The sequence below is a fragment of the Clostridium tertium genome (assembly GCF_017873245.1).
GTDB lineage: Bacteria > Bacillota > Clostridia > Clostridiales > Clostridiaceae > Clostridium > Clostridium tertium.
In genome coordinates this window covers 57672-173014 of sequence record NZ_JAGGJY010000003.1, presented here as the reverse complement: position 1 = coordinate 173014, position 115343 = coordinate 57672, and the positions used below count along the sequence as shown (strand labels likewise).

The following is a 115343-nucleotide window of genomic DNA, read 5'->3' as shown; positions in this document are numbered from 1 at the left end:
TTTCTATTGTACTATATCTAAGAGTTGCTCCTTCTTTTACAAATAGTTCAACACATCCTGCATGAAGATTAGTCATGTTATATTTAGGCGCTGAACACCCTTCTATAAAGTGAAGTGTTGCTCCCTCTTCAACTATTATTAAAGTATGCTCAAATTGTCCTGCACCTGGAGAATTTAATCTAAAGTAAGATTGTAGTGGAATATCTACATTTACTCCTTTTGGTACATATACAAATGATCCACCTGACCATACTGCTCCATGAAGTGCAGCAAATTTATGATCACTTGGTGCAACACATTTCATAAAGTATTCTCTAACTATATCTTCGTATTCTTTAACTGCTGTTTCCATGTCTGTATATATTACGCCTTGCTTAACAAGATCTTCTCTTATACTATGATAAACAACTTCTGAATCGTATTGTGCTCCAACTCCAGCTAATGATTTCTTTTCTGCTTCTGGTATCCCTAAAAGATCAAATGTCTTTTTAATATCTTCTGGAACCTCTTCCCAGCTTTCATTAAGCTTTGACTTTGGTCTAACATAAGTAACTATATTATTCATGTCTAACTCATCTAATGATGGTCCCCATGTTGGAAGCTTAATCTTATTATATATATCAAGAGATTTTAATCTAAATTCTCTCATCCATTCTGGTTCATCTTTTTCGTTAGATATAGTTTCTACGATTTCTTTTGTTAATCCCTTATCGGCTTTGAAGTCAAATCTGTCTTCATTTTTAACATCGTAGACACCTCTATCCATATCATCTACATAGGTCTTCTTCTTAATTTCCAAAGTATTCACCTCCATATTACATTGCTGCTTCTGCTTTAAAAGATTCATATCCATTTTGTTCAATTTCTTTCGCTAATGTTGCATCTCCTGTTTTAACTATTTTTCCATTAACTAAAACATGAACGTAATCAGCTTTTAAGTTTTCAAGTATCCTTGTATTATGTGTTATTATTAAAACTCCATTTTCTTCATTTGCAAACATCTTTATACCTTGTGAAACTATTCTTATAGCATCTACATCTAGACCTGAGTCAGTTTCATCTAGTATTGCAAGCTTAGGACTTAGCATAAGCATTTGTAATATTTCATTCTTTTTCTTTTCTCCACCAGAAAAACCTACATTTAAATATCTCTTTGCATATTCATTATCCATTTTTAGTTCTTTCATATTATTCTTTAAATCTTTATCAAACTTTAAAAATTTAATTAATTGTCCATCCTTAGCTATTTTTGCACTTCTTATGAAATTTTCTACAGTTATACCCGGTACTTCTTCTGGATGTTGGAACGATAAGAATAAGCCTTTCCTTGCTCTTTCATCAGTTTTTAATTCTGTTATATCTTCACCTTCAAATGTAACTTCACCTTCAACTTGCTTGTATTTTGGATGAGCCATTAAAGTATTAGCTAATGTTGATTTCCCAGCACCATTTGGTCCCATTATAACGTGAATCTCACCTTTATTTATTTTTAAATCTAAGCCTTTAAGAATTTCTTTTCCTTCTACAGCCGTTTTTAACCCATTTATATTTAATAAAACATCACTCATATTTACATCTCCTTAATTATATTTGAATTTATTTTAAGTATATTTAAATTAATCCTTATTATTTCACTCTGAATTGATTATATCATACTAAATTACTCAGATTTAATCAACTGGTATTTTTTTAAATTTGAACTATATTGTCTAATTATTTACTAATAACTTATATTAGCTTTGTATTTCTAAATATTTTTTACTTTATATAAAAAAGAAGCTTATTCAAAGGAATAAGCTCCCACTTTTACATCATTCCAATTATCATACCAACTATATATGGTACTAACCATACTAACCATACAGCTATGCTAAACTTATGGAATGTAGCTTTTTTCTTTTCATCATTTTTATATAAAACCCAAGTTGCCCATAAAGCATGAAATAACATTAAAATAATAGCTAAAAGTCCAGTTACACCATGGATCATTTGAGAAACTTCTGAAATTTCTTTTATTCCTTCTTCTGCTATTTTACTCATTGTTAACGTTCCTGTAGTATCAAAAATTAAACCTAACCAAAATATAATTACATGTTTTTTGTTTAAGCTCTTAGCCTTTCTTTCTCCAAATACACCTATTGTGTAAAATACTAGTGCTAATGTTATAGTTACAATAGCTAAAATTAATTCTGAATTCATCTTTCATCCCTCCAAATAAGTTTGCATACAAACTATTTAGTTCGTATGCAAACTATTATACTTTTCAATATTTCTTATGTCAAGACTAAAAAGAGATTAAATTTAAAATCTCTAATTAATCTTTTTTATCTTATCTTTTATTCTTCTAAGCTCTTCTATTGCACGTTCCCCCTCTTCATTAGTAAACTTATCAAAAACTATATCAAAGCTATTATTTATTTTCATTCTGAATTCCTTTGAAAACTCTAATCCTTTATCAGAAAACCTAACATATGTATTACGTTTATCACTATCATATTTAATTTTTTCTAAATAGCCTATACTTTCTAACCTTTGTACAATCCCTGATACTGTTCCCTTTGCAAGGTGCATTTCTTCACAAAGCTTTGATATCGTTACCTCTTTATTGTGACCTATTATCTTTATAACCATTATTTGTTGATGAGTTAATCCACTTTCCTTCAAACTACTACTTAAAATATTCATAGTACTTGAATATATCTCTTTTATAAGCATCGCCATTTCAAATGAATCAAATTTATTTTTCATATTTTCTCCTTTAAATATATTTTTCTAATTAATATAGTTTAATAATATTATAACTTATATTTATATTACAATACATATAACTTAATGAATTTAAAATAGCTACTGCAAAACTCAGTAGCTACATTAATTTATAATTCTTTAGCTAATACATATCTTCTTAATCCTCCATACTTAATTTTATCTTTTTTAATTTTATATCCTAAGTTTTCAAATGTACTAACACTATACTTATTATATGGTGATGCTGTCGATGTTAATAATTTAACATTATCTTCTTTAGCTATATCTTCAATCTTTTCACAAAGTATTCTTTGAAGCCCATTTCCCCTATAATCACTTCTAACTACAGTTGATTCAACTTGACCAACTTTAAGTAGCTTTTCTCCTTCTAAATCTAGATCATAACCATAATTGCCTTTTTCATAACCTTTTTTTATATAAACAGCCATAGCAATTAGCTCTTCTTTTTCATTTAAATAACCTATTATTTTAGCACCCTTTTTGAAATACTCTATAAATTCATTTTTTTCTGTAGGAGCATATAATTGCTTATCTTCTAGTCCGTCCATTATTATATCTTGTAGACCCATTATTTGATCTATATAACTTAAATCTAATTCTCTATATTTAGCATCAACCAAATTTCCACTTTTATCTTTTAACCTTAGTATCTCCTGCATTTTAATATACCTCCTTATTTACTATATATGTTCCAATTAATAATCTATATAGTTAACACTAATTGTATATTAAAGAGTTACTATACCTATTTTAAGTAAGATAGAAAAATCGAAATCATATATATTATTTAAATTTTTATATAAGTTACTAAATTACTAACTTTATTTTTACACTATCAATTCCTTAGATATTTTATTTAAATGTTAAGATTTCTTGTAACTTATATAATATCATATTTTTATAATAATATTATTGTTAATACTAAAAGCAGGCATATATTTATATATCTCCTGCTTAATATTAGTAATTACATACTTTTCAATACTTATATTAATTAATTAAACAATATTTTTATTATTATTTCAACTTTCTAAAAAAATAAATATTTTTTCTAAATACGGTACTAATACATCATCATTTTCTAAATAAAGTTCATGTTTCGCATTTTCAAATCTAACTAATTCACATTTATCACATTTTTTTGAAAATCTTTTTTCTCCCTTTTCACCAACTAAAGCATCATTACCAGCTTGAAATATTAAAACTGGTATCTTTATCTTCTCTATATTTTTCTTCTTAAATATATACTTAATTGCTTTTAAAGATTCATATAGCCATCTAAAGGATCCCCCACCTCTTTGTATCTTTTCATTGCATACTATTTCTTTATAATAAGCTCTATATCTACTTTCATTTGATGTTGATGCTAACATAAAATCATATGTACTTTCATAAGGTATATTACCAAATATAAATTCATCACCTTTTCCAAATAATATACTTATTTTTGCTATACTTCTAGCAAGAAAACATGGAACTTTTCCTATTGCTATCTCTAGCATAGGACATGATAAAATAGCTTTATTAAAATAATCTGGATATTTTTCTATAAACATAGCACCTATTGCTCCACCCATAGAGTGAGAAAATAAATATAAACTTTTACTATTTTTAATTACTATTTTATCAATAAATTTTTTCAAATCTTCTATATAATAATTAAAATTTTCTACATTTACTTGTGTATTATCTTTCACTCCTAATTTCCCAGATCTCCCATGTCCTCTATGCTCCATTATATAAACAGAATATCCTTCTCTTGTGAAATAGTATATTATTTCTTTATATTTCTCTATACATTCTGTAAATCCGTGAGAAATAACTATTTTAGCTATTTCTTTTTTTACTTTATATTTTTCATAATATATTTTTATATTATTTTCTCCAGTAAAACATCCTGATTGTTTTATATATGAAAGCTCTTTTTTAACCTTTTCTACTATATCTTCATCCATCCCAAAATTATTAAAATATTCTCTTTTATTGCTTATAATTTCGTCTCTCATTTTAGCACTCCTATACACAATAGTCCTTAATATTTTATCTCATTTTGGAAAATTTATTAAAAAAGGTAGGGATATTCCCTACCTTTTTAGCTTAATATAAAGTTTTGCATTGCAAGCAGTGCTTTAACATCTATATTTTCATTAGAATCTATAAGTTGTCTAGCTTCTTCTTTTGAAACCATTATCACTTCTATATCTTCATCATCCTCTAAGTTATCTGATGATACATCCCCATCACATGTACATTGAACTAGAGCTACAGACTCATCAGTCATACCTACTGAAACATAAACTCTCTCTTTAGTATTTTTATAATCTATGCTAATAAGGTCTAAACCTGTTTCTTCTTTTAATTCTCTCTTCACTGCCTCTTCAAAACTTTCATTATTATCTATAAGTCCAGCTGGTAATTCAATCACATAGCCATTTATAGGAACTCTAAATTGTCTTATTACAACCAACTTATCTTCTGCTATATGCTTTGCAACTATTACAACTGCATCTATTTTATCTTCTTCTCCATGAAAAAATTTACTCTTTAGCGTTTCTAAATCCTTTCTTGATGCTATACTCCAATTTCTTAAATTACCCTTTTTATTTATGTAATCTGCATTATACAACTTTAAATATTTTGTATCTGCTAATGTTGTTATATTACTTATCCTTACCTTACTCATACCCTCAACTCCATTACTATTTTAATTTACAGTTATTATTATATATATTTCATATTTATTTTACAAATGATTTAACTTTTATTACTGGTATTAATTCACTTATTGATTTAAAATTATATTATATTTTCTATATAGTACTAAAAAATAATCTAACTTAAACTTGGTTCTAATTTTTTATTATATTTTAAGCAATTGGAGGATGTATAATTTGAAAGAAATAAACAACAAATTTAAGCAAAATATCTTACTTGGAACATATTTGATCGTTTTATATTTTGTACTTTTAAATATAAAATATGTAGTTGGTTCATTTGGAAATGTTATAGGAATTTTAAGTCCATTTATCATAGCCTTTGCAATGGCATTTGTATTGAATTTACCTATGAAATTCTTTGAAAAAAACGTATTTTATTTTTTAGATAAAGAAAAATCAAGTTTTGTAAGAGGCTTAAAGAGACCTTTATCTATTTTAACAACATTTATTACTGTTATTGGGCTTATAATAGCTTTAGCTTTATTTGTTATTCCACAATTAGTATCAAGTGTTTCAACACTGCTAGATACTGTTCCTGAATATATAAAATCTTTCGAAGCATTAATAAATGAATTTGTTTCATCAACTGAAATTTTACAAAATGTATATAATACTTTAATGAGCACATGGAAAGAATTACTTCAATTCTTTGGAGGATTATTAACTACTTCTCTCACTGGTATATTGAATACTACAATGAATATCACTAGTGGTGTTGTTAATTTTGTTCTTTCTATAGTATTAACAATTTATATGTTAGCTAGCAAGGAAACTCTAATATATCATTTTAAAAAGATATTATATGCTTTTTCAAAGAAATCTATAGCAGATAAAATAATAGAGATTGGTAGACTTGCTAATGTTACTTTTGCAAAATTTATAACAGGTCAGTGCATAGAAGCTGTTATATTAGGAGCCCTTTGCTTTGTAGGAATGAATATATTCTCAATGCCTTATTCATTACTTATTAGTGTTCTTATCGGAGTAACAGCATTAATTCCAGTATTCGGGGCATTTATTGGTACTATTCCAGCTGTATTCTTAATACTTATAATAAATCCTATACAAGCTTTATGGTTTATTGTATTTATTTTATGCTTACAACAATTTGAAGGTAATATCATTTATCCTAAAGTAGTTGGAAACTCCGTTGGACTATCTGCAATATGGGTTATGCTTGCCATGTTAGTTGGCGGTAGTACACTGGGATTAATAGGTATGTTAATTGGAATACCAACATTTAGCGTAGCTTATCAACTTATTAAAGAATATACTAATAAAAGATTAATTAATAAAAATATAAAAATTTAATAAGGAAGTGAGATTAATCTCACTTCCTTATTAAATTTCATTTATCTTCTTTAAAATTTCATCACATATTTTATGAGTCTTTAATGCATCTTCTATTGTTGGAATTGCCTGAACTCCTAACTTTACAGAATTAATAAACTCATTTATTATATTTTCAAATCCTCTTCTATATAAAATAGTATCCCAATCTTTAAAAGATTTATTTTCTTCTACATTATTTATTAGTACCTTTGAATCTATTAAATTTCTAACTATTACTTTTTTTCCTGATGATGTATATTCTAGCTCCTCTTCATTAGCTCCACTATCTCTATTCATCATTGCTATACACGTTGTATTTTTGCTTGTCATTGTAACAACAACATTATAAATTAACCCATCCCTCTTTAGCCCATTTACGTTTATACTTTCTATATCTTCATCCATTAAAAATCTTAATGTATCTACAACATGAATGAAATCATCTAAAACAAAAACTACTGGATCTTTTGGACTATTTACTCTATTTTTTTCTAGCTTTATAACAGAAGGTGTACCATAGTTTTTTAAGTTTGAATACATTGGTGCAAATCTTCTATTAAATCCCACCATTAATATTTTATTAACTTCCTTAGCTAAATTAGAAACTCTTATACTATCCTCATAACTATAACTTATAGGCTTATCTACATAAACATGAATATTATTATTTAAAAGCTTTTCTATTATTTCTATATGACTTTCGGTAGCTGTATGAACAAAGGCCGCATCGATATTCATATTAATTAACTCATCTACAGTAGATACTGCTTCATTTATCCTATATTTTTTTGATAAACTATTTAATCTTTTTTTATTACGAGTACAAAATACTATTTCTATTCCCTCTATAGCTGTAATAACAGGTAAATAAGCCTTTTCACATATATTTCCTAAACCAATTATTCCTATTCTCATTAAATTCACCTCTTTAAAATATATTTTGATTCCATTTTATCATAAAATAAAAGCGAGAAGATACCAATCCCCTCACTTAAATAAGATTATCTAACCTATCTTTATTTTCTTTTATTACTTCTATAAATTTATCTGCAATAACTGGATCAAATTGACTTCCACTAAATTTTCTTAGTTCTATTATAGCTTCATCATATGTTTTTCTTTGATTATAAGGTCTGTTTGAAGTCATTGCATCAAAACTATCCACAACAGTAAGAACTCTCGATAAGTAAGGAATTTCCTCGCCCTTCAATCCATCTGGATAACCAGTTCCATTATATTTTTCGTGATGATGCAATATAATTGGAACCATCTTTTCTAATGATTTTACAGGTTTTATTATTTCAGCTCCACTTTCTGGATGCTGCTTTAATAACTCCCATTCTTCTGTTGTTAATGGCATTTTCTTCATCAATACATCTTGAGCTATATTTATTTTTCCAATATCATGCATATAAGCTCCATATATCAAAGTATCTGTATCAACTTTATTTAGCTTTAGCTTTTCTGCTAACAATCTACTATATAAGACTACCCTCTCAGAGTGTCCATATGTATATCTATCCTTAGCATTAATTACACTTATTAAAGTTTTAATTGATGTAACTAATTCTATATCTTTTTCATCTATGTCATTCTTAAGCTCATCTAATATAGAAGTATATGTCTCAACTCTATTTTTATTAAAGAACTTTGCTCTATATAACGCATCATCTGCGCTCTTTATAAGTTCTACATCACTTTTAGCTTTGTCTGGATAAACAGAAACCCCCATAGAAGCTGTCAAAACTCCTCTTGGTTGATTTTCCTCTCCATAAAATTTAGTTTTCTCTATAGTGGACCTTAATTTGTCTGCTAGTGACAAAGCTTCTTCTTCTGTAGTATTTGGTAATATCACTGCAAATTCTTCTCCCCCGTATCTAGCTGCAATATCGCCTTCTCTTATATTATTTTTTAATATATCGCCTATAGATCTTAAGACTTCATCTCCCTTTTGATGTCCATATAGGTCGTTATAATGCTTAAAATAATCTATATCAACAAATATCATAGAAGTATGTTCTTTATCCTTCTCTGATAATATTATTTTCTCTTTCAATGCATCATGGAAATACCTATGATTATATACCCCTGTTAATCCGTCCTTATTTACTAATTCCTCCAACTTGTTAATATGCTCATCTTCAATTTTAACATAAAATCCCAAAGGCCAAGCTGTAAGAAGAAAAATACCTGATAGTATTAAATCATTTTGAAAATATTTATTAACTGCTCCTGCATTCGGAAAACAAAAAATATCCATTCCTAATATTAAAACGGAAGAAATAAAAGCAACTGTTATTCCATCCTTTAATCCCAACTGTATAGTTGAGCTAGTTATTATAAATAAAAATATATATTTATACTCACTTGCATAAGCCCCCGAAAGTGTTATTGCTAAAAAGAATATTGCAATAAAAAATAAGTTCTCAATAAATATAATCTTTCTATATTTACTTTTGTTTATTCTATCATTTAATGAAAATGACCATACAAGATATATTCCTAATAATAATAACATTACAATCCCTAATGCCATAAACATAATTTGTTGATATACTAAATTATTTAAAAATTCATTATCATTAAAAATATATTGAAAAAATATAATAGCTGTGAACATTAATGATGCTAATTTTACTATTGAAACCATATCATTTATTTGTTTTCTTTTATCTTTATTTATTTTGTTCAAATTGTCCACCTCTTAGTAACTTAAATAAAGATCGGATAAATCCGATCTTTATTTAATTATTCATCTCTTAAAGCCTTTGGCTCTTCTGGTTGATATACAGCCCAGAAACATGCTGAAGTAGCTACTACTGATGCAATTACTGTAGCGAAAGTTGCAACTGCCATTAAAATTTTATTGTTTAATCTTTTCATTTTTTTCAACTCCTATCATTTTCATAATTTTTATTAATAAAGAGTCTAATATACCTACTAAAATATGACCATATCTGGTTAAAGTAAATATCTGCCATAATATACCAGCATATATACAAACAGAGTAAATTAAAAAAATCTGACTATTGCTGATATAATACATTACTATATTATAACATACTATAATCATATAAATAGATAATACTATTAAAGAGCTCTTTTTTAACTTTTTTATTTTTTGTTCTTTTTTTATTGGTTTATTTGGACTATCTACAGGAGCTAACTTATAAATAATAATTAATGAAATTATATATATAATAGATCCAATAAAAACTATATAATTAATATTTAAATTAATACTTTTAATTAAATATCCTGGTAATACCGCTACTATTATACCTATTAATATACAGTTAAATGGCGTACTTGCATGAACTCCCCCAGAATATTTTCTTAATATAGCTTCAACGAATGATATAATTAAAGCTTCATACATTACTCCAAATATTTTTCCAAATATGGCTACTGTTAATATTGATATAGCCATATGTATAACAGCATATAAACCATATTCTATGATACTTCTTTTATCATCATCCAAATTTAATTCTTTTTTTAAATTATAAGATATATTTTTACATAATAGCTCTAAATTCATTTTTTAAGCTTCCCTCTTTTTTTATTTATTAAATAAAATATAATAATTATTATTAATGTAATTAATAATGATGGCAATCCTAAAATTGATTTCTTTATTGGATCTTTAAATAACTTATCCAAATCAAGATTCATTAAATTAAGTCCTAAAACATTAACTGCTTCTGATATTAGTTGAATTAAATATAAGATTATAATACTTTTTATTGCACGAATTACATCAATTTTGTTATATACTATAGATATAAACAATAAAAATAGTACTGATAAAGTCATATGTACCCCATAATTTATTGGAAGCAATCTTATTATATACACTGAGCTAGAAAATAATAAGCTAGATATTATATAATTTTTTCTAGTTATATTAATTTGTGAAAATACATAAATAGCAAATATAAAAAGAAATCCTTCTGGTATTACTCTTAAGAAAAATTCTATCGGTTGTAATTTTAACATGTCATATCTCCCTTTTTTATATGAATTAACTAATTCATCTTATCATTTGTTACATTCAAAGACTTTACTACATTATAAATTATAAGAAATGCATAAAATCTAATGAAAATATCGCCTATACTAAGTACACTAAATCCAATATCAAATATATCTGTTAAAATCTTTAATTTAGTCGCTTCGTCCCCCAATATATGTATATCGTTTACCTTACTAAAAGCATCTAATTTTGCATACCCAGTTAAATATGATAATGTTGGAAAAACAGGCATAAATCCATTATTAGCTACAATTGCTATATCATTTAATATTCCTCCAATTATAACAAAAATAGAACCAATAATAGCAACTATATACTGCCTAAAGATAAAAACTAATGGTAAATATGAACATAAATATATAGTTTTTAGTACACTTGCATACTTAATAACCCCATAATTTTCCATAAATATATTAGCTTGTACAATAAAATAAACTACCTCCATAAATAATACTGGATATATAGACCAACTTTTAAATAAAGGTTTTATTTTTAACTTCTTTATTTTACAAAATATTAGCGAAATTAATATAGTTTCAATCATATATTGTCCTTTCAATTATTATTCTTTCAATAATCTCTTTAATAAATCAATATACTCCAAAAAGATTTTATATTCTTGTTTACGTAGTAATTATACTATTATATGTTATTGTTTTCCATAGTTTTTTTTGAATTAAAACGTTTTATTTGATATTTTTCCCAATATTTTATTTTTTTTGATTAATTTTATTAGAATAAAAGGGAAACATCAAGTTTCCCTTTATATATAACTAAATTTTAATATATTTTTTATAATATAATTAATCTTATTATATATTATTTAGCTAGATCCTTTTATAATTAACGTGTAAAATATGGTGCGCAATATAGCTATTTGGCTTTTGTAAATAATATTTATACAGCTTCTGTATCATAGGATTTTCATGAGATTTTCTAATAACTTTATTTTTATCTTCATTATATATTGCATTCATTCTCTTTTTTAGCACATCTCTATTTGACTTTATAAAAGGCTGACCCCCTCCATCAATGCATCCTCCAGGGCAAGCCATTACCTCAATAAAGTGATATTTTGAATTTCCATATTTAATTTCATCCATTATTTTTTTTGCATTTCCTAATGAACTAACAACTGCTACATTAACTTCTTTTCCATTTAAATCCACTTTAGCTTCCTTAATGCCTTCTAGTCCTCTTACATTTTCAAAATCTATTTTCTCTAATTCTTTACCGGTTATCCATTCATAAGCAGTTCTAAGTGCTGCTTCCATTACCCCTCCACTAGTTCCAAAAATAGTACCTGCACCACTTGATATTCCTAAAGGATTATCAAATTCTGAATCATGTAAATTAACTATATCTATTCCAGCTTCTTTTATAATTTTAGCAAGCTCTCTTGTAGTTATAACTAAATCTACATCCTTTATACCATCAATATCTTGCATTTCCTTTCTATTTGCTTCATACTTTTTTGCTATACATGGCATAATAGATACTACCGCTAAATTTTCTCTTTTTATAGATAACTCCTGTGGAAGATAATTTTTGGCTATAGTTCCAAACATTTGTTGAGGTGATTTACAGCTAGATACTAAGTTTAAGTTATCATAATAATTAGATTCAGCATAACTTATCCAAGCTGGACAACAACTAGTTATAAGCGGCAAGTTCTCACCCAAAGTAAATCTCTCTATAAATTCATTTGCTTCTTCCATTATAGTTAAATCTGCTGCAAAATTAGTATCAAAAACAGAATCAAAAGATAGCAATTTTAGTGCAGTTACAATTTTTCCTGTTGATAATTCACCTGGTTCTAACCCAAATTCTTCAGCAAGTGCTGACCTAACAGCAGGTGCAATTTGAACTACAACATACTTATTATTATCATCTAAAATTTCCCATACTTTTTTATAATCGCTTTTTTCTCTTAAGGCACCTGTAGGACAGACAGCTACACATTGTCCACAATAAGTGCAGTTAGTCTCATTTATTGAGTCATTTGAAAATGTCGATATATTTGTCTCAAAACCTCTATTAGCTACTGTTATTGCATGAACTTTTTGAATATCATTACAAGCAGTTACGCATCTTCTACATAAAATACACTTTTCTCTATCCCTAACAAAACCATCTGAAACATCTAGATCGAATTTTACTTTTTCACCCTCATATTTATTCTCATCTACCCCTAAATCTGATGCTAATTTTTGCAACTCACAATTCATATTTTTATCACAATTTAAGCAATCTTTTGGATGATTTGATAATAATAGCTCAACTATAGTCCTTCTTGCTCTAATAGCTTTTAAAGAATTTGTTTTTATTGACATCCCTTCGCTTACTTCAGTTGCACATGATGGTACCAATCCATGCCAACCTTCTACTTCAACAACACATACCCTACAAGTTCCCTTGCAATTTCTTGTTTTTCCATCCACCATATACATATGACATAATGTAGGTAAATTTATATTAAGTTTTTTTGCAGCATCTAAAATACTAGTTCCTTTTTCTACCTCTACATTAACTCCATTTATCTTAACACTTATCATCTAAAATTCACCTCCTAAGCTAGTTTTTATAATAGCTTTAGTCGGACATGCTTCGTAGCATAAACCACATCTTATACACTTATCAATATTAATAATATGTTTTTCTCTAATTTTACCTTTAATAGCTAATACAGGACATGCCCTTAAACATTTAGTACATCCAATACAACTATCTGTAACCTCATATTTCACTAATCCTTTACATACTCCTGCAGTACATTTTTTATCTATTACATGCTCCTTATACTCATTGTTAAAAAACTTTAAAGTACTTAATACAGGATTGGGAGCTGCTTCTCCAAGTCCACAAAGAGATGAGTCTCTAACAACTTCACATAATTCATTAATTTTTTCTAAATCTTCTTCTACTGCCGTACCATCAGTAATTTTCTTTAATAACTCTAATATTCTTTTATTCCCTATCCTACAAGGAGTACATTTGCCACAAGATTCATCAACACTAAATTCTAAATAAAACTTGGCTATATCAACCATACAATTATCTTCATCCATTACTATCATCCCTCCAGAGCCCATCATTGATCCAATTGATGTTAAAGTATCATACTCTATAGGTAAATCTAGGTACTCTACTGGTATACAACCACCTGAAGGTCCTCCTGTTTGTATAGCTTTTAACGCTTTATTGTTAATAATTCCTCCGCCTATCTCATAAACTATATCTCTTAATGGCATTCCCATTGGGATTTCTACTAAACCTACATTATTAATGTTTCCTGCTAAAGCAAAAACCTTAGTTCCAGCAGATTTTTCTGCTCCTATTGAACTATACCATTTAGCACCATTGTTAATTATTTGACTAACATTTGCGAAAGTTTCCACATTATTAACACAAGTTGGTCTTTGCCATAATCCTTTTTCTGAAGTCCTTGGTGGCTTCATTGTTGGCTCTCCTCTTAGTCCTTCAATTGAATGAATTAGCGCTGTAGCTTCACCACAAACAAAAGCTCCTGCTCCATACTTTATTTCAATATCAAAATTGAATCCTGTATTTAATATATTACTTCCTAAAAGTCCTATATCTTTCGCCTGCTTTAATGCTACTTTTAATCTATGAACAGCTAATGGATATTCCGCTCTTATATAAATATATCCTTTACTAGCTCCAATTGCATAACCACAAATAGCCATTGCTTCTAATACTAAATTAGGGTCTCCCTCTAATATTGCTCTATCCATAAAAGCTCCTGGATCTCCTTCATCAGCATTACAAATTACATATTTTACATCTCCATTTGCTCTTCTAGCAGCTTCCCACTTTCTTCCCGTTGGAAAACCTCCACCGCCTCTTCCTCTAAGTCCAGATTCACTTACTTCTTTTATAACTTCTTCTTGAGTCATAGTTGTTAATACTTTGCCTAGCGCTGTGTAAGCTCCTACACCTAAAGCATCCTCCATATTTTCAGGATCTATCACTCCACAATTTTTTAATGCTATTTTCACTTGTTTTTTATAAAAAGGTATCTCTTCTTTTACTTTTATTTTTTCCTTAGTTTCTTCATTTTCATAAAGCAGCCTGTCTACAACTTTACCTTCAAGAACATGACTTTCTATTATCTCTTTGACATCTTCTTCTGTTACCTTTATATAAAATACTTTATCTGGCATAATTTCTATTACAGGGCCCTTTGCACAAAATCCAAAGCATCCTGTCATTATAACTTTTACATCTTCTTGCAAATTTAATCTTGTTATTTCTTCATTAAATGCCTTTAAGATATTGTCAGAATTTGATGCTTTGCATCCTGGTCCTCCACAAATTAATATATGCCTTTCTTTTATTTCATCATTATTAAATTTTTCTGGATTTTCTCTAACCTCTATTTTCTTTTTACATTCTTTATATTTTTTTAATAAATCATTATAAGTACTTATTTTCTCCATATTAACCTTGCTCCCTTAAATTATTTATTAATTCGTTTACTTGAGGCTTGGTAAAATATCCATAAACTTTATCGTTTACAAGTACAACGGGTGCTATAGCACATGATCCAACACATCTTAATGTATCTAAAGTGAATAATCCATCATTAGTTGTTTCCCCTTCTTTTATTCCAAGTATCTTTTTAAAATCCTCTAATATATCACATGCCCCTCTAACAAAACATGCTGTACCGGTACATATACTTATTACATACTTTCCTTTTGGTTCTGTAGAAAAATATGAATAAAAAGTTATTACCCCATATACCTTAGATACTGGTATATTTAATCTATAAGCTATATACTCCTGAACCTCTCTTCCTAAATACCCATATAATCCTTGGGCATGATGTAATACAGAAATTAATGAACTTTCATCATCATTCCCTTCTTGGATAAATAGTTCTAAATCTTTAAATTTACCACATTTCTCTCTCAAATTATCTCCCCCATATTTAACTGAATTTTTAAAATATTCTAACAATTAAATAGTATCATATTTCTATTTTTTTTAAAATATATAAAATACCTGCCACTATTGATTTATTTTACTGGCTATTAAATCTCATTTCATTTATACTTACATAGGAAATAAAAAAGTTGTATTCTAATCATTTCATATTAGAATACAACTCCTATATCTTATAGTATATTTTTATTCATTAATAAATTATTATATGTCTTATACTTAAAATCAACTTATAATTCTGCATAAAACACTTATTTTTCTCCATATATACTTAATGAAAAACCTTTTTCTAGAGCTTCCTTAGCATACTCTTTTGCTCCAAATAATGATAAGTCTCTGTAGTTTCCACACTGAATTTCATTAGCAGCAGGTATTTCTGTCGCCTTTAAAACTTCTCTTAAAGATAATTCTAATGCTTCTTTTATTTCATAAGCTTCTCTATCTCCCCATATACTTAAATAGAATCCAGTTCTACATCCCATTGGTGATAAATCTATTATTCCTTCTAATCTACTTCTTAATTCATGTGCCAAAAGATGCTCTAGTCCGTGCATCGCAGCTGTTCCAAAGGCTTCTTTATTTGGTTGTAAAAATCTAATATCAAACTTTGTTACATTATCTCCCTTTGTACCTGCTAGCAAACAACACTTTCTTATATATGGTGCCTTAACTATTCTATGATCTAATTCAAAACTTTCTACTTTTTCCATATTACATCCTCCACATAACTATCTTATTTATCTTTAAATATCTATCCTCATTAATATATTAACTAATTTATTAATCTTTCACAATTATTTATAGTATCTAATATAGAAAATATACTTGTGCTTATTCTTTTAGCAACATACGAATTATTCATAGTATATAAATGAATTCCATCTACTCCATTTGATATCAAATCTACTATCTGCTCTGTAGCATATGCAATTCCAGCATCTCTTAATGCCTCAGGATTAAATTCGTATTTATTCATTATCCTAATAAATTTCTTTGGTAGCTTAGCTCCACATAATGAAACAATTCTATTTATTTGTTTAGTATTTATAACTGGCATTATTCCTGCTTGTACTGGAATATCTATATTGTACTTTTCTTTTTCTTCTAAAAAACTATAAAAGTACTCATTATCAAAGAATAATTGTGAAATTAAGTGTGTAGCACCAGCTTCTTGTTTTTTCTTTAGATTAATTATATCTTCCTCTAAGTTTTTACTATCTAAATGTCCTTCAGGATAACATGCCCCAACTATATTAAAATCTCCCCTTTGCTTTATATGCTTTATAAGATCACTTGCATGATCAAATTCATTACTTCCCTTATAACCTAACGGAATATCACCTCTTAAAGCCAATATATTTTCTATCCCTGACTGCTTTAAGTTATCTAAAATGGAATTTACTTGGTTTTTATTTGAGTTTATACATGTTAAATGAGCTAATGGTTCTATTTTATATTTATTTTTTACTATTGATGAAATCTCACATGTCATGTTCTTAGATAAGCTTCCGCCTGCCCCGTATGTTACACTTATAAAATCTGGCTTTAAATCTTTTAATTCCTCTAAAGTATTGTAAATAGTATCAATTTTTGATTTTTGTTTTGGTGGAAATATCTCAAAAGAAAAAACCACCTCTTTTTTATCAAATAAATTATTTATATTCATGTTTTGCCCCCTTTTTTTAATGAATAATTGATAATATATATAGATAATTTACAATTTCTATTGATAGTTTATATTTAACAATGGATATTGATAGCTGAAAGTTATTCTTTATATATAAAAAAATACCTAAAGGATAACCTTTAGGTATTAATATACAGCCTATGAATTACCCTTATCTAACAGGAATTAGCACCACACAATGAGGTTATATAAATGAAAATCATTCATTATAATTAACCTACGTAGGTTGCTGGGTTTCTTAGGGCCAGTCCCTCCACCACTCTTGATAAGTTTTAAATCTTCTTTTTCTATATTATATTTTATTTACAAACATTTGTAAATATATTGAAATTATATATTTTAAATTAAAATTTATAAATACACTTCTTTAGCTACTAAATTATAGAAACAAATTCACAAAAGAATTATCTATAACTTTCATATTTGATGATTTTAACTATCAAAGTCATCTTTAAAAATTGCCATTGGTATTACATCGTAATATTTTCCACTTCTATATAACTCTTTTTTCAATATACCTTCTTCTTTAAAACCAACTTTCTTGTAGCATGCAATAGCTCTATTATTGAAAGAAAAAACTTTAAGCTTTATCTTATTCATATTTACTTCTTCAAATATAAACTTTATTAGCAATTTTAATGCATCGCTTCCATATCCCTTGCTCCAGTATTCTTTGTCCCCAATCATTATGCCTATTTCACAAGTTCTATTTTTCACATTACATTCATTAATGCTACATCCACCTATATATTTTCCAGTTTTTAAATCCTCAATTGCAAAATCATAAGTAAAATCGGAATTTGCTTTTCTACTTTTTACCCACTCTTCTTCTTGCCATTTAGTCATTGGAAATGGAATGTTAGAATCTAATAGTTTTTTCACTTCTTCATCATTTATAAACTCTACTGCTTTTTCTATATCCGCTTCCTTATACGCCCTTAATTTTACTAATTTACCACTATACATGATAATCCCCCCTTTTACAAATGATAATGGATAATTGACACTGGATAGTTGATTATTTTTTTGAATCTTCAAACTATTTTCTTTAAAAGAAATTCAGCCTTTTGGCTGAATTTTCTAATTAATTATTTTATTTCAATAATTATATACTTATTTTATATATAAATCAAATCCTTTTATTATTTTTATAATAAATATTTTATGCTAGTTTTTTATTAAAAGTAATATTATAGAAATTATACTAAAGGCTAAACTAACCATATTTATGTACGTTACAACTTGCTTTGGAGTAAATCCCTTAGCTTCCAATCTATAATGTATTTGACTTCTATCCGCTTGATATACTGGTTTTCCGTCCATAAATCTTTTTATTATAACAAACAAATTATCAAATATAGGAATTGCTAGAGCTAGTATTGGAATAAATAAGCTCATTAAAGTTGCTTGTTTAAAGGCACCATCTAAAGCTATTATACTCAATATAAACCCTAAAAAATTTGCTCCTGAATCTCCCATAAAAATCTTTGCTGGATATTTATTATACATTAAAAATCCTAAAGTTACTCCTGTTACTATTAGTGACATACTTATAGATTCACTTTGTCCTAGAATAATTGCAGCTGCTGCAAATGTTATTGATGAAATCAATGATAATCCACCGGCAAGTCCATCCATACCATCTGACCAATTTATAACCGTTGTTACTCCAAATATCCATGTAATTGTAAGTATAAATTGTATTATTCCTGATAACTGTATATAAACCCCTGTAAACGGATTTGTAAATCCTCTAAAAACTATTCCTGATTTAAATATAATAAATGCAGCCAATAATTGAATTATTAATCTTGGATATATAGGAAACTCCTTTCCTCTAGTTTTGAAACTATCATCTATTAATCCTATTAATAATATTAAAGCTGAGCCTAGTAATATCCATGATTTTTCTTTAATCGATGTATAATTGTTAACTGTAAAATATACTGTAAAAAATCCTATAAACATAGCTAATCCGCCACAAAGTGGAGTTTCACCTTTATGTTTTTTTCTTTTTGTAGGTTTGTCTGTAAAGCTATATTTAAAAGATAATTTAATCAAAATTGGTGTTATTAAATACACTATTAAAAATGCTAATATAAAAGATAATATATATCGCATAATTTCTCCTTAACCTCTTAACTGTAATATTATTCAAATTCATTATGTCTCTTAAATTCATTATCTTATTATACTATTTATAAATATTATTATCAATGACAAAACTATGACGATTTCTATCTCCTACTTTAAAATAAAAAATATAAAATACTTATTGTATAAATCTCATTTAAAGCCAACGTAACTATTTCTGCTTTAATATAAAAAAAGTCCCCAAAAGGGGACATTTTTTAATTTCTTGCTTGTATCATATCTTTAACTTTCATTAATCTAGTTAAAGCTCCTCTTTCATTTTCATCAAGTTTCATTCTTATATACTTGATAGTTTCTTGCAGAGAAGGAATTGTCATATATTCAAGAGCATTAACTCTTCTTCTAGTCTTCTCTATTTCATCTGCCATAAGTTGAGTTGACTTTTCAACTTCTGCAAGTTCCAATAACTTTGGTAAGATTCCATAAAGCTTAGCAATTGAATCATCTAATTCAGATGACGTACTTGCAAAACCATAAGGGAATATACTTCCTTCATCTCCTTCAAGCTGTCTATGGAAATTCATCTCCGGAACATTAACACTCATTATATTTTTAGTTCCTACTTCAACAGATATACTTTCTTTAGGATAAGCTACTGCTTCCTCTAGAAATTCTGAGCTCATAACAGCTCTAGCCATAACAAAGTCCTTAAGAGATCCTTGAAGCTCTGCTTCTACAGACTTCCTCAATTCATTATTATATTTGACAAGATTAACAAATTGTCTCATAAGCTCATCTTGCTTATCCTTTAAAAGTTTATGTCCTCTTGTAGCTGTTGCTAATCTCTTTTTTAGCTTAGACATCTCCATTCTAGTAGGATTGACATTTAATCTTGCCATGGCTATTCTTCATCTCCCTTTGGCATATACTTTTCAAGATACTCATCTCTTATTCTCTTAAGCTCGGTTCTTGGAAGTATCTTTAAAAGCTTCCATCCTAATTGTAATGTTTCTTCTATACTTCTGTTTGTTGTAAAACCTTGAGATACATATTGTTCTTCAAATGCTTCTGCAAACTTAGCATATTGCTTATCTATATCTGATAAAGCTGATTCCCCTAGGATTGCTGATAATTCTTTAGCTTGCTTACCTTGTGCATAAGCTGAGAATAATTGGTTCATTGTATCAGCATGATCTTCTCTAGTCTTATTTTTACCAATCCCTTTATCTTTAAGTCTTGAAAGTGATGGTAATACATCTATTGGAGGAATAATACCTTTCTTATATAGCTCTCTTGAAAGAATTATTTGTCCCTCTGTTATATATCCAGTTAAGTCTGGAATTGGATGTGTCTTATCCTCTTCTGGCATTGTTAAAATAGGAATTTGAGTTATAGACCCATCTCTTCCTCTAAGTCTACCTGCTCTTTCATATAAAGTTGAAAGGTCAGTATATAGATATCCTGGATATCCTCTTCTACCTGGAACTTCTTTTCTAGCAGCTGAAACTTCTCTTAATGCTTCTGCATAGTTTGTTATATCAGTCATTATAACAAGTACATGCATTCCTTTTTCATAAGCTAAGAATTCTGCTGTAGTAAGAGCCATTCTTGGAGTTGCTATTCTTTCGATAGCTGGATCAGATGCAAGGTTCATAAATAATACTGAATTATCTATAGCACCTGTTTTATTAAATTCATCAACGAAAAATTGTGATTCTTCGAATGTAATACCTATTGCAGCAAATACAACTGCAAAGTTAGCATCTGAATTTAAAACTCTCGCTTGTCTTGCTATTTGTGCAGCTAATTGTGCATGAGGAAGTCCTGATGCTGAGAAAACAGGTAACTTTTGTCCTCTTACTAATGTATTAAGTCCATCAATAGCTGAAATACCAGTTTGAATAAATTCTGATGGATAATCTCTTGATACTGGATTAATAGCTTCACCATTTATATCTAATCTTTTTTCTGGAATTATATTAGGCCCATTATCAATTGGGTGTCCCATACCATCGAATATTCTTCCTAGCATATCTTCAGAAACACCAAGTTCAAGTGGTCTTCCTAAGAATCTAGCTTTTGTTTCCTTTAAGTTTATTCCTGATGAACCTTCAAAAAGTTGAACCATAGCTCTTGTTCCATTTATTTCAAGAACTCTACCTCTTCTTTTTTCACCAGTTTGAAGCTCTACTTCAACTAGTTCATCATACTTAACGCCTTCAACACCTTCAACTACCATCAAAGGTCCTACAACTTCTGTAACTGTTTTATATTCCTTAAGCATTTAGAACCCCTCCCTTTTCGTTGATTAATGCATCTATAGCAGCTTTTAATTCTACTTCTATTTCATCTATCTTATTTATATTATCTTCATGAATATATTTACTTCTTGCAATTTTATCTCTAACTTCACTTAAGCCTAAAATCTCATTTAAGTAAATACCTGCTTTTAATGCTCTTTCTGCTTCTTTTCTAAATAGAAGAATTAACTTTAACATCTTATATTGCTTATCTAATGAAGCATATGTATCAACTTCATGGAATGCATTTTGTTGAAGGTAATCTTCTCTTATTGATTTTGAAACTTCAAGTTTTAATCTATCTACTTCTGATAAAGCATCTATACCAACAAGACTTACTATTTCTTGAAGTCCTGATTCCTCTTGAAGTAAAGTCATTGCTTCTTGTCTTAAAGTTGCCCAATCTGATGCAACTTCATTATTCATCCACTCATCTATAGTGTCTGCATATAATGAATATGAATTTAACCAGTTAATTGATGGGAAATGTCTCTTATATGCAAGTTGAGCATCTAGTCCCCAGAAAACTTTAACTATTCTTAATGTAGATTGTGTAACTGGCTCCGAAAGGTCTCCTCCTGGAGGTGAAACTGCTCCTATTGCTGTTACAGCTCCTTCTCTACCATCATTACCTAAACAAATAACCTTACCTGCTCTTTCATAATAATCTGCAAGTCTTGATCCAAGGTATGCTGGATAACCTTCATCACCTGGCATTTCTTCAAGTCTACCGGACATTTCTCTTAAAGCTTCTGCCCATCTTGAAGTTGAATCTGCCATTATTGAAACAGAATATCCCATATCTCTGAAATATTCTGCAATTGTTATTCCTGTATATATACAAGCTTCTCTAGCTGCAACTGGCATGTTTGATGTATTGGCTATAAGAACTGTTCTCTTCATTAAGCTTTCACCAGTCTTAGGATCTTTAAGTTCTGGGAATTCATTAAGAACATCTGTCATTTCGTTTCCACGTTCACCACAACCAACATATACAACTATTTCAGTATCTCCCCATTTAGCCACTTGGTGTTGAACAACTGTTTTACCTGCTCCAAACGGACCTGGAACTGCTGCTGCTCCACCCTTAGCAACTGGGAAGAATGTATCTATAACTCTTTGACCTGTAGTCATTGGGGCATCTGGTTTTAACTTTCTTGCATATGGTCTACCTTTTCTTGCTGGCCATTTTTGCATTAATGTTAATTCCTTATCACCTTTTTCAGTTTCTACTACACATACAGTATCAACTATTGTAAATTCTCCAGATTTAATTTCTTTTATTGTACCCTTTACCCCATAAGGAACCATTATCTTATGAAGTACTACTGTAGTTTCTTGAACTGTTCCTATTATATCTCCAGCTTCAACTACATCTCCTACCTTTGCTGTAGGTTCAAATTTCCAAAGTCTTTCTCTATTTAATGACTTAACTGCTACACCCTTTTTTAAAAATGGTGAATTTGCTGCTTTAGCAAATGCATCAAGTGGTCTTTGGATACCATCGAACATTGATTCTATAAGTCCTGGTCCTAATTCTATACTTAATGGCTCTCCAGTTGTAACAACTGGGTCCCCTGGTCCTATTCCTGTAGTTTCTTCGTAAACTTGGATAGATGCCTTATCATTTCTCATTTCTATGATTTCTCCGATAAGACCTTTTTCTCCAACCTTAACCATGTCGAATATATTTGCTTCTTCCATTCCTTCAGCAACAACTAAAGGACCTGCAACCTTAATTATCTTTCCGGTCTTCAAATCAATAACCTACCTTCCTATAAAATATTAACGCCAACAGCTTTTTCCACACTATCACTAATTCTCTTTAGTCCAATATTTAATGAACCTTGATTACTTGGAATTAATATTACAGCCGGAAGTACTTGTTCATTGTAACGTGCTATCGTTTCTTGAATATGTTGTGCTATTTGCTCTGTTACAAAAATTACTGCGTAGTCATTTCTTGCACAGCTATCAACTGCTTTTCTTGCTTCATCAGCTTCAACTACTGGGAATACATCTATTCCTAAAGCTTTGAAAGCTAAAACCGAATCCTTATCGCCAACAACACCTATTTTCTTATGCATATATATCACGCAACCTTTCTCTTATTACTTCCTCAGCAATATTATTAAGCTTGCCAACCATTATAATTCTTATTACTTTTATCTCTGTTTCTTTAGCATAAATATAAGATAGTATTTTTTCTGGTCCAAATGTAACTAACTTAGAATTTTTCATTAACTCCATGATATAATTATCACTTAACTTTTCTAAAAGACTTGCAGATTCTGTAGCGATATAACTCTCAAATCCTTCTTTTATTAAGTCAGAATAAATCGTACTTTGTAATTTAGCCATTATGTTTTCTGGGGATTCATTTAGTAAAGCTATAAGCTTGCTACTATCTATTTCTCCACCATTAACTATAACTTCCCCAGCGAAATCTCTTCCTTTATTTTGCTTCTTTATTCTAAGTAAAGTTCTTATGTTAGTAGAATCTATCATAGCTTTTACTAAATTATCTATGAATTTATAATTCAATGACTTCTTTATATCTACTAACTCTTTATACATATATTTATCTATTATTATATCTATCTTTTGAGGATCTTTAGTTTCCTCAAAAGATTTCATTGCTTCTTGAACTCCTTTTCCAAGGTTTCCGTTTAAGCTTTTAAAATTATCTCCATCTATCTTACGTTTAATTTCCTGTAAATCTAGACTACCTAATTGTATAAGCATTGAAGATAAATCCTTACCTAATACTTTTCCCTTTAGAAGTACCTTTATATTATGATAGTCATATTTTAAACTCATTAACTTCACAACATCTTTTACAGGGCTTATTTCGTAGACTAGTTCATATACCCTTTTTAATTCTGCTGTTAATATTTCTTCATAATCTTCTGGTCTCTTTACATTAGCTGAAACATTTGAATACTCTGTTTCATTTAATATTCTTAGTACTTCATTTGCTGATGGAGCTTCTATCATTCTATCAATTTTAGGCTTATCAAGAAGTCTAGTTTCTAAAACCCATATTCTTGATACAGCTTGGGTAAATTTCATTACATCCATCTCTTACCCTCCTTAATTAAACAACACTCTTGCTACTTCAAACTCCAATTCATCTTTTAATGAACTTACTAAAGCTTCATATGTGTTATTGATTTCTATACCATTACTTTCAAGAATAAATCCACCTTTAAAATTTCCAGTATTAGGACTTAACTTAATGTTTCCTTTATCTCCTAATGATTGATTTAAATCATAAATAAAAGTAAGATCTACTACTTCCATTCCTTCTTTATTTAAAATTAATGTTTGCTCTCCTATTTCACCTAGAGAAAGTATTGAATTTTTTATAAATCTTAAAAAATCATCTCCAGATATAGTTGCTAACATATCTATACTTTTTTCAAATACTTCTTTTATAACTTCTTGCTTTGCAGATAACTTATTGTTTCTAACCTTAAGCGAAGCAGAAGATAGAATTCTTTCTTTCTTAGTTTTAGCTTCAAGCTCAGCCTTTTGTATAATTTCCTTTTCAAGTTCTTTGGCTTTAGCTATTTTCTTTGAAAGAATATTATTTTTCTCTTCTTCAGCAGAAGCTAAAATACTTTCCTTTCTATCTTCAGCATCCCTAAGGATCTTAGAAGTCAGATTATTTACACTTGCCATAGCCTATTCTCTCCAATCCTAGAATCCTTTATTTACTAACATGAATGAAATAACGAATCCTAATAATGCGTATGTTTCAACCATCGCTGATAATATTATACCTTTTGTGTTATGTTCTGGGTTTTTAGCTAATATTTGAATACCAGCCGCTGCAACTTTACCTTGTGCTATTCCAGACCAAAGACCTGCAAATGCTATTGGTAAACAAGCACCTAATAAATATAAACCTTGATCTAATGGCATTCCTGAAGCCATTTTAGTAAATACTAAGAATCCTATAACGAAACCATATAAACCTTGTGTACCTGGTAATAATTGAAGAACTAATGCCTTACCAAACTTTTCTGGTTCTTCTGTAACTAATCCTGTTGCTGCTTCACCAACTATACCAACACCTTTAGCTGATCCTATACCAGATAAACCAACTGCTAAAGCTACTCCCATAGCTGCAAATATTAATCCACCATTATTTTCCATAAAAAATTGAATCCATGACATTTCCATTTTATAATTCCTCCTAATTTCTTTTGATCTTTATATACTTTTCTGAAACTTTAAATGCTTTAAAAGGTCTTCCGCCACCTTCATAGAACTTACCAAAATACTCAACATATTGAAGTCTTGCTGTGTGAACATAAGCTCCAAGTAATGATAAACCTAAGTTGAATATATGGAATAGAACAAATAATATAGGTCCTATTACTATTGCTGCTACACCTGGTAAAGTATGAATTAATAGGTTTAAAGCACCTGCAATTGAACCACCTGCTAATCCTAAAGCCATAAGTCTCGTATAAGAAACTAAATCTCCTACATATCCTGTTATGCCGTATAAGGAATATAACCCTTGACCTATCTTGGCTCCTGTAGATTTTTCTTCTCTTCCTCCACCTATAACTATTAATATAGCACCAATAATTGCTGTACCAATAAATATATTACCTAATATATTAGGTAATTTTAAAAATTTAACTGCTGCAATTCCACCTATGGATAATAATGTTATTATCCATGAACCTGGATCTAATAATGCATCTTTTACTTTTCCAATTCTAATTAAACTATAAACCTTTATAAATAGTCCAAAGAAGATTTGAATAACTCCTAATGCTAAAGATAAAATTACTATAGTCATAACATCTTTATTGGTATCTATTATTTGGGTTGGTAATGTTATAATATCTCCAAAAAATGATCCATAAATTGCTCCAAAAAATATTGTTGGAAAACTTAAGTATAAAAAGAATTTTGCAAAATCTTTTTTACCTTCATCTAGTTTTAAGAATTTAAGAGCTAATGCTGCTCCTATTAAAACTAATAGTCCATATCCTACATCTGCTACCATCATTCCAAAGAATATTAAATAGAATGGTGCAAGTAACGGTGTTGGATCTATTTGATTATATTTAGGATAACTATACATTCCAGTTACACTTTCAAAAGCCGAAACAAGTTCACCATTCTTAAGTTTAATTGGAACATCATCTATTTCATCTTCCTTAACATCTTCAAATTCTATATAGTAATCATTTTTAAGAGTATTACTACATATAGACTTTAATTCCTCATTATCTTCTTGTGCTATCCATCCTTGAATTGCACATATATTTTTTGTCTTTAAGAAATTCGTTGAAACTTTAACACGTTCAACTTTACTTACAAAATAATCATAAGCTAATTCTAACTTCTTTAAATCTTCTTCAAAGCTTGCAATTTCTTCTTCAATAAAGAATTTCTTTGATTGAAGTTCCTCTATCTGATGCTTAAATTCTAAAATAAGCTTCATAGGAACATCTTTATGTTCGGTTTTAAAGGCGCTAAATCCAACTCCCCTTAGAACTTCTGATACATTTTCACTATCTTCTTTATTAGATAAAATTAAAAGATTAATATCATTGCTACTTCTTGATATTATTTCAACATATGCATTTGATAACTCTTCTAATAAAGTATCTTCATAAGATTTTGCTATAGTTCCTAGGAAATATGATGTATTTTTCAAATCTTTTATTTCACTAAAAGCTACATCTAAATCCTGCCAAGGAATTAAAGTATCTATTTCAGCCTGTAACTTTGTTATATTTGAATCTAAATTAGCCAGCTCTGCCTCTTTTTCTTTTGCTTTATTATAGCTTTCTTCCCACTTAGAGGCTTTAACTTTTTCATCTAATTCATCTAAAGTTAATGTTAGCTTTTCTTCTTGTAATGACTTTAATCCTGATTTTTTAGGAACATATTTTTTAAGAAATTCTAGGGCAAATTTAGCTTTTGATAAATTTTCTTCATACTTTGAATACTCTAAATCTATATCGTCTTTAGCTAAGCTTTTTAATTCTTCATATTTTTCAAGGAACTCATCATCTTGTAAATTAATAAATTCTACATTAGATAGTCCTTGTATTTCCCTTAAAAGTTTTTGCTTTTTAGATTCAAAGGTAAGCAAAGTGAATTTGTTCATCTTAACTATTGCCATGAATCTTCACTATCCTCTCAACGATTAAATTAATAGCATTATTCTTTTTCTCTTCAGAAATATTTTTAATGCTTGCTACTTCTTTTTCACCTTTTTCTAATATAGGCTTTGCTTCTGAATTTCCTTCCTCTTCTGCTTTAGCTATAATTTGTGCTTTTTTTGAGTTTGCTTCACTTAGAGTTTTACTATACTCCTCTTCTGCTTGAATGCTTGCATTTTTTACTATTTCTTTTGAGTTATTCATAGCTTCTTGAATTAGCTCTTCAGCTTTCTCTTCAGCCTTTTTAATTTCATTTATTGCTTCTAATGCCAAAATCTCACCACCTTTATTATTGTAAATAATAATATAGAAATTAATACTTTATATAGTATTAATTACTCTTTCATATCTTCCATTATACACCGCTTGACGTTTTTTTCAATATCTTTAATCTTGATTTGGAGAAACAAACATAATTTTTCAACTATTGTAAATGTTTTCTTGCTTGTTTAATATAAATTTTATATTTTCTTAAATTTCTGTTTTTTATCTGTAATATGTACTATATCACCTCCATGACCAAATAAGTAATAATCCTTTTCTTTAACTACAGTAGAATTTTTTATAAATTTACTTATGTTTATATCAAATATTTCTAGATGATAATCTTTAAAAGAATATACACCTTTAAATTGATCTTTTATTTTTAGCTCCTCATCTTTATCTAAATTACTTTGTATAAACTCTGGCATTCCCCTTTTTTTATTAAATCTAAGATAATCAAATTTTAATATTTCTTTTAATATAGAGTTATCTCCTTTTAATATTTCCATATTAAAATCTAAAAATACTCTATAATACTCACTATTTCCTATGTTTCTATCAAAATATCCTTTAGAGTCAAAATATGTCCCTAAAGTATAGTAAAAATCAAAAGGTGTATCAAACTTGTTTACTAAATATTTTATTATGTTATCAAACTTTTGGGAGTTATAGTATTTATCGACCATTTCTTCCACTTTCTTAAGCTTTATTAATTCATCATAACTTATATCTTTAGTTTTCAGTATTTCATATGGCGGATATGGCGAGTATTTCATTTCATACTCTTCTGCTTCTTCCCTCATTGATGATCCTCTTAAAAGCTTTAAAAATCCTAATTGAATTTCTTCTGGGCTTATACTATAAACATCATTAAATGAGTTTTTGAATGAATTATAATCTTCTCCTGGAAGTCCTGCTATTAAATCAAGATGTTGTTTTATATTTCTAATTTGAATAAGTTCTTCTACTTTTTCTTTTATATCGCTAAAATTTACAAATCTATTTATTCTATTTAATACATCATCATTTGTAGTTTGTACTCCAACTTCAAATTGGAATCTATCCTTTGGTGCTTTTCTTAATAGTTCAAGTTCAGATTTTTTTAATATATCCGCTGATATCTCAAAATGAAATTGAGTTTTAGTATCTTGATTAATAAGAAACTCCCAAATAGCCATGGTAAATTTATGATTACAATTAAAAGTTCTGTCTACAAACTTTACAAGTCTAACTTCCTTATCTATAAAATATTTTAATTCTTGCTTTACTCTATCTATATCCAAGAATCTAACTCCATGAGTCGTTGATGATAAACAATATTTACAATTAAAAGGACACCCTCTTGAAGCCTCATAATATACTATCTTATTATCTAAATTTTCATCTTCTTCATAGGGAAATATTAATTCATTCATATTCATAAGAGGCCTTTTTCCATTTGATATTACTTCACCATCAGCTTTGTAATATAAACTTCTTATTGAGTTTATTTCTCTTTCTCCTAATTTATATTCCACAAACTCTCTATATGTTTTTTCTCCTTCTCCTTCAATGATATATTCTCCATTTAATTCTTTTAATATGTTTTTACTATCATAAGATACTTCTGGACCTCCATACAATATCTCTATGTCTTCATCTACTAGTTTTATAAGATTAGAAAGTCTTTTTATTATTTCTATATTCCAGATGTAAGTTGAAAAGGCCACTACATTCGGCCTTTCTTTTATTATTTCTTCTAATATTTTTTCATCTCTATCATTAATAGAAAACTCTCTAATCTTACAATCATAATTCATATCTTTAGTAAAGGCCCTTAAGTATCTAACAGCTAAATTACTGTGTACAAATTTAGAATTTATAGCTGTAAGCAAAATTTTCATACGTATCTTCTTCCTTTCAATATTAAAGTTTTATACCTTTTATAAAATGTATATCCTCCCATAATTTAGTTTCTTCTATTTTATAGTATTTTTCAAGTAATTTTTTATTATCCTCTATATTTGACTTTATTATTGGATTTAAATTTTTAAATTCAAATTCTCTTACTTTACCTGAAGGTAATACTGCCATTATTTTATTATTAATCATATCCTTCACTTCTTTATTTATGTCCCATATAAATATTTCTCCACCAACTTTAATGTACTTTGTCACCTCTTCAATCAGCTTTAATCTACTATAATTATTCCACATTTTACTTAGATGAAAAAACATTGTGCAAGTATCATATTCTTCTTCATTAAGAATAATACTTGAATTATCTACTCCCACATAATCCACTGAAATTTCATCCATTACATCTTTTGATATATTGTAAATAACACCAAAACTCTCCCCAACATCTAGTATATCTCCATTTAGCTTTACATCTGATAAATTAAGTACTATAGTTTTTCCCATCTCACCTTACCTCCTAATTACATAAGTTATATTATATTTATATTTATCACTTCCATAATTTATTAATAAATTTAATAAAAAAGAAGAGATTTCTTTAAAATATATAAATAGAGTATACCTATATATCTTTTAAGACTTTCTCTTCTTTACTTATAATTATTTACTATTAATTTTTACATTTTTACTTTTATTATTTATTAATACACATATAATTATCACTATAATAAATACTATAGAAAAAATCCAGAATATCTTCGGAAGCCTAAATAATTTTCCAGCCTTATTGTACTCAAGATTATATAAACATCCAAGTTTACTGTCTAAAATATAAAAACTATCTTTATAAAATAATATTTTCTCTATCTTACTCTTATCTCCTAAATCTACTAAATCTCTTGCTACTCCATCCTTGCTTAATGCATAAATAAATCCTTTTTTATTATTTCCAAAGACAATAGTATTCTTTTCAAAGCATATTCCATCCTTATCTATGGCTAATCCTTGTAATGATGAAACATCATTATCTTGATATATCGGAGCACTTGGATTTTTATCTGGATGATTCTTTATTAAAAATTCTTGTCTTACTGAATCTGTAAATCTTGGAGATGTTATAGGATCTCCACCACTATAATCAGGCCATCCATACCAATTTTCTTCTTGAAGATTATATATATAGTCCTTATCATCCTTTATATTTCTAGGAGGTAAATCTTCCATTCCTCCAACTATTGCCTTAATTTTCCCTTCATTATCTGTATCCCATCCATTTATATTTCTTATTCCATGAGCATATAATTTTACTTCTTCGGTTCTAATATCATAAGATAATATAGCGGCATTACCTATTTTTTGAGATTCTACCTTTTCCCCTAACTCATTACTTACTGAATAGGGAGAAAAAGCACCAGTTTTCCCATCTCCATAATTATTTCCTGTTAAAATCCATGGACTAGTTGCAATATCAAATGCTTCACCTTTTGAATTAACTACACCTGAGTTAGTATTACTTCCAACAGAAAAATATAATTTATCATTATTTAAAAGTAAATTCACTTTCTTGTTCATACCATTATTAGGTATATCAGTTATAAGCTCCTTATAAGATTTTGCATCTAAGTTGTATTCTAATATCCTATTATCTGTGGCTATGTATAACTTTTTATTATAATACAGTATATCTAAAATATTAAATTTACTTTCCCTTATTATAAGTTCATCATTTCCATCCTTATTAAGTACTCTAATTGTATCTTCAAATGCTAAATATAAATTACCTTCTTCATCAAAAGCAAAACTTTTAGCTCCTTCACACCCTTTAAGGCTTATTGACCAATCTATATTTTTATTTAAAATATCTAAATCATATTTATTTGTAACCTTAAAAATTCCAAAGGCGATAGTCACTACTATAATTGAAACAAGCAAAAATTTAATAAACCTCTTCATGCGCTCCCCCTTATTTTCTATTTATGTTTAATTTATATTTTGAAATACATAAATTATTACTTTTAAAATAATTTAATTTTTCCTTTAACTATTTATTTTCTTAATATTTAGCAGAGTCATATTTCCTTTTATTGAGGAATAGATATAAATGTACTGATTGGGGGTGATAAACTTTGAAAAAGGATAGCTTTGTAAGAAACTCATTTCTTCTTACAGCATCTAATATAACCACTGGGATTTTAGGATTTATTTTTTCAATTTACTTATCAAAACTTATAGGCCCTGTTGGGATAGGACTATATGGCTTAGTAATGCCTATATACAATCTTTTTATCTGCTTAATGACTGCTGGAATTATAGCAGCTATATCCCAAGTATCTGCAATATATAAATCTAAAGGCCAATATAATAACATAAGTAAAACTATACGAACAGTTGCAAGTTTTAATGTAATATGGGCAATTGCTATAGGAATTATGGTATTCTTTTTAGCTCCCTACATAAGTAAATACGGTATACATGATATGAGAACTGTTAATGCTATAAGAATAACCTGTCCAGCAATGGTATTCATAGCTTTATCTAATATATTAAAAGGTTACTTTTATGGAGTTTCTAAAATAGTAGTTCCTTCGTTTATTGACATTCTAGAAAAAGCTATGCGTATTATCACAATTGCTTTATTAATTTATATGTTTAAAGCCACAACAATTACATCTATGGTAACATTAGCTTATGTTTCTTTAGCAATTGGAGAGCTACAAAGTTTATTATTATTGTATGTGTATTATAAAAATATTTCTAAAAAAGCTCCTCCATCATTTGATAAACCAGAGAGAGCCTCACAATTATTATTTAATGTTTTTATAATCGCATTCCCATTATGTCTTAATGGGTTCCTTGGAAATCTATTTGGTACAGCATCTACCTTACTAGTTCCTAGAAGATTAGCTTCTGCTGGTTTTGATACTGTAACAGCATTAGGAATGATAGGAAAATTTACTGGAATGGCATTAACAATAGTCACATTTCCAATGATTGTTATTGGATCTATTAATTCTCTTATCGTTCCTGATTTATCAGAAACCTTAAGCAGGGGTGACTACTATAATGCTACTGTAAGAATAAAGAAAGTTATGAAACTAGCATTTTTACTTGGACTTGCTACAGCCATAATCTGTAATATAATTCCTGATTCATTAGGTCAAATGTTTTACAGTAGAGATGACTTAGGCGAGTATATAAAGATTGCATCATTAAGCGCTCCTATTTTCTTTACTGCCAATACTATGTTTGGAATACTAAATGGATTAAATAAACAAGGAGTGATACTTAAAAACTCACTAATCGTATCAATCTTAGAGCTTATTTGTCTATTTATATTTATTGGTCTTCCAGGTGTTAATATAATGGGGTATGGTATAACTATATTTATAACCTCTAGTGTAAGCTTATTTATAAATCTTAGAGAAGTTCAAAAACACATATATCTAGCCTTATCAAAAAGCAATATAAGTATATTTTTACTGTTATCAGTATTAATATTTATGATCCTTAAATTATTTACAGCTAAATTTTTAAATGATTTGTTTATAACTAAAAATCTAATAATTATTTCATTAACATTTATTATTTTTACTGTACTTAGCTTCTTTGGGATTGAAGATGAGTAATTATAAATTGTGGATATATAGGCAATACTAACTTATATTTCTAATTTATAATAGCAGTGAAAAGTGAAAGAATTATTGCATATAAAAATAAGGGATGTCGCGAAACGCGACTCCCTTATTTTATATTGTTAATTAATTTTAATTGAAAATTCTTCTCCTATTTTTACCAAATCATTATCATTTATTTGTCCTATAATATTATTACTTTTATTATTTTCTATAGGAAATTGTATTGCATAAGGTGCGAGAGTAATAGATGTAGCTGTTTCACTGATTTTATATTCTTTATTATCTAGTTTTAATACTCCCCAGTTGCTAGTGCCCTTACTAAGTGTAAAGGCTATTTTATTCCCCTCATTATCTTGGCCTTTTAATTTTAAATAATAGGGTGTTTCATCTTTCCCCTTACGATCTATGGAATAGTAAATCTTCTCGCTAATTACATTTGAAGTATATTTATTTAACTTTATCTCCTCACCACTTGCTAATGTGAAGGTGTTATTTAATTCTATTTTCTTAGTATTATTTGCTAGTTCTTCGCTACTTGTAGTAAACTCAAAAGTAATAGGCTCAGTACGTTTAAATTCTTGATTTATAAACATATCTCTATAAGTAATTTTTATATCTAAGTCCCCATTATACTCCTCTTCTTTAAAAGAACATTCCATTGCTGTGGAATAGCCAGAGTCATCTATTATTATTCCTCCTAATCCACCTGCCATAGTTACTCCCAAGGAACTCCCATTTACAAATACCTCTGGTATAAGAAAAATTGATTTTCCCTCTAAATTTTCATCTTTAGGTTTAAATGTAGAAGATATTATTAACTCATCATTATCTAAAATAATCTCATTTAATTTAATTTCCAATTCATAATTACTTAAAGTTTTATTTACAACTGTTTTGTAAGACGATAGATCTTTTTTTATTCCTAAAAATGTTGCTATTTCATAACTTGCCATCTTTATACCATAAACCACTGTAGCTCCAACATCAGTTCCTATAAATCCAATAAAAAGTGCTCCTATGAATGTTGCTGCTATGATAGTCTTTTTTCTCTTATTGCTTTTCTTATTTTCTTTATTAATGGATTTTTTTAAATTATATTTTATTTTCTTTTTCTCTATATCATTAAATCCTTCTTCTTTAAGTTCATCAAAATTAATATTATAATCGTTTAACATATCATAGATATTTTTACTCATAATTTACACCTACTTTCATTCAATCTAAATAAGCTTCTAATTTTATTCTTTCCTCTAGATATCCGATTATAAATTACTTCTCTTTTTAAGCCAGTCTCACTACTTATATCATCAATATTCTTTTCCTCAACATAAAGTTTCATAAATAAACTTTTGTCATCATCTTTAAGGTTATTTAGCAGATCTTCAACTTCATCATTCAACTCATTTTTCATTATCTCTTTATTAGCTGTATCTTCAACACTTATATTTAAATCATCAATATTCTCATATAACAATTCCTTCAAGTATTTTCTCTTATAATCTAGGCATTTAAACTTTGTTATACCAGCAAGCCAATTTTTAAATTTACCTCTATCCTCATCAAAACTTTCAATGTTATACCAAACAGCTAATAATACATCATTTATACATTCATCCTGAAAGTTTTCTAAATTATATAAATGTTTCTTTACAATAGCCTTAATTATCCATCCATAGTTATCCAAAACGTAATCTATAGATTTTTCATTTCTCCTTTTCATCTGAATAATGAAGTTCTCTTCTGTAATCCTCATTATTTACCCCTTCTTTCCATACAGGCCTGCCTTTTTAAATTTCTCTTACACTTAATATTTCGTAAATAAAACATGTATATCTATCAACAAATAAACTTTTCTCAAACTTTTTAAAAATCTTTATTAATAGAAACATTATTACTCCAAAATAAATTACTTTTTAATTTTCATGCAATTTTAAATTTCACTTCATTCTTTTAATTATTTAAATAAATTCCAGAAATTCAGATCTATCTGAATTTCAATCTAAATTATGCATTATCCATTACCAATTATCAATTAAAAAAAGCCCTCTGTAGTCTCCATAACTACAAAGGACTTTTCTTTTATCTACAACTAAATATAAATTATATTCTAGCACTTTAATTCTTGATTTAACTCTTAAAATAATACTTTCAAAAACCCATTCTTTTATCTAGCCTAATCAATTCAAGAAATTCAGCACCATCTGAATTTCAACCTCAATTATCCATTTTCAATTGTCCATTATAAATTCTTTATATAAGTTCTTTTCTAAGACTTCTAGGTAAGAATCTAAATACCTTTGGTGAAATTAAATCTAAATCCTTCTTTCTTATTCCTCCAAAGTAAACCATTGTATATAAATATACTACTCCACCTATACCTATTAAAACTAGTGTTGCTATAGCAATGATAACTCTTCCGCCTCCAAGCATATCTGCCACTTTAATAACCGGAAACTTTACTAAAAATATTACAATTGCCATTAACATGGAACAAATAGTCGGTACTATTGCTTGCCTTATTATAGGTATTCTAACTTTAAAAAATCTCTCTATTTTTCTATGATTTATTACTGCTGGAATAATAAATGATACAAAGGTTGCTACTACTGCTCCCATTATATTTATGCTTGGGATTGGGATTAATATTAGATTTATAACTATTTTTGCTATTAATCCTGCACTTGCAGACACTATTATTAAGTACAATTTATTAATTCCTTGAAGAATAACATTTTGTATAGTTGTTATTGACATAAATATAAGTAAAGCTGATCCATACATAAGTAAGGTATATCCTGTAGATGTGTTATTAAATAAGAATTTATATATCTCTTTACTTAATATAGCTAACCCAAATGTAGCTGGCATTATTATTATGTATGTTATTCTAAATGCATAGCTTGTTTGTTGCTTTAAATCTTTTTTATTCTTATGTACAAAAGCCTGTATTACCTTAGGAAATATTGAAGTTCCAAGCGCAGTTACTATAGCTAAAGGAACATAAACAAGAGTTTTATAATATGATAAGACAGCTCTTAAATCATTGACTTGTTCTTGATTAAATCCTGCCGAACTCAAGCCTCTTCCTAGAGTCATGGTATCTATAACACCCGCAAAATTTTGGACTCCTGCAACTAATGTTATAGGAAGGGCATACATAAATAACTTTTTAACTATTCTTTTATCTGATACTCTTCTTCTACTTGGATCATGATTTTTTTCAGCTTCTTCTTTATAATTTCTTTTTTCATATATATATATTATATATATTATTGCTATTATAGCACCTAAGGAAGTTCCAACAGTTCCCCCTGCACTTCCCCACTCATCACTACTTGTTACAGCAATTAATACAGCTGCAAAGACTAAACTAAGTATAACATTTACTAACTGCTCTATAATTTGAGATATAGCAAGCGCCTCCATCTCTTCAACTGCTTGCATATACCCTCTATATGCTGCTAATATAGCTGCAAAAATTATTGCAGGTGCCAAAAACACAAAAGTCCAGGCTGATTGCTCCGCACTAATTATTTTTGAAAGTGGAAATGCTAAAACCATAAAAATTCCAGCAATTGCTATACTTATCATAGCTAAATACCTTATAGATAGTTTCATAGCTCGCAGTGCATCTTTATGATTCCCTATTGCTCTAAGCTCTGTAACAACTTTTGTAACTGCAGGTTGTGCACCTAAGCTAGTTACTGCAATTAAAAAAACAAATATATCATATCCAGCAGTGTATATTCCATAACCTGTTTCACCTAAAACAGCTGTTAATAAAGGAACATATATTGCTGATAATAACTTACCAGCAATACCTGCAATTGATAATATTAAAAAGCCACGTCCGGCTGATTTTTGCTCCATACCCAATCACCTTTTATTTTATTGTGAATTTAAACACATCATTTTTAATCTTCTTAAATACTGGTGGTAAACTTTCTATTATAGTTTTATTGTTTAAATAGCTTAATTTATCTGGTGCATCTCTAAAAATTAATTTATATGCATATAAGAACTGGCAATCAAGTCCAAACTTATTTGCAAAAAATGAATTTAATTTTCTATCTCCGTATTTATTATCACCAATTATAGGAGTTCCTAAATGTGATAGGTGTGCTCTAATTTGATGACTTCTTCCTGTTATTAAATCTATTTCTAAAAATGAATATGCCCCATTTGTTTTTAAAGTTTTAACTTCCATTGCTATTTCTTTTGAATCAGTTATTTTTTCATCATATATTCTTGAAATATTAGCTTCCTCATTTTTATGAATATATCCCTTATATAATCCATCTTTAATCTTGCCTTTTACCAATGTATTATAATATTTTTCAACTTTACCTTCTCTAATCATTTCATTCATTGTTCTTAATGCTTCAAAGTTTTTACCGAATATAACTATTCCTGAAGTATTTCTATCTAATCTATTACATGGTGCAGGAGTAAATGTTAATTCATTTTCAGGTAAGTAATCACCTTTTTCGTTTAAATATGATAATACGTAATCAGTTAAACTTGCCTCTTTTCCCTTTTCATCAGGGTGCACTAAAATATTAGGCCATTTTTCAACTATTAGTATATTAGAATCTTCATAAGTAATCTTCATTCCTCTAGCATTAACTTTAATAAACTTTTCTTCTGGCTTTTCCTTATTACTTTGTATATATTTAATTTCTACTACATCATCTATTTGCAAAGAATAATTTTCTTTTTGTTTCTTTCCATTAACTTTTACATCGCCTTTTCTTAAAGCTTTAAATATTTTACTTAAAGGAACATCTTTTAATAATTTTCTTAAAAATTTGTCTAATCTTTGACCTGCTTCATTTGTGCCTATTTCTATTCTCAAACTAATCACTCCTAGTTTTTTTAGTATTCTAACTATATTTTCCCCATTTTTATAGATTAATATTAAATTAGCTTCTTGTCAAATACTCAAACACCATTTGACATTGCATTGCTACGCCTAATGGCAGGCAATCTTCATCTATGTCAAATAAGCTACTATGGGCAGGATAAATTATATTTTTACTTTTATTTCCTGATCCTAAAAAATAAAAAACTGCTGGTCTTTCATTTGCAAAATATGCAAAACTTTCAACACCCATTTTTGCATTTTTTTGAATTAGTATATTTTCTTTTCCTATAACTTTCTCAGCTCCTATCTTAAATAAATCAACCATAAAATCATCATTATATAAATTAGGATAAGATTCTTCTATCTCTATCTTTGCAGTTGCTCTTGAAGATTTGCATATTCCATCAACGATTTCAACTAATCTTTCTTTTGCAAATACTCTGTCTTCTTTACTCATAGTTCTTATAATACCACTTATTTCAACTTCTTCTGGTATTATATTTTGAGCCGTTCCACCATGAATACTTCCTACCGTTATAACTGCTGGGTTGGCTGTATTTATTTCTCTGCTTACTATAGTTTGTAATGCTAATACAATGTGGCTTGCTATAACAATTGGATCTACAGTTGTATGAGGATAGGCTCCATGACCACCAGCCCCTTTTATAGTAATAGTAAATGGATTAGATGCAGCATTTACTACGCCACCCTTTAACATTATAGTTCCACACTCCAGAGTTTCTTCAACATGAAGACCACATATGCAATCAACTCTTGGATTCTCAAGTACTCCCTCTTCTATCATGAACCTAGCTCCACCTATAGTTTCTTCCGCTGGCTCAAATAATAGTTTTATATTTCCACTAAATAAATGTTTATTTTCATTTAATATCTTAGCTGCTCCAAGTAATATAGTTGTATGTGCATCGTGCCCACATGCATGCATTTTTCCATTAACCTTTGATGAATAATCACATACTTTTTTATCTACAATTGGTAATCCATCTATATCTCCTCTTAAAGCTATAGTTTTTTCTTTACCTTCATCATTTTTCTTAGTTCCTCTTATTATTCCACATACACCTGTCTTAGAAACCTCTTCAAACTTTATTCCTTGATTTTTTAAAAAGTTTTTTATAAATCTCGAAGTTTGGTATTCTTCCATTCCTATTTCAGGATACTCATGTAAAGTTCTTCTTATATTTATCAACTCATTTTTTATGCTTATTGCCTCATTTTTAAAATTCATATTATTGCCCCCTATTTTCATGCAGAATTTAGCTTTATTAGCTCCAAAAAACTTGAATATTATCCCCATCTTTCAACTTTTCTGTATATCCCACTTTATTTCCGTTAAGTAACAAATTAATTATTCCCTTTGCTTCTTTTAAATCAAAGTCTATATAATTAAAGATATCAACAAAGATATAATCTTTTTGTCCACTAAGTGTTATTAACTTATCATTAAATGTTACTTCTATCTCAGTACCACTACTTAAATTTTTTTTATCATCATTCACTTGAACTTCTTCTTTATTAGCATCTTTATTAATTTCACCTTTTGGCATATCTTTAAAACTTATATTTCTATAAGATATTAATTTGTCACCTTCGTTAACTATATAATCTTCTAATAATTGCACTCCATCTTTTTCTAATGAGACATCTTCTTTTATTATATATTCCTTTATATCTTTAATTGATTTAGGAAATATTATATTTATATCATCATCTTCTTGTATATAATAGTCTATGCTCTTAATTTCATTATTAACAATAATCATTGGCTCTAAATTTATCAATTCATCATTTATATATATGCTAATACTATTAAATTCTTTTATTTGTTCAATCACTTTAGGTCTTGCATCTTTTCCTAACACTGCATAGGCTATCTCTATTATATCGCCATCTTTAACTTTCTTATCCATGCTTTCTATTTTATCATTAAGTCTTATTGTAGGATTTTTTCCTTTTTCTCCAAAAGCTATTCTTTTCACGCCGTTTAATTTGTATCTTAAATTCTTTCCATTTTTTCCTATAAGCATACTTGGATTTATACCTGCCTGTATAATAACATCCATAATAGTATGATTATGAGAATTAAACATACTCACAGGTGTTCCATTTAATATAACATCTATAAAATCTTTTTCTCCATTTTTTAACGCTATAAGAGCAATTCCTAGTACTGTTACTCCTGCTGATCCTAAATTATTATCACTTATACAATCAACTACAGCTTTTCTATCTTTTATTGCTATTCTTTGAACCGGAATATTTAATTTTTCACTAAGCTCTTCTATCATCCAAGGAGTATGTGCCCCTCCCCCAACTAAAAACAATGCACTTGGAGATTTATTTCCATTAAGCTCGATGATTTTTGAAGAAATACCTTCTGCAATTTTTTTCACTACAGGTCTTATTATTTTTTTTATATTTTCAGACTTAATTGTATTTTCAAATCCAATTATATCTGTATATGTTATCTCTTCTTTTAAATCTAAATTTCTTTTTATGTATTCAGCAGTATTAAAATCAACTAAACATTCCTGCACTACAGCCTCTGTTACTTCGTCGCCAGCCTGTGGAACCATTCCATATGAGGATATGCTTTCCTTTGAGCTTATAGCTATATCGGATGTTCCTGCTCCAATATCTACTAAAGCTATATTTAGAAGTCTTAAGTTTTTAGGAACTACAGCTTCTATGGCAGCAATAGGTTCTAAAGTTAAGTTACTTACTCTTAATCCAACCTTTTTCATAACTGTATACAGTGAATCAATTACTGAGCGTGGTAAAAACGTTGCTATTACTTCTACAGATACGTTTTCACCTTTATGTCCAATTAAATTAGATATAACAAATCCATTTAAATAATAGTTTTTTACTGAGTAACCTACACAATATAACTTTCCATCTGTAGTTTTATTTATTTCACATTCTGCTTCTTTTAAGGCAATCATCTCTAAGTTTCTTATGTCTTCTTTTTTTATCTCTTCTTCAGAATTAAGCTCCATTTTCCCTTCTGAATTTATAGTCTTTAAAAATCTACCAGCTGCAGCAATAGATACATTATCTAACTTTATTCCAAGTTCTAACTCTATATCATCTACTATTTTTTTTACGGATTTTGCTACTAATTCTATATCATGAATCTGTCCATCTATCATTGCTCTTTCTTCATGCTCTAGATATCTTTCACATATTACTTTTAACTTGTCATTTTCTACTATTCCTACACTTCCAATAATAGATCTTGTTCCTACATCTAGTGCAAATTTAATGTTCTTTGAATCTACATTATTCATTTGCTAACACCTCATAATTTAATATAATAAACCTCTTTATTTAAAATAATTTTCATCATTATAATTTTTCATTATATCCTCATCTTTTCTTCTAACCTTATCAAATTTTATTAAGGCATAGTAAACTCCACTTTCTACTGCAAATGTTATTACAAAATAAAGTATAACAAATATTAATATTCCTACTAAAATATAAGCCAATTACAAATCCCCCTTATATTACCATAATAAGATTATACATCCTAAAAAAGTAATAGTGAACAATTAGTTCACTATTATAATAAGATTATTTTCAATTAATACCTTAAGAGAAAAACTTTTACTAAGATTATCTCCAAAATCAATTTTAATTACATCTTTATCTATTGATATAACTTTTCCATCCCCATAGGCTCTATGATGAATCATATCATTAACTTTTATTCCGTAATCCTCATTTGAATTTATATCCTCAAATCCACCTTCCTGCGTAAATCTAGATGCATCTTTAAACCTTCCTCTTTGAGTTTTAGGAGAAAATATATACAAATTATCTATTGCTCTAGTTATTCCAACATAAAATAATCTTCTTTCTTCTTCTATATTTTCATCCATTGAAGATTTATGTGGAATTGTTTCTTCTGTAGCATTTATTATAAAAACATTTTTAAATTCCATTCCCTTAACACCATGAATGGTACTTAAAATTACTCCTTCTTGTACCTCTTTACTCTCTTCTATTTTTTCTTTTACTATTTCAACATGCCCCAGCAACTCTATTATAGTTTTTAATCCATCTGCTGCACTCTTAAATTCTTCTATTATATCCTCAAGTTCCTCTATACTTTGATTATACCTCTCTCCATACTCTTTTAGATAATCTATATAATTTAGTCCTGAAACTATATATTGTATTGCACCTGATAAAGACAGTTTATTTAAATATAATATATCTCTTCTTAATTCATCTAACTTTTTAGCTTGATATGGAGGAGTATCTTTTTTATCTATTAATATATCAAATGGAGATTTATCCTCTAATGAATTTCTTATATATTCTAAATTTGATTTACTAATATATCTAAAAGGTTTATTAATTATTCCTAAAAAGCTTTCCTTATCTTTTATGTTTATTGAAAGCTTTAAATATGAAAGTATATCCTTACATATAAAATGTTCAAAAAAATTATACCCCTTATCTAATAATGCAAATGGAATTCGTCTACGAGTAAATGTATCTATCATACTCCTTGCTTCCATATTAGTTCTATATAAAACCGCATTATCACTTAAATCATCAATGGATTTTTCAATTATACCTGCTATTTCATCTCCTTGAATTTTCTCATCATAAGGCCTTGTAAATTTTATTACACCAATAGAGTCTTTATATGAATTTATAACTTTATCATTTCTGCTATTATTATTCTTTATTACTTCCTTTGATACTTCTACTATATTATCATTACTTCTATAATTTATAGAAAGATATATCTTTTTAGCTTTTGAAAATATTTCATCAAATCTTACCATATATTCCGGTTTTGATCCCCTAAAACTATAAATACATTGATCCTCGTCCCCAACTGCAAAAAGTGAATTTTCCTGATTTATCATTTTTAAAAACTGAATTTGTAATTCATCACAATCCTGAAACTCATCTACTAAAATATATTTAAATAACTCTCTATATTTTAGTAAGATATTAGGATTATCCCTTAATAAGCTTATTACTTTAACTGATAGATCATCAAAATCCCAAAGTCCATTTTTAGACTTATATTCCTCATATTTTTGTAAACATTCAATAAAAATATCTTTTGCCATAGTAGGTTTAAATTCTTCTATAGCTTTTAACGAGGTTTTAAAAAATGAGATATTATTCAATGCCTCTTTTATTTTATCTTCACTTACTTCATCTGAATACTTTGATAAAACACACTTTATTATTCTATGAGAAACACCTCCAGAAATTATAGATATATTAAATCCCTCTCTAAGAAGAATTTTATAAAACAATCCATGAAATGTTCCAAAAAAAGGCGCAATTTCTTTATTAAATACATTTTTATATCTATTTCTCATATTATCAGCTGCGGCTCTCGTAAAAGTTATTATGATAATATTACCTAATCTCACTTTAAGCTCATTTACTAAATAGTTTACCCTATTTATAATAACTGTTGTTTTTCCTGAGCCTGGTGCTGCAACAACTAGTACATTTTTCTCTTTTATATAAACAGCTTCTTTTTGATATTTATCTAAATAAATTTTCATGCATGCTCCTTTTTATATTATATTATTGACTTTTTTATGCTATAAATAACTATATTGTAATAATTTATTTATAGATGTACAATATATTTATATATTCTAATGTATTCTACAAATAAATTCATCTACTATTTTAAACGGATATAAGCTGTTCTCAAAACTTAATATTCAAATAAAATATCTAAGTATTTGATAATAAATGAAGTTGGTATTTCATTAACTTATACCAAAGATTAAATACTATGTGATTTGAATTTTGCCATATTGCTAAAATTAATCATACTTACTATTTAATATAATACTAACTTTTATTATGTATATTATTAATTGAAACATATATAATTTATAAGAGGAGAAAAACATGGAAAACTTAATTAGATTTGATGTTACTAATGAACGTAACCTTACTATGTTAGTAGACTTTTATGAACTAACAATGGCAAATGGATATTTCAATAAAGAAATTGAAAATAAAATTGCATACTTTGATATGTATTTTAGAAGAGTCCCAGATGGTGGTGGATACTGTATAATGGCCGGAGTAGATCAACTTATACAATATCTAAACAACTTAAAATTTACTCAATCTGATATAGAATATCTAAGAAGTAAAAATATTTTTTCTGAAGAGTTTTTAAATTACTTGAAAAATTTCAAATTTGAGTGCGATGTATGGGCAATCCCAGAGGGGAACTTTGTTTTTCCAAATCAACCATTAGTAATAGTTAGAGGACCTGTGGTTCAAGCTCAATTTATAGAAACAATGATCTTGCTTACTATAAACCATCAAACACTTATAGCTACTAAAGCTAATAGAATTTGTAGAGCTGCTGCTGGAAGAACAGTTATGGAATTCGGTTCTCGTAGAGCGCAAGGTTATGATGGAGCAATTTATGGTGCTAGAGCATCAATAATTGGAGGTTGTGATTCAACAGCTTGTACTATAGCTGATAAATACTTTGATGTTCCTGCCGTTGGAACAATGGCCCATAGTTGGGTTCAATTATTTGATACAGAATATGAAGCTTTCAAAGCTTGGGCTGAGGTGTATCCAGATAATTGCTCACTTCTTATTGACACATATAACGTGTTAAAATCTGGTTTACCAAATGCAATAAAAGTATTCGATGAAATATTAAAACCTATGGGTAAAAGACCTAAAGGAATTAGAATAGACTCAGGTGATATAACTTATTTAACAAAGAAATGTAGAAAAGCTTTAGATGCTGCTGGATATCCAGATTGTAAGATAATAGTATCTAACTCATTAGATGAACATATTATAAGGGATGTTTTAGAACAAGGAGCTTGCATAGATTCATTTGGTGTTGGAGAAAGATTAATCACAGCTAAGTCAGAACCTGTTTTTGGCGGAGTATACAAACTTGTAGCTGTAGAAAACAATAATAAGATCATACCTAAAATAAAGATAAGTGAAAACACCGAGAAAATTACTAACCCTGGCTTTAAAAAGATATATAGAATTTATGACAATGAAACTCATAATGCAATAGCTGATGTAATAGCTTTAGATCATGAAGTAATCGATGAAACAAAACCACTTGAAATATTCCACCCTATTGAAACATGGAAAAGAAAAACAGTTACTAACTTCTATGTTAAAGATTTAATGGTGAAAATATTTGATAAAGGTCAACAAGTTTATGAAAGTCCATCAGTTTTAGAAATAAAGGAATTTTCAAAGAATGAAAGCTTAAAAATGTGGCCTGAAATATTAAGATTTGAAAATCCTCATAATTATTATGTAGATTTATCACAAGATTTATGGACTCTAAAGCAAGACTTACTTCATAAGTGTATAAAATAAAAAAGAGTGATTTAATCACTCTTCTTTATTTATTTTAATAATTAATAACTTTATCATCCATATTATAATTTAAATATCTATCTTGTGAATAAAATAAGTCTTCATCCATATTACCAACAAATTCTGATTTGTTATTAGAAGATAAAAACTCCTTAAATGGACAAATATCAGCTTCATTATTTTTAGGATACATAGGACATGTATTATAACAACTTGTTTTTTCTTTATTGTTTGACCAAAACGGACACTTACTCATACTTCTCCCCCCAATACCTAAAATGTGAAAACGAAATCACAATTTTCTTATATTATATTATATCTTTTTGCTAAAATAAAGCATTTTATATCCATTTTTGAAAAATAAATATCGACTTAATTCCCTATATTTTTACACCACTCAATGGAGCTATAGTATACATCAACTAACACTCCCTCATCTATTTTTAAATTAGTACATTGCTCTTCTATTTTTTTATTATCAAGCACTTCGTAAGCTAAAGCCAATTCTAAAATATCTCTTAAAATATTTCTTTCACCAATTAAAGCCTTCTTTATTTCTATATTAACAGGTAAGTTTTCAACAACGTAATTAATATCTTTCTCCATCATTAAATGTAAATTTGAGAACAATCCAACCATAAAAGCTGACGATAAATCATTATAGTGTACTATCTTAGATATCCCCTCACAAAACTTAGCTCTTATTACTATATTCTTAGCATACTCATCACTTTTACCAGATGATATTTCTACAACTGATAATATTGATAACCACTTTCTAAGCTCTTCTCTTCCAATTAACATTATAGCTTGCTTTATGGATTTAACTTCTTGAAGAAAGCTGAAATAAGATGAATTTATAAATCTTAAGAATTTATATGTTAAAGCAATATCTGTCTTCATTGTATACTCAACTTTATCTATATCATAATCTTCTCTTATTAGTTCTATCAAAAGTGTAAAAATACTAGTGTTCTTTATTGCCATATCTTTTCCTAAGAATATAGATGGCTTACTATAATAGAATCCTTGAAAATAATCGTATTCGAGTTTTTTGGCTTCTTCCAAGTCCTCTAATGTCTCTATTTTTTCAGCTAGCATTTTAATTTTAAACTTTTTGCAAATTTGTGCAATCCTTATTCTCGATTCTTTAGATGAAAGAATAAAATCAACTTTTACTATGTCTATAACCCCAATAAAATTTATAATATCATTTATATCTACTACATCATCTAACGCTATATAATATCCTAATTCCTTTAAATAAGATAATTGATTGATTACATCTTCAGATGGACTAACACTTTCAAGTATTTCTATTACTACTCTTTCTTTTGGTAATAATGTTGCAATATTCTTCTTTATTAACTTTTCTGGAAAATTAACAAAAGCTAGTTTATTATCAGTTAATATATCTAACCCAAAAGACGATATATTATCTATTACCTTATATGTAGCCTCCTCATCTTCAATACTGTTATTAAAATTATTTTTTAAAGAATTCCTATAAAGTAATTCATAAGCTACTACTTTTTCTTCTTTATTATATATCCCTTGTCTAGCTATAAAAATATCCATTTTCTTATCCTCTATTATTAATTTATAATTATTATATACTAATAATACATAATTTCAAATAAATTAAATAAATTTAACAAAAAGTAAAAGATATGGAACTAGAGCATATATTCTGCACCTTATTCCATATCTATAAATAGTATATTTAAATCATTAATTGTCTTATCTTTTGCAATGCCCGCTATTCTTAACTACTGATATATTTATTATTTCATTAGTAAATGCTTTAAGAAGTGCCTTTTCTAAAACTTTTTCTTGATCAAAATTTTCTATATCTCTACATTCAGCAAATACTTTATTTATTTCTCCATCTACATTTCTATATGTTAAAGTTACATATGGCTTTTCATATTCCACTTTAATTATCTTTAATCCCCATGATATTTGTGCATAATCACCATCTGTAGTAAGTTGTGTTAATTCTCTTAATTTTACTTTCTCCTCTGAAGGATCTGTTATTTCAATCAATTCGTCTCCAACTTTATATTTTGCCATTTTATTTCCTCCTCATAAAATATAATTTTATCTTTATTATATATTATTGCTAGTTTTTATGATATTATTATTTTATAAATTTAAATAATTTAAATAATTTAAACCTTACAAGTTTGTTAATTTATTAACAACCCCATTATTATAATATCATATCTAATTTATAAATACAATAGTTATAAGGAAATTTTACTATATAATGAAAATATTTCAACAATTAATATTTATTATTCTTTACTATTAATTACTAAAAAACATATATTGACACTTAATATCTTATATTATATAATTACATTAATAATAAAAAAGGATGGTGTATTATGGAGAATATAACTTCTATCTTCAGAGAAAAGAAATTGAAACTTACTCCTCAAAGATTAGCAGTTTATAAATATTTAATGAGTACAAATGAACATCCTTCTGCAGAAATTATATACAAAGCACTTCAACCCGAGTATCCTACTATGAGTTTAGCTACAGTTTATAAAGCATTAAAGACTTTAGTAGAAGTTAAATTAGTTCAAGAAATTAATGTTGGAGAAGGCAATTTTAGATATGATGCTAATTCACATGAACATGCTCATATTCAATGTATCAACTGTAGTAAGGTAACCGACTTAGAAAATATATCATTTACGACTCTTAATCGTACAGCTGAGGAGTGCTCAGAATATAAAGTTCTATCAAATAGAATATTCTTTTACGGATTATGTAAAGATTGTCAATAAATGATTAAGCTAGAAATTTTAATTAATTTCTAGCTTTTTATTTATTTTGTATTAATCATCAATAAGTCTCATATAATAAATTGAGGTGATTATATGGCAAGATTTATAATTATTAAAAAGAATGTTGTACTCTCTTATATAATAAATTTTCTTATACTTTTTGTAGTTATCTTATCGACTTATTTTTTTCTTACTAATAATAATTCTATAGAAACATTTACGCCCATTACTTCAAAAAACTATACTGATTTTGACTTAGATGGAGATGGTGAAAATGATAAGATTGAAATATCTAAAGAAAATAATAGCTACATATTAAATATAAAAAGTAAAGATAAGACTTATTCCCTTGTTAATAAGGATGGATCAAATTTGCTTGGGGATTCACTTATAAAGTGGCCCATTAAAGTGAATATTATAGATTTATCCAGAAATAACATTCCAGAAATCATTGTACAGCTATCGAAAGATAAATCTCCTGTAAACTATGTATTTTCATGGAACGGTTCTAAATTTGTAAATACATTTGTTTCAACTGATAATATAATTGGGATACTTGATTCCAACAATAATAAAACACCAAAACTACTCTCTCTTTCTTCAAGCAAAGGTGATGGTTCTACAAAAAGTTCTCTATTCTTGGGAGATAACATAAAAGATATAACATTTTCAAAAATAAAAGTTCCTGGACTATCTGCTATTCAAGGGTTTATAGACGTAATTGAAGCTCCTTACGAATTATCTGAAGCACCTAATATTTTCACTTCTAATATAGATAGTACTGAGCTTTCAATATTATGGGGGTTAGATAAGGATAATACAAGATATTCCTTCCAAAATGGCTACTTTTCAGATTTCAAATGGGATTCAAATGGAAATGTATTAGGAGTAAATTGGACATTATCATTTGAATCTGTAAAAAATACAAATGCATCTTCTCCTGCTAAAGAGATATTATTATATTTATCAGTAGAAGATGATGGATATGGTTCACTCAAAATATCATCAATTAAAAAAATATAAAATTAAAAGGCCGCTATAAGCGGCCTTAAAAGGGGGATGGGGGGGGTTTTAGCTTAAACGAAGATTTCTCATCGCTTGCTATAGGAGAATACTTCTCCGGTACAATAATATTCTTTACATCTGCTTATCTTTTTATACACTTCTTTAATAATTTTTCAAGTTTTAATTATTATTTAAAATATCCATTATTATAAGCTTCTATAACCTTATCTATAAAATTAGCTTTTCGTGAGTCAACTATACTTTTTATAGCTATTAACATTTGTATGTTCTCATCCTCATCTAGTAAATCATCACCAAAGTTGTCACTATTTCTATCAGTTATATCCAAATCTTTATCATTGATATCCAAACCCTTATCGTTGCTAGAAGTAAAGCTTGGGTTGCTATTTAAGGAACTATTATTACCTAAGCTAAAGTTTCCCATTCCTAAATTATTCATCATACCTTGTAAGGCTCCTAAATCAAATCCATTTCTATTATTCGTACTATTTCTACTTTGTTGATTATTTCCAGACTGACCTAAATTAAAGTTATTTAAATCTAACCCATCCATCTTCATAGATGAAAGCATATTTCCAACTTGCCCCATATCCATATTACCACCAAGCATACTCATAAGTTGGGCGGGGTTTATACCAAATGGAGCATTATTATTTATTCTATTATTGGAGCCTTCATTAATCTCTCTATCCCCTTTATGTCTATGTCTCTTTCTTGACATTTAGGTTCCTCCTATTTATATTTCTGTTGCTTTATTATATGTAAAAAAATCAAATATGTTTATAATTTTAGGCATTTTTTTGGAGGGCTAAGCCCTCCATCCTCTACACTAGCAGCAGCAACCGTCTCCGCCGAATAAGCTTCCTAAACAGCCTCCACATAGTAAGAATAATAAAATTATTAAAACTGAACAGTTATTATTTAAAAGACCTGATCCGCATGCGATTAATAAGAATATAATAGGTGTAATACAACTATTCATTCCCCCAAATATATTTCCAGTTCCACAACATGGCATTGGTTCACAGCAGCAGCAATCATCATAATCTCTTTTATGGGAATGTTTCTTTGACATAACTATCTCTCCTCTCTAATTTAAATTAGCAGCATCCGCCAAATATATTTCCGTTTCCACAGTTACCGAATCCTGAGCAACCGTTGCAAAGGAATAGAATTACTAATAAGAATAGATAAGGTGAACAGTTTCCAGATCCACCATATCCGCCGCCATATCCTTCACAGCAGCAATCGCGTTTACGTTCCTTCTTGCAGCAACACATATTGTTTCCGCCGCCGACTCCTCCACTATAGAATAGTATCAATAGTATCCATATCCAACTTCCAAATCCACAGCCAGCTCCTATATTATTAAAAGGGCCTTGGTTTGAACATTGGGGTGCAATATTATCACTACAACCGCATGAATTTAAACCATTTAGAATTTCATTCATTTCCATAATTTACTCCTCCTTAGGGTTTTTTGTTTTTTTTGTTTTATAGTATATACTATTCTCTCGAATAATAATTGCCACTGTTTTTTATTGTAATATTTTAAATTTTTATAAATAAAAAAAGGAACTTATAGTATTTAATATAAGTTCCTTTAATATATTATTCTTCTCTCTTCTGAACTATAGGCCCAAAAAGGTTATCTACTAATTCATCTTTTCCTTTTTTATTAAGTGAAGAAAAGAAGTATAGTTTATCTTCTTTTCCTAAATTTAACGTTTCTCTAATCACTTTTTCGCTTTTTCTCAATTCATTATTAGACAGCTTATCGCTTTTAGTTGCTATAACTACTTCATCATACCCATAAAACTTAATCCACTCATGCATTTGTATATCATCAGCTGTAGGCTTATGCCTAGAATCTACTAAAAGTACTACCCTTTTTAATTCTTGCCTTCCATTTAAATAAGTTTCTATTGTTTTTCCCCAACTTGCTTTTTCAGTTTTAGATACTTTAGCATATCCGTATCCAGGCAAGTCAACTAGATAAAATTCATCTCCATTTATTATAAAGAAATTAATTAATCTTGTTTTTCCTGGTGTTTGACTAACCTTTGCAAGCTTTTTCCTATTAGTTAAAGCATTTATTATAGAACTTTTACCAACATTAGAACGTCCCACAAAGGCTATTTCTGGAAGCCCAGTAATTGGGTATTGCTCTTTTTTAACTGCAGATATAACAAAATCTGAATTTTTAATTTTAATCAATAGTATCAACTCCAATTATAGCTTTATTTAACACTTCATTAACATGATCAACTGTAATGATATTAAGCTTATTTTTTACTGTATTTGGTATTTTAATTGTATCCTTCTCATTTTCTTTTGGTATTATTATAGTATCAATTCCAGCTCTATAAGCAGCAATTGATTTTTCCTTTAATCCTCCTATTGCAAGTACTCTACCAGTTAGAGTAACTTCTCCAGTCATAGCAACATTACTTCTTACCTTTTTATTAGTTAATGCTGAAATAATAGAAGTAATTATAGTGACTCCTGCAGAAGGACCATCTTTCTTTATTGAACCCTCTGGAAAATGTATATGAATATCAGTATTCTTATAGAATTCTTCATCTATACCATATTTTACTGCGTTAGCTCTTACAAATCCAAATGCAATCTTAGCTGATTCTTGCATAACATCACCTAACTGACCTGTAAGAACTAATTTACCTGTTCCCTTCATAGTCACAGATTCTACTGGTAACGTATCTCCACCAGCAGCAGTCCACGCCATTCCTTTTACTACGCCTACTCTATCTTCTTTTTCTTTTATATCAAAACTATATATCTTGTTTCCTAAATACTTCTCAATTCTATTAGAAGATATTGATATTGACTTCTTATCATTCTTTATCATTTCAGTAAGAGATTTTCTTATTAGCTTTCCTAAAACTCTTTCTAAACTTCTTACTCCAGCTTCCCTAGTATAAGAATTTATTATTTCCTTTATAGCACTTTCAGATATCTTAAATTGCTCCTTTGTTAACTTATGGTCTTTTAATAGTTTTGGTATAAGATAGTCTTTAGCTATATGATATTTTTCTTCATAAGTATATCCGGATACTTCTATAATTTCCATTCTATCTAATAGTGGTAATGGTATTGTATCTAGTGAGTTAGCTGTAGTTATAAATAATACTTTAGATAAATCCATATCTAATTCTAGATAATGATCTCTAAATGTATTGTTTTGTTCGCTATCTAATACTTCTAACAGAGCATCTGCAACATTTCCCCTGTTATCTGATCCTAATTTATCTATTTCATCTAATAAAATAAGCGGATTATTAACTTTAGCTTCCTTTAAAGCATAAGCTAACCTACCTGGTATCGCTCCAACATAAGTTTTTCTATGTCCCCTAATTTCGGCTTCATCTCTAACCCCGCCTAGAGACATTCTTGTATACTTTCTATTAGTTGCATTTGCAATTGATTTAGCTATTGATGTTTTACCTACTCCTGGAGGCCCAACTAAACATAATATTGGTCCTTTTAAACTATTTGTATATTGTTTTACTGCTAAATACTCTACTATTCTTTCTTTTACTTCTTCTAGACCATAATGTTCATTATCAAGTATTTTTTCTGCTTCCTTTACATCAAAAGCATCCTTTGTTGATTTACTCCAAGGTATATCAAGTATCCAATCTAAATAACTTCTTATAACATTACTTTCAGAACCTTGACCAGATGCTGACTTTAACCTTGAAAGTTCACTTTCAGCTTTTTCTCTAACATGTTTAGGTAATTTAGCCTTCTTAATTCTTTCCTCATATTTAGATATTTCTTTTTTATCTTCATCATCTTCTCCAATTTCTTCTTGGAGTACTCTTATTTGTTCTCTTATATAATATTCACGCTGAGACTTATCAACACTTTCTTTAAGCTTCCTACCTATTTTCTTTTCAACATTTATTATATCTATTTCATTTTCTAATATAACAAGTAGCTTTTCTATCCTATTAATACAATTAATTTCTTGTAATATTTCTTGTTTTTTATCTTCATCTACAATTACATATGAAGCAACTACATCTACAAGCTCACTATAATTTTCTATTGTATCAAATATAGATATAACATTATTTCTTATGTTTCCTGAAGCTTTAATATATTTACTAAAACTCTTTCTTAAAGAATTTATATAAGCTTCAATATTTTCATATTCTTCATTTGAAGGCTCTTCTATTCTTACGACTGATACCTTTAAATATTCTTCACTTGAATCTAATTCTTTAATTTCTCCTCTATCTAATCCTTCGACTAAAACTCTTATTACATCATTAGGTAGTTTTATTATTTGTTTAACCTTACATATAGTTCCTATATTATAAATATCACCAATTTCTGGATCTTCTATTTCATAATCCTTTTGAGTTGCTAAGAATATATCTGTTTGCTTTTCCATCGCTGCTTCTATAGCTGCCTTAGACTTTTCTCTTCCTACATCAAAATGTATTATCATATTAGGAAAAATACTAATTCCCCTTAGAGGAATTAAAGGTAGAGCCATTAATCTTTCACTCATCTATTCCCATCCTCCTTACATTATTATGTAACTTTTATAGTATACACATAAAATTATTATTTTTCAATCTATTTTAATATATACAATACATAATACTTAAATTTCCATATAAAATAAATAATATCAATTATTATATTATACTTATTATTATAATTATAATATAAACTTAGAATTTAGCAATGGACAATATTAGTAAAGGGTACTACTATCATATTAACTTATACTATTTAGCTTTATAATTAAAAGAGCCGTCTTTCGACAGCTCACTAAAAATTATGAATATAAATTTATTTATGTAACTTTTTCTAAATTACTAAGGTGGTATGCTATTCCTCTCCTTTGGCTGATAATATATCTATGTTGTTATTAACAATCATATCTTCAACAATTACATCTTTTAATATAGCTTCTTCTATCACTTCATTTAAGCTTTTAACAGCTATAACTTTAATTCCTGCTATATCTTTAAAACTATCCTTCCAATTTTCAATTGGTATGATAACTTTTGTTGCTCCAGCCTTTTGTGCTGCATTTATTTTTGCATTTACTCCTCCAATAGGCTTAACTTCTCCCAAAAGGCTTATTTCTCCAGTCATAGCAACTTTATTACTTACCCTAACTTTATTTATAGCACTATATATAGCAGTTGCAATTGTTATTCCTGCTGATGGTCCATCAACCGGCATACCTCCTGGAATATTTATATGTATATCATAATTTTCACATTCTAAATTAAAAATATTATTTAAAACTGTAAGCACATTTTGTATTGATGAATATGCTGTACTTTTTCTTTTGATTTTTCTATTATTACTGCTTATTTCTTCTTCTTCAACAATACCCGTAACTTTTAGATTTCCTATTCTATGCGTTACTTTCTTTGCTGTTGCTTCTATTTCCATTAATATACCTATATTAGCTCCATGCACTGCTAATCCATTAACTACTCCTATTTCTGATCTATCCTTGACTTTTTTATCAGGAATTTGAGTATAATTTCCATTTTCTATAACCCACTGTATATCATCTATACTTATATCACTTCTATTTTCATTTATTGCTACTCCAGAAGAAAGCTGTATTAAATTAACAACATCTCTTCCATTAGTGCAATACTTTGAAATTAAATCTAAACATTTATCATCTATTTCTAATCCAACCTTATTAGCTGCATTCTTACCTATTGTCTTTATCTCCTCAGGATGTAAGGATCTAAAGAATATCTCAACACACCTTGATCTTATAGCAGGAACTATTTCTTCTGGACTTCTTGTAGTAGCTCCTATTAGTCTAAAATCTGCTGGCAAGCCATTATCAAATATTTCTTTTATATAATCTGGCATATTGGGATTTTCACTACTGTAATATGAACTATCCAAAAATACTTTTCTATCTTCTAGTACTTTAAGTAACTTATTTAGTTCTATAGGATGTAATTCACCTATTTCATCCATAAATAACATTCCTCCATGTGCCTTTGTAACAGCACCTGGTTTAGGTTGCGGTATTCCTGCAACACCTAGAGAGCCAGCCCCTTGATAAATCGGATCATGTACTGAACCTATTAAAGGATCTGCTATTCCTCTTTCATCAAATCTTATTGTTGTTGCATCAATTTCTATAAATTTTGCATCTTTTTTGAAAGGAGATTTTTCCACTTTCTTAGCTTCTTCTAATACTAGCCTTGCCGCAGCAGTTTTCCCTACCCCTGGAGGTCCATATATAATAACATGTTGTGGATTTGGTCCACATAAAGCAGCTTTTAAGGCTTTTATTCCATCTTCTTGCCCTATTATTTCTTCAAACTTAGTCGGTCTACTTTTTTCGGTTAACGGTTGTGTTAATTGAATACTCCTCATTCTATTTAACTTATCCATTTCCTTAACATTTTCTCTTTCAATAACAACTTTATTATTACTATGGCCTTTATTATTGTTTACCATATAATAAATAAATATTATCATAGTCGTTATTTGCAATACTACTAATAATTCAGTCATAAATTTTGCATTACCATTTAAAGGTTAATGCTCCCTCCCTTCTTTTAGTCATATCAATATTATTAACTTAATCAGAGGTTAATATTCCATAAAAAAAGGGATAATTACCATTACTTTTCTTGAAAATATTTTATTTTTAATGTTTAAAAACAAAAAACATCTTATAGTTAAATATAACAATAAGATGTTTTTTTATTATGCAGTTTCTATGCCTTTTCTTTTTTTAGTTTTCTTAGCTTTTAATTGAGGTCGTACTTCTCCCTCAGCTAATTTAATAATTTCCGGACTATTTTTTTCTTTTATACAATCTTCATTTATAATAACTTTAGAGATTGTTTCATCAGAAGGAATATCAAACATAACCTCTGTCATCATTTCTTCTACTATAGATCTTAAACCTCTAGCACCAGTTTTTCTTTCAATAGCTTCATTTGCTATTGCTTTTAATGCAGCGTCAGTAAAATCTAATTCAACATTGTCAATCTCAAAAAGCTTTCTATATTGCTTAACTAAAGCATTTTTAGGCTGAGTTAATATATTCACTAATGCATCATTATCCAATGATTCTAAAGTTACTACAACTGGTAATCTACCAACAAATTCAGGTATAAGTCCAAATTTTAATAAATCACTTGGCATTATATCTTTAAGTAGTTTACCAACATCTTTAGTATGTCTAGATGTTATATTAGCACCAAATCCTATAGAACTCTTTTCAGTTCTTTTTTCTATTATTTTATCTACACCATCAAATGCTCCACCACAAATAAATAAAATATTAGAAGTATTTATTTGTAAGAATTCTTGATGTGGATGTTTTCTTCCACCTTGAGGTGGTACTGAAGCTGTTGTTCCTTCAAGTATTTTTAATAACGCTTGTTGAACACCTTCACCTGAAACATCTCTAGTAATAGAAGGATTTTCAGATTTTCTTGCTATTTTATCTATTTCATCTATATAAATTATTCCTTTTTCTGCTCTTTCTATATCGTAATCAGCACTCTGGATTAACTTTAATAGAATATTTTCAACATCTTCTCCTACGTATCCTGCTTCTGTTAATGTTGTTGCATCGGCTATAGCAAATGGAACATTTAAAAACTTTGCTAATGTTTGAGCTAGAAGCGTTTTACCAGATCCTGTAGGCCCTAATAAAAGTATATTACTCTTTTGTAATTCAATATCATCATCTATTAGATTAGAGTTTATTCTCTTGTAGTGATTATAAACAGCAACAGATAATGATTTTTTAGCTTTTTCTTGACCAATTACATATTGATCTAAATAATTTTTTATTTCATTTGGTTTCGGAACACTTGTTGTATCTAATTCAATTCCGTCCTCAAATTCATCTGCTATTATTTCTGAACATAAATCTATACATTCATCACAAATATATACCCCAGGTCCAGCTATTAATCTTTTAACTTGTTCTTGATTCTTACCACAGAAAGAACACTTAAGTTGTTTCTTCTCATCGTACTTAGCCATAAATTCACCTCGCTTGGATTAAGATAGAACTTTACTTAGTTGCTACCTTTATCATTTTTCGTAATCACCTTATCTACTAATCCGTAATTCATAGCTTCTTCTGCTGTCATAAAGTAATCTCTCTCAACATCTGTTTTTATTTTTTCTAGAGGCTGATTAGTATTCTCACTTAATATTCTATTTAATGATTCCTTAATCTTTATTATTCTCCTTGCGTGTATATCAAAATCAGTTGCTTGACCTTGGAAACCGCCTAAAGGTTGATGAATCATAATTTCACTATTTGGTAATACAAATCTTTTTCCCTTTGCTCCAGATGAAAGTAAAAATGACCCCATTGAAGCTGCCATCCCTATACATATAGTAGATACATCCGGCTTAATATATTGCATTGTATCATAAATAGCCATACCTGCAGTTATTGATCCACCTGGACTATTTATGTAAAGATGGATATCCTTATCAGGATCTTCACTTTCTAAAAATAATAGTTGTGATACTACTAAATTAGAAGTGGTATCATTAATTTCTCCACTTAACATAATTATTCTATCTTTTAATAATCTTGAGAAGATATCATAAGATCTTTCTCCTCTACTAGTTTGCTCTACGACCATAGGAACTAAACTCATTTTTATTCCCTCCTTCTCTATTTTCTACCTTCTTTTATAATATATCCATATTCTTAAAAAACTAATTATATTAAATTATATAAAATTTTATTTATTTTGTTAATGAATATTTGAAATAATTGCCAGAATTTCATTCTGGCAATTATTTTTTGTATATTATTTATTATTTTCAACTAAGAATTTTATAGTCTTTGATACTTTAACATCAGCAAGAAGTGCTGCTCTTTGGCCATTCATTAATAAATCAACCATTTTGTCATCTTCTTCTGCTGAATACATTTTTGCAACTTCCTTAGCTTTTTCTTTTAATTCTTCTTCTGTTGCATCAATATTTTCAGCCTTTTCTACAGCTTCTAAAACTAAATCTGTCTTTACTTTAACTTCTGCATTTTCTTTCATATATTCTCTCATTTTTGCTTCGTCTGTACCAGTAAATTGGAAATATTGTTCTAGATTTAAGCCTTGATATTGAAGTCTTTGTTCTAAGTTTCTTACCATTGTATCAATTTCTTTTTCAACCATAACTTCTGGAACATCGATCTTAGCATTTTCAACAACAGCTTTTATAATTGCATCTTCATATTCTCTTTCTGCTCTATTGTTGTTTTCTTCTTCCATTTTTTTAACGATATCTTCTTTTAATTCTGCTAATGTATCAAATTCTGAAACTTCTTTAGCAAATTCATCATCAATTTCAGGTAATTCTTTTATCTTTATTTCTTTTACTAAAACTTCAAATTTAGCTTGCTTATTATTTAACTCTTCTCTTCCATAGTTTTCTGGGAAAGTTACGTTAACTTCTACTTTATCTCCAGCTTTTGCTCCAACTAATTGATCTTCAAAAGTATCTATGAAAGTACCTGATCCTATTTCAAGTGAATAATCTTTACCTTCTCCACCTTCAAATGCTACATCATCAATAAATCCTTTGAAATCAATAACTGCTGTATCCCCAGTAGCTATTTCTCCATCTTCTTTAGTTTCGATTCTAGCATTTTTTTGTTGCATTTCTTTTAATTTTTCATTTACTGCATCTTCTGTAACTTCATAAGATGGCTTTTCAACTTTTAAGCCTTTATATTCTCCTAATTCAACCTCTGGATAAACTGTAACTTCTGCAGTATATACAAACTCTTTTCCTTCTTCTGCTGTTATTACGTCTACCTTTGGATAATCAACAGGAATTATGTTATTTTCTTCTAATACTTTTGAATATGATGCATCTATAGCAAAATTAACTGCATCTTCAATTAAAACTCCTATCCCATAGTATTTTTTAACTATAGCCATAGGAACCTTTCCTTTTCTAAATCCTGGTACATTAAAGTTTTTAACGTTTTTATTGTAAGCTCTTTTTAAAGCTTCTTGAAATTTTTCAGCCTCAACCTTTATTTCAAATTTAACAACGTTTTTCTCTATTTTTTCCATTTTAGCTTCCATTGTACTCTTCCTCCTAAAATAGTAAGATACTATCATAATTGATATAACTAGCTTATTATACCATACTCTATCAAATACTTTCAAATATTTGTTTATTTAATTTTATCTTAGTTGACTAAATCGCTATTTTGATTTACATATTTAACATTGCCATCAATTACAACTTCTAATCCCTTTTCTTTCAAATCTCCAAATTTTATTTCCTTCCCCTTAGAATTCCATAAAGTACTATGAGTATTATTATTTAAATCTATAACCCATATATATTTATTCAAATCATATCCAAAATAGGGTACATTACTAATGTATGCAACTTTTGTATCTGTTATAAACCTTGCTTCTACATTCCATAAATATCCTTCATATGTTTCAAGAACTGAATCTTTATTAAATATTTCTCCATTTGGAGCTGTATATTTATCTTTTGTTATATTCGATTCCTTTTTATTTGAATTAAAAATCTTCATATTTTGATTTTCATCTATGATTAAAATTAAATTTTTCGCTTTATTTATTGTATAATAAATATTACTTGGAACTTCTTTTACACCTTTAAATTTTATAGTTCCATTTATCTCTTCATATTCTGCTTTTAATATAGAATTTTCATTGATTTTAAATTCTATTATTTGACTTTCTGGTTCCTTAGGTGTCTCTTCAATAACTTCTTTATTTTCATTATTTTCTAAGTTATCAATATCTTCGTCTATATTATCTAAAGATTCATCTTCAGCAATCCACATTTGAAGTTTATTTTTAAATGTATCTGTATTTATATTACCTGCAGCTATCCTCATAAATAAGATCCCTATAAGTAAAACCCCCACAACTGAAATAGCTGCTATTCGTCTTCTGCGTTTTTTCATTTTCCTCTCATAATCTCTGCTGAATATGCTAGGTTTTCTCACACCTAATACCTCCCACAACTTATATTTTATATTAAAAGCTTTTACATTTATTTATTATAAAATACATTTATAGTATTATTTTCTTTTATTTTTTGCAACCACATCCTGAAGCGCTTCCTTTACTACTACAACATCCACCACATTTTAATAAGCCAAGTTCTCTCATTTCTTGCACTGATAGCTTAGCTTCATTTTCTGTATAATCTTCGTAGTCAGGTGTTGACTTTAATATATCTTCATTTTTAAAATTTTTCATTTAAATCACCTCAACTTATATTATATAACGTATTTCATTGAAAGCTCTATATATTTTGTATATTTTTATATATTTTTATTTTATAAAATGCTAATATTTTCAGAAAAAATCTTATTTTCGATAAATTTTATAAAAACTATTGGATTTTTTGACAAAATATAATATAATAAATATATAAATTTTACAATTATTTTATTAATTACATATTTTTTCAATACATAATTAGCCCATACTACTGATAATATTTTTTATTATCAGTTTTAATAAAACCCCACATATGTTCATTTATTCCCTTTCTTAAATGAACATAGAAACCCTTTAACCTGTGCATTTTTGTACAGGTTTTTTATTATTCATTATTCCTTGTAAAAAAAGGCCTTTCGGCCTTTTTACACATATCCCATAGGGTTTGTATGCTGTCCATTAATTCTTATTTCCCAATGAATGTGAGGTCCAGTACTCATACCTGTTGATCCTACTCTTGCAATTGTTTCTCCTCTTGCAACAGTTTGTCCAACACTCACTAATCTTTCACTATTATGAGCATATAAAGTTTGCACTCCACCACCATGGTCTATAATTACAGTTTCTCCATATCCAGAAATCCAACCTGAATATGCAACCACACCACTTTTAGACGCTGCAACAGGTGCTCCATAAGGATCTCCTAAATCTACTCCTGTGTGGAATCCAGATTCGCCTGTTACAGGGTTAATTCTTGGTCCATATGGATCTGTTACAATACCATAACCAGGTCTTAAAAACGTCTCACTACTTGGATCTCCAGGAATCGTATTTCCTCCTGAGTTCTCCTCTCCACCTTGATTATTTCCACCTGTATTACTTCCACCATTATTAGAACCGTTATTTATTTCATTAAATATATTATCCAAAGCTACTTGTAATTCTTGATTATAAGAAACTAAATCACCAATTTGTTCTTCTAATTCTTTTTCTTTATCTGATAAAGATGCTATTAATCCTGATTTTTGTGATTCCAATCCATATAGCTCGTCCATTTTGCTTTGATGGAATTCTTGTTTTACTATGAACTCCTTTTGTGCTTCCTTAAGTTCATCTTGCTTTGCTATTACTTCATTTTTATCAGCTTCGATTTTTTCTAAATTTTTTGAAATCTCAATCTTTTCTTCCTCTAATTGTTTTTGAATATTTTTTGCTGATTCCATTAGCCCTTTATCTAAATTCATTATTCTAAAGACATTTTGAATATTATTAAATAAAGAAACTACACTTTCACTTTTTAATATCATATAAATATAATTTGCCGTTACATCCATTTTATAGTAATTTCTTACTCTCTGATCTAACGCTTCTTTTATCTTTCTACCTTCTTCTTCTTTTTCTGTAATAAGGGCTTCTTTTGTAGAAATTTCATTTTCAGCACTTGTTATCTCTGAATTTATTCTATCAATTTCACTTTGTACCTCATCTATTTTAGTTTGATACTCATTAACTTCTGCTTTAGCACTTTCCAAATCCTTACTTTTATCATTAATTTGATTCAAAATTCCTTGAAGTTCACTTGATTGATTTTCTATTTCTCCATTAACTTTGTCTTTTTCATTTTCTAAATTATTTATATCACTTTGATTTTGTTCTATTTTATCTTGTAAGGAGCTACTACTTTCTGCAAACACCAATGTGTTGCTTGAAAAAATTACTACAACAGCTAAAGTTAGTGCTTTTAATTTCTTATTCATAAGTTTTACACCTACCCTTATTCTAAATTAAACTTTTGTACATTGGTTATTTCCCACTTGCCATCAACATATTCCATTTGAGTTAAAAACATTTCGTTAACATTATCTTTTATAAATGGGATAAGCTTTTTACTTACACTATAATCTAAATTTATAACTATATTGGCTTTGTAAGTCTTATTTTCATAATAAAATTCGCTACTTCTCACTTCTGTATTTAATTCAGTAAGCTCATAATTATTTTTTAAAAATAAGCTTTCTCTTTTTACACTGTCATAAATTTTATTTTTTGCATCTTCATCTGCATTTTTTATTAAAGAATAATCATTTAAATTTAAAGCATCAAAAACACTACTGTAAAAAATATTAGTACAACTGTCTATTTCAGTTAATAATTTATCATTAACCATATTTATATCTATATTTATATTAGGTAAGCCTCCCACATTAACTTTTTCACTTTTTAATACTCCCCATGGAAATTCTCTTTCCAAATATATATTTATGCCTTTGTTTATGGGTATTGGTCCATAATTTTTTATATCTTTTACTTTTTTATTTACTTTTTTGTCATTTATAACTACATCTGCATCATCAAAGTTTGACGATAAATTTATATTAATAGCTTTCAAATTTAATATATATTCTTCATTTTGCATCAAAAATATTTCTTGTTCTTCAACAACCTTTCCGTATAAAGTATCCAACTCCCCTCTTATTATATATTTCCCGGGAATTAGACCTCTTTTTATCTTTGTTGCATCTATAACCCCATTATCAACATAAATCTTAGCATCATCAAAATTTGTATTAATTTTTATAGAAACAGGCTCTATTTGTATTTTATAGTTATTAAAAAATAGTATTTTGTCATTTTTCAAAGTAAAAAATCTACTTTTTTCATTACTTTTTAACCCTCTTATTATGTCATCAACTTGATTAGTATTATCTGAATAATACTCCGCTAAAGGTTGTAAATCCTTTTTACTTATTTTCTTATCATCAACTCTAATCTTTTTAAATATTCGTCCCGGTTTATTTTCTTTTAAGGATATTTCTAAATTCTTCAAAACAATATCCTTTGAAGCCTTATAACCTCCTACCCAAAAACCAATTAAAATAAAAAAAACTAAAATTGTACTAAGTAGTAATTTTCGCTTAATTAGAAATTCTTTAATATTATTAAAACTTAAATTTTTTATATCTTCTTTTAAAAGACATATGTATTTTTTTAAGTTTTTTAATAATCTATCAAATTTCTCCAAATTTATCAACCCTCTTTACTCTAAAATATCTATTATCCATTTTTTACATGTTACGCATTTATATATTCTTATTACAAATAAATCCAGCATTCTCTGTTTTCCTGTGCTTGCTAATGCTTCTACTTCTGCTTGTGTTAAAAATTCATCATTTTCATCTAAAAATCCTGGTATTTCAACTATGTAATTTTTATTTGTCTTTTCACAACATTCATTTTCTCCTACTACTTCTATTTCCTCATACGTAAGATCTTTGCTAAGTTCTTCTATTATAGGTAATATATCTTCAAATTCGTCTAAATTATCTAAAAATTCTTCCTTATAAAATACCAAATCTCTTATTTCGAATAATTTTTCCATAAAAACACACCTTTATTTATATTTTAATTTAATTTTATATTTAATAATACCATTTATCAAGATATTTTGATATTAAGAAACTATTAATAAATATATGATATAATAAAAAAACAACATTTTATTCTAAAGGAGGGATTATATGATATTTGATAGCCATATGCACTCAAAATTTTCTACAGATAGCGATATGAATATATTAGATGCTATATCTATTAGTAATGAAAAGAATATTGGTATCATAATAACTGATCATATGGATTTAGATTATCCAGTAAAAAATGAATTTAGATTTGATGTTCCTACTTACTTTAATAAATATGAAAAATATAGATCAGATAAATTAAAGCTAGGAATAGAAATTGGATTAACACAAAATACCTTTGCTCAAAATGAAAAAATAGCTTCTAGCCATGATTTTGATTTTATTTTAGGTTCTATACATGCGGTCAAAGCTCTAGATATATATTGTGATTATGTACATCAAGGTTATAATAAACATGACTTCTTTTCTTATTATCTAGAAGATATGTTATCTTGTGTAAAATTATATAATAACTTTGATTCATTATCACACATAGATTATCCTTGTAGATATTGCTCTTTTAAAAATAAAGAAATACCATTTTCAGATTTTAAAAATATTCTTTCTGAAATATTCACTACTTTAATAAGCAAAGAAAAAGTTTTAGAATTAAACTCAAGCAGACTTCATATCACTTCAGCTAGGGAATCCTTATTTGATATATATAAACTATACAAAGACTTAGGTGGCAAATATGTTACTTTAGGTTCTGATGCTCATAATCATAAAAACATTTCTAAGAATTTTAATATAGCATTAGACTTTATAGAATCCATTGGCTTAAAAGGAGTTTATTTTAGCAAAAGAAAACTTCAATATTTCTAAAATAAAAAAACAGCTATATCATGTGCTTATAATATAGCTGTTTTCTTTTGAGTTATTTCATTTTACTTAAATTTAGTATCTCTTTTTCCTTAAGCCTATATACTGTCCATTCATCCATAGGAACTGCCCCTAGAGATTTATAAAATCTTATTGATGGTTCATTCCAATTAAGACATGTCCATTCCATTCTTTTACAACCTTCTTCTCTTGCTTTCTTTCCTAAGAATTTAAATACTTCTTTTCCAAATCCATTTCCTCTAAATTCTTTTTTTATAAATATATCTTCTAAATAAAGACCACTTCTTCCTATGAATGTAGAAAAATTATAAAAATATAATGCATATCCAACTGGCTTTTCATCTAACTCTAATATTACTACTTCTGCTCTATTATTTTCAAAAATAGAGTTTCTTAATGTTTCTTCTGTTGCAATAACTTCATCTGACATCTTTTCATATTCTGCTATTTCCTTTATTAAGGACAAAATCAATGGAATATCCTCTTCTGAAGTTTCTCTTACTTTAAAATTTCTTATATTAGTATCATAATATCTCATAAAAATTCCCCTCTTCTCTAACTATATATGTTTCTATTAATACTATACATAATTTAAATTAATAATATATTAAATCGTCAATATTTATTTTAAGCTATTTCCTTTATCATAGCTATATCACATCTATCACATACTTCTTCATTAAAATCTTCAAATCCATACTTTTTATAAAGTTTTATAGCCTTATATAAAACTGAATTAGTTTGCAAAGTAATTTTTTTATAATTGAGTAACTTAGCAATTTTAAAAGAGTTTTCTATCATTATATTTCCAAGCCCCATTCCTTGAAAATCTTTCTTTAGATACATCTTTCTTAATTCACAAGTTTCATCATTTATCTTATAAATACCATATGTTCCTATTATGGCTCCATTACACTCTATAACTTCAAAATCCCCATTATTTTGAATATAATATTTAGATATATCAGTTATATCTAAATCCTCTACTTCTGGATTTAAATCTAAACCATAAAGATTCAGTACCTCTTTTACCAAATTTAGTACTTCTACTTCATCTCCATCCCTAGCTTTTCTTATTAAAATGTTCTTCATAAACATGCCCCCTTATTTATCTAAATAAACTAATAAATCTCTATAAAAAAATAGATATATATAATTTTGCTTATTTCGTCACTTCACTTCAAAGTCAACTCAAAATTATATATATCCACTTAAGATTAAATGAAAGGAAATAAGCAACTATTAATATCCTTTATAAGATTTATTGATTTACTAATTTATTAACATTATAAAGGTTTTTTTATAATATTTCATTATAATCATTGAATTTTTTTATAAAAATTTTAAATATATATAGTACTAAAATTAATACAGTTATAAATAGAATTCCTTCAACCATAAATATATTTTTTATGGCACCAACTTGATATAGAGCTGCCGGAAAATTTATTACAGCATGAATTAATATGGCTAATACATAATAGATATATTTTCTTTCTTTCACTGCATACAAAATTATAACTGATAATGACATATGAATCATCATGGCAAAAATTCTTTCAATTCCAGGCATAGCCCACATAATGGAGCTACTATTTACAAATTGATCATAAGTAGCACTTATAACTTCCTTTGGTATCATTAATCCCTCCATTATAGATTGAAAGCCACCTTTATTAATTAAAGTAGAATAAACTATAGAATTTATACTACTTATTCCACCAATTAAAATAGCTTCTATTCCACCGTGTCCAAGTCCATATGTTACACCACTCATTAAGTCCCTATCTTTTATTATAAATTTAAAAGATATAAGTCTTGCTGTTTCTTCAAATATTCCAGCCATAAAGCCTCCATATAGCATATACGCTATTGGTGTACTTAATAAAAATTCTGATGTAGTACTATTTAACTTCAAAAAATATGAATGTATTGGAGCTTCCAAGATTTGTACAGAAATAAAAAATGCTGCTGCACCTATAAAGAATACTTTTAAACTTACATTATATTTCCTTTTTAAAAATATAACCCCTACTATAGGTAACAACACACTCACAAGAAAGCTAAATACCATAAAAATAATTGATAAGCTACTAACCATAATTAATCCCCCTTTATAAATTTAAATATTAAACTTTACATCATATACAGCAAATATAATTATTAATAATATAAATAAAACTAATGATATTGATGCTTTTTTATTTGCAAAATTAATTGTATAACCTATTCCAACCCTTTTTTCTACCATCCAAGCTGGATCATTCTTATTATAATAAAACATTCCCCATATCCATTTATCATCATCATTCTTGTATAGGTCATCCCCTTCATTTTCTTCTTCTATATTCCGTCCGCCTTGACCTATTAATATAAATATTATTATGAATAAAATCATACTAATAGATATAAAACCATTAATAAAATTCTCTAATGATTTAGTATACAAATTATAAATTATTCCTAACTGTATCACTGAGTATAATGCAACCATTTCTAACTCTGTTATAAATAAGAATATAGAAATTAACCTTTTAAATTTTTTCTTTCTTTTCACAGCTGTTTCTATATTTCCACTATTTAAATCAACTTTTGAAGTTAAAGTTATTTTCGTTAGCAAAAACATAACTAAGCACATTACAACTTGATATATAGGAATTTTATAAACACTATAAGAATTTATATTTAAAATATATTCACTTCTTTGTATGGTTAATACTAAAATTATAATAGAAATTAATATTGGTACTAAGAAAAGATTATCATTTAATGGTTTATATCTTTCATTTCTCTTTGGTTTTCTTAATGTAGTATCAACAACAACAACATTATTAGTTTTATAATTCCAATTATTCTTTTCTTTTAACTTCTTTATAATTTTATAGTAAATGCCAAATATAATAATATAAATTAAAAGAGCACCTATTAATGATATTGTCATTATCATTGATAATATAGCTTCACTAGCTCTAAAATTCAAAATCATAATTATATTATTTATCGTAAAATAAATACCAAATATATAAAGCACCTTTCTTCTATAATCTTTATCTAAGGCTTTTATTTCACTTGTCTCCTGATACTTTTTAGGAATTCTAACTCCAAAATATATCCCCTTATTAGAAGTATTATTCAAATAATATGATAAAAGAACCATAGTTATTATAACTATATTTGAAGTTAATATAATCATAAGGCTTTGCAAAATAAATACACCTCCTATCTGTATCTTATTATATTCCTCTTATAGCCAAGCATATAATTGCTACTAATACTAGAATTATAGGTAATATCATAATAATCATTCCTATTGGATTTCCTAAATTAACATCCCAGCCAATACCTATTCTTTTTTCTACAAATATACTTGGATCATTTTTATTATAATAAAAGTTCCCTAATAGCCAATGTTTATCATCATCTCTATAGATTTCCTCATCAATCTTTTTAATTTTTATATTTTTTCCACCTTGTCCTATCTTATAACTTATTACTAAAAAAACAATTACAGTAATAAAGATAACTGTTAAGCTAATTATATTTACTTTATTGATGCTCCATCCATACAAAGTGCAAAATTGTATTAACGCAAATAATATAGTAATTTCTAATGTAATAATAAATAAAAATATAGAATTAAATCTTTTAAATATTCTTCTTTGTTTTTTTATTTCTTCTAAAGTCCCACCATTTATTTCACTCTTTCCATTAACAGCAAATTTGTTCATAGCAAGTAAAAATAAAATCATTCCTACTTGAATTAAAACTGGAAATAAAGCTAAATAAAAGAAACCTCGAAATCCACTTTTCTCTACAAAACTATCTGCAACACCTTGAGCATTATAATGAATTGGAAATAGCTCTGGAACATTTTTATATGACAATAGAGTCAGTATAAATGTTATTATTGGAATAATTAATAGTAATAAATAAGTTTTACTTCTTACACCTACAAAGTCTTCCTTCTTCTTAGGTTTTCTTATAGATGTATCTACAACAACTACGTTCTTACCTAATTTTCTCCATCCCTTTTCTTCTTTTAGTCTACTCATCTTTTTCCAATATACAAAAATCGGAATATTTGTAACTACTACTAACAATAAAGTTAATAAAGTAAATAAGGATATTTTAGGATATAAAATTACTATAATATTAATTATTAAAATAATAGGTATGTTAAAGATTAAGTAAAACTTTTTATATTGATTTTCTAATTTTAAAATATCACTATCCTTTTCATATTCTCTAGGAACTCTCACACCGAATATAATTCCATTATTAGATAATCTATTAACATATAAACCACTAAAAAATGAAATTAAACTTATAACAATAGTCATAGAAACAACAATTATCATATCCATAGTTAACTATTCTCCTTATTATTGAAATCTAAAAACACTTTATCTATATATAACTTAATTTCATCCTTACTTATATTTCTATTAAAACACTGAGCCATATAAAAATATAAATTTTCATCCAAATCCTCTCTAAATTTTTCAATTGATTGATTTAAATTTAATGAAACCACTGCGCCTTTTCTTCTATCAATTTTAATATATCCTTCATCCTTAAGCATATTATATGCCTTATTAACAGTGTGCATATTTACCCCTATATCTTCTGCCAATGCTCTTACTGAAGGTAACTCTTCCCCTATTTCAATTTCTGATTTAGCAATTCCTTCAATAACTTGATTCTTTATTTGCACATATATTGGAGTCTCAGAGTCAAAATCTATTCTTAAGATCACTTTATCACCTCGTTTTTACTTATACTTTGTTCAATTTTATTAAGACTAATCTTCTATATCAGCTGTACACTTATAATACCTGATAAATCTGAAATAATGTAGATAATGAACTGACAATTGATTTACCAAGCAATTGTCAGTTCATTTTAATTTAATTTATTAAATAGTTTTATACTAACTGTATTTAAAATAATTAACAATCCAATTAAAATTAAAATTAGATATAAAATTACAAGTGTACTAAATAAAACTATATTTGACACTTCTAAAGTTATAAATAATAGTATAGGAAGTCCAATAATTATTACTGAAGCAATAATGTGAATTATTACACTGATACTTTGCTTCACTACAGTAGTTTCTGAAGTCCAATTTAAATTAGGGAAGAAATTATTAATTACCATTCCCATTATTGATATAATAAAAGAATATAATATTGTTATTATAATTAACCAGACTAATTCAATTAGTGATAAATTTATTGAATAAAAGAAAATAATATCACTTATCAATGCTGCTGGTAGTATTAATATCAAATTTAATATTATTTTTCCCTTAAATATATCTATTACTTTTATTGGACTAGACTTTAGTATCCATAAATTTTTCCCTTCCATTGATATAGAAGAATTTGTTGTACAAGACAGAGATAAAATTCCACATACAAAAGCAATAATAAATAAAGGTATACTACTATCAATTACTTCAATTTCCATAATCTTAAACAAAATATCTTTTCCCATAAACAAAGTTGATATTGCTGCTATCAATAGTAATACCGGACCTATAATCGTATTTAATACATATATAGGTGAAGCGAAATATCTCTTTGCTTCCTTTTTAATCAACGCAATTATTGGTGATGATATATTCATTTTATCTATCTTATAATCAGATTTACTAAAGCTCTCTTGCAGTTTTGAATTTATAATTTTAAATGACTTATTAAATACAAAAACAAATATTGAAAAAATTAAAATTGAAATAGTTATAAATATTGCTAAGTCTTTAAAATCTAAATTTATTAAAGCATTAACGCCATATATTGCTGGAGGATATAACTTTAATATTCCAGAACTTAATGAGCTACTATTGATTATTAACTTCTCAACTAAGTCTCCACTTTTAAAAGAAGCAAACATTATTAATAAAATGAATAATAATGTAACAGAATTTATAATTAAATTTTTATGCTTCACTCTTGAAGATATATAACTAATTATAAATGCTATAATAGATGATACTACAATAGGGATTAATGGCAATACTAAAAATACTAAAAATAAATATATAAAAAATATATAAGATAATTCAACCTTACTAAAATAAACAAAAGCTGGGGGTATAAATACAAATAGTAAAAATAAGTAATTTACTCCTATTAACTGGATCATCTTATTAATTAAAATAGTGCTTCTCTTAATAGGTAGACTCATAAGCAAATCATAATCTTTTGAAGAAAATAATATTCCTTGAGATTTATATATTGAAGTAAAGAATATCATCATTACACTTAAAATAAAGCTCATAACTAAAAGTAAATCAATAAATCCCATGATTTCTAATCCATTAGCTAATAACTTAGAGTATTCTATAGCAATAACTTCAACTGCTATTACAGAAATTAATATTATTGCTGCTATAGATATATTCCTAATTCTATCACCTTTTGATTTTTCTTTAAATATCTTATTAATTCCTATAGAATTAATAAACGTTGTCTTAAATAAACTCCATAAATTACTCATTATCTATCAACTCCATAAATATATCTTCTAATGAACTATTTCCTTTAACTTCATCCATCTTACCTTGAGATACTATATTTCCATCTTTTATTATAGCTACCTTATCACATAATTTTTCTGCTACTTCTAGAACATGAGTTGAGAAAAATATTGCAACGCCTTCACTACAAAGCTTCTTCATTTCTTCTTTTAGAATATGAGATGCTTTAGGATCTAATCCAACAAATGGTTCATCTAAAATTAAAAGCTTAGGCCTATGAAGTAGTGCTGATATTATAACTAACTTTTGCTTCATTCCATGAGAATATGATGATATTAAATCTCCAAGAGCTGACGTTAGCTCAAACTTTTCTGAATATAACTTTATTAGTCTCTCTCTTTCTTCTTTTGAAACCTTATATATATCTGCTATAAAATTTAAATATTGAATTCCTGTTAAGGCCTCATAAATATCTGGATTATCAGGTATATATGCTATTTTTCTCTTACACTTAATAGGATCAATATTAATTGAATCACCATCAATTAATATATCCCCCTCATCAAACTCTAAAATCCCTACAATAGCCTTTATAGTTGTAGTTTTACCTGCTCCATTATGACCAATAAATGCAAATATTTCTCCACTGTTAACTTTGATTGATACATTGTTTACAGCTCTTTTTCCATTTTTATATGACTTTGAAAAATTGATTATTTCTAACATATTATTACCTCTCTTATTATACTTGTTATATATATACTATAACAAGTATAATAAGTTGACAATACCTTTTCAATTTTTATATTAAATTTTATAAATATCAGCTTAAAATATTCATTTATTATCGATATAATATTTTACTTTACAGTTTTTTCTTATATGGTAAAATAATATTGGTCGGTATTCTTAAGAAACCGAACTTAATGCAAAAATTCATTTTTTGTCGAATTATATCCTGTAAGGAATAAGAACGGAGGAATTAAAATGTTAAATGCTAGAGGGATGGGAAACTCTCGTCAAAACGTAAGGAAAATGGTAGTAATTGCAATGCTATCGGGTATTTGTTTATTCTTAGGAGTAACAGGTCTTGGTTTTATACCATTACCACTTTTTAAATTAACAATTTTACATTTACCTGTAATAATTGGAGCTATAATTGAGGGTCCAATAGTTGGAGCTTCGATTGGATTCATATTTGGGATTTTCTCAATATATCAAAACATAACTGCTCCAACTCCAATGTCTCCATTTTTCTATAACCCAATAATTTCTATACTGCCTAGAGTACTGATAGGGGTAATATCCTATTATGTGTATAGAATTTTAAAAAGAAAACTTAAAAATAAGAAACTATCTATAGGTATTGCTGCTATTTGCGGATCTTTAACCAATACGATTGGAGTTCTTGGAAGCATATACTTAATTTATTTTAAGGATTATGCATCAATTCTTATTGAAAATGGAACAATTTCAGCTGGTTCAAGAAGCACAGTTACAGTTGCACTCTTATCTATAATAGGTACTAATGGTATGGCAGAGGCAGCTTTATCTGCACTAGTTGCAATTCCAGTTATTATAGCAATTTTTAAAATGCAAAAGAGAAATAGTTAAGATTATATAAGGTTATTTGAAAAACATTTTCAAATAACCTTTTTTTATAGTTTGTACCATTATATTCTTTATTAAGATTACCTTTCCTTTAATGTATTAAATTTTATAGTTTATTATTTTTAAATTTACGCAATATAGTAGTACAAAGTCAAACAAGCTTTGTAAAAAGAAAACTTAATAAAAAGTTTTATATGTTTTCAAGGAGGGATTTATTATGGCAAGTAATAGACAACTAATTCCAGAAGCTAAACAAGGATTAGCTAAATTCAAAAATGAAGTAGCTAACGAAATGGGAGTACCTTTCTCAGACTATAATGGAGACCTTACTTCTAAACAATGCGGTAGCGTTGGTGGAGAAATGGTCAAGAGAATGGTTGAACAATACGAATCTGGATTAAAGTAAAAACTTTAATCTGATATATTTGCAAGGAGGGATTTATTATGGCAAGTAATAGACAACTAGTTCCAGAAGCTAAACAAGGATTAGCTAAATTCAAAAATGAAGTAGCTAACGAAATGGGAGTACCTTTCTCAGACTATAATGGAGACCTTACTTCTAAACAATGCGGTAGCGTTGGTGGAGAAATGGTTAAGAGAATGGTTGAACAATACGAATCAAAAATTAAATAATATATTTTATTATAATATAGAATTACGGAGGGATTTATTATGGCACAAAAATTAGTTCCAGAAGCTAAGCAAGGATTAGCTAAATTCAAAAATGAAGTAGCTAATGAAATGGGAGTACCTTTCTCAGACTATAATGGAAACCTTACTTCTAAACAATGCGGTAGCGTTGGTGGAGAAATGGTTAAGAGAATGGTTGAACAATACGAATCAAAAATTAAGTAGTTAAAATAAAAAAAGAGAAGTGTTCAACACTTCTCTTTTTTTATGGAGCGAAAGACGGGACTCGAACCCGCAACATTCACCTTGGCAAGGTGACGCTCTACCATTGAGCCACTTCCGCACAAAAAAGCTCATTTTATCAATGAACTTAATGTGGTGGCTTACCCGGGAATCGAACCCGGTACACCTTGATTAAAAGTCAAGTGCTCTACCGATTGAGCTAGTAAACCAAAGCTTGGTGCGTGTTAAGAGATTCGAACTCCTGGCCCACGCCTTAGAAGGGCGTTGCTCTATCCAGCTGAGCTAAACACGCGTATTTGCTACGTTGTATATAATAACGCAAAAGGTCGGATTTTGTCAACAACTTTTTTAATTACTTTGCAATTTTTTAGTGAATAGTTCAAAGTGAATTTTCACTCTTTCACTAAAAAATTTTTTCATCATTATTATAAATAAGAAATATAAGTTGGCGAAGATAAATAGATATGTGTAGTAAGCATGTAGCGAGCAATTAAAAGTACTCGCTGAAGGAAGAACTACTAAGACTCAGAGTTACTTAATTATCTGAGCACATGGAGTTAACTAAAACTCTTATCATAGTAGTTTTTCCATTATCCTACAGGAACATATCTATTTATCTTAGCCTTTATATTATCACTTAATTACTATTTCTTCTCCATTTGCATCAACAACTACATTAGATCCATATCCAATTTCACCTTTTATAATTTTTCTTGCTAAATTATTTTCTAGACTATTTTGTATATATCTCTTTAAAGGTCTTGCTCCATATACTGGATCATAACCTTCTTTTGCCATAATTGTCTTTGCTTCATCTGTTACTTCTAAAGTAATATTTTTATCCTTTAATCTACTTGAAACTTCTTTTAAGAATATATCTATTATCTTCTTGATTCCATTTTCTGATAATGGCTTAAACATAATTATATCATCTACTCTATTTAAAAACTCTGGTTTAAATCTTAACTTCATTTCATTCATAACCTGAGCTCTTATATTATCGTCAACTACATCTTCATTTTTATTTTCTAAAAGATAGCTACTTCCTATATTTGATGTCATAATTATTATTGTATTTTTAAAATCAACAGTTTTACCTTTATTATCTGTTAACCTACCATCATCTAAGATTTGTAAGAATATATTAAATACATCTTCATGTGCCTTTTCAATTTCATCAAATAATATTACACTATATGGATTCCTTCTTACTGCTTCAGTAAGTTGACCTCCTTCATCATATCCTACATATCCTGGAGGCGCTCCAACTAATCTAGATACAGAATGCTTTTCCATATACTCAGACATATCAATTCTTATTATATTTTCTTCAGAATCAAATAAATTTCTTGCTAAAGTTTTTGCAAGTTCTGTTTTACCAACTCCTGTTGGACCTAAGAAAATAAATGAACCAATTGGCTTATTTACATCTTTCAATCCTGCTCTTGCTCTTAATATCGCATTGGAAACAGCTGTTATAGCCTCTTCTTGGCCAATTACTCTTCCTTGCATTTCACTTTCTAATCTTAGAAGCTTTTCTCTTTCTCCTTCTAATAAATTAGTAACTGGAATTCCAGTCCACTTAGAAAGAATCTTTGAAACTTCCTCTTCTGTTACTTCTTCTTTTAAAAGAGCTCCTTCATAGTTTTCTTTTACATCTACTTCTTTTTGTTTAATTTCTTCTTCTAATGCTGGAATTACACTATATTGAATTTCTGCTGCCTTGTTATAGTCATAATTTCTTTGAGCAGCCTCTAAATCTCCCCTTGCATCATCTAATTTAGATTTTAAATCTCTTAATTTAACTATTGCTCCCTTTTCCTTTTCAAATTTTGCTGTCATTTCATCATTTTTAGCTTTTAATTCTGCTATTTCTTTTTCTAATGCTACTAGCTTTTTCTTAGAGCTTTCATCACTTTCCTTAGTTAAAGCCTCTTTTTCAATTTCTAATTGGAATTGCTTTCTTCTTATGTTATCTAATTCTGTTGGTAATGAGTCTATCTCTGTTCTTATCATAGCACCAGCTTCATCGATTAAATCTATAGCTTTATCTGGTAAATATCTATCTTGAATATATCTATGAGATAGTTTTGCTGCTGCTATTAAAGCAGTATCATGTATTCTTACACCATGATGAATTTCAAATCTTTCTTTTAACCCTCTTAGTATAGATATAGCATCTTCTACTGTAGGTTCTTCTACAACTACAGGTTGGAATCTTCTTTCCAGTGCTTTATCCTTTTCTATATATTGTCTATATTCATCAAAAGTTGTAGCGCCTATACAATGAAGCTCTCCTCTTGCTAGTAGTGGCTTTATTAAATTACCTGCATCCATAGCTCCATCAGTTTTTCCTGCACCAACTATAGTATGAATTTCATCTATAAATAGGATTATTCTACCTTCGCTACTTTGAACTTCTTTTAATACAGCTTTTAATCTTTCTTCAAATTCACCTCTATATTTAGCTCCAGCAATAAGTGATCCCATATCTAATGAAAAAATCACTTTATCTTTTAACCCTTCTGGGACATCCCCTCTAACTATTCTTTCTGCCAATCCTTCTACAATTGCAGTCTTACCAACGCCTGGTTCTCCAATTAATACTGGATTATTTTTTGTTCTTCTTGAAAGTATTCTAATAGTTCTTCTAATTTCATCATCTCTTCCTATAACAGGATCAAGCTTATGTTTTTTAGCTAGGTCTGTAAGATTGGTTCCATATTTACCTAATGCATCATATGTTCCTTCTGGATCTTGTGTCTCTACTCTTTGATTTCCTCTTACTTCTTTTAGGACTTCCATGAAATTCTTCTTATTTATATTATATTTATCTAATAATTTTTTAACTTCTCCATTTTTATCTACTTCAATTAATGCAAGCATTAAATGCTCTACACTTATATAAGAATCCTCAAATTTTTTAGCTATATCTTCAGCCTTAACTAAGACTTCTTCAATTTGCCTAGTAGCATAAACCCCAGAGGAGTTAGCACCTTCACCTAAAACTTTTGGCTTATTATCTAATACTTTATTCACATCTTCATCTAATGATTTAACTCTTATCCCCATTTTAGTTAATATATTTGGAATTAATCCATCCTCTTGCTCAACTAAAGCGGAAAATAGATGTATTAATTCTACTTGTTGATGATTATATTTAACTGCTACTAAGCTAGCATTATTTAATGCTTCTTGTACTCTTAATGTCATTTTATCTATATTCATGCTTCACTCCTCCTCATATTTACTAATTTAAACATATTTAATATAACCTATATTCATATAATAATACAAAAGTCAAAGAAAGTCAAAGTTTATTTTTATTTTTTTAAAATTTTCTATTTATCTGTAAATATACTATAATTAAATTATAACTTATTTTTATTAGAAAAGAGGTGATTTTATGAGAAGAGAATATGTGAGTTACCCTGCAGATACTCCAATTAAAATAACTTATGCAAATATAAGAGAATATCCTATACATTGGCATAATTCAATTGAAATATTATATGTCTTACGTGGAAGTATTAATGTTACTATAGATACTGATTCCTTTGAAGTCCTTGAAAAGGAATTAGAAATAATAAATGTTGATGAGTCTCACAGAATCTACAGTGATGAAGATAATAAAGTGCTAATATTTCATATAGATCCATACTTTTTTGAAAAATACTATAAAGATATAAACAATATATTTTTCTATACAAACTCTACTGATGATGGAGCTCAAGAAGGTGAAGAATATGATTTACTCAGAAATTTTCTAGCTAAACTTTTATGTGAGGCTGTCCAAAAGATTGATGATTATGATAAGGAAATTGAATCAATTTTAATAGATTTATTATATCATCTTATAAATAACTTCCATTACTTAACTTATGAAAAAGAAGAATTAAAAGAGAAAACTGAACAACTAGCTAGATATCACAGAATATCTAAATATATATTCAATAATTATGATAGTAATATTACTTTACAAGAAATTGCTAAAAAAGAATTTTTAAGTCCTCATTACCTATCTCATGAGATTAAATATGCAACTGGTTATAGTTTCACTGATTTAGTTAATCAAACTAGAGTTGAGGAATCAGTTAAACTTTTATTGGATAGTGATTTGAGTATCTCGGATATATCAGATGAGGTTGGATTTTCACATGTAAGATATTTAAATAAAAACTTTAAAAATTATTATGGTTGTACTCCACTTCAATATAGAAAGAAGAATAAATTAACTGAAAAAGAACTAGAGGCAATTAAAAACATAGAAATATTAAATCTTGAAGATGCTCTAGAATATTTATCTTCTGAATTAGATGATTATGAACGATTTAATTATGAAAATAAACTATGGAAAATTCATGTAAACATGGATGATAGCCTTGGAGAATTTAACAAGGATTATAGTGAAGTTATAAACTTAGATGATGCCTTTGATTTATTATTAGAAGATAATAAAGATATTCTTGAAGAAATTCAAGAGGAGCTTCATTTTAATTATGTTAGGCTTGAAAATATGTTTAATAGTGATATGGGGGTATTCCCTAAAGCTGACTTTTATAATTGGAATAAAGCTAAAAGTGTAATAGAATTTTTAGATTATATAAGTTTAAAGCCACTTATACTAATTGACAATACTAATTTTACTTTTGATAAATACAAGCAAGTATTAACTAGTTTTTTTGAATATTTTTCAGAGATAGATTATATTGATGTATCTGAATTTAAATTTCAATTTACGCCAATTATATCTGAAGATATAAAAAAATCATTAAAATCTTTTTTAGATGAAGAATATAATTTAGATGTTATTGAAAATGACTTTATATGTGATAAAAGTTTAAATAAAATTTATGATACTGCTTACATGCTTCCATATATAATTCATAATACTCTTTTTAATAAAAACTCTCTAAGTTTCTTAAGAGCTTTTGATGTTTTAGAAAAAGAGATAAGTTTGACAAATGAAGTATTTATAGGTGCTCCTGGTCTTGTTAATGATATGGGAATTAGAAAACCATCCTATTATGCATACTACCTTCTTAGTAAATTAGGAAATGAGATAGTTGCAATGGAAAATGGCTATATCGTAACTAAAAAAGATGATGAATATTGCATTTTATTATACTCATACAATGATGAATTAAATGATATGCAGAACTTTGAAGATATATTTACTAAACGTGGTAAAAGAAAAATTTATAAAAGAAAAATTTCTTTAAATATTGAAAATATCAAAAAATCATCTAGAATAATTACTTATGAAATTAGTGAAAGAGTTGGCTCTTCTTATAACTATTGGTTATCCATGGGTTCTCCTGATAGACTCAATAAAGAAGAAAAGGAAATTTTACACAAAGCATCTTTTCCTAAGATAGAATTTAAATATTCAAAGAAAAATACAATATTGAATATAATTACTGAACTTAGAGGTTATGCTGCTAAGCTAATTTTAATAAAAAACATTAAATAAAGTACAAAGAAACCAAATTTTAAGGTTTCTTTGTACTTTTTTAATTTGCTCATTTAACTTTTAATAACCTAAATGTACTTAAATATCCACACTTAAGTCAATGCTTTTATATTTATATTAAACTATAATTTATATTATAATAATAAACTAAAAAGTTTAGAAAGGATTGATTATTTAATGAGAGGCTTATTCTTTATGCCTGGTATATTATCAAAATACTCAATATTAAGTATGCTAACAGCAATTTTACATCCATCCAAATAAACTATACATGAAATGAACATCGTTTTTGAATTTTATATTCATTTTAATAAGTAAAGTTAATATTTAAATAAAAAAGAATAAATAAAAGGTACTAATATACCTTTTATTTATTCTTTTTCCATTTTCATGGCTAAAGTAAAATATTTTAAAGAGTCTTTCACCTCTCCTAACTTATAATACATTTCTGCCATGTCCAAATATCTTTCATACCTTTTTTCTTTATTTGCAAACTTAAATAAAGAATCCAAAGATAAATTCATATACATTTCTGCTTGAATATATAATCCCTTCTTTTGAAGTATCATTCCTTTTAAATAATAAGCATCTTCTATTAATACTATATCATTTGTATCAATAGCCAAATTTAATGTTGTATCAGTAATTTCATATGCTGTATCATACTCTTCATTATTATAAAGGGTTCTTATACATTTATTTAGAAACTTAACATACTTCACTTTATTATCAGGTGGAAATAAATCTATTCCCTCTTTAATTTCCTTAATAGCCTTTTCTCTTTCATTTACATAAAAATAGCTTTCTCCATTTTTTCCTTTTGATAAAGCCAAAATCATTACATTTTTCTTTTGATATTTATAAGCTAATTTTATATATTTATCTGAATCATTTTTCTTTAATCTAATACATACAGAAGCAAAGCAATGATATATGTCACCCTTTTCCATATCATTATCTATATAATTTATGTACTCTATTGCCTCTTTTATAGAACTATATGTTTCTTCTAATAATCCTAATTTCTCATAAGATTTTCCTTCTTTATAGCAAATATATGAATATTTCTCTTTATCGAACTTCTCAGAATCTTTTATCAGATCTCTTGCTCTACTATAATAATTTACTGCTTCATTGTACTCTTTAATACTATAAAAAAAAGTAGCCATATCTATGTAGTAAGTTATTGTATTCTCACGAGTATTATTTTTTTGATATAAATCATAATATTGAGATATTATGATTTGTATATTTTCAACCTTATTCCTCTCTACATAAAAATTAAACAGTATATGCATAAGTTCGAAAGCTAAATCATCATAGGAATATTCTAAAGCATAATTTAAGTTATGGTTTATTACATCATCTATTTCATCTTCTGGTATTGAATTATTTCTAATTAATTCAAGATTACTAACTATTTGTTCTTCTACATCTCTAACTAAATAGTCATAATCAATTTTAAGCTTATTAGATATATACTCTAGAATATCTTTATCTGCCTTTATTTTTCCATTCTCAATGCAGCTCATTTTTGATATGGATACTTTATCCCCACATAATTCTTTTAAAGTTATCCCTTGATATACCCTTGCTCTTTTAATTTTTTCTCCAGTTGATAATATTTCCATTTAAACCCCCGCTTGAGTTAATTTTTAAGTATTCCTATTTCCTTAAAAATATTAACTCCTTCATCTAAATATTTAGCTGCTTCAAAATCTCTTTTATTATCTATATAAAATTTTCCTATCATAATTGCTAATTGAGCTGATTTCTTCTTTAAGTTGCTCGACCTAGATAACTTATAGGTATCTAATAAAATATATTCCGCTTCTTTAGTCATTTCCTTTATTGTATAAATTCGATACCATAATATATTTAAATCTATTAATTTCTCCATATCATCTTCTTCTATATATGAAGCAATTTCTTCTAGAACTTCCTCACACTTAGAAATATTCTTTAACTTAATATAGTTCTCGCATATATTTATTAGAGTATCAACTATTTTGTAGTCTTTTCTTCTCATTCTTATATCTTTAGATATTTCATAATGTTTAAAAGATTCTTCTATATTTTCAAATTCATAAAATAACTTACCTAAATTATTCTCTATTTCAGATATATTATTCAATTCATCTAACTCTTTATATACTTCTAAAGTTTTTTGAGAATATTTAATGGCATTAGTTAAATCTCCCTTTTTATTATATTCTTCAGATATTAATAGTAAAGTTTTCGCATATTCTTCTCTATTGTGAACTTGCTCAAATTTACTTTTTGCCAAAAATGAATAATCTATGGCCTTTCCAATATCTTCAGTTTTAAAATAAGATCTCGCCATATAGTAGTATATCTCTCCAAGTAATGAATCATTTCCAATACTATTATCTAAGTAGACCTTTTCAGCTTGTCTTAAATAACTATTTGCAGAATGATATGCTTTCAACATTAATGTTATTTTACCCAAATTCAAAAAGGTATTTATAATTTCTTCATAATTATTATTCTTAATAAATATTACGTTTGATGATAAGAAAAATTGCTGTGCTAAAGTTAATTCGTCCTTAGCCATGTATATTTGAGCTCTTAGATATAGTATTTTTGCCTTTCTATATTCTAAATTATATTTCTCTACATAATATAAAGCATTTTCTATGTACTTTTCTCCTGTTATATAATCTCCTGATAAAATATAGGATTCAGCAACTTGTTCATAATAAATACTAATTTTTTCAGCCTGAGTTTCTTCTGACTCCATTAAATACTCAACTGAGGTTTGTAATGCACCTGCTAAGTATTCTAATAAATCCATAGAGGGATTAGATCTCCCTGATTCTACTAAGCTTATTTGTCCAGGGGTTATCCTATCTCCAGCTAAATCTTTAAGAGTCATATCTAATTCTTTTCTTTTCCTCTTTATTTTTTCCCCTAATGCAAGAATTTCCATCAACACTCTTCCTTTTCATTACTATAAATTAATATTTTTTCATTTTTTGTTTTTTATTCAATTATATCATAATTTAACCAATTTAAATAGTAATTGTTATAAGCTACTCTCCGAATTAGATTTTTTTCGTCAAATTATAAATTTTATAATCAAATTTAGAATATTTTTTCATTTTTTATTTATTATATCATTAAATATATCTAAAATACTATAAAAAATTCAAAATATTGTTATTAAAATTGCATAGATTATAGTACTATTTTAATAATAACAACAAAAAAAGAGTAGATTTACTACTCTTTTACTTAATATAATCCATTATTGTTTCATATGCATCGCCAGCCATATGCATTGCTCTCTTACTAGCTCTTTTTATATTCTTTTGTGTTCTTCTATCTAGTTGTGGTAAAACCATAGCGCTTACTGCCATTCCTAGCATTGCACCAGCTGCCATACTTCTCATCATCTTTGCCATAATAATCACCTCTATAAATATTTTGATTAGATATATTTATTATTAGTAATATTATTATCTTTACTCTATGAAAATTATGGAATCTATATTATTTTTGTTTATTATATAAATACTCCGCATATTTTAATACATCTAATTGATTTTCTAAAGATATTTTTTTCATAAATATATTTAACTGATCTATTATCTTTATACTTTCATTTTCTCCATTAGTACAATTTTCATTAGTAGAACCTTCACTATTACATGAATCAAGTGCTATAGCTACATCCTCTTCACTATTTCCTACAACTATTATTTTACCTTCTTTTCCATTAACAATTTCTAAAATTTCTTTTTTAATTTTGTTACTAGCTACATATAATTCATTTTTATCTAGCCATTTATCAACTACCCTATCTGAAACAATTGATAACTCTTGCTTGCATTTTTCATCAGCAATTTCATTAAATAAATCTCCTGTATGGCTATCAACTTTTACAAAAATAACTTCTATTCCACTTTTAATTAATTCATTCATTTTATTATAGTAATTAATAGATGACTCTTCTCTTCTTTCCCAAAATCCAGTAGCATGATGTGCAATACCTTCATAATCGTGGAATATAACCACTTTCTTATCATTATTTCTTATTGCATATTCGACGCCTTTTATTGCCGCTTCCAACTCTCCTGCAATTTGTCTAATATTACTTTTAGTATTATCCTTTGCAGCTGAAGATTCTATATATTCTACAATATTATCTCTGACAGCAACTAATCCATAAGAATACTTTTCAGTACTTATGCTATAGCTCCCATCAACATATATATGCAAACAATCTTCTGGGTATTTATCTATTCCCTTTTTTAATAGCTTGCTACCTTCTTCTAGGAACTTTTTAGCTTCATTTATATCTTCAAAGCTCTTATATTTTGCCCCTTTAACACCCTTTACATATTTCAAACATTCGGCCCATGTATTAACGATTATATTTTCTACCTTTTCATTAGTAGTAAAATTAAATCCTTCTTTTATTGCATAAACTTTTTTGCCCATACTCTATGCTCCTTAATATATAAATAATTTTTTATAATGACATGACTTCTTCCACAAAATTATAAACTTTTTCCACATTTCTTGCACCAGTAAAGTTAGTAACATATTCTATTATATTTTTAATAACCAAAACAATATCATTTTTTCCTTCCCAATTTTCCAATATTACATTAATTGAAACATCAGCAATAATCCTATCAAGTGCAAAAAACGCCACTGCTATCTCATCCACTTTTCCTATGAAAGGAATATTATCTGGTATTATATCCGTTGGAAATGCAATATATGCAATTGCTCCTGATATTATTAACTTAGTACTTACTGGTACTCTCTTATCTTTTAATAGTCTATATAATAAAGCAGCCATATCAGGTATTATAAATAAATAATCACTATAAGTCTTTATTTTTTGAGGTAACTTATTTTCTAAATACCCTCTTCCATTACTATAACAGTCTTTAACCTTTTCTATGTTTTCATTAATTTCTTCAATAACCTCTTCAGCCTCAATAGCTTCTGGCTCTTCTTTTGTTATTGCCCCCTCTAAAGAAATATTTATATTTGTTACATCTACATTTAATATATTTTGCTTAATATGTATATCTGCAATATCTAAATCTACATATGGTACATCTCTTAATAAACTTTTTAAATTTATAACAACTTTTCCATCTTCATAGTTTATACCCTTTTCTTCTAATGATTTAAGAGTATATTTTAATGCCATTTTTCTAAATAAAGAGAACACCTTAATTTTTGCTATTTTAAATGAAGAAACTTCTCCATGAATAACTCCATTTTCAACTCTTTTAACTCTTAACCCAGCAATAAAATCTATTTTAAAGCCTTTAACGTAACTCCCAAATAATTTTATTTCCTCACCGATTTCAATCTTAGCTAAATTTAATCCTTCTACCTTTACGAAATCATTTATAATACTTAATAAGTCTTCTCCTGTTAATGAAACCTTTACCCCTGATATATTCATAATTACCTCCTATTATACAAGTTATTTATGCATTTAAGTACATGTCTAAGTTTGTCCCAATTATATATAAAGCCTTGTCCTTAATATATACATCACTTATAGATGTATTATATAAAATAGCTTCACTATTTATCTTTGCTAAATCAATGATTATATTATTATCTTTTATATTTATATAATCTTCTCCAAGCATTTTGACAACAGCTTTTAATATTATATTACTTGCTCCTTTTAATAACCCTAAGCTAGTTATATTTAACTTTTGAGTTTCTAATATTATTTTATTTTCAGAAAAGCTTTTTATATATACAACGCCCCTAAAAGTTGAGTTTATTTTTGACCTAATTTTCCCCATGAACTCTATTCCATTAGTAATTTCTACATGGGTTACCTCTATTCCTTTTTCTTCTCCTTTTAAATTAATTATCTCAATAATATCTTCTGCCATTAATACAGTTGAGCTAAGCATTTTTTCAAATCTCTCCTTGCTATATTACTTTTTAAAGATATTAGTCTAACTAGTCAGTTATTTAACTTAAAGTATACTCCATTTGTAATAGTTTTAAAAGATATCTTTTTAATTTTACAAATACACCAATACTTACATTGGAAAAATATATGATTTTAAGTAGACTAAATATTTTAAAATGTTACAATATTCTTAAAAATTCATCTTCTATTTAGGAGGTAATGATGAACAAAATAAAGAAAAATATAATTTGGATACCAATAGTTACTGCTATTATATCTACATTAGTTTTAGGATACATAAGTTTTGGCTCCAAAGCTAACCATAATAAACAATATTCAAATTTTTTAGAAGATATAACTAGTAATAATATTTCTAAGGTTATTGTTAATAATAACTCTAATTTAACTGTATTCTTAAAAGACGGATCAAAATATTCAACAAACAATCCTGATAGTCCTACTTTGAAAGAGGAGTTATTAAAAAATAATATAGAAGTACTAGATCAAAATAGTACAAGTCCTACAAAAACAGTTGCTTCAAGTATTCTTTTAATATCAATTATTTCAATTGTTTTTGTAACTATTAATAAAAGAAAACTTGGAACATCAAGTATGACTAATTTAGATGTTAAAGATTTTTCAGAAGATCAAAATGCTCTAAACTTTGACTATGTAGCTGGTAATGAAGAAGCAAAAGAAAGTCTTATGGATATAGTAGATTTCCTTAAAAATCCTCAAAAGTATAAAGATTATGGTGCTAGAATGCCTAAAGGAGTTATCCTTTATGGTTCTCCAGGTACAGGTAAAACATTACTTGCTAAAGCAGTAGCAGGTGAAGCTAAAGTTCCATTCTACGCATTAAGTGGATCAGACTTCGTACAAGTTTATGTAGGGGTTGGAGCTGCTAGGATTAGAAATTTATTTAAAAAGGCAAAAGCTCAAGGTAAAGCTGTTATATTTATAGATGAAATAGATGCAATAGGCAAAAAAAGAGGTGGTTCAAGCGCTTCTAGTGGAAATGATGAAAGAGATCAAACTTTAAATGCTCTATTAACTGAAATGTCAGGCTTTGGTGAACAAGAAGGAATAGTTGTTATAGCTGCAACTAATAGATTAGATACTCTTGATTCAGCTTTATTAAGACCTGGTAGATTTGATAGACATATAGAAGTTTCGTTACCTGATATAAGTGCAAGAGAAAAAATAATATCATTGCATTTAGAAAATAAGCCTTACAATAATCTTGACTTAAAAGATATAGCTAAAAAGACAGCTTATTTTTCAGGTGCAAAATTAGAAAATTTAATTAATGAAGCTGCAATTATTGCAGCTAAAGAAAATTCTAGGTTACTGACACAAGATCATATAAACAAAGCATATTCTATTGTTCTTGCTGGTTATGAGAAGAAAGAAAGAAGCCATTATCTTGAAGAAGATATGCTATTAACTTCATACCACGAAGCTGGACATGCTCTTGTTTCATTAATAAAAACACCTGAAGATAAAGTTTCAAAAATAACTATTATTCCAACAACTAAGGGTGCTGGAGGATATACATTAACTATACCTAAAGATAGTTCTTATCAAAGATTAGACTATCTGAAAAATAGAATCATGGTACTCCTTGGCGGAAGAGCCGCAGAAGAAATTATATTTGGACAAGATAAAATTTCAACTGGAGCTCAAGGTGACCTAAGTCAAACAACTGAAATGGCAATGTCCATGATTTCAGAGTACGGTATGGGAAAAACATTAGGTCTATTAAAACTATCTAGCCTTGGTCCACTTTCAAATAGCTATGGAAATCCAGTAGTTGAAGAATGTAGAGAACTTGTAAATTCTCTATATGAAGAAACTTTAGAATTACTTAAAGAAAATAAAGAAATTCTAAATAAAATAGCCATGAATCTTATAGATGAAGAAACATTAGATGAAAAAGAAATATACAGTATATTTAATAAAAAATTAAGTACCGAAAATTTTTAGATTTTAAGGGATAGTCATTAGTTTGTATAAAAACAACCCTATTGACTATCCCTCATTATTTTCTTGATTTCTACTTTTCATTTTTTAATAGTCAAGCTGTTTTAATTTTAAAATTAATTGTTCTTGGCTTGCTTCTACTAATTTGTATGATATTATTTTTCTTTCTATTTCTTTTTGAACCTTATCTGAATTACTAAACAAGTCTCTAACCATATTAATTGCATAAGCAAGAACAGTTGCGCCTCCAGCACTACCTAGCTCAAATCCCATACTTTCGGTTTCTGAAAGTTGTCCTTTCATTAGCTTATATATTTCATTACAATAAGCTCCTTTTATAATTATAATATCGTATTTATATTCTAATCCAATTAATAATTCCGATGGATTAAATGCTTCAAATGCTGGATTTTCCTTTTCTAAAGCTATAAGTTCATCCAATACAGTACCTGGAGTTTTATTTAAAGCTTCAGCTAAAGCCATTATTATCTTATTAGAATACTTTTCTATTTTCTTATTTGTATGAGTTGAAAGTAATTGTTGACTAACTCCAGTCTTTTTATATATATCATATCTCTTACTATTATTCCTTTGTAAATATAAATCTAAATAATTCATTTTCATTTCCCCTTTTATTTTATTAATCTATATTTGTTTATTACTAAAATATTTTTTACTACTTAATTATATTATATCATATTTTTTTAGAAATGTTCCTAAAAAATCAAACTTATTACAAATAAAAAAACTAAGCAATATTACTTAGTTTCTAAATTTAATTCATTCAATTTTAAGTAAGGTTCATTATTTTAAAAAGTTATTCTCTTACTCTTATAAAGGGGAGTCGCGTTTCGCGACTCCCCTTTGAATTATTTATTTTATCACCTAAAAGATATTCTTTAAATAATATATTCTCCTATCGCCTTTTAAACTATTGATTTTATTACCTTAGAATATTTTCCCCTTAATTTTTTCATTCTGTCATTTTTTCATTCTTCCTATTACTATCAGGGTATGGAACAATGTAAGCTCCCTTAAGCCCATTCTTATTTAATTTAATCAATTCTTCTTCCGCTTCTTCATAATCTCGATAGTATCCTAAACAAATTCTCCAACCCTCTCTTGTTGGCGTTTTAGGTTTTTTTATTGGAATATCAATTAAAACCTTATCAACCATAGCTAAGCAAGCTTTAGCTACCATGTACCCATATTTAATACTACTAAAGTTTTTCTCTATGTCTTCGTTAGATATAAATTCTGCTTCAATGATGACTGCTGGCATATTAGTTTCTCTTAAAACAGTATAACTTGCTTCTTTTATTCCCCTATCATTAGATTTTAAATTTGCTAATAGTTCATCTTTTATAAATTTTGCTAAATCTTCTGATTTACTTCCTTTTTCAAAGATTACTATTTCGCTTCCTTTTATAAAGTCATCAACAAAGGAATTCATATGGAAGCTAACAAAATAATCTGCATTCCAGTTATTTGCTATATTTACTCTGTCTTTTGCATCTATATTTACATCTGATGCTCTAGTCAGTAATACTATTTCTCCATTTCTTTCTAACAACCTTTTAGCTTCATATACTGCTTCTAAGACTATATCAGCTTCTCTTCTACCATGTTTCCCTATTGCCCCTGGGTCATTGCCACCATGTGCTGCATCTAGTACCCATTTTGCCAATTCTGTCCCTCCTATTATCTGTATATAAAAATACAGATATTGTATTATTTCATAATTTAGTATACTTATGATTTCAATACTTGGTTACAAAATTAATTTCTATCTCTTCAATTTTGACAAATATAAAAATTACTCGCCTTATAGTCTTAATAATTTCATTAATTACTTGCAAAATATAAAAGCCACTCCAAACTTTAAAATCTAGGAGTAGCTTTCTACTAAATCTAATTTTCTTTTATTTTATTTTTTATATTATTAAGATATTTTTCAATCTCTATATTTTCTCCTGATCCCTGTGCCAATATTTTGCTTCCTCCACCTTTTCCATTTATCTCTTTAATAGTTTCCTTTAATAGTTTCCCCATATTAACTTGTTCCAAATCTTTAGAGCATGAAAATAATATATTGGTCTTATTATTATTTATAGTAGCAAATAAGCAAATAATATTACTTCTATCACCTATTTTATTAGCTAATTTTCTTATATAATCAATGCTTCTTTCATTAAATATCTTTGTTATGATTGTCAAATCATTTTCTTTACTTGAATTAGAAAGTATATTTTCTATTTCATAGTTTATAAGCTCTTCTTCTAACTTTCTTTTCTCGTTACTTAAAGCATCTATATTACTTTTTAAGTTTTTTATACTATTTAATGCTTCTTCTTCATTGCTACTTAAATAATTACATATTTCTTTTAGCATTTTATCTTTATATAAAGAATCTTTTACTGCCCTTTCTCCTGATAAAAACTCTATTCTAGTATTATTTTTATTCTTTTCATACTTTTTAATCTTAATTAGCTTCAAATCTAATGTTCTCTTTGGATGAACTCCACAGCATGCATTTATATCCAAATCTCCAATTTTAACAACTCTTATTTCTTCCTCAGTATTTGGTAAATCTCTTCTTAAATTCATATTTTCTAGTTCTTTTTCATTAGGTACAAAACTCTCTACTAAAATATTTTCTCTTATTATATCATTTGCCATTTTTTCAGTTCTTCTCACTTGCTCTTCAGTCAAATGCCCAATAATATCTACTGTGCTAATATCTTTTCCTAAATGTATACTTACTGTGTTACAATTAAAAAGCTTAAAAAAACATCCTGATAATACGTGTTGAGCTAAATGCTGATGCATTCCATCTTCTCTTCTATCCCAATCTAATTTACATTTAACACTAATTGAGTCTGCTATATCATGAGAAACAACATGATATATTTTCCCATTTTCTTCATACACATCTAATACATTTATTCCATTTAGCTCGCCTAAATCACAAGCTTGACCTCCCCCGCCTGGAAAAAATGCTGTTTTATCTAATAATATATGAAATTTATTATCTATTTCTTTTATATCTGTAACTTTTGCTTCAAATTCTTTTAAATATTGATCTATGTAATATAACTTCTCCATTTTTTCACCTATTAATAATCTTCCTCACCAATTAAATATATTTCTTTTGATATATTTGCTATCATTTCATATGCCTCATTACCCCAATCTAAAAGATATCTCTCATCTTCGCTTCCATTTTCATAAGGCTCATCACTTAAATCACCTATGTCCTTTGTCAATACTACTATTATATAAGGATCTTTAGCATATATAATTCCACAGTCATGGGCATATCTATAATAATCTCCTATCTTATGAGCAACTATGTCATAAGGTAAGTATTTATCTAATCTATCATGAAATACAGTTTCTTTCATATATTCTATAAGCTTTTCATAATAAGGGTTATTATCTGGATTTTCATATAGTCTTTCTAATACCTTATATAGATGCCTTGCTGTAATATAATTCTCATAAGGAATACTATCATCTTCCATTATATCTCTTAAATAGTCCGTTAATGATATTTTACTTATTCTATGAAGCATATTTTTAGTAATATTATCCGACTCAACTATAGATAAATAAATAGCTTCTTCAACAGTTATATTAGGAATTTCCTGTAAATAATATAAAACGCCACTTCCACCTTCACTATCTAACTCTTCATAATAAATAGTATCTTCTAAAGATATTGCTCCTTCAAAAACTTGATCTAAAATCATCATACATAAAGGTATCTTTGTTGTACTTGCTGCTATATAATATTTATCTGTATTTAATATATATTCATCATCTGTATTTAGATTTTTATAGTATATAGACATATTATCCTTATAATCTCCTGCTATTTCATCTACCTTTTTATCTATTATACTATTTGTTTTAGCATTACTTTTTTCAATCTCTTTGACTTCCTCTTTTTGGGCACACCCTTGAAAAGATAATATAAGCACAACAATTAATACGATATATACTTTTTTCATTTATATCTCCTGCTTCAAAGCATTTTATTTTAGTTATATTTTTATAATTATTATACCATAAATGAATCTTTATAATTCTAAATACAAAAGAAAAGAGTAAGTAAAAAATTATTTTTTACTCACTCTTTACAGTCTATATTTTATATCCTACTTACTTTCTAGAAAGTTGGAATTACTGATCCATTATACTTCTCTTCAATGAATTTCTTAACTTTATCTGATGTTAAAGCATTAGTTAAAGCCTTAATTTTTTCACTATCCTCATTTCCTTTTTTCACCGCTAATACATTATGATATTTTTTAGAAGCTTCTTTAGTAGCATCTTCTAAATATAAAGCATTTTCAGCTGGATTTAATCCAGCTTCAAGTGCATAGTTTCCATTAATAACAGCAATACCCACTTCTTCTAAAACCCTTGGTAATTGAGCTGCTTCAAGCTCTTCAAATTTAAGATTCTTAGGATTTTCTGTAATATCCTTTGGTGTAACTAATTCCCCTTCTTTTAATTTTATTAATCCTGCACCCTCTAGTACTCTTAAAGCTCTTGCTTCATTTGATGGATCATTTGGCACTGCAACTGTTGCTCCTTCTTTTAATTCATCTAAGCTTTTAATAGTTGAAGAATAAACTCCTAGTGGCTCTAAATGAATACCTTTTGTATAAGTTAAGTCTAAGCCTTTTCCTTCATTAGTTTCATTTAAATATGCAACTGTTTGAAAATAATTTGCATCTAGCTCTCCTTCTGCTAGAGATGTGTTAGGTGTTACATAATCTGTAAACTCTACTATTTTAACTGTATATCCTTCTGCTTCAAGATCAGGCTTTATTTCTTCTACTATTTCCTTATGAGGAACTGGAGTAACACCTATTGTTATTGTTTTATCTTCACCCTTTGATCCTGTTTCAGCTTCCTTATTTGTATTTCCACAACCTATTAAGCTTATTGCTAAAGCCCCTGTTAATAATAATGATAAAATTGATTTTCTTTTCATTTCTTTAACCCCCTCGAAATAATTGATAATGCATAATTGACAATTGATAATTTAGGATATAACTCTTTCAGAGTTCTTTTAGTTAAATGTCTTTCATACATTTATCTTCTATATTTTAATTTAATTTTTGTATACTTTATTTTGATAGTTTTTTATATAGATAATTTCCTAGTGACTGTAACGCTTGTACGATTATTATTAGAATTATTACTGTGACAATCATAACATCTGTTTGATATCTTTGATAACCATATCTTATTGCTACATCACCAAGACCACCACCACCTACTGTTCCAGCCATAGCTGAATATCCTATTATACTTATTATGGTTAATGTTAATCCTGATATTATTGAAGGCACTGCTTCTTTTAACATAACTTTAAAAATTATTTGTGTATTAGATGCCCCAAATGATTTGGCAGCTTCCACAACTCCTGGATCTACTTCTTTTAAAGATGATTCTATTATTCTTGCTACAAAAGGCGCTGCTGCTATTGTTAAAGGAACTATAGCTGCTGGTGTGCCAATTGATTTTCCTACTATTAACTTTGTAAATGGTATTATTGCTACCATTAAAATCAAAAATGGAAACCCTCTTAATATATTAATTATTGTATCTAAAACTCTGTATATAATTTTGTTAGGATTTAATCCATTTGGAGCTGTAACTACTAATATAATTGCTGGTATAAATCCTAATATAAGCGAAAATAATGTTGAGAAAAAAACCATGGCAATTGTTTTATTAAACGCTGGTATTAATATTTCTGACATTAATTAAGCACCTCCAATACCACATTTTTACTTTCTAAATATTCTATTACTTTTTCTTTATCCTTTACCTCTACATTTATTACTAAATTTCCAAGTACATCCTCTCTAAATTTCTCTAATTTGCCCCAAACTATTGAAAAATCTAAATTTAACTCTCTAGCCATTTTTGTAATAATAGCATTTTCTGATGATGTACTTGGGAAAAATAGTTTTATGTTAATCCCTGTTGTTGGTAGTAGCTCATCATCTTGATCCCCTAAAAATTTCTTAAGGGAAAGTCCTGGTTTTAAGAATAAGTCTTCTGAATTGCCTTCTGCTTTTAAAATGCCCCCTTCTATTAATGCAACTTTTTCACAAACCTCTTTAACTACTTCCATTTGGTGGGTAACAATAACAATTGTTATACCTAATTCTTTATTTATCTTTGATAAAAGTGCTAATATATCTTTTGTTATTTTAGGATCTAAAGCTGATGTAGCTTCATCACAAAGTAAAATTTTAGGTTCTAATGCTAAAGCCCTTGCTATTGCTACTCTTTGCTTTTGTCCACCACTTAAGCTTGATGGTTTTACATCTGCTTTTTCTGAAAGGCCTACTAAGTTTAAAAGCTCAGTAACTCTTTCTTTTATTTTCTCTTTTTTAAATTTCTTGTAACTATATAACTTTACTCCTTTTTCTTTATTTTCAAGCTTATATTCTTTATACTCTTCTTCATATCCCCATACTTCCAATGGTAATGCTATATTTTCAGATACTGTTTTTCTACTTAATAAATTGAATCCTTGGAATATCATTCCTAACTTTTTTCTAAATTCCCTAAGCTCATATCCACTTAAATTTTTCACTTCTCTTCCCATCACTGTAATTGATCCATCTTCATAGTCTTCTAAACCATTTATGCATCTAAGTAATGTAGATTTTCCTGCTCCACTATGTCCTATAATTCCGTATATTTCTCCTTCTTCTATCCTAAGTGAAACTCCCTTTATAACTTCAACATCATTAAATCTTTTACTTAAGTTATTAATTTTAATCACAAGCCATTCCCCCTTTTAAGAAACTAAAGCAAAATAAAAAACGCACTGGAGAATAAATCTCTAGTGCGCGTAAATTCACATTATTAATTTATTCTCTCATCTATCAGCTAAAAAGCTGCAGGATTTAGCACCAAACTTAATAAGAATAAAATTTTATCTAATACAAATTAGACTTATCATTTAATCCTATTACAGGTTGCTGGGTTTCACAGGGCCAGTCCCTCCACCACTCTTGATAAGAAACGTAATCAAATTATTTAATTTTTCTATTGATATTAATATACATTTATTGGATTAGATTGTCAACCCAATAATTTAAATTTTATGTATTTATTTTTATAAAAACTTAAACATTATAACATCCTTTTCTATGTTAATAAGCTCTGCATCTGTGTTTAACTCAATAAAGTTAATAATATTTTCCATTGTAGAATCTACCTGAGAACTACTTGAACATATTGATGAAATAGCAATTACTATACTTTGATGAATATCTTGATCTTCTACTTCATTTACCGAAATATTAAATTTATTTTTTAACTTTTGAATTATGCTTTTAACTACCATCCTCTTTTCTTTTAAAGAATGTACCCAGCTTGCTCTTAGTTTTATACTCATTACTAGAACTTTCATCTTAAACCACCTACACTACAATTTTTAGATATTATATATCTTAACATTATTATGAATAAAGCTCATAGAGAATATTCTCTATGAGCTTTATTTATAATTTTTATAGGGGATTATTTTAATAACCTAACCAAATTTATTTTATTCTGCCATATAATTTTGTTAAATCATAAATTTCTTTTGCTAGTTTATCATCAAAAGCTTCTGATGAAGCTCTCCATACCCAATTACCACCTAAAGTAGAAGGCATATTCATTCTTGCATCATTACCTAATCCCAAGAAATCTTGCATAGTTGTTATGGCTAAGTAAGCTGGACTTCCCCAAACGCCTCTTATTAATCCTCTTGAAATTCCTTCTTCATAAGTTAAATTTAAATACCTCTTTGCTTTTTCTATTTCTTTCTTGCTTCCTGTAACATTATACCATCCACAAACAGTATCATTATCATGAGTTCCTGTATAGGCTACACAATTAACTGGGTAATTATGAGGTAAATCTCTGCTATCTCCCTCTCCAAATCCAAACTGCAATATTTTCATTCCTGGGAAACCTGTTGTATCTCTAAGTTCTATAACTTCGTCAGTCATCATCCCTAAATCCTCTGCTATTATATTAACATCCCCAAGTTTATCTTTTATTGCATTGAATAACTTTATTCCAGGTCCCTTTGTCCACTGTCCAAATTCTGCAGTCTCATTTCCATAAGGTATCTCCCAATATGCTTCAAATCCTCTAAAGTGATCTATTCTTACTACATCATATAGCTTAAAGCTTTCCCTAACTCTATCTATCCACCAACTATAGCCATCCTTATCTAAGTTATCCCAATTATATATAGGATTTCCCCAAAGCTGACCTGTTGCTGAAAATGTGTCTGGCGGACATCCTGCTACTGTTATTGGCACCATATTCTCATCAACATTAAAGTATTCAGGATTACTCCATATATCTGCACTATCTTCTGCTACATAAATTGGAATATCTCCTATTATTTCAATTCCATTATCATTAGCATATTTTTTTAAACTATACCATTGCTTAAAGAACATATATTGAACAAATATCCAAAAATCAATTTCATTCTTCAATAATGTTTTATAAGAATCTATAGCTTCTTTTTTTCTAAGTCTTATATCATCATCCCAATTTTGCCAACTAACTAAATTAAAATGATTCTTAACTGCCATATATAAAGCATAGTCTTTTAACCAAAAATTATTTTCTTCTATAAATTTATTTATTTCTTTATCATATTTATTTTTAGAATTTTCATGCGCAATTCTTAATACCTTATTTTTATTTATAAATAATTTTGCATAATCTACACAATTTTCATCTAATCCATAATCTAAAGTTGAATAATCTTCTTTAGCTAATAAGCTATCTTTTTCTAACAATTCAAAATCTATAAAATATGGATTACCGGCAAATGCTGAAAAGCATTGATATGGTGAATCTCCGTAACTAGTTTGCCCTAAAGGTAGTATTTGCCAATACCTTTGTCCGCTCTTTTTTAAAAAATCTACAAAGGCAAACGCTTCCATTCCAAATGTACCTATTCCATACTTACCTGGTAATGATGAAATATGCATCAATATGCCACTACTTCTTTTCATAAATTTTACCTCATTTCTCATAAAACCTATTTCTATATTATAATTATTATTCTTATTCTATTTTGAAAGTTACTTATAATAAATTATTAATTTATTATATTAATACATAAGAGAGTTTTATTTATATTCCTGAGAGCTGTTAACAATTTATTTTAAATCTATATTGTTTATAATCTATTCATGATAGAAATAATTCATACTATCATGAATAGATTGATTTTTATTTGCTTATTTCAAAATTTGTTGATTCTCTTTCTACTAGTTCTGTATTAAGAATAACGTGCTTATTATCAGTTTTATTAGCTATTAAATCCAATAATAAATCTACACTTATCTTTGCCATTTCTACTTTAGGTTGTATAATTGTTGTAATTGTAGGGCTGTAAAACTCACTAATATCCATACCATCAAATCCAATTACAGCAACATCTTTTCCTACTTCTAACCCATTATCCTTTATGGCCTTTGCACATCCTACAGCCATTATATCTGATATAGCAAATATAGCTGTAATATCTTTATACTTCTTCAGTAGCTTATCTGTTTCTTCATATGCTCCTCTATAATCATAATGTCCTAGAATTTTATAATTTTTATTAAACTCAATGTTATTTTCATTTAATGCCTTTATATAACCTGCTTCTCTTAGATATCCAATTCCAAAGTCATTTTCATCTCCTAGCATTATAGCTATATTTTTATGCCCGCAATTTATTAAATATTGTGTAGCTGAATAAGCAGATTTTTCGTTATCTATAGACACTGATGAAAAATTTGAAAACTCTTTCCCATATTTATGATTTATTGAAGTCAATACAACTGGTACATCTATAGCATTAAAATCATCATTTTTTACGTCAGTAAAGTTTCCTCCTAAGCAAATTACACCCTGTAACCTCTTTTCCTTTATCATGGATATTAAATTATTCATTTCATCATCACTTAAGTAATCATGGTGCTCTAGAATCATAGAATATCCTGCTTTAGAAATTCTTTTACTTATTGAGTCTAACATTTCTGAGAAGAATGGATTAAAAACCCCTTTTATTAATACACCTATATTATTTGTATTATTTTTTTTAAGATTTCTAGCACTATTATTAGGTATATAATTATTTTCTCTTATTACCTCTAACACTCTTTCTCTAGTTTGCTCTTTTACATCTGGATGATTATTTATAACTCTTGAAACTGTACTAACACCTACCCCAGCAATTCTTGCAATATCTCTTATGTTTATCATAACTCCCTCCAAGTTTCGACAAATTATTCGGTATCGTTTCCATTAATTTCTACATTAATTATATCATAAGATTTAATTCAAGGGTAAAATCATTATTCTTTCACTGATCCGGAAACTAATCCACCTGCTATATATTTTTGTAAAAGTGAAAATATAACTACAATTGGTGTAGCTGCCATTACTGCTGCTGCTGAATACATAGTCCAGTTTGCAGAAAATTGATCCTTAATAAATTTTTGTAATCCAGTTACAAGTGTTTGTACATCTGCATTCTTTAATATTGCTGAAGTAAACATAAATTCACTATAAGCTCCTATAAATGCAAATAGGAATATAACTATTAACATATTTCTTAGTAAAGGTAATATTATTACTGAAAATACCTTCCAAGTTGATGCTCCATCTATATAAGCTGCTTCAACCAATTCATCTGGAATACCATCTACTGCTCCTTTTAAAAGCCAGATATTATATGCACTTCCACCAGCTAATATTAATATTAATACCAATGGCTTATTAGTTAAATTATATGTGAAAACTATACCCATTATTGCTGGTAAAGCCATAGCAGCTGGGAACATTTGAAGAATTAATAAACTCATAAGTCCATTTTTTCTTCCCCAAAATCTTAGCTTAGAAAATGCAAAGGCTGCTGGAACTGATAATACTAATTGAAGAACTGCAACACTTGTACAAATAATCAATGAATTTTTTATCCATAATAAAAAGTTAGTCTTTTCAAATACCTTTCTATAGTTCTCTAAAGTCCATTCTGTTGGAAAGAATGATGTCTGAGTAAATGCATTTCCTTTTGCCATTGATGCAGAAATTACAGCTACTATAGGAAATAATGTTATTAATATCATTATCCATATAAATACTCTTCCAAACCAAGCTGTCCTTACTTCATCAGGTCTTAATTTCTTTTTATATACTATATTTTCTTTTTTTCTTGAAATACTTTTTAAATTTACCTCTGTTTGCATATTAATCAACCTCCTCAAATTGGCCAGATGCCTTCATTTGTGCAAATGAAATTGTTGCAATTATTATAAATATTATTATGCTAAGAGCAGAAGCAATCTCAAATCTTCCAAATTGCATTGAAAGTTTATAATTTACTGATGCTAATATATCTGTATATCCTGCAAACTGAGTATTTAACCTTGGAGGATTACCACCTGTAATTAAATAAGCTGATCCAAAGTTATTAAAGTTAAATGCAAATGATGATATTATAAGTGGATAAGCTGTTTTAGCTATTGAAGGTAAAGTAATATTCGTAAATTGTTTCCACTTAGTTGCTCCATCCACCATTGCTGCTTCATAGTAAACTTCAGGTATTGCAGCTAATGAACCTAAGCAAACATTCATCATATAAGGGAATCCTAGCCATATATTAACCATTAAAATACTCATTCTTGCCAAGTTAGGATCTGTTAACCACTTTATAGGCTCTTGAATTAAGTGTAATTGCATTAATAAATTATTTATTTGTCCATAACTACCATTAAATAAACCTTGAAATGATAGGATTGCAACTGATGCTGGTAGTGCCCAAGGAAGTATTAATATTCCTTTGTAAAATCCTCTTTCTTTAATGTTAGGATTATTTAAAACTAATGCTATTACTAATCCTAATATAAAGCATCCAAGTGTTGATATTATTGCAAAAATTAAAGTCCATGCAAATACAGGTAAAAATGTTTCCTTAAAAGGGCCTGCTAAAACTTCTATAAAATTAGAAAAACCTACGAAATTAATTTCACCCTTTGAAAACTGAGTATAATCAGTAAAAGCATAGTATACTGTTGATATTACTGGAAATAGTGTAAATATACATATTGAAATAAGTGCTGGTGCTAAGAAATAGTAAGCTTTACGACTTTTACTCTTCATGCCCATTTAAAATCCCCCTTTATTTTATATAGAGATAGGTAAAAACCTATCTCTATTTAGCTAAATATTATTTTATTTGTTTAATACCTTCTTTTACTTGATTTACTATATTTTCTCCAGCTGTTTTAGCATCTATTTGACCTGAAGTTAATAACTTTAAGTTATTTGCTGCTGGTTCCCACATAGCTTGAACTTCTACTATATTTGGCATTGGCATAGCAACTTTTGCTTGTTCCATAAATGCTTTAGTATATTCATCATCAATTACGTAATCTTTAGCTACAGGAATTCTACTACCAGTTTTATATACTATATCTTGTCCCTTATTAACGAACTCTTCCATAAGCTTCCAAGCTGTATCTTTATTCTTTGAATTTTCATTAACAAATGCAGTTTGAACACCTAAGAACGTTTGTGGAGCTTTACCATTTAAAGTTGGCATTGGAACTACTCCAAAGTTTAATCCAGCTTCTTTAGCACCTGAAACATCCCATGGACCTGAGAAATAGAATCCAGATTTACCTGATGTAAAATCACCCTTAGCTATATCTCCAGTAATATCTGCTGCCATTAATTTATCTTTATTAACTAAATCTGAAATAAATTGAAGTCCTGCTACTGAACCTTCATTTCCAAGGCCTATATCATTAGGATCTAATGTACCATCATTATTTTTATAAACATATCCGCCACCAGCTGATAAGAATGCATATGAGAAGAAGAAATCATTAATGTTATATTCAAATCCAACTTCCTTTGCCATTGCAACTAAATCTTCCATAGTCTTTGGAACTTCTTTAACCTTATCTTTATTATAGAACATTCCTGTTGTTTCTTGAGCAAATGGAACTGCATAAATTTTTCCACCTATAGTAACTGCATCAACAATTCCTTGAGAAGTATATTTATCGGATGACACCATTCCTGATGGAACCTCAGCAACTACTCCTGCTTTTTGGAATGTTCCTAAGTTATCATGTGGAACTCCTAATACAAAGTCTGGACCATTATCACTTTGACAAGCTTGAATCATTTCTTGGAACTTTCCTTGGTCTTCAACAACGTTTATTTCAACGTTATTTTCTTCTCCCCAAGCTTTCGCTACCTTTTCAAATTCTTGAACTTCATTAGTAGTAAAGTGTGACCAAACTGTTAAAGTTTTCTTTTCTCCATCAGTAGTACCACTATTTTCACCCTTTCCACCACAACCAACTAGAGAAGTTGTAGCAATTACACCAGCAATTAAAACTGCTAATAGTTTTGAACGTTTTACCATAATAAATTCCTCCCAAAATCTAATTTTAGATCTTTATATTTATAAACCCTTTAGGTTTATTAACTAATTAATGTTATTGTTTACAGGTAACCTTACCGGTACCGATTCCATTTAATTTTACAATTTGCTTTTATATCCTGATTCTTTCCACAATAAAAATAAAATTTTAAATTCTACTGCATCATTGAAATTAGATATATCATAATTTACTATTTTCTTTATTTTATCTATTCTATAAAATAAAGTATTTCTATGAATATACAGCTTATCTGCAGATTCACTTATTTTTAAACCTTCACTAAAGAATATTTCTATAGTCTTTATAAGATCATCATCTAATTTAGAAAATATATCATTATATTTCTTATATACCCTACTAATTTCTTTTTCTTCTGCATTTTTTATCATTTTTTCTAAAAGCAAAGAGTTTTCAGTATATATTTTTGATGGCAAATCATATTTTAAGCAAATTTCCAAGTTTGCTTTAAGATACTCAAATTTTTCTTTTAATTCATTGTACTCATCAATTTTACAATAGCTTATATAACATTTTTCTGCTATATTCTTTTTCATTCCTAGAAGAAGTTCTTTAATACTCTCATTACTGATATCATTTTTACTTATTATAAGAATATATTCGTCTTGAATAACTATTATACTTTCATCTTGTAAGTACTTTTTTTCTATTAACTTTATAGCTTTAGAATGTTTGTCCTTCAAATAAATAAGTATTAATTTAAAAGGCTTGTCTTTTATTACTTCTTTAAGAATGTCATTAGAAAATTCTTTTCCCTTTATTATATCTGTTATTATTTCCTCTTTTGACTTTACTGCATTGCTTAACTCTTGTTCTAGGCAATATTTTAATAGACTAATACAGTTACTATAATTTTCGTATGTTTCTAGCAGTAACTCCTCTGCTGGCATTCTTAAAATACTACTTACAATTTTCGAATTATTTCCTTGTAAGAAATTAGCTATTACAGATCCATCCTTTTCACTTATCTTGAAGGGAATTTGAATTTCTTCACTTATTTTTTGAAAAGAGTTTTTTAACCCATACATAAGCTTCCCCCATCACAAAACAATTTTATATTTTCTAAATCTTTGTGAAACAGGTAACGTTTCCAGAAAACAATAAAACGTTTCTTATTATTATTTACCTTTATCTTAATTTGATTATACTCTTGCAATCGTTTTTATTCAATAGTATATTAACACAATTACAAATATATTTTTTGTGAACTTTTACAAAGAATTCTTCCTAAGCCTTGTATTTTAATATAAAAAGCTAACTAAAAAACTTAAAAAAAATTACCATTTTTTAGTTAGCTTTTTATTTTATTTCATTTTTTTCATGGATTTTTTTATGTCACTCATCATATTTTTCATGCTTTCCTTAGCATTTTCACCCATGTCATCAACTTTATCAGCTAATTCTGATATTTCTTCAGCTATCTCCTGAGTCATTTTTCCTGACTTTACTTGTTTATATAGTCTCTTTATTTTATTTTCTATTTCTTCCATAACCATAATCTATACCTCCTAAATGAATATATTATTATATTTTGCTTTAAAGTTAAATTTATACTCATACGGAGAATTTAATTATTCTAACCCCATTGATTCTTCTTTTCTTTCTTTTATAAATGTTACTATTGCAGGTATAACTGAAATTATTATAATTGCAATAACTATGATTGAAAAATTACTTTTTACTATTGGTAGGTTTCCTAAAGAAAACCCTCCTACTAAAAATAATAATACCCATAAAGCCCCACCAATTAAATTATACTTTATAAAACTTCTGTAATTCATCTTAGTTATTCCAGCAACAAATGGAGCAAATGTTCTTATTATAGGTATAAATCTTGATAAAACTATTGTTATAGCTCCATGTTTCTCGTAAAAATTATTTGCCTTTATTAAATAATTTTTATTTATAAATTTAACCTTTTCCTTTTCCATTATTCCACTTCCAATTTTCTTACCTATGTAATAATTAGCAGTATCACCTAATACGGCTGCTATATAAAATATGATAAGTAAACTCATTACATTCATTGCACCTATTGCTGCAAGTGCTCCCGAAGCAAATATTATTGAGTCTCCAGGTAGAAATGGAGTTACAACTAATCCAGTTTCAAGAAATATTATTATAAATAATACTGCATATATCCATATTCCATAATTAGCTGTTATTACACTTAAATATTTATCTAAATGTAGTATTATATCTATAAATTTTAATATTAAGTTCATATTATTACCCTCTCTCTTATTTTTATCACAGTATAATTATATTATTTATAATAAATATATATATTACATAATTATTAATAAATAAAAAAACTATCACATTTATGATAGCTTTTTACATTTACTATTTTCTATAATTTTAATAGTCATCAAACTGCATACAACACCTAATGATATTCCTCCAATTATATCTGATGGATAATGTACAAATAAATATAATCTTGAAAATGAAACAAGTGCTGCAAAAAAATAAAATAAGTATTTCCAGTTCTTTATGTAATATCCAAGTACCACAGCTGCTGCAAATGAAGATGCAGTATGTCCTGACGGAAATGAATATGATAATGGTTCCTTAATTATTATTTCTATATCTGGAAAAGTAGTAAATGCCCTTGGCCTTTGTATAATATTTTTTATAAATACTTCTCCTATAAGGCTTGTTACAGCTAAGGCAATTAACATTGTAAATCCAATTTTCCTATATTTTTTACTTATTAATAAAATTATACCTATTATTATCCATATGAATCCTCTATTACCTAGATTAGTTATAAATATCATTATAGAATCCATCAAAGGGCTAGAAAAATATTCTCTAATAAATCTCAATATACTTATATCAATTAAATTTATATACTCCCACATGTTTCCCCCATTATTACTTAAAATTGTTACTTACCATCTATCAAATTTTCTTCTACGCTTTTTCTTTCCATGTTCTTTTTATTTTCTTCTCTTAACCTACCTTTTTCATTCTTAATTAGAACAATGTCTTGTATCTCATTAGTAGAGTAATACAACATATATTCATTACTATATGATTGTTCATCTGCTCTTATTCCTTCATTATAGATCTTTTTTATAGCTTCTACAACTCTAGTATCACCTTTAAATCCATTTACATCATATCCTTCAACAAAACTCCATACAGCAATTTGAGTTGCAAAATATGCTTCTTCTTCTGAATAAAGCTTTAATTCACTATAACTTTTGCTTGGATAGCCTGAAGCTAGTATTCCTGCTAGTTGCTTTGTTGCATATCCATTTTCCTTAAATACTTCACCTTTTGGATATGACTTATCGATCTCCAAACAATATCCTATTTGATTTGTTTCTACTTCTCTTATCATTTTTGATTTAATATTAAAATTTTCATATTCAACTTCACCTACGTAGTAATTATCAGTTGTTATTTTAACTTCATTATCAAGCTTAATAGCCCAATAGCTATAGCTCCAATTACATAATATTAAAGTTAACCCAATAATAATAATTACATTCTTACATTTACTTTTCATTTTATCCCTCCTACTAGTTGTATCAATACTATTTTTATCAATTTAAAGCTAAATATACTAACTGAAGGGATACTTATTAACTCTTATTTTATTGATAATTACTATATTATATACCTATTTTCTTTTTTATTTACGTAAAAATAATTAAGGTAGCATCAATTTTTTCTAATGCTACCTTAACATATATTTTATATGAATATTTAATTCTTTTTGAATGTCTTACTCATTTCTATAAGCTCTATTGCTATATCTTTTATAGTTTCTGCACTTATTAGCTGATCTTCAGCATGCATAATTATTAAAGAAAACTCAAGTTTTTCACCATTTGCTTCCTTATGAATCAATCCAGAATGTGCATGATGCCCCTCTAATAAAAACCCTTTAGCCTCTTCTATTTTCTTTTCTGCTTCATTACAATTATTATTTCTAGCTTCTCTTATTGCTTCCATAGCTAAAGATTTAGCCATTCCTACATTACTTATAATTTCAAATGCAACTAATTCTAGTTCATCCATTTCTTATTCTCCTAACTGTTACATAGTTTCTGTAGTCGCTATTTCATCTTCGTGCATCTTTATAGCGGCTTTATTTGATGCTATTACAAATGGAGCATAAATTAATACACTGACTGCTAAACAAACAAATCCTACTACAAGGCCCATCCATACTCCACCAGTTCCTATAAACGGAATAAGTGGTCCTGGAGTAGTCCAAACAGCTCCATAAGCTATAGGTGGAATAATCTTAAGCACTATTGCACCATATCCAATAAGGACATTTACTACAGGTACTAATAAGAACGGTATTATATATATTGGATTTAAAACTATTGGTAAACCAAATATTACTGATTCATTAATATTGAATAATCCAGGTCCTATAGATAGTTTAGCAATGTCTCTTTGATCCTTTGCTTTAGAGAATATGAATATTGCTATAAGTAATCCAAGTGTCATACCTGAACCACCATAATTAGCAAAAGCATCAGTTAAAACCCAAGTTGTTGGGTATGGTGCACCCCATGCTGTTCCATTAGCTTGTGCAAAAGCTAAGTTAGCGGCATTTGATTCAGCAAACATAGTTTCTCTCACTGCCGCAATTGTGTTAGGTCCATGAATCCCCATTATCCATAATAAATTTGATACTAAAACCATTATTACTACTGAGAAAATGTTATCTCCAAGTTTAGTTAATGGCGCCTGCAATACATTATAAATCATAGTATGAATCCCACCACCACTAGTAACTTTACCTAATATAAAGTTAAGAATTGAGAAACCAACTGTTACTATTATTATTGGTAATAATATCTTAAATGTTCTAGACACTGCTGGAGGTACTTGTTCTGGCATCTTAATTTCAAGCTTAGGAGACTTAGAAAGTCTTGATAAAAATTCACCTACTAATAATCCGACTATTATTGCAACGAATAAACCTTGAGGTCCCATATATTGCATTGTAATATTTCCATCTACTGCTGATGGATACATTATAAAGAATACTGACACTGAAGTAAGTCCAGTTAATAAGTCATCTGCACCTAAAGATCTTGCAAGATTCCTTGCTATTAAAAATGCTATAAAGATTGCTAAAATGTTTAAAGATCCATTTAATACCGGTGCAAATATTGCTTGATAGTCTGCTAAATTAGGAATTAAATCTCCTAAGTGAATAAGTTTAGCTACAAATCCATCTGGATGAAGTAAAACATTATTTATTAATACCATTAATGAACCTGCCATTGTTAATGGGAAGGTTAATATAAATGCATCCCTAATTGCAACAATATGTCTTTGTGCATTTAACTTTGTTGCAATTGGAACAAGTATTTTTTCCATGCTGTTTTCTAATTTCGTCATAACGCTCATTGTTTTTCCCCCTTATATTTTTTTATTTATTAAACCTCTTGTTAAATTCCAAGAGTTTTTAATACTTGATCTAATATTGCTTTTCCATTCATTGTTCCATATAATCTCATATCTATAACTTCTACAGGTATTCTACCCTTAACTAAGGCATCTACTTGTGGTTTTTGGAATCTTACTTGTGGTCCAAGTAACACTATGTCAACTTTATCAATAACACTTGAGCATTCTGAAACTGGTAAAGCATCAATATTAATTTCTATTCCTTTCTCCTTTGCTGCTGCCTTCATCTTATTTACTAAAAGACTTGTAGACATCCCTGCTGCACAAACTAACAAAATATTTTTCATAATAATTCCTCCTTAAATTTATTTGAATATAATTATACTTCTTCTTCGAACCTTTACCATTTATTAAAACCTATACATTTAAAGCTCTTCTCCATTAGTAGCTATAACATTTTTATACCAATAGAAACTTTTCTTTTTTATACGCCTTAAATCTTTTTCATCATTTTCATTTCTATCTACATAAACAAATCCATATCTCTTTTGATAACCATTAAGCCAGCTTAGCAAATCTGTAAATGACCATGTACAATATCCTAGTAACTCCACTCCATCTGTTATAGACTCTTTGCAAGCTAAAATATGATTTCTTATAAAGTCTATTCTATAGTCATCATTTATAATATCGTTATCCTCAAGCTTATCAAATTCACCTAAACCATTTTCAGTTACTAGTATTGGTAACCTATATCTACTGTTTATTCTTCTTATTCCTATCCTAAGTCCTGTATGATCAATTTCCCAATCCCAATTTGTTCTTTCTAGATTAGGGTTCTTTATAGTTTTAAAGTTTCCTGGAATACCATAATCTTTAGATGTTCCCTTTTTACCAGATGTATTTATTTCTTCAAAATTACTTACTCCATTTATAGGATTTGCTTCTACAGTTTCACTCCTATAATAATTTATCCCTATAAAATCAGGTTTCCCTCTTTCTAAAAGTTCTAAATCTCCATCTTCAATTTCTGGAGCCACTCCTTCTTTCTCATACCTATTTAATGCAAAAGCTGGATAGTTTCCAAAGCAATATACATCTAGCCACCAGTGACAATTCATATCTTCAGCATTTTCTCTTGCTAAAACATCTTCTGGTTTACATGTATAAGCATAATTAGGAGTAAATGCAAAGCTTGGACCAATCATTCCATTAGATACATATTGCCTAAAAGATTCTATTGCCTTTGCATTTGCTAAGCTTGCAATATGATTTGCTTTAAGCATCCTTTTATCATCTTGTACCTTTGGTGGATGTATTCCTATCTTATACCCTAAAAGTATAAATACATTTTGCTCATTTAGAGTTATCCAATATTTAACCCTATCTCCGTATCTTTTATAAAGAGTTATGCAATAATTATTAAAATCATCTATTATTTCTCTAGATTCCCATCCTCCATACAGATCTTGAAGATGTTGTGGCAAATCCCAGTGATATACTGTAATAATAGGTTTTATATCATTGGCGATAAGCTCATTTATAAGATTATCGTAAAACTCTAATCCTTTTTCATTTGCCTTACCTCTTCCTTCCGGATAAATCCTGCTCCATGATATTGAAAACCTATAGGCTTTTAACCCCATCTCCTTCATTAAAGCTACATCCTCTTTGTACCTTTTATAATGATCTACTGCGACCTTTCCATTAGTTCCCTTATAGGTTGTCCCAGGCAATTCAGTGAAGGTATCCCAGATACTTAATCCCTTTCCATCAATATTATAAGCCCCTTCAACTTGATATGCTGCTGAAGCACTTCCCCATAAAAAATCCTCTTTAAATTTATCTAGCTTTTTATGAATCAAGATTCCCTCCTCCTTTTCTTGCTGTTGATAATATTATATCTTACAAAGCACTCATTGTAATCATTTTCACATCTAAAAAAACACACTTTAAGCTTATATAATTTGTTCCATAAATATAACAATTTGTTCCAAACAAAATGCATATTTAGCCGCTATTTTAGTGTTTTTATCTCTAAAATAAAGATTATTAAAATAACACCATATTTCTTTGGAATAAGCTATAAAACTCTCTCATAACCATCACTATCAATTATACCTATATAATTTTAGGTATAAAAATAAGGCAAGTTATATATTTTATAACTTACCTTACTCTAATTTCTAATCTACTATAAAGTAAAACATCTATCCTCTATAATTTCTATATAGTTTCCTACCTATAGTTTCAATAATATATAATGCCGGAATTTGTGTAGTTATATCATGTTCTCCATTCTTTTCTTCTTGAACATAATAGCCAATATTTATATCACATATTTTTGCTAAAGTTGAATCTTCATTATTAGTAATACTTATAGCTTTACATCCTTTTCGTTTTAAATTATTTATATGCTCTATCACAGTTGGTGTTTCACCAGAAACAGAAAATGCAATAGCCACATAGTTTTCTGTGAATTTAATATTAATTGGATAAAATGGATCATCTATATATATAGCATTTCTCCCTATTGCAGAAATATACCTTGCAGCATACTTTGAAAGTATGCCAGAAAATCCTATTCCAACAAATATTATTGTATTAGCTTTATCTAATACATCACAAACTTTATCTATCTTATCTCTATAATCTTTAGTTTGTGCTTTCTTAAAAAAATCAATTATCATTGATGTATTATCAGTTAAATGCTTTTCTTTACCTTCTTCTATATACATCTTAAATTTTAATTTAAATTCTGAAAACCCTTCACAGTCTAACTTTTTACAAAACCTTAAAATTGTAGTTGTAGATACATGAGCTTCGTTTGCTAATTCTCTTATTCTCATGTAAATTACTTTTTCACTATTTTTCATTATATAATTATATAATGATAACTCTAACTCATTTAAATTTTGTATTTTATTATAGCTAAACATTACTCATCTCCTTTTATAGAAATAACCTTTTCAATTATTTCTTATATACTATAATATACATTGAATATGTACATTATTTTGTGATTAAAATAATGTGTATATAGTTAATTATTTGCCAAAGGCTGAAATCTATATATTTAAGACTTCAGCCATGTAATAAATATAGTATATTTTTTTATACTTAAATATCTTTTCCTCTGGTTTCTATTATGTTTTTATACCAATAAAAAGAAGCTTTTTTCTTTCTATTCAGATTATTTTTATGGTCTACATATATAAATCCATATTGCTTTTTGTATCCATTCAACCAACTTAGTAAATCAATAACTGACCATGCATAATATCCCTTTAAATTTATTCCTTCTTTAATAGCATTTTTTACAGCTCTTAAATGTGTTTCAATAAATTTAATTCTAGGTATATCAACAACTTCATTATCTATAATAGGGTCTTCATCTCCTAGTCCATTTTCTGTTATATATATTTTCACGTCTCCATATCTTTCCTTAAGCATCCTTAGTCCATCTAAAAATGCTTCAGGAGATATCTCCCATCCCCATTTCGTATATTCTTTGTCATTCATTTTAACAGTTCTATAAAAACCATCAAATGAAGGGTTTCCTGGTGCTCCTGTTGAATTTTCTCTGTTTCTTTCAACTTCTTCATCTATATTATTTTTCATAACCCTTTGAGGTTGATAATAATTAAGTCCTATAAAATCATTTTTATCTGCAGCATTCTTAATTATTTCAAGCTCCTCCTCAGTCCAATCAATTTTAACACCATGCTTAGTAATTATATCTACAACATATTTAGGATATTCACCTTTTAATATTGGATCATAAAACCAATGCATATCTATTTCATTTGCATGTTTAGCTGCCAATATATTTTCCTCTTTATCATCTATACTAAAGGCTGGAGAAAATACATGGGTGATTCCAATTTCACCATATTGTTTTAACTTTTTATATAACTCAACTGATTTTGCATGAGCTAAAAATACATTGTGGGTAGCTTGGAAATACTTATTTAAGTCTCCAACTATAGCTGGTGGGTGTGCCCCTGCCAAATATCCTAATCCACAAAATACTACTGTTTCATTAAATGTAATCCAATGCTTAACTCTATCACCAAATGCTTTATAACAAACTTCGGAGTAATTTAAAAATGCATCTATAGTTTCTTTATTAGTCCACCCACCCTTTTCCTCTAGAACTTGTGGTAAATCCCAGTGATATAAAGTCACAAATGGAACTATTCCATATTTTAAACATTCATTTATTATATTATTATAAAATTCTATTCCTTTTTGATTTATTTCTCCTACTCCATTTGGTAATATTCTAGGCCATGAAATTGAAAATCTATATGACTCTAATCCCATTTCTGCCATTAATTTTATATCCTCTTTATATCTATGATAGTGATCGATTGCAATATCACCATTAGTGCCTTCAAAAGTTTTTCCTGGAATCTTAGAAAATACGTCCCAATTTGAAAGACCTTTTCCATCTTCGTTCCATGCTCCTTCTACTTGATATGATGCAGATGCTGCTCCAAATAAAAAATCCTTTGCAAACTTCATTTATTTTTTCCTCCTATTTATAAAAATAAGCTTAATTTCATTTCAGTATGTTATTTTACGTGAATTGTATAATAAAGACTTACTCCATATTTTGATTTTGTTTTAAATTCTGATTTTAAATATGATTCTAACTCCTTAGCAGTTAAACCTGTTTCCGCTGAATAAACTATTTTTATTCTATTGCTATCATCAAACACTGTAAGCTTAACCTTATCATCCTCAAAGTTATCGAAGAATTCTCTTATAAATTTCATTTGAACTCCATTTATTTCTACCTTATACATATCTTATCCCCCTACATTAATTCTTTTAAAACTAACTTTAATATAATTTTACAATATTTTTTTAGATAAAGCCTATTTTTATAAATTAATAAAACAAATATCGCCTTTTATAATTTGTTTTATTCTTGTAACATATTGTTATTTTATTATACCAATATTTTTTATAAAAATATATTCTTAATTTCGCGAAAATTCTTGCAATTATATCCATAAATCATTACTTATTGAATATTGAGGGAAATAATAATGTTAAAGGAGAGATTAATTTCATTTTTATCTCTCCTTTCAATTTATTTGTTAATTAATAATATTTTTCTTAATTATTAATTTTGCTACAAGATTCTCTTACAATTAATTCTACAGGTACTACCTTATTAATTTTTAGCTTTTCCTTTTTATTTATTTGCTCAACTAATATATCTACAGCTGCCCTGCCAATCTCATCACAATTTTGCCTTACTGTAGTTAACTTTGGAGTAACATATTTAGCTAATTCTATGTCATCAAATCCAATAACAGAGATATCTTCTGGAACCCTTAGCCCCGCTTCCTTTATAGCCTCTATTGCTCCAAGAGCTATTTTATCTGATGATGATAAAACTGCTGTTGGTCTATCATCTAACTTTAGTAGTTTCTTCATAGCATCATACCCCCCACTAAAATCAAAGTTAACTCCATCTGCAAGATATCCATCTGGTATTTCCAAATTAAACTCTTTCATAGATTCTACATAAGCTTTTTTTCTTACAGTACTTGGCCAATTATCTATCTTCGAAGTACCATATATATGAGCAATTTTTCTATGCCCTAAGTCATATAGATATTTTATAGCAGCTTTACATCCAGTTACATTATCTGATGTAACTGTTGATGTATGCTCATTAATCATATCTATTATCACAATTGGAAAATCACTATTTACAAGAGAAATTGTTTCCTTATCATTTGGATCAGTACAAATAATTGCTATTCCATCAACACACTTGTATCTGAAGTATTCTAAAAATGTGTCATTTTTAAGCCTATCATTCTTAGAACCAAAAAGTAATGAATAACCATACTTATCTGATTGTTTTTTAAATGCTTCTATTACATTAGAAAAGAAAGAATGACTTAGTCCAACTCCAAGATCTTCAAAATAAACAATTCCTAATGTCCATGTTTTTTTAGTAGTTAATCCCTGTGCCTGAGAATTAGGCAGGAAATTTTGTTCCTCTAAGATACTTTTTATTTTTTTTCTTGTTTTGTCACTTACATCAGGATAATTATTTATAACTTTAGATACTGTTGTTGGAGAAACTCCTGCAAGTTTTGCTATTTCGTAAATTGTAATCAACTTTATACCATCCTTTCTTTTTATGTGTCTGTAATAATTGTTTTTCTATTTTGTGTCTGTAATAATTGTTTTTCTATTTTGTATCCGTATTAAATTAATCTAATAAAGTATATATTGAATTTGCTCTTAAGTTAATATTAACAACTTCTCCGTCTATATCCAGTGTTATTTTTTTATCTTCACTATTTTCATTCATAATAACTATACATAAATTATCTTTTTCATCTATACAACTCAAAGCATATATTTTTTCATTATCAACTTCACTTAATACTCTTATAGAATCCTTCTTTATAAATTTACTAAAATGAGATATATAGTAAAATGAACTATTATATATTACTTTATTTTTCCTTAAATCTACAATTATAGGTGCATCACATAGATTTCCAACATGATTTGGTCCACCAGTCTCATCCAACACTATATTCCAATCTATCCATGCTTCAACATAATTATTTAAATCTCCAATTATATTTCTACCATATCTTTCCCCAGTATTCCAATCACCTAGATGTACTCCACCTTCTTGGCATCCCTCTGTAAATATTATATGTTTATCTGGAAAAGCCTCATGAACTTTAGATACATTTTTAAAATCCTCTGAAACATACCAATGAATCCCCGTTCCCCATACATATTTATTTGCTTCTTTATCGTCTAATACTGTCTTTGCTCTATCGTAAACTAAATCTCTATTATGATCCCATATTATTATTTTTTTATGACTTAAATTATTTTTCTCAAAGGTTGGTCCTAAATAATCTTTTACAAAATCTCTCTCTTCTTCTGCAGAGTATAAACATGAATCCCATACTTGTTTAGCTGCCGGTTCATTTTGAACTGTAACTCCCCAAATATCAAATCCCTTTTTCTTCATCTCCTCTATATACTTAACATAATAGTCAGCCCATAATTGTTTATATTTATTACTTATCTTTCCACCATTATTCATTTCATTATTTGTCTTCATATAACTCGGAGGACTCCAAGGACTTGCTAATATATTCAATTCATCTTTTTTTATATCTTTAACTTCTCTAACTAATGGTAAAACATATTTCTCAGCTCTATCTAATGTAAAACTTTCTAATGTCTCATCATTTTCTTCTACGTAACTATAATTTTCTAATGCAAAATCACAACTATTAATATGAACTCTAGCAAAATTGTAGCCTATTCCTTTTTCACAATCAAAATATGCTTCTAATATGTCTTTTCTTTTCTCATCCTCTATTTTAGAAAGTACATATGCGCTAGATTCTGTCAATGCTCCACCAAATCCAAGTATTTTTTGAAATCTTTTTTTTGTATCAACTTTAACTTTACAATTTATTTCGCCAGCTTCATCTACGATTACTTCTCTTAAATCATACCTGTTTAATCTATCACCTGTATTCTTACAAGTAATGTATACATTATAACTTCTCATACTCTCACTCTCCATCTATGAAATTATAACTACTATTTCTTTTACTTTTAAATTTCTTATATTTTCGGCATCTACTCCAGATATTTTATTTCCACTAATAGACTTGATATTATTATCATTATCAATTAATGTGTACTCTGAAATCTCGCCCTTTTTATCTCCATAGGTATTTTTACATTGTTTATTAATATATATTAATCTTATACTTCCTAATAATGTTGTTTCAAGAATTGAATCTTTAAAGAAGTCCTTTGATAATATTGGTGATAACTCAAAACTTAAAATTCCATTTTCATACTTAAATATATTTTCTCCTACCATCATAAGCTTCCAAATATTTAGCATTTCTACTGTTGTTCCACTTAATCTTGCTATAAATCCTCTTCCATGCATTCTTTTATCTGGATTTGCACTACTTGCTATAAATGAAGAATTTTCTAATATACTTCTTCCATACACATCTGATTTCATAAATGGAGGTAATATATTTTTTATTTCTGAATAGAACTCTTCGTATAAACCTTCTTTTATTAATTCTAAAATATATTTAAATTCCATATGCATGAAAACTGATTCTCTTTCAAGCCATCCCGCTGTAAAACTCCTAGCTCTACCTATCTCAAATGTAACATCTTCTATAGATTCTGATGTCTTATACATTTTTAGTTTTTTATCGTAAATATCACTATTTTTTATTACTTTATATATTTCTTTTCTTTCATCTTCCTTTAAACCAGTTTTTAAATATCTTGCATATCCTTCTAAAAATAAAGGAAGAAAATTAGCCTTAAATTCTAATGGTTTTACATTACCTTTGTCATTTATATCAAATCTAACAACATCATAATAAATAAATGTAGGAATCTTATCTTCATTAAGTTCTTTTATTTTTTCTATTCCCATGTCTATTTTTTTTATGATATTGTTAATTAATTCTTTAATCCTATCTTCACTTATTAACTCTTCTGCACCACTTATTGAATATTTAGTCTTTTC

General features: G+C 27.8%; 112 protein-coding genes, 3 tRNA genes and 2 riboswitches (2 of these 117 cut by a window edge). Of the genes, 12 read left to right on the top strand and 103 right to left on the bottom strand.

From position 1 onward, the window contains the following. The 7 genes from sufB to J2Z25_RS05955 all read right to left on the bottom strand — a co-directional run. Positions 1–799 carry the 5' portion of a Fe-S cluster assembly protein SufB gene (gene sufB / locus J2Z25_RS05985; RefSeq protein WP_280915854.1) on the bottom strand. 611 nt of this gene lie to the left of the window's left edge, so only the first 799 of its 1410 coding nucleotides appear in the window; the start codon lies at positions 797–799; the stop codon falls past the left edge of the window. A 16-nt stretch (positions 800–815) separates the two neighbouring features. Next, positions 816–1568 (bottom strand): Fe-S cluster assembly ATPase SufC, encoded by a 753-nt coding sequence (gene sufC / locus J2Z25_RS05980; protein WP_209739113.1) that lies wholly within the window; start codon positions 1566–1568, stop codon positions 816–818. A gap of 238 nt (positions 1569–1806) precedes the next feature. Further along, entirely contained in the window at positions 1807–2199 is a 393-nt protein-coding gene (locus J2Z25_RS05975; RefSeq protein WP_008676949.1) for an HsmA family protein, read from the bottom strand. A 111-nt stretch (positions 2200–2310) separates the two neighbouring features. Next, positions 2311–2748, bottom strand: a complete 438-nt coding sequence (locus J2Z25_RS05970) for a MarR family winged helix-turn-helix transcriptional regulator (RefSeq protein WP_008676948.1) — start codon at positions 2746–2748, stop codon at positions 2311–2313. A 128-nt stretch (positions 2749–2876) separates the two neighbouring features. Continuing rightward, positions 2877–3428: a GNAT family N-acetyltransferase gene (locus J2Z25_RS05965; RefSeq protein ID WP_008676947.1), complete on the bottom strand. Its 552-nt coding sequence runs from the start codon at positions 3426–3428 to the stop codon at positions 2877–2879. 363 nt (positions 3429–3791) lie between these two features. Continuing rightward, positions 3792–4775: an alpha/beta fold hydrolase gene (locus J2Z25_RS05960; protein ID WP_209739111.1), complete on the bottom strand. Its 984-nt coding sequence runs from the start codon at positions 4773–4775 to the stop codon at positions 3792–3794. 86 nt (positions 4776–4861) lie between these two features. Further along, entirely contained in the window at positions 4862–5452 is a 591-nt protein-coding gene (locus J2Z25_RS05955; RefSeq protein ID WP_209739109.1) for an NUDIX hydrolase, read from the bottom strand. Between the two features lie 208 nt (positions 5453–5660). On the opposite strand from J2Z25_RS05955, the gene J2Z25_RS05950 reads away from it, so the two are divergent. Then, positions 5661–6797: an AI-2E family transporter gene (locus J2Z25_RS05950; RefSeq protein ID WP_209739106.1), complete on the top strand. Its 1137-nt coding sequence runs from the start codon at positions 5661–5663 to the stop codon at positions 6795–6797. A gap of 30 nt (positions 6798–6827) precedes the next feature. Here J2Z25_RS05950 and J2Z25_RS05945 read toward each other — a convergent pair whose 3' ends face one another. The 25 genes from J2Z25_RS05945 to J2Z25_RS05825 form a co-directional block, all read right to left on the bottom strand. Further along, complete coding sequence (locus tag J2Z25_RS05945; RefSeq protein ID WP_209739104.1) at positions 6828–7733, bottom strand: Gfo/Idh/MocA family protein; 906 nt, start codon at positions 7731–7733, stop codon at positions 6828–6830. A gap of 76 nt (positions 7734–7809) precedes the next feature. Further along, positions 7810–9510 (bottom strand): diguanylate cyclase, encoded by a 1701-nt coding sequence (locus J2Z25_RS05940; protein ID WP_142691176.1) that lies wholly within the window; start codon positions 9508–9510, stop codon positions 7810–7812. A gap of 56 nt (positions 9511–9566) precedes the next feature. Continuing rightward, positions 9567–9701 carry a cyclic lactone autoinducer peptide gene (locus J2Z25_RS05935; RefSeq protein ID WP_008676938.1) on the bottom strand — a complete coding sequence of 45 codons (135 nt, stop codon included), beginning with the start codon at positions 9699–9701 and terminating at the stop codon, positions 9567–9569. After that, a complete protein-coding gene (locus J2Z25_RS05930) occupies positions 9682–10359 on the bottom strand; it encodes an accessory gene regulator ArgB-like protein (RefSeq protein WP_209739102.1) in 678 nt (225 codons plus the stop codon). Before J2Z25_RS05930 ends, J2Z25_RS05935 begins: the two co-directional genes overlap by 20 nt. Beyond that, entirely contained in the window at positions 10356–10817 is a 462-nt protein-coding gene (locus J2Z25_RS05925) for a hypothetical protein (RefSeq protein ID WP_008676936.1), read from the bottom strand. The genes J2Z25_RS05930 and J2Z25_RS05925 overlap by 4 nt, the downstream gene beginning before the upstream one ends. A 29-nt stretch (positions 10818–10846) precedes the next feature. After that, complete coding sequence (locus J2Z25_RS05920; RefSeq protein ID WP_209739100.1) at positions 10847–11398, bottom strand: DUF5317 family protein; 552 nt, start codon at positions 11396–11398, stop codon at positions 10847–10849. Between the two features lie 283 nt (positions 11399–11681). Next, on the bottom strand, positions 11682–13409 hold the full coding sequence (locus J2Z25_RS05915) for an NADH-dependent [FeFe] hydrogenase, group A6 (protein ID WP_209739098.1): 1728 nt from the start codon (positions 13407–13409) through the stop codon (positions 11682–11684). Then, on the bottom strand, positions 13410–15314 hold the full coding sequence (locus tag J2Z25_RS05910) for an NADH-ubiquinone oxidoreductase-F iron-sulfur binding region domain-containing protein (protein ID WP_209739095.1): 1905 nt from the start codon (positions 15312–15314) through the stop codon (positions 13410–13412). A gap of 1 nt (position 15315) precedes the next feature. Further along, complete coding sequence (locus J2Z25_RS05905; protein ID WP_209739092.1) at positions 15316–15792, bottom strand: NADH-quinone oxidoreductase subunit NuoE family protein; 477 nt, start codon at positions 15790–15792, stop codon at positions 15316–15318. Positions 15793–16073: 281 nt separating this feature from the next. Further along, positions 16074–16532, bottom strand: coding sequence for an S-ribosylhomocysteine lyase (locus J2Z25_RS05900; protein WP_209739090.1), 459 nt, complete (start codon positions 16530–16532; stop codon positions 16074–16076). Positions 16533–16594: 62 nt separating this feature from the next. After that, a complete protein-coding gene (gene metF, locus J2Z25_RS05895) occupies positions 16595–17488 on the bottom strand; it encodes a methylenetetrahydrofolate reductase [NAD(P)H] (protein ID WP_209739088.1) in 894 nt (297 codons plus the stop codon). Positions 17489–17657: 169 nt separating this feature from the next. Then, a riboswitch (SAM riboswitch) is annotated at positions 17658–17781 on the bottom strand. 160 nt (positions 17782–17941) lie between these two features. Continuing rightward, positions 17942–18475 (bottom strand): GNAT family N-acetyltransferase, encoded by a 534-nt coding sequence (locus J2Z25_RS05890; protein ID WP_142691182.1) that lies wholly within the window; start codon positions 18473–18475, stop codon positions 17942–17944. A 201-nt stretch (positions 18476–18676) separates the two neighbouring features. Then, positions 18677–19630, bottom strand: coding sequence for an MraY family glycosyltransferase (locus J2Z25_RS05885; protein WP_097033637.1), 954 nt, complete (start codon positions 19628–19630; stop codon positions 18677–18679). Between the two features lie 230 nt (positions 19631–19860). Continuing rightward, complete coding sequence (locus J2Z25_RS05880; protein WP_008676926.1) at positions 19861–20502, bottom strand: V-type ATP synthase subunit D; 642 nt, start codon at positions 20500–20502, stop codon at positions 19861–19863. A gap of 2 nt (positions 20503–20504) precedes the next feature. Next, on the bottom strand, positions 20505–21887 hold the full coding sequence (locus tag J2Z25_RS05875) for a V-type ATP synthase subunit B (RefSeq protein ID WP_008676925.1): 1383 nt from the start codon (positions 21885–21887) through the stop codon (positions 20505–20507). After that, the gene (locus J2Z25_RS05870) at positions 21880–23661 is read right to left on the bottom strand and encodes a V-type ATP synthase subunit A (RefSeq protein WP_209739085.1); all 1782 of its coding nucleotides are present in this window, start codon (positions 23659–23661) and stop codon (positions 21880–21882) included. Before J2Z25_RS05870 ends, J2Z25_RS05875 begins: the two co-directional genes overlap by 8 nt. A 17-nt stretch (positions 23662–23678) precedes the next feature. Further along, the gene (locus tag J2Z25_RS05865; RefSeq protein ID WP_035285596.1) at positions 23679–23990 is read right to left on the bottom strand and encodes a V-type ATP synthase subunit F; all 312 of its coding nucleotides are present in this window, start codon (positions 23988–23990) and stop codon (positions 23679–23681) included. After that, positions 23983–24984 carry a V-type ATP synthase subunit C gene (locus J2Z25_RS05860; protein WP_097033638.1) on the bottom strand — a complete coding sequence of 334 codons (1002 nt, stop codon included), beginning with the start codon at positions 24982–24984 and terminating at the stop codon, positions 23983–23985. The genes J2Z25_RS05865 and J2Z25_RS05860 overlap by 8 nt, the downstream gene beginning before the upstream one ends. 12 nt (positions 24985–24996) lie before the next feature. Next, on the bottom strand, positions 24997–25587 hold the full coding sequence (locus J2Z25_RS05855; protein WP_209739084.1) for a V-type ATP synthase subunit E: 591 nt from the start codon (positions 25585–25587) through the stop codon (positions 24997–24999). A gap of 18 nt (positions 25588–25605) precedes the next feature. Continuing rightward, entirely contained in the window at positions 25606–26091 is a 486-nt protein-coding gene (locus J2Z25_RS05850; protein ID WP_008676919.1) for a V-type ATP synthase subunit K, read from the bottom strand. 13 nt (positions 26092–26104) lie between these two features. Then, complete coding sequence (locus J2Z25_RS05845) at positions 26105–28060, bottom strand: V-type ATP synthase subunit I (RefSeq protein ID WP_209739081.1); 1956 nt, start codon at positions 28058–28060, stop codon at positions 26105–26107. After that, a complete protein-coding gene (locus tag J2Z25_RS05840; RefSeq protein WP_008676916.1) occupies positions 28047–28373 on the bottom strand; it encodes an ATPase in 327 nt (108 codons plus the stop codon). Before J2Z25_RS05840 ends, J2Z25_RS05845 begins: the two co-directional genes overlap by 14 nt. Positions 28374–28561: 188 nt before the next feature. Next, a complete protein-coding gene (locus J2Z25_RS05835) occupies positions 28562–30247 on the bottom strand; it encodes a B12-binding domain-containing radical SAM protein (protein WP_209739079.1) in 1686 nt (561 codons plus the stop codon). A 22-nt stretch (positions 30248–30269) separates the two neighbouring features. Further along, complete coding sequence (locus J2Z25_RS05830; RefSeq protein WP_008676911.1) at positions 30270–30767, bottom strand: hypothetical protein; 498 nt, start codon at positions 30765–30767, stop codon at positions 30270–30272. A gap of 156 nt (positions 30768–30923) precedes the next feature. Next, complete coding sequence (locus J2Z25_RS05825) at positions 30924–32216, bottom strand: PQQ-dependent sugar dehydrogenase family protein (RefSeq protein ID WP_209739077.1); 1293 nt, start codon at positions 32214–32216, stop codon at positions 30924–30926. A gap of 173 nt (positions 32217–32389) precedes the next feature. Between J2Z25_RS05825 and spoVB the strand changes: the two genes are divergently transcribed. Next, positions 32390–33889, top strand: a complete 1500-nt coding sequence (gene spoVB / locus J2Z25_RS05820) for a stage V sporulation protein B (RefSeq protein WP_111930957.1) — start codon at positions 32390–32392, stop codon at positions 33887–33889. A gap of 128 nt (positions 33890–34017) precedes the next feature. Here the strand turns inward: spoVB and J2Z25_RS05815 are convergent, their stop codons facing one another. The 8 genes from J2Z25_RS05815 to J2Z25_RS05780 form a co-directional block, all read right to left on the bottom strand. Beyond that, the gene (locus J2Z25_RS05815; protein ID WP_209739075.1) at positions 34018–35094 is read right to left on the bottom strand and encodes a DUF4179 domain-containing protein; all 1077 of its coding nucleotides are present in this window, start codon (positions 35092–35094) and stop codon (positions 34018–34020) included. Next, positions 35091–35651, bottom strand: coding sequence for a sigma-70 family RNA polymerase sigma factor (locus J2Z25_RS05810; protein ID WP_209739073.1), 561 nt, complete (start codon positions 35649–35651; stop codon positions 35091–35093). Before J2Z25_RS05810 ends, J2Z25_RS05815 begins: the two co-directional genes overlap by 4 nt. A gap of 497 nt (positions 35652–36148) precedes the next feature. Next, complete coding sequence (locus J2Z25_RS05805) at positions 36149–37768, bottom strand: putative polysaccharide biosynthesis protein (protein WP_209739071.1); 1620 nt, start codon at positions 37766–37768, stop codon at positions 36149–36151. A gap of 13 nt (positions 37769–37781) precedes the next feature. Continuing rightward, positions 37782–38753 (bottom strand): RluA family pseudouridine synthase, encoded by a 972-nt coding sequence (locus J2Z25_RS05800; protein ID WP_097033643.1) that lies wholly within the window; start codon positions 38751–38753, stop codon positions 37782–37784. Positions 38754–38820: 67 nt separating this feature from the next. Next, positions 38821–40011: a M20 metallopeptidase family protein gene (locus tag J2Z25_RS05795; RefSeq protein ID WP_209739068.1), complete on the bottom strand. Its 1191-nt coding sequence runs from the start codon at positions 40009–40011 to the stop codon at positions 38821–38823. A gap of 37 nt (positions 40012–40048) precedes the next feature. Continuing rightward, the gene (locus tag J2Z25_RS05790) at positions 40049–42073 is read right to left on the bottom strand and encodes a cell division protein FtsA (protein WP_008676891.1); all 2025 of its coding nucleotides are present in this window, start codon (positions 42071–42073) and stop codon (positions 40049–40051) included. A gap of 36 nt (positions 42074–42109) precedes the next feature. Continuing rightward, on the bottom strand, positions 42110–42274 hold the full coding sequence (locus tag J2Z25_RS05785; RefSeq protein WP_008676888.1) for a hypothetical protein: 165 nt from the start codon (positions 42272–42274) through the stop codon (positions 42110–42112). A 63-nt stretch (positions 42275–42337) separates the two neighbouring features. After that, the gene (locus J2Z25_RS05780; RefSeq protein ID WP_209739066.1) at positions 42338–44329 is read right to left on the bottom strand and encodes an ATP-dependent helicase; all 1992 of its coding nucleotides are present in this window, start codon (positions 44327–44329) and stop codon (positions 42338–42340) included. A 358-nt stretch (positions 44330–44687) separates the two neighbouring features. On the opposite strand from J2Z25_RS05780, the gene J2Z25_RS05775 reads away from it, so the two are divergent. After that, on the top strand, positions 44688–46154 hold the full coding sequence (locus J2Z25_RS05775) for a nicotinate phosphoribosyltransferase (RefSeq protein WP_209739063.1): 1467 nt from the start codon (positions 44688–44690) through the stop codon (positions 46152–46154). A gap of 34 nt (positions 46155–46188) precedes the next feature. Here the strand turns inward: J2Z25_RS05775 and J2Z25_RS05770 are convergent, their stop codons facing one another. The 3 genes from J2Z25_RS05770 to J2Z25_RS05760 all read right to left on the bottom strand — a co-directional run bounded on the left by J2Z25_RS05770 (position 46189) and on the right by J2Z25_RS05760 (position 48227). Continuing rightward, a complete protein-coding gene (locus J2Z25_RS05770; RefSeq protein WP_008676882.1) occupies positions 46189–46410 on the bottom strand; it encodes a hypothetical protein in 222 nt (73 codons plus the stop codon). A gap of 116 nt (positions 46411–46526) precedes the next feature. Next, on the bottom strand, positions 46527–47732 hold the full coding sequence (locus J2Z25_RS05765; protein WP_209739061.1) for an EAL and HDOD domain-containing protein: 1206 nt from the start codon (positions 47730–47732) through the stop codon (positions 46527–46529). 162 nt (positions 47733–47894) lie between these two features. After that, positions 47895–48227, bottom strand: a complete 333-nt coding sequence (locus J2Z25_RS05760) for a hypothetical protein (RefSeq protein WP_008676878.1) — start codon at positions 48225–48227, stop codon at positions 47895–47897. Positions 48228–48544: 317 nt separating this feature from the next. Here J2Z25_RS05760 and perR point away from each other — a divergent pair, with 317 nt between their 5' ends. Continuing rightward, positions 48545–48952 (top strand): transcriptional regulator PerR, encoded by a 408-nt coding sequence (gene perR, locus J2Z25_RS05755; RefSeq protein ID WP_008676876.1) that lies wholly within the window; start codon positions 48545–48547, stop codon positions 48950–48952. 93 nt (positions 48953–49045) lie between these two features. Continuing rightward, positions 49046–49975, top strand: a complete 930-nt coding sequence (locus tag J2Z25_RS05750) for a hypothetical protein (RefSeq protein WP_209739059.1) — start codon at positions 49046–49048, stop codon at positions 49973–49975. 169 nt (positions 49976–50144) lie between these two features. Here J2Z25_RS05750 and J2Z25_RS05745 read toward each other — a convergent pair whose 3' ends face one another. From J2Z25_RS05745 to J2Z25_RS05680, 14 genes are all read right to left on the bottom strand, one after another. Beyond that, a complete protein-coding gene (locus J2Z25_RS05745; RefSeq protein WP_209739057.1) occupies positions 50145–50699 on the bottom strand; it encodes a hypothetical protein in 555 nt (184 codons plus the stop codon). A gap of 108 nt (positions 50700–50807) precedes the next feature. Further along, positions 50808–51053: a hypothetical protein gene (locus J2Z25_RS05740; RefSeq protein ID WP_008676871.1), complete on the bottom strand. Its 246-nt coding sequence runs from the start codon at positions 51051–51053 to the stop codon at positions 50808–50810. Positions 51054–51078: 25 nt separating this feature from the next. Continuing rightward, positions 51079–51435, bottom strand: a complete 357-nt coding sequence (locus J2Z25_RS05735; protein ID WP_008676870.1) for a hypothetical protein — start codon at positions 51433–51435, stop codon at positions 51079–51081. A 154-nt stretch (positions 51436–51589) separates the two neighbouring features. Next, a complete protein-coding gene (gene yihA, locus J2Z25_RS05730; protein ID WP_209739192.1) occupies positions 51590–52192 on the bottom strand; it encodes a ribosome biogenesis GTP-binding protein YihA/YsxC in 603 nt (200 codons plus the stop codon). Then, positions 52188–54518: an endopeptidase La gene (gene lon / locus J2Z25_RS05725; protein WP_209739055.1), complete on the bottom strand. Its 2331-nt coding sequence runs from the start codon at positions 54516–54518 to the stop codon at positions 52188–52190. The genes yihA and lon overlap by 5 nt, the downstream gene beginning before the upstream one ends. 326 nt (positions 54519–54844) lie before the next feature. Continuing rightward, a complete protein-coding gene (gene lonB / locus J2Z25_RS05720) occupies positions 54845–56518 on the bottom strand; it encodes an ATP-dependent protease LonB (RefSeq protein ID WP_008676863.1) in 1674 nt (557 codons plus the stop codon). Between the two features lie 195 nt (positions 56519–56713). Then, the gene (gene clpX, locus J2Z25_RS05715; RefSeq protein ID WP_209739053.1) at positions 56714–58009 is read right to left on the bottom strand and encodes an ATP-dependent Clp protease ATP-binding subunit ClpX; all 1296 of its coding nucleotides are present in this window, start codon (positions 58007–58009) and stop codon (positions 56714–56716) included. A gap of 35 nt (positions 58010–58044) precedes the next feature. Then, a complete protein-coding gene (gene clpP, locus J2Z25_RS05710) occupies positions 58045–58641 on the bottom strand; it encodes an ATP-dependent Clp endopeptidase proteolytic subunit ClpP (protein ID WP_008676860.1) in 597 nt (198 codons plus the stop codon). 156 nt (positions 58642–58797) lie between these two features. Continuing rightward, positions 58798–60081, bottom strand: coding sequence for a trigger factor (tig, locus tag J2Z25_RS05705; RefSeq protein WP_008676858.1), 1284 nt, complete (start codon positions 60079–60081; stop codon positions 58798–58800). Positions 60082–60188: 107 nt separating this feature from the next. Next, entirely contained in the window at positions 60189–60989 is an 801-nt protein-coding gene (locus J2Z25_RS05700) for a hypothetical protein (RefSeq protein WP_209739051.1), read from the bottom strand. An 85-nt stretch (positions 60990–61074) separates the two neighbouring features. After that, positions 61075–61245 carry a hypothetical protein gene (locus J2Z25_RS05695; RefSeq protein ID WP_209739048.1) on the bottom strand — a complete coding sequence of 57 codons (171 nt, stop codon included), beginning with the start codon at positions 61243–61245 and terminating at the stop codon, positions 61075–61077. Positions 61246–61634: 389 nt separating this feature from the next. After that, positions 61635–62966 carry a murein hydrolase activator EnvC family protein gene (locus tag J2Z25_RS18775; RefSeq protein ID WP_099345994.1) on the bottom strand — a complete coding sequence of 444 codons (1332 nt, stop codon included), beginning with the start codon at positions 62964–62966 and terminating at the stop codon, positions 61635–61637. A gap of 17 nt (positions 62967–62983) precedes the next feature. Further along, on the bottom strand, positions 62984–64231 hold the full coding sequence (locus J2Z25_RS05685) for a TcaA 3rd/4th domain-containing protein (protein ID WP_097033651.1): 1248 nt from the start codon (positions 64229–64231) through the stop codon (positions 62984–62986). Between the two features lie 15 nt (positions 64232–64246). Then, a complete protein-coding gene (locus tag J2Z25_RS05680; protein ID WP_008676849.1) occupies positions 64247–64588 on the bottom strand; it encodes a hypothetical protein in 342 nt (113 codons plus the stop codon). Positions 64589–64727: 139 nt separating this feature from the next. On the opposite strand from J2Z25_RS05680, the gene J2Z25_RS05675 reads away from it, so the two are divergent. Continuing rightward, positions 64728–65495 (top strand): histidinol phosphate phosphatase, encoded by a 768-nt coding sequence (locus tag J2Z25_RS05675; protein ID WP_209739046.1) that lies wholly within the window; start codon positions 64728–64730, stop codon positions 65493–65495. A 52-nt stretch (positions 65496–65547) separates the two neighbouring features. Here J2Z25_RS05675 and J2Z25_RS05670 read toward each other — a convergent pair whose 3' ends face one another. The 8 genes from J2Z25_RS05670 to J2Z25_RS05635 form a co-directional block, all read right to left on the bottom strand. After that, complete coding sequence (locus tag J2Z25_RS05670; protein ID WP_008676846.1) at positions 65548–66051, bottom strand: GNAT family N-acetyltransferase; 504 nt, start codon at positions 66049–66051, stop codon at positions 65548–65550. Between the two features lie 89 nt (positions 66052–66140). Next, complete coding sequence (locus J2Z25_RS05665) at positions 66141–66605, bottom strand: GNAT family N-acetyltransferase (protein ID WP_209739044.1); 465 nt, start codon at positions 66603–66605, stop codon at positions 66141–66143. A gap of 208 nt (positions 66606–66813) precedes the next feature. Continuing rightward, positions 66814–67614, bottom strand: coding sequence for a YhfC family intramembrane metalloprotease (locus J2Z25_RS05660; RefSeq protein ID WP_209739042.1), 801 nt, complete (start codon positions 67612–67614; stop codon positions 66814–66816). A gap of 21 nt (positions 67615–67635) precedes the next feature. Beyond that, complete coding sequence (locus J2Z25_RS05655) at positions 67636–68718, bottom strand: DUF5808 domain-containing protein (RefSeq protein WP_097033655.1); 1083 nt, start codon at positions 68716–68718, stop codon at positions 67636–67638. Positions 68719–68746: 28 nt separating this feature from the next. Further along, positions 68747–69877: a DUF1648 domain-containing protein gene (locus J2Z25_RS05650; protein ID WP_008676842.1), complete on the bottom strand. Its 1131-nt coding sequence runs from the start codon at positions 69875–69877 to the stop codon at positions 68747–68749. Between the two features lie 2 nt (positions 69878–69879). Beyond that, entirely contained in the window at positions 69880–70269 is a 390-nt protein-coding gene (locus tag J2Z25_RS05645; protein ID WP_008676841.1) for a GntR family transcriptional regulator, read from the bottom strand. 146 nt (positions 70270–70415) lie between these two features. Next, on the bottom strand, positions 70416–72017 hold the full coding sequence (locus J2Z25_RS05640; protein ID WP_209739039.1) for a putative ABC transporter permease subunit: 1602 nt from the start codon (positions 72015–72017) through the stop codon (positions 70416–70418). Further along, entirely contained in the window at positions 72010–72723 is a 714-nt protein-coding gene (locus tag J2Z25_RS05635) for an ABC transporter ATP-binding protein (protein ID WP_008676837.1), read from the bottom strand. Before J2Z25_RS05635 ends, J2Z25_RS05640 begins: the two co-directional genes overlap by 8 nt. A gap of 261 nt (positions 72724–72984) precedes the next feature. Between J2Z25_RS05635 and J2Z25_RS05630 the strand changes: the two genes are divergently transcribed. The 4 genes from J2Z25_RS05630 (at position 72985) to J2Z25_RS05615 (ending at position 74463) form a co-directional block, all read left to right on the top strand. Continuing rightward, positions 72985–73611, top strand: a complete 627-nt coding sequence (locus J2Z25_RS05630) for an ECF transporter S component (RefSeq protein WP_008676835.1) — start codon at positions 72985–72987, stop codon at positions 73609–73611. A gap of 214 nt (positions 73612–73825) precedes the next feature. After that, positions 73826–74014 carry an alpha/beta-type small acid-soluble spore protein gene (locus J2Z25_RS05625; protein ID WP_008676833.1) on the top strand — a complete coding sequence of 63 codons (189 nt, stop codon included), beginning with the start codon at positions 73826–73828 and terminating at the stop codon, positions 74012–74014. 38 nt (positions 74015–74052) lie between these two features. Continuing rightward, entirely contained in the window at positions 74053–74241 is a 189-nt protein-coding gene (locus J2Z25_RS05620) for an alpha/beta-type small acid-soluble spore protein (protein ID WP_008676832.1), read from the top strand. 39 nt (positions 74242–74280) lie between these two features. Continuing rightward, complete coding sequence (locus J2Z25_RS05615) at positions 74281–74463, top strand: alpha/beta-type small acid-soluble spore protein (protein ID WP_008676830.1); 183 nt, start codon at positions 74281–74283, stop codon at positions 74461–74463. 43 nt (positions 74464–74506) lie between these two features. On the opposite strand, the gene J2Z25_RS05610 is transcribed toward J2Z25_RS05615, so the two are convergent. The 4 genes from J2Z25_RS05610 to clpB all read right to left on the bottom strand — a co-directional run bounded on the left by J2Z25_RS05610 (position 74507) and on the right by clpB (position 77709). Next, positions 74507–74581, bottom strand: a tRNA-Gly gene (locus J2Z25_RS05610). A gap of 33 nt (positions 74582–74614) precedes the next feature. Next, positions 74615–74690, bottom strand: a tRNA-Lys gene (locus J2Z25_RS05605). A 6-nt stretch (positions 74691–74696) separates the two neighbouring features. Then, positions 74697–74773 (bottom strand) — tRNA-Arg (locus tag J2Z25_RS05600). 341 nt (positions 74774–75114) lie between these two features. Continuing rightward, a complete protein-coding gene (clpB, locus tag J2Z25_RS05595) occupies positions 75115–77709 on the bottom strand; it encodes an ATP-dependent chaperone ClpB (RefSeq protein WP_209739037.1) in 2595 nt (864 codons plus the stop codon). A gap of 178 nt (positions 77710–77887) precedes the next feature. On the opposite strand from clpB, the gene J2Z25_RS05590 reads away from it, so the two are divergent. Further along, positions 77888–79954: a helix-turn-helix domain-containing protein gene (locus J2Z25_RS05590; RefSeq protein ID WP_008676826.1), complete on the top strand. Its 2067-nt coding sequence runs from the start codon at positions 77888–77890 to the stop codon at positions 79952–79954. 371 nt (positions 79955–80325) lie between these two features. On the opposite strand, the gene J2Z25_RS05585 is transcribed toward J2Z25_RS05590, so the two are convergent. From J2Z25_RS05585 to J2Z25_RS05560, 6 genes are all read right to left on the bottom strand, one after another. Then, positions 80326–81585, bottom strand: coding sequence for a helix-turn-helix domain-containing protein (locus tag J2Z25_RS05585; protein WP_209739034.1), 1260 nt, complete (start codon positions 81583–81585; stop codon positions 80326–80328). A gap of 17 nt (positions 81586–81602) precedes the next feature. Beyond that, positions 81603–82904 carry a helix-turn-helix domain-containing protein gene (locus tag J2Z25_RS05580; protein ID WP_209739032.1) on the bottom strand — a complete coding sequence of 434 codons (1302 nt, stop codon included), beginning with the start codon at positions 82902–82904 and terminating at the stop codon, positions 81603–81605. 301 nt (positions 82905–83205) lie between these two features. Beyond that, on the bottom strand, positions 83206–83379 hold the full coding sequence (locus J2Z25_RS05575; RefSeq protein WP_008676820.1) for a hypothetical protein: 174 nt from the start codon (positions 83377–83379) through the stop codon (positions 83206–83208). Positions 83380–83467: 88 nt separating this feature from the next. Beyond that, the gene (locus J2Z25_RS05570) at positions 83468–84418 is read right to left on the bottom strand and encodes a ribonuclease H1 domain-containing protein (protein WP_209739029.1); all 951 of its coding nucleotides are present in this window, start codon (positions 84416–84418) and stop codon (positions 83468–83470) included. 31 nt (positions 84419–84449) lie between these two features. Beyond that, a complete protein-coding gene (locus J2Z25_RS05565; protein WP_209739027.1) occupies positions 84450–85406 on the bottom strand; it encodes a YkvA family protein in 957 nt (318 codons plus the stop codon). Between the two features lie 25 nt (positions 85407–85431). Next, on the bottom strand, positions 85432–85875 hold the full coding sequence (locus tag J2Z25_RS05560) for a hypothetical protein (protein ID WP_209739025.1): 444 nt from the start codon (positions 85873–85875) through the stop codon (positions 85432–85434). 224 nt (positions 85876–86099) lie between these two features. Between J2Z25_RS05560 and J2Z25_RS05555 the strand changes: the two genes are divergently transcribed. Beyond that, a complete protein-coding gene (locus tag J2Z25_RS05555) occupies positions 86100–87863 on the top strand; it encodes an ATP-dependent metallopeptidase FtsH/Yme1/Tma family protein (protein WP_209739023.1) in 1764 nt (587 codons plus the stop codon). Positions 87864–87947: 84 nt separating this feature from the next. Here the strand turns inward: J2Z25_RS05555 and J2Z25_RS05550 are convergent, their stop codons facing one another. The 28 genes from J2Z25_RS05550 to J2Z25_RS05415 form a co-directional block, all read right to left on the bottom strand. Continuing rightward, positions 87948–88478, bottom strand: a complete 531-nt coding sequence (locus tag J2Z25_RS05550; RefSeq protein ID WP_209739021.1) for a helix-turn-helix domain-containing protein — start codon at positions 88476–88478, stop codon at positions 87948–87950. Positions 88479–88833: 355 nt separating this feature from the next. Beyond that, entirely contained in the window at positions 88834–89547 is a 714-nt protein-coding gene (locus tag J2Z25_RS05545) for an N-acetylmuramoyl-L-alanine amidase (protein WP_209739018.1), read from the bottom strand. Positions 89548–89771: 224 nt separating this feature from the next. Continuing rightward, complete coding sequence (locus tag J2Z25_RS05540; RefSeq protein WP_209739015.1) at positions 89772–90965, bottom strand: alanyl-tRNA editing protein; 1194 nt, start codon at positions 90963–90965, stop codon at positions 89772–89774. Positions 90966–90976: 11 nt separating this feature from the next. Continuing rightward, entirely contained in the window at positions 90977–91873 is an 897-nt protein-coding gene (locus J2Z25_RS05535) for a serine hydrolase (RefSeq protein WP_209739013.1), read from the bottom strand. A gap of 158 nt (positions 91874–92031) precedes the next feature. Beyond that, a complete protein-coding gene (locus J2Z25_RS05530; RefSeq protein WP_209739011.1) occupies positions 92032–92865 on the bottom strand; it encodes a MetQ/NlpA family ABC transporter substrate-binding protein in 834 nt (277 codons plus the stop codon). A gap of 136 nt (positions 92866–93001) precedes the next feature. Beyond that, the gene (locus J2Z25_RS05525) at positions 93002–93640 is read right to left on the bottom strand and encodes a methionine ABC transporter permease (RefSeq protein ID WP_008676803.1); all 639 of its coding nucleotides are present in this window, start codon (positions 93638–93640) and stop codon (positions 93002–93004) included. After that, positions 93640–94677 carry a methionine ABC transporter ATP-binding protein gene (locus tag J2Z25_RS05520; protein WP_209739005.1) on the bottom strand — a complete coding sequence of 346 codons (1038 nt, stop codon included), beginning with the start codon at positions 94675–94677 and terminating at the stop codon, positions 93640–93642. Before J2Z25_RS05520 ends, J2Z25_RS05525 begins: the two co-directional genes overlap by 1 nt. A 93-nt stretch (positions 94678–94770) precedes the next feature. Further along, positions 94771–94919: riboswitch (SAM riboswitch) on the bottom strand. A 94-nt stretch (positions 94920–95013) separates the two neighbouring features. Then, entirely contained in the window at positions 95014–95310 is a 297-nt protein-coding gene (locus J2Z25_RS05515; protein ID WP_008676801.1) for a DUF503 domain-containing protein, read from the bottom strand. Between the two features lie 133 nt (positions 95311–95443). Further along, a complete protein-coding gene (gene malQ, locus J2Z25_RS05510) occupies positions 95444–96925 on the bottom strand; it encodes a 4-alpha-glucanotransferase (protein ID WP_209739003.1) in 1482 nt (493 codons plus the stop codon). A gap of 220 nt (positions 96926–97145) precedes the next feature. Next, the gene (locus J2Z25_RS05505; protein ID WP_035285589.1) at positions 97146–98165 is read right to left on the bottom strand and encodes a LacI family DNA-binding transcriptional regulator; all 1020 of its coding nucleotides are present in this window, start codon (positions 98163–98165) and stop codon (positions 97146–97148) included. A 95-nt stretch (positions 98166–98260) separates the two neighbouring features. Further along, a complete protein-coding gene (locus J2Z25_RS05500; RefSeq protein WP_008676794.1) occupies positions 98261–99154 on the bottom strand; it encodes a sugar ABC transporter permease in 894 nt (297 codons plus the stop codon). 1 nt (position 99155) lies between these two features. Further along, positions 99156–100073: a carbohydrate ABC transporter permease gene (locus J2Z25_RS05495; RefSeq protein WP_008676793.1), complete on the bottom strand. Its 918-nt coding sequence runs from the start codon at positions 100071–100073 to the stop codon at positions 99156–99158. A 61-nt stretch (positions 100074–100134) separates the two neighbouring features. Beyond that, on the bottom strand, positions 100135–101343 hold the full coding sequence (locus tag J2Z25_RS05490; protein WP_209739002.1) for a sugar ABC transporter substrate-binding protein: 1209 nt from the start codon (positions 101341–101343) through the stop codon (positions 100135–100137). Positions 101344–101460: 117 nt separating this feature from the next. Further along, a complete protein-coding gene (locus J2Z25_RS05485; protein WP_008676789.1) occupies positions 101461–102408 on the bottom strand; it encodes a PucR family transcriptional regulator in 948 nt (315 codons plus the stop codon). 276 nt (positions 102409–102684) lie between these two features. Beyond that, complete coding sequence (locus J2Z25_RS05480) at positions 102685–102876, bottom strand: hypothetical protein (protein ID WP_209739000.1); 192 nt, start codon at positions 102874–102876, stop codon at positions 102685–102687. Between the two features lie 75 nt (positions 102877–102951). Continuing rightward, positions 102952–103605 carry a DedA family protein gene (locus tag J2Z25_RS05475; RefSeq protein ID WP_209738998.1) on the bottom strand — a complete coding sequence of 218 codons (654 nt, stop codon included), beginning with the start codon at positions 103603–103605 and terminating at the stop codon, positions 102952–102954. A gap of 99 nt (positions 103606–103704) precedes the next feature. Then, on the bottom strand, positions 103705–104247 hold the full coding sequence (locus tag J2Z25_RS05470; protein WP_209738997.1) for a phosphatase PAP2 family protein: 543 nt from the start codon (positions 104245–104247) through the stop codon (positions 103705–103707). Positions 104248–104273: 26 nt separating this feature from the next. Further along, positions 104274–104900: a thioester domain-containing protein gene (locus J2Z25_RS05465; RefSeq protein WP_209738994.1), complete on the bottom strand. Its 627-nt coding sequence runs from the start codon at positions 104898–104900 to the stop codon at positions 104274–104276. A 200-nt stretch (positions 104901–105100) separates the two neighbouring features. Continuing rightward, positions 105101–105415 carry a PTS sugar transporter subunit IIA gene (locus J2Z25_RS05460; RefSeq protein ID WP_008676778.1) on the bottom strand — a complete coding sequence of 105 codons (315 nt, stop codon included), beginning with the start codon at positions 105413–105415 and terminating at the stop codon, positions 105101–105103. Positions 105416–105433: 18 nt separating this feature from the next. After that, on the bottom strand, positions 105434–106768 hold the full coding sequence (locus J2Z25_RS05455) for a PTS sugar transporter subunit IIC (protein ID WP_209738992.1): 1335 nt from the start codon (positions 106766–106768) through the stop codon (positions 105434–105436). A 41-nt stretch (positions 106769–106809) separates the two neighbouring features. Beyond that, positions 106810–107115 (bottom strand): PTS sugar transporter subunit IIB, encoded by a 306-nt coding sequence (locus tag J2Z25_RS05450; RefSeq protein ID WP_008676773.1) that lies wholly within the window; start codon positions 107113–107115, stop codon positions 106810–106812. A gap of 78 nt (positions 107116–107193) precedes the next feature. Further along, complete coding sequence (locus J2Z25_RS05445) at positions 107194–108633, bottom strand: glycoside hydrolase family 1 protein (protein WP_209738990.1); 1440 nt, start codon at positions 108631–108633, stop codon at positions 107194–107196. 345 nt (positions 108634–108978) lie between these two features. Further along, positions 108979–109707 carry a MurR/RpiR family transcriptional regulator gene (locus J2Z25_RS05440; protein ID WP_097033933.1) on the bottom strand — a complete coding sequence of 243 codons (729 nt, stop codon included), beginning with the start codon at positions 109705–109707 and terminating at the stop codon, positions 108979–108981. A 181-nt stretch (positions 109708–109888) separates the two neighbouring features. Further along, positions 109889–111295, bottom strand: coding sequence for a GH1 family beta-glucosidase (locus tag J2Z25_RS05435; RefSeq protein WP_008676767.1), 1407 nt, complete (start codon positions 111293–111295; stop codon positions 109889–109891). 50 nt (positions 111296–111345) lie between these two features. Continuing rightward, positions 111346–111579 carry a hypothetical protein gene (locus J2Z25_RS05430; protein WP_008676765.1) on the bottom strand — a complete coding sequence of 78 codons (234 nt, stop codon included), beginning with the start codon at positions 111577–111579 and terminating at the stop codon, positions 111346–111348. A gap of 316 nt (positions 111580–111895) precedes the next feature. Next, positions 111896–112915, bottom strand: coding sequence for a LacI family DNA-binding transcriptional regulator (locus tag J2Z25_RS05425; RefSeq protein ID WP_209738988.1), 1020 nt, complete (start codon positions 112913–112915; stop codon positions 111896–111898). A gap of 94 nt (positions 112916–113009) precedes the next feature. Then, positions 113010–114347, bottom strand: coding sequence for a glycoside hydrolase family 30 protein (locus J2Z25_RS05420; RefSeq protein WP_209738986.1), 1338 nt, complete (start codon positions 114345–114347; stop codon positions 113010–113012). A gap of 15 nt (positions 114348–114362) precedes the next feature. Beyond that, positions 114363–115343, bottom strand: partial view of a hypothetical protein gene (locus tag J2Z25_RS05415; RefSeq protein ID WP_209738984.1) — the 3' portion only. Its footprint extends 2178 nt past the window's final position; 981 of the gene's 3159 nt are visible here — the last part of the coding sequence; the start codon falls outside the window, past its right edge; its stop codon occupies positions 114363–114365.

Coding starts and splice junctions, on each gene's coding strand:
- sufC (WP_209739113.1), bottom strand. CDS start 1,568: ATGAGTGATGTTTTATTAAATATAAATGGGTTAAAAACGGCTGTAGAA.
- J2Z25_RS05975 (WP_008676949.1), bottom strand. CDS start 2,199: ATGAATTCAGAATTAATTTTAGCTATTGTAACTATAACATTAGCACTA.
- J2Z25_RS05970 (WP_008676948.1), bottom strand. CDS start 2,748: ATGAAAAATAAATTTGATTCATTTGAAATGGCGATGCTTATAAAAGAG.
- J2Z25_RS05965 (WP_008676947.1), bottom strand. CDS start 3,428: ATGCAGGAGATACTAAGGTTAAAAGATAAAAGTGGAAATTTGGTTGAT.
- J2Z25_RS05960 (WP_209739111.1), bottom strand. CDS start 4,775: ATGAGAGACGAAATTATAAGCAATAAAAGAGAATATTTTAATAATTTT.
- J2Z25_RS05955 (WP_209739109.1), bottom strand. CDS start 5,452: ATGAGTAAGGTAAGGATAAGTAATATAACAACATTAGCAGATACAAAA.
- J2Z25_RS05945 (WP_209739104.1), bottom strand. CDS start 7,733: ATGAGAATAGGAATAATTGGTTTAGGAAATATATGTGAAAAGGCTTAT.
- J2Z25_RS05935 (WP_008676938.1), bottom strand. CDS start 9,701: ATGAAAAGATTAAACAATAAAATTTTAATGGCAGTTGCAACTTTCGCT.
- J2Z25_RS05930 (WP_209739102.1), bottom strand. CDS start 10,359: ATGAATTTAGAGCTATTATGTAAAAATATATCTTATAATTTAAAAAAA.
- J2Z25_RS05925 (WP_008676936.1), bottom strand. CDS start 10,817: ATGTTAAAATTACAACCGATAGAATTTTTCTTAAGAGTAATACCAGAA.
- J2Z25_RS05920 (WP_209739100.1), bottom strand. CDS start 11,398: ATGATTGAAACTATATTAATTTCGCTAATATTTTGTAAAATAAAGAAG.
- J2Z25_RS05915 (WP_209739098.1), bottom strand. CDS start 13,409: ATGATAAGTGTTAAGATAAATGGAGTTAATGTAGAGGTAGAAAAAGGA.
- J2Z25_RS05910 (WP_209739095.1), bottom strand. CDS start 15,314: ATGGAGAAAATAAGTACTTATAATGATTTATTAAAAAAATATAAAGAA.
- J2Z25_RS05900 (WP_209739090.1), bottom strand. CDS start 16,532: ATGGAAAAAGTAGAAAGTTTTGAATTAGATCATAGAATAGTTAAGGCA.
- metF (WP_209739088.1), bottom strand. CDS start 17,488: ATGAATATAAATAATTTATTTGATAAAAAAGAGGTGGTTTTTTCTTTT.
- J2Z25_RS05890 (WP_142691182.1), bottom strand. CDS start 18,475: ATGTATAGTGGTAAATTAGTAAAATTAAGGGCGTATAAGGAAGCGGAT.
- J2Z25_RS05885 (WP_097033637.1), bottom strand. CDS start 19,630: ATGCGATATATATTATCTTTTATATTAGCATTTTTAATAGTGTATTTA.
- J2Z25_RS05880 (WP_008676926.1), bottom strand. CDS start 20,502: ATGGCAAGATTAAATGTCAATCCTACTAGAATGGAGATGTCTAAGCTA.
- J2Z25_RS05875 (WP_008676925.1), bottom strand. CDS start 21,887: ATGCTTAAGGAATATAAAACAGTTACAGAAGTTGTAGGACCTTTGATG.
- J2Z25_RS05865 (WP_035285596.1), bottom strand. CDS start 23,990: ATGCATAAGAAAATAGGTGTTGTTGGCGATAAGGATTCGGTTTTAGCT.
- J2Z25_RS05860 (WP_097033638.1), bottom strand. CDS start 24,984: ATGGATGTAATGAAATTTACCCAAGCTGTATCAAGAATATGGGTTTTA.
- J2Z25_RS05855 (WP_209739084.1), bottom strand. CDS start 25,587: ATGGCAAGTGTAAATAATCTGACTTCTAAGATCCTTAGGGATGCTGAA.
- J2Z25_RS05850 (WP_008676919.1), bottom strand. CDS start 26,091: ATGGAAATGTCATGGATTCAATTTTTTATGGAAAATAATGGTGGATTA.
- J2Z25_RS05845 (WP_209739081.1), bottom strand. CDS start 28,060: ATGGCAATAGTTAAGATGAACAAATTCACTTTGCTTACCTTTGAATCT.
- J2Z25_RS05835 (WP_209739079.1), bottom strand. CDS start 30,247: ATGAAAATTTTGCTTACAGCTATAAATTCTAAATTTGTACACAGTAAT.
- J2Z25_RS05830 (WP_008676911.1), bottom strand. CDS start 30,767: ATGGGAAAAACTATAGTACTTAATTTATCAGATGTAAAGCTAAATGGA.
- J2Z25_RS05825 (WP_209739077.1), bottom strand. CDS start 32,216: ATGAAGAGGTTTATTAAATTTTTGCTTGTTTCAATTATAGTAGTGACT.
- J2Z25_RS05815 (WP_209739075.1), bottom strand. CDS start 35,094: ATGAGTAAAAATATCTATGATATGTTAAACGATTATAATATTAATTTT.
- J2Z25_RS05810 (WP_209739073.1), bottom strand. CDS start 35,651: ATGAGGATTACAGAAGAGAACTTCATTATTCAGATGAAAAGGAGAAAT.
- J2Z25_RS05805 (WP_209739071.1), bottom strand. CDS start 37,768: ATGGAGCAAAAATCAGCCGGACGTGGCTTTTTAATATTATCAATTGCA.
- J2Z25_RS05795 (WP_209739068.1), bottom strand. CDS start 40,011: ATGAATTTTAAAAATGAGGCAATAAGCATAAAAAATGAGTTGATAAAT.
- J2Z25_RS05790 (WP_008676891.1), bottom strand. CDS start 42,073: ATGAATAATGTAGATTCAAAGAACATTAAATTTGCACTAGATGTAGGA.
- J2Z25_RS05780 (WP_209739066.1), bottom strand. CDS start 44,329: ATGAAAATTTATTTAGATAAATATCAAAAAGAAGCTGTTTATATAAAA.
- J2Z25_RS05775 (WP_209739063.1), top strand. CDS start 44,688: ATGGAAAACTTAATTAGATTTGATGTTACTAATGAACGTAACCTTACT.
- J2Z25_RS05770 (WP_008676882.1), bottom strand. CDS start 46,410: ATGAGTAAGTGTCCGTTTTGGTCAAACAATAAAGAAAAAACAAGTTGT.
- J2Z25_RS05765 (WP_209739061.1), bottom strand. CDS start 47,732: ATGGATATTTTTATAGCTAGACAAGGGATATATAATAAAGAAGAAAAA.
- J2Z25_RS05760 (WP_008676878.1), bottom strand. CDS start 48,227: ATGGCAAAATATAAAGTTGGAGACGAATTGATTGAAATAACAGATCCT.
- perR (WP_008676876.1), top strand. CDS start 48,545: ATGGAGAATATAACTTCTATCTTCAGAGAAAAGAAATTGAAACTTACT.
- J2Z25_RS05750 (WP_209739059.1), top strand. CDS start 49,046: ATGGCAAGATTTATAATTATTAAAAAGAATGTTGTACTCTCTTATATA.
- J2Z25_RS05745 (WP_209739057.1), bottom strand. CDS start 50,699: ATGTCAAGAAAGAGACATAGACATAAAGGGGATAGAGAGATTAATGAA.
- J2Z25_RS05740 (WP_008676871.1), bottom strand. CDS start 51,053: ATGTCAAAGAAACATTCCCATAAAAGAGATTATGATGATTGCTGCTGC.
- J2Z25_RS05735 (WP_008676870.1), bottom strand. CDS start 51,435: ATGGAAATGAATGAAATTCTAAATGGTTTAAATTCATGCGGTTGTAGT.
- lon (WP_209739055.1), bottom strand. CDS start 54,518: ATGAGTGAAAGATTAATGGCTCTACCTTTAATTCCTCTAAGGGGAATT.
- lonB (WP_008676863.1), bottom strand. CDS start 56,518: ATGACTGAATTATTAGTAGTATTGCAAATAACGACTATGATAATATTT.
- clpX (WP_209739053.1), bottom strand. CDS start 58,009: ATGGCTAAGTACGATGAGAAGAAACAACTTAAGTGTTCTTTCTGTGGT.
- clpP (WP_008676860.1), bottom strand. CDS start 58,641: ATGAGTTTAGTTCCTATGGTCGTAGAGCAAACTAGTAGAGGAGAAAGA.
- tig (WP_008676858.1), bottom strand. CDS start 60,081: ATGGAAGCTAAAATGGAAAAAATAGAGAAAAACGTTGTTAAATTTGAA.
- J2Z25_RS05695 (WP_209739048.1), bottom strand. CDS start 61,245: ATGAAAAATTTTAAAAATGAAGATATATTAAAGTCAACACCTGACTAC.
- J2Z25_RS18775 (WP_099345994.1), bottom strand. CDS start 62,966: ATGAATAAGAAATTAAAAGCACTAACTTTAGCTGTTGTAGTAATTTTT.
- J2Z25_RS05680 (WP_008676849.1), bottom strand. CDS start 64,588: ATGGAAAAATTATTCGAAATAAGAGATTTGGTATTTTATAAGGAAGAA.
- J2Z25_RS05675 (WP_209739046.1), top strand. CDS start 64,728: ATGATATTTGATAGCCATATGCACTCAAAATTTTCTACAGATAGCGAT.
- J2Z25_RS05670 (WP_008676846.1), bottom strand. CDS start 66,051: ATGAGATATTATGATACTAATATAAGAAATTTTAAAGTAAGAGAAACT.
- J2Z25_RS05665 (WP_209739044.1), bottom strand. CDS start 66,605: ATGAAGAACATTTTAATAAGAAAAGCTAGGGATGGAGATGAAGTAGAA.
- J2Z25_RS05660 (WP_209739042.1), bottom strand. CDS start 67,614: ATGGTTAGTAGCTTATCAATTATTTTTATGGTATTTAGCTTTCTTGTG.
- J2Z25_RS05650 (WP_008676842.1), bottom strand. CDS start 69,877: ATGGATATGATAATTGTTGTTTCTATGACTATTGTTATAAGTTTAATT.
- J2Z25_RS05640 (WP_209739039.1), bottom strand. CDS start 72,017: ATGAGTAATTTATGGAGTTTATTTAAGACAACGTTTATTAATTCTATA.
- J2Z25_RS05635 (WP_008676837.1), bottom strand. CDS start 72,723: ATGTTAGAAATAATCAATTTTTCAAAGTCATATAAAAATGGAAAAAGA.
- J2Z25_RS05630 (WP_008676835.1), top strand. CDS start 72,985: ATGTTAAATGCTAGAGGGATGGGAAACTCTCGTCAAAACGTAAGGAAA.
- J2Z25_RS05625 (WP_008676833.1), top strand. CDS start 73,826: ATGGCAAGTAATAGACAACTAATTCCAGAAGCTAAACAAGGATTAGCT.
- J2Z25_RS05620 (WP_008676832.1), top strand. CDS start 74,053: ATGGCAAGTAATAGACAACTAGTTCCAGAAGCTAAACAAGGATTAGCT.
- J2Z25_RS05615 (WP_008676830.1), top strand. CDS start 74,281: ATGGCACAAAAATTAGTTCCAGAAGCTAAGCAAGGATTAGCTAAATTC.
- clpB (WP_209739037.1), bottom strand. CDS start 77,709: ATGAATATAGATAAAATGACATTAAGAGTACAAGAAGCATTAAATAAT.
- J2Z25_RS05590 (WP_008676826.1), top strand. CDS start 77,888: ATGAGAAGAGAATATGTGAGTTACCCTGCAGATACTCCAATTAAAATA.
- J2Z25_RS05585 (WP_209739034.1), bottom strand. CDS start 81,585: ATGGAAATATTATCAACTGGAGAAAAAATTAAAAGAGCAAGGGTATAT.
- J2Z25_RS05580 (WP_209739032.1), bottom strand. CDS start 82,904: ATGGAAATTCTTGCATTAGGGGAAAAAATAAAGAGGAAAAGAAAAGAA.
- J2Z25_RS05575 (WP_008676820.1), bottom strand. CDS start 83,379: ATGGCAAAGATGATGAGAAGTATGGCAGCTGGTGCAATGCTAGGAATG.
- J2Z25_RS05570 (WP_209739029.1), bottom strand. CDS start 84,418: ATGGGCAAAAAAGTTTATGCAATAAAAGAAGGATTTAATTTTACTACT.
- J2Z25_RS05565 (WP_209739027.1), bottom strand. CDS start 85,406: ATGAATATATCAGGGGTAAAGGTTTCATTAACAGGAGAAGACTTATTA.
- J2Z25_RS05560 (WP_209739025.1), bottom strand. CDS start 85,875: ATGCTTAGCTCAACTGTATTAATGGCAGAAGATATTATTGAGATAATT.
- J2Z25_RS05555 (WP_209739023.1), top strand. CDS start 86,100: ATGAACAAAATAAAGAAAAATATAATTTGGATACCAATAGTTACTGCT.
- J2Z25_RS05550 (WP_209739021.1), bottom strand. CDS start 88,478: ATGAATTATTTAGATTTATATTTACAAAGGAATAATAGTAAGAGATAT.
- J2Z25_RS05540 (WP_209739015.1), bottom strand. CDS start 90,965: ATGGAGAAGTTATATTACATAGATCAATATTTAAAAGAATTTGAAGCA.
- J2Z25_RS05535 (WP_209739013.1), bottom strand. CDS start 91,873: ATGAAAAAAGTATATATCGTATTAATTGTTGTGCTTATATTATCTTTT.
- J2Z25_RS05530 (WP_209739011.1), bottom strand. CDS start 92,865: ATGAAAAGAAAATCAATTTTATCATTATTATTAACAGGGGCTTTAGCA.
- J2Z25_RS05525 (WP_008676803.1), bottom strand. CDS start 93,640: ATGTCAGAAATATTAATACCAGCGTTTAATAAAACAATTGCCATGGTT.
- J2Z25_RS05515 (WP_008676801.1), bottom strand. CDS start 95,310: ATGAAAGTTCTAGTAATGAGTATAAAACTAAGAGCAAGCTGGGTACAT.
- malQ (WP_209739003.1), bottom strand. CDS start 96,925: ATGAAAAGAAGTAGTGGCATATTGATGCATATTTCATCATTACCAGGT.
- J2Z25_RS05500 (WP_008676794.1), bottom strand. CDS start 99,154: ATGCAAACAGAGGTAAATTTAAAAAGTATTTCAAGAAAAAAAGAAAAT.
- J2Z25_RS05495 (WP_008676793.1), bottom strand. CDS start 100,073: ATGGGCATGAAGAGTAAAAGTCGTAAAGCTTACTATTTCTTAGCACCA.
- J2Z25_RS05490 (WP_209739002.1), bottom strand. CDS start 101,343: ATGGTAAAACGTTCAAAACTATTAGCAGTTTTAATTGCTGGTGTAATT.
- J2Z25_RS05485 (WP_008676789.1), bottom strand. CDS start 102,408: ATGTATGGGTTAAAAAACTCTTTTCAAAAAATAAGTGAAGAAATTCAA.
- J2Z25_RS05480 (WP_209739000.1), bottom strand. CDS start 102,876: ATGGTTATGGAAGAAATAGAAAATAAAATAAAGAGACTATATAAACAA.
- J2Z25_RS05475 (WP_209738998.1), bottom strand. CDS start 103,605: ATGAACTTAATATTAAAATTTATAGATATAATACTACATTTAGATAAA.
- J2Z25_RS05470 (WP_209738997.1), bottom strand. CDS start 104,247: ATGTGGGAGTATATAAATTTAATTGATATAAGTATATTGAGATTTATT.
- J2Z25_RS05465 (WP_209738994.1), bottom strand. CDS start 104,900: ATGAAAAGTAAATGTAAGAATGTAATTATTATTATTGGGTTAACTTTA.
- J2Z25_RS05460 (WP_008676778.1), bottom strand. CDS start 105,415: ATGGATGAACTAGAATTAGTTGCATTTGAAATTATAAGTAATGTAGGA.
- J2Z25_RS05455 (WP_209738992.1), bottom strand. CDS start 106,768: ATGAGCGTTATGACGAAATTAGAAAACAGCATGGAAAAAATACTTGTT.
- J2Z25_RS05450 (WP_008676773.1), bottom strand. CDS start 107,115: ATGAAAAATATTTTGTTAGTTTGTGCAGCAGGGATGTCTACAAGTCTT.
- J2Z25_RS05440 (WP_097033933.1), bottom strand. CDS start 109,707: ATGTTTAGCTATAATAAAATACAAAATTTAAATGAGTTAGAGTTATCA.
- J2Z25_RS05435 (WP_008676767.1), bottom strand. CDS start 111,295: ATGAAGTTTGCAAAGGATTTTTTATTTGGAGCAGCATCTGCATCATAT.
- J2Z25_RS05430 (WP_008676765.1), bottom strand. CDS start 111,579: ATGTATAAGGTAGAAATAAATGGAGTTCAAATGAAATTTATAAGAGAA.
- J2Z25_RS05420 (WP_209738986.1), bottom strand. CDS start 114,347: ATGAGAAGTTATAATGTATACATTACTTGTAAGAATACAGGTGATAGA.